The organism is Rhizobium sp. NZLR1b (assembly GCF_019685155.1).
Taxonomy (GTDB): Bacteria; Pseudomonadota; Alphaproteobacteria; order Rhizobiales; family Rhizobiaceae; genus Rhizobium.
In genome coordinates, this window is record NZ_JABDWC010000012.1 from 57,672 (window position 1) to 172,243 (window position 114,572).

At 61.2% G+C, this 114,572-nt stretch carries 105 protein-coding genes (2 of these 105 cut by a window edge); 58 read left to right on the top strand and 47 right to left on the bottom strand.

Going from position 1 to position 114,572, the window contains the following annotated elements:
- Together HJB84_RS18200 and HJB84_RS18205 are read right to left on the bottom strand one after the other, a co-directional pair.
- Window positions 1-1,630 carry the 5' portion of a family 10 glycosylhydrolase gene (locus HJB84_RS18200; RefSeq protein WP_221116539.1) on the bottom strand. 479 nt of this gene lie to the left of the window's left edge, so 1,630 of the gene's 2,109 nt are visible here — the first part of the coding sequence; the start codon lies at window positions 1,628-1,630; its stop codon lies off the left edge, out of view.
- 188 nt (window positions 1,631-1,818) lie between these two features.
- On the bottom strand, window positions 1,819-3,744 hold the full coding sequence (locus HJB84_RS18205) for an ABC transporter substrate-binding protein (RefSeq protein WP_207581575.1): 1,926 nt from the start codon (window positions 3,742-3,744) through the stop codon (window positions 1,819-1,821).
- A 167-nt stretch (window positions 3,745-3,911) separates the two neighbouring features.
- Here HJB84_RS18205 and HJB84_RS18210 point away from each other — a divergent pair, with 167 nt between their 5' ends.
- Window positions 3,912-4,931 (top strand): LacI family DNA-binding transcriptional regulator, encoded by a 1,020-nt coding sequence (locus HJB84_RS18210; protein WP_221116540.1) that lies wholly within the window; start codon window positions 3,912-3,914, stop codon window positions 4,929-4,931.
- Here HJB84_RS18210 and HJB84_RS18215 read toward each other — a convergent pair.
- Window positions 4,928-5,698, bottom strand: coding sequence for a TIM barrel protein (locus HJB84_RS18215; protein ID WP_207581573.1), 771 nt, complete (start codon window positions 5,696-5,698; stop codon window positions 4,928-4,930). The two genes, HJB84_RS18210 and HJB84_RS18215, sit on opposite strands and share 4 nt — an antisense overlap.
- A 143-nt stretch (window positions 5,699-5,841) precedes the next feature.
- On the opposite strand from HJB84_RS18215, the gene HJB84_RS18220 reads away from it, so the two are divergent.
- Both HJB84_RS18220 and HJB84_RS18225 read left to right on the top strand, forming a co-directional pair.
- Complete coding sequence (locus HJB84_RS18220) at window positions 5,842-6,630, top strand: SDR family NAD(P)-dependent oxidoreductase (RefSeq protein ID WP_207581572.1); 789 nt, start codon at window positions 5,842-5,844, stop codon at window positions 6,628-6,630.
- Window positions 6,631-6,804: 174 nt separating this feature from the next.
- A complete protein-coding gene (locus HJB84_RS18225) occupies window positions 6,805-7,269 on the top strand; it encodes an Rrf2 family transcriptional regulator (RefSeq protein ID WP_221116541.1) in 465 nt (154 codons plus the stop codon).
- Window position 7,270: 1 nt separating this feature from the next.
- On the opposite strand, the gene HJB84_RS18230 is transcribed toward HJB84_RS18225, so the two are convergent.
- Entirely contained in the window at window positions 7,271-8,395 is a 1,125-nt protein-coding gene (locus HJB84_RS18230; protein ID WP_207581570.1) for a monooxygenase, read from the bottom strand.
- Between the two features lie 262 nt (window positions 8,396-8,657).
- On the opposite strand from HJB84_RS18230, the gene HJB84_RS18235 reads away from it, so the two are divergent.
- A complete protein-coding gene (locus HJB84_RS18235) occupies window positions 8,658-9,434 on the top strand; it encodes a metallophosphoesterase family protein (RefSeq protein WP_221116542.1) in 777 nt (258 codons plus the stop codon).
- 33 nt (window positions 9,435-9,467) lie between these two features.
- Here HJB84_RS18235 and HJB84_RS18240 read toward each other — a convergent pair whose 3' ends face one another.
- The 3 genes from HJB84_RS18240 to HJB84_RS18250 form a co-directional block, all read right to left on the bottom strand.
- The gene (locus HJB84_RS18240; protein WP_221116543.1) at window positions 9,468-12,653 is read right to left on the bottom strand and encodes an efflux RND transporter permease subunit; all 3,186 of its coding nucleotides are present in this window, start codon (window positions 12,651-12,653) and stop codon (window positions 9,468-9,470) included.
- The gene (locus HJB84_RS18245; protein ID WP_207581567.1) at window positions 12,650-13,828 is read right to left on the bottom strand and encodes an efflux RND transporter periplasmic adaptor subunit; all 1,179 of its coding nucleotides are present in this window, start codon (window positions 13,826-13,828) and stop codon (window positions 12,650-12,652) included. The genes HJB84_RS18240 and HJB84_RS18245 overlap by 4 nt, the downstream gene beginning before the upstream one ends.
- Window positions 13,829-14,088: 260 nt before the next feature.
- Entirely contained in the window at window positions 14,089-15,633 is a 1,545-nt protein-coding gene (locus HJB84_RS18250; protein ID WP_221116544.1) for a sodium:proton antiporter, read from the bottom strand.
- Window positions 15,634-15,876: 243 nt separating this feature from the next.
- Here HJB84_RS18250 and HJB84_RS18255 point away from each other — a divergent pair, with 243 nt between their 5' ends.
- From HJB84_RS18255 to HJB84_RS18265, 3 genes are read left to right on the top strand one after another with little or no spacing between them, the layout of a single operon-like run.
- A complete protein-coding gene (locus tag HJB84_RS18255; protein ID WP_207581565.1) occupies window positions 15,877-16,341 on the top strand; it encodes a MarR family winged helix-turn-helix transcriptional regulator in 465 nt (154 codons plus the stop codon).
- Window positions 16,334-17,557, top strand: coding sequence for an HlyD family secretion protein (locus HJB84_RS18260; protein ID WP_207581564.1), 1,224 nt, complete (start codon window positions 16,334-16,336; stop codon window positions 17,555-17,557). Before HJB84_RS18255 ends, HJB84_RS18260 begins: the two co-directional genes overlap by 8 nt.
- Window positions 17,550-19,091: a DHA2 family efflux MFS transporter permease subunit gene (locus HJB84_RS18265; protein ID WP_207581563.1), complete on the top strand. Its 1,542-nt coding sequence runs from the start codon at window positions 17,550-17,552 to the stop codon at window positions 19,089-19,091. Before HJB84_RS18260 ends, HJB84_RS18265 begins: the two co-directional genes overlap by 8 nt.
- Here the strand turns inward: HJB84_RS18265 and HJB84_RS18270 are convergent, their stop codons facing one another.
- From HJB84_RS18270 to HJB84_RS18280, 3 genes are all read right to left on the bottom strand, one after another.
- Window positions 19,092-19,709, bottom strand: coding sequence for a DNA-3-methyladenine glycosylase (locus HJB84_RS18270; protein WP_221116545.1), 618 nt, complete (start codon window positions 19,707-19,709; stop codon window positions 19,092-19,094).
- Between the two features lie 52 nt (window positions 19,710-19,761).
- The gene (locus HJB84_RS18275) at window positions 19,762-20,076 is read right to left on the bottom strand and encodes a hypothetical protein (protein WP_207581561.1); all 315 of its coding nucleotides are present in this window, start codon (window positions 20,074-20,076) and stop codon (window positions 19,762-19,764) included.
- Between the two features lie 124 nt (window positions 20,077-20,200).
- Complete coding sequence (locus HJB84_RS18280; protein ID WP_207581560.1) at window positions 20,201-21,124, bottom strand: LysR family transcriptional regulator; 924 nt, start codon at window positions 21,122-21,124, stop codon at window positions 20,201-20,203.
- A 119-nt stretch (window positions 21,125-21,243) separates the two neighbouring features.
- On the opposite strand from HJB84_RS18280, the gene HJB84_RS18285 reads away from it, so the two are divergent.
- On the top strand, window positions 21,244-21,987 hold the full coding sequence (locus HJB84_RS18285) for an SDR family oxidoreductase (RefSeq protein WP_221116546.1): 744 nt from the start codon (window positions 21,244-21,246) through the stop codon (window positions 21,985-21,987).
- A 325-nt stretch (window positions 21,988-22,312) separates the two neighbouring features.
- Here the strand turns inward: HJB84_RS18285 and HJB84_RS18290 are convergent, their stop codons facing one another.
- The gene (locus tag HJB84_RS18290; protein WP_207581558.1) at window positions 22,313-23,224 is read right to left on the bottom strand and encodes a LysR family transcriptional regulator; all 912 of its coding nucleotides are present in this window, start codon (window positions 23,222-23,224) and stop codon (window positions 22,313-22,315) included.
- 164 nt (window positions 23,225-23,388) lie between these two features.
- On the opposite strand from HJB84_RS18290, the gene HJB84_RS18295 reads away from it, so the two are divergent.
- The 7 genes from HJB84_RS18295 to HJB84_RS18325 all read left to right on the top strand — a co-directional run bounded on the left by HJB84_RS18295 (window position 23,389) and on the right by HJB84_RS18325 (window position 34,798).
- A complete protein-coding gene (locus tag HJB84_RS18295; RefSeq protein WP_207581557.1) occupies window positions 23,389-24,201 on the top strand; it encodes an alpha/beta hydrolase in 813 nt (270 codons plus the stop codon).
- A 46-nt stretch (window positions 24,202-24,247) separates the two neighbouring features.
- Window positions 24,248-25,438, top strand: a complete 1,191-nt coding sequence (locus tag HJB84_RS18300) for an efflux RND transporter periplasmic adaptor subunit (RefSeq protein WP_221116547.1) — start codon at window positions 24,248-24,250, stop codon at window positions 25,436-25,438.
- 142 nt (window positions 25,439-25,580) lie between these two features.
- On the top strand, window positions 25,581-28,781 hold the full coding sequence (locus HJB84_RS18305) for an efflux RND transporter permease subunit (protein ID WP_207581555.1): 3,201 nt from the start codon (window positions 25,581-25,583) through the stop codon (window positions 28,779-28,781).
- Between the two features lie 144 nt (window positions 28,782-28,925).
- Complete coding sequence (locus tag HJB84_RS18310) at window positions 28,926-29,837, top strand: NAD(P)-dependent oxidoreductase (RefSeq protein WP_207581554.1); 912 nt, start codon at window positions 28,926-28,928, stop codon at window positions 29,835-29,837.
- A complete protein-coding gene (locus tag HJB84_RS18315; protein WP_221116548.1) occupies window positions 29,834-31,618 on the top strand; it encodes an IlvD/Edd family dehydratase in 1,785 nt (594 codons plus the stop codon). Before HJB84_RS18310 ends, HJB84_RS18315 begins: the two co-directional genes overlap by 4 nt.
- Before the next feature lie 132 nt (window positions 31,619-31,750).
- Window positions 31,751-33,577: a bifunctional diguanylate cyclase/phosphodiesterase gene (locus tag HJB84_RS18320; protein ID WP_207581552.1), complete on the top strand. Its 1,827-nt coding sequence runs from the start codon at window positions 31,751-31,753 to the stop codon at window positions 33,575-33,577.
- Window positions 33,578-33,949: 372 nt separating this feature from the next.
- Window positions 33,950-34,798, top strand: a complete 849-nt coding sequence (locus tag HJB84_RS18325) for a GNAT family N-acetyltransferase (RefSeq protein ID WP_207581551.1) — start codon at window positions 33,950-33,952, stop codon at window positions 34,796-34,798.
- An 82-nt stretch (window positions 34,799-34,880) separates the two neighbouring features.
- On the opposite strand, the gene HJB84_RS18330 is transcribed toward HJB84_RS18325, so the two are convergent.
- Complete coding sequence (locus HJB84_RS18330) at window positions 34,881-35,798, bottom strand: DMT family transporter (protein ID WP_221116575.1); 918 nt, start codon at window positions 35,796-35,798, stop codon at window positions 34,881-34,883.
- A 191-nt stretch (window positions 35,799-35,989) separates the two neighbouring features.
- Here HJB84_RS18330 and HJB84_RS18335 point away from each other — a divergent pair, with 191 nt between their 5' ends.
- Window positions 35,990-37,288, top strand: coding sequence for an adenylosuccinate synthase (locus HJB84_RS18335; RefSeq protein ID WP_207581549.1), 1,299 nt, complete (start codon window positions 35,990-35,992; stop codon window positions 37,286-37,288).
- Between the two features lie 60 nt (window positions 37,289-37,348).
- Window positions 37,349-39,853, top strand: coding sequence for a hypothetical protein (locus HJB84_RS18340; protein ID WP_207581548.1), 2,505 nt, complete (start codon window positions 37,349-37,351; stop codon window positions 39,851-39,853).
- A gap of 208 nt (window positions 39,854-40,061) precedes the next feature.
- On the opposite strand, the gene rpoH is transcribed toward HJB84_RS18340, so the two are convergent.
- Both rpoH and HJB84_RS18350 read right to left on the bottom strand, forming a co-directional pair.
- Entirely contained in the window at window positions 40,062-40,970 is a 909-nt protein-coding gene (gene rpoH, locus HJB84_RS18345) for an RNA polymerase sigma factor RpoH (protein WP_007630673.1), read from the bottom strand.
- 180 nt (window positions 40,971-41,150) lie between these two features.
- On the bottom strand, window positions 41,151-42,176 hold the full coding sequence (locus HJB84_RS18350) for an RluA family pseudouridine synthase (protein WP_221116549.1): 1,026 nt from the start codon (window positions 42,174-42,176) through the stop codon (window positions 41,151-41,153).
- A gap of 41 nt (window positions 42,177-42,217) precedes the next feature.
- Here HJB84_RS18350 and HJB84_RS18355 point away from each other — a divergent pair, with 41 nt between their 5' ends.
- Together HJB84_RS18355 and HJB84_RS18360 are read left to right on the top strand one after the other, a co-directional pair.
- Window positions 42,218-42,604, top strand: a complete 387-nt coding sequence (locus HJB84_RS18355) for a hypothetical protein (RefSeq protein WP_221116550.1) — start codon at window positions 42,218-42,220, stop codon at window positions 42,602-42,604.
- A 7-nt stretch (window positions 42,605-42,611) separates the two neighbouring features.
- Entirely contained in the window at window positions 42,612-43,436 is an 825-nt protein-coding gene (locus HJB84_RS18360) for an RNA methyltransferase (RefSeq protein ID WP_221116551.1), read from the top strand.
- A 59-nt stretch (window positions 43,437-43,495) separates the two neighbouring features.
- Here the strand turns inward: HJB84_RS18360 and HJB84_RS18365 are convergent, their stop codons facing one another.
- Together HJB84_RS18365 and HJB84_RS18370 are read right to left on the bottom strand one after the other, a co-directional pair.
- Window positions 43,496-44,656 carry a hypothetical protein gene (locus HJB84_RS18365; protein ID WP_221116552.1) on the bottom strand — a complete coding sequence of 387 codons (1,161 nt, stop codon included), beginning with the start codon at window positions 44,654-44,656 and terminating at the stop codon, window positions 43,496-43,498.
- 116 nt (window positions 44,657-44,772) lie between these two features.
- Entirely contained in the window at window positions 44,773-45,360 is a 588-nt protein-coding gene (locus HJB84_RS18370; RefSeq protein ID WP_207581543.1) for a DUF1134 domain-containing protein, read from the bottom strand.
- Window positions 45,361-45,554: 194 nt separating this feature from the next.
- Here HJB84_RS18370 and chpT point away from each other — a divergent pair, with 194 nt between their 5' ends.
- The gene (gene chpT / locus HJB84_RS18375) at window positions 45,555-46,202 is read left to right on the top strand and encodes a histidine phosphotransferase ChpT (protein WP_207581542.1); all 648 of its coding nucleotides are present in this window, start codon (window positions 45,555-45,557) and stop codon (window positions 46,200-46,202) included.
- A gap of 121 nt (window positions 46,203-46,323) precedes the next feature.
- A complete protein-coding gene (locus HJB84_RS18380; RefSeq protein ID WP_207581541.1) occupies window positions 46,324-46,686 on the top strand; it encodes a response regulator in 363 nt (120 codons plus the stop codon).
- A 182-nt stretch (window positions 46,687-46,868) separates the two neighbouring features.
- On the opposite strand, the gene ctrA is transcribed toward HJB84_RS18380, so the two are convergent.
- A complete protein-coding gene (gene ctrA, locus HJB84_RS18385; RefSeq protein ID WP_003542362.1) occupies window positions 46,869-47,570 on the bottom strand; it encodes a response regulator transcription factor CtrA in 702 nt (233 codons plus the stop codon).
- A 435-nt stretch (window positions 47,571-48,005) separates the two neighbouring features.
- Between ctrA and HJB84_RS18390 the strand changes: the two genes are divergently transcribed.
- Entirely contained in the window at window positions 48,006-48,356 is a 351-nt protein-coding gene (locus tag HJB84_RS18390; RefSeq protein ID WP_026188505.1) for a hypothetical protein, read from the top strand.
- A gap of 259 nt (window positions 48,357-48,615) precedes the next feature.
- On the opposite strand, the gene HJB84_RS18395 is transcribed toward HJB84_RS18390, so the two are convergent.
- Window positions 48,616-48,894 (bottom strand): GNAT family N-acetyltransferase, encoded by a 279-nt coding sequence (locus HJB84_RS18395; protein WP_207581540.1) that lies wholly within the window; start codon window positions 48,892-48,894, stop codon window positions 48,616-48,618.
- A gap of 133 nt (window positions 48,895-49,027) precedes the next feature.
- On the opposite strand from HJB84_RS18395, the gene HJB84_RS18400 reads away from it, so the two are divergent.
- Window positions 49,028-49,495: a paraquat-inducible protein A gene (locus tag HJB84_RS18400; RefSeq protein ID WP_221116553.1), complete on the top strand. Its 468-nt coding sequence runs from the start codon at window positions 49,028-49,030 to the stop codon at window positions 49,493-49,495.
- Window positions 49,496-49,515: 20 nt separating this feature from the next.
- On the opposite strand, the gene HJB84_RS18405 is transcribed toward HJB84_RS18400, so the two are convergent.
- Window positions 49,516-49,791 carry a DUF1153 domain-containing protein gene (locus HJB84_RS18405; RefSeq protein WP_007533628.1) on the bottom strand — a complete coding sequence of 92 codons (276 nt, stop codon included), beginning with the start codon at window positions 49,789-49,791 and terminating at the stop codon, window positions 49,516-49,518.
- A gap of 414 nt (window positions 49,792-50,205) precedes the next feature.
- On the opposite strand from HJB84_RS18405, the gene HJB84_RS33620 reads away from it, so the two are divergent.
- Window positions 50,206-50,478, top strand: a complete 273-nt coding sequence (locus HJB84_RS33620; RefSeq protein WP_259669530.1) for a hypothetical protein — start codon at window positions 50,206-50,208, stop codon at window positions 50,476-50,478.
- A 452-nt stretch (window positions 50,479-50,930) separates the two neighbouring features.
- On the opposite strand, the gene HJB84_RS18415 is transcribed toward HJB84_RS33620, so the two are convergent.
- Both HJB84_RS18415 and cysQ read right to left on the bottom strand, forming a co-directional pair.
- Window positions 50,931-51,656, bottom strand: coding sequence for a sugar transferase (locus tag HJB84_RS18415; protein ID WP_164014068.1), 726 nt, complete (start codon window positions 51,654-51,656; stop codon window positions 50,931-50,933).
- 734 nt (window positions 51,657-52,390) lie between these two features.
- Window positions 52,391-53,188 carry a 3'(2'),5'-bisphosphate nucleotidase CysQ gene (gene cysQ / locus HJB84_RS18420; protein WP_221116554.1) on the bottom strand — a complete coding sequence of 266 codons (798 nt, stop codon included), beginning with the start codon at window positions 53,186-53,188 and terminating at the stop codon, window positions 52,391-52,393.
- A 536-nt stretch (window positions 53,189-53,724) separates the two neighbouring features.
- Between cysQ and HJB84_RS18425 the strand changes: the two genes are divergently transcribed.
- The 7 genes from HJB84_RS18425 (at window position 53,725) to HJB84_RS18455 (ending at window position 60,468) form a co-directional block, all read left to right on the top strand.
- Window positions 53,725-54,627, top strand: coding sequence for a branched-chain amino acid ABC transporter permease (locus HJB84_RS18425; RefSeq protein ID WP_207581537.1), 903 nt, complete (start codon window positions 53,725-53,727; stop codon window positions 54,625-54,627).
- 4 nt (window positions 54,628-54,631) lie between these two features.
- Complete coding sequence (gene livM / locus HJB84_RS18430) at window positions 54,632-56,023, top strand: high-affinity branched-chain amino acid ABC transporter permease LivM (RefSeq protein WP_164014065.1); 1,392 nt, start codon at window positions 54,632-54,634, stop codon at window positions 56,021-56,023.
- Entirely contained in the window at window positions 56,023-56,898 is an 876-nt protein-coding gene (locus HJB84_RS18435) for an ABC transporter ATP-binding protein (protein WP_207581536.1), read from the top strand. Before livM ends, HJB84_RS18435 begins: the two co-directional genes overlap by 1 nt.
- On the top strand, window positions 56,898-57,641 hold the full coding sequence (locus tag HJB84_RS18440; RefSeq protein ID WP_207581535.1) for an ABC transporter ATP-binding protein: 744 nt from the start codon (window positions 56,898-56,900) through the stop codon (window positions 57,639-57,641). Before HJB84_RS18435 ends, HJB84_RS18440 begins: the two co-directional genes overlap by 1 nt.
- Window positions 57,642-57,660: 19 nt before the next feature.
- Window positions 57,661-58,014, top strand: a complete 354-nt coding sequence (locus HJB84_RS18445; protein ID WP_207581534.1) for a DUF6867 family protein — start codon at window positions 57,661-57,663, stop codon at window positions 58,012-58,014.
- 120 nt (window positions 58,015-58,134) lie between these two features.
- Window positions 58,135-59,256, top strand: coding sequence for a branched-chain amino acid ABC transporter substrate-binding protein (locus tag HJB84_RS18450; RefSeq protein ID WP_207581533.1), 1,122 nt, complete (start codon window positions 58,135-58,137; stop codon window positions 59,254-59,256).
- Window positions 59,257-59,496: 240 nt separating this feature from the next.
- Window positions 59,497-60,468, top strand: a complete 972-nt coding sequence (locus HJB84_RS18455; protein WP_221116555.1) for a D-glycerate dehydrogenase — start codon at window positions 59,497-59,499, stop codon at window positions 60,466-60,468.
- Between the two features lie 19 nt (window positions 60,469-60,487).
- Here HJB84_RS18455 and HJB84_RS18460 read toward each other — a convergent pair whose 3' ends face one another.
- Together HJB84_RS18460 and HJB84_RS18465 are read right to left on the bottom strand one after the other, a co-directional pair.
- The gene (locus tag HJB84_RS18460) at window positions 60,488-61,405 is read right to left on the bottom strand and encodes a response regulator transcription factor (RefSeq protein ID WP_207581531.1); all 918 of its coding nucleotides are present in this window, start codon (window positions 61,403-61,405) and stop codon (window positions 60,488-60,490) included.
- The gene (locus HJB84_RS18465) at window positions 61,398-64,784 is read right to left on the bottom strand and encodes an ATP-binding protein (RefSeq protein WP_221116556.1); all 3,387 of its coding nucleotides are present in this window, start codon (window positions 64,782-64,784) and stop codon (window positions 61,398-61,400) included. The genes HJB84_RS18460 and HJB84_RS18465 overlap by 8 nt, the downstream gene beginning before the upstream one ends.
- 178 nt (window positions 64,785-64,962) lie before the next feature.
- On the opposite strand from HJB84_RS18465, the gene HJB84_RS18470 reads away from it, so the two are divergent.
- The 18 genes from HJB84_RS18470 (at window position 64,963) to ureG (ending at window position 81,570) form a co-directional block, all read left to right on the top strand.
- A complete protein-coding gene (locus tag HJB84_RS18470) occupies window positions 64,963-66,867 on the top strand; it encodes a phosphatase PAP2 family protein (protein ID WP_221116557.1) in 1,905 nt (634 codons plus the stop codon).
- A 187-nt stretch (window positions 66,868-67,054) separates the two neighbouring features.
- Window positions 67,055-68,347, top strand: a complete 1,293-nt coding sequence (gene urtA / locus HJB84_RS18475; protein WP_164014049.1) for an urea ABC transporter substrate-binding protein — start codon at window positions 67,055-67,057, stop codon at window positions 68,345-68,347.
- Between the two features lie 115 nt (window positions 68,348-68,462).
- The gene (gene urtB, locus HJB84_RS18480) at window positions 68,463-70,115 is read left to right on the top strand and encodes an urea ABC transporter permease subunit UrtB (protein ID WP_207581528.1); all 1,653 of its coding nucleotides are present in this window, start codon (window positions 68,463-68,465) and stop codon (window positions 70,113-70,115) included.
- On the top strand, window positions 70,112-71,275 hold the full coding sequence (gene urtC / locus HJB84_RS18485) for an urea ABC transporter permease subunit UrtC (protein WP_207581527.1): 1,164 nt from the start codon (window positions 70,112-70,114) through the stop codon (window positions 71,273-71,275). Before urtB ends, urtC begins: the two co-directional genes overlap by 4 nt.
- 5 nt (window positions 71,276-71,280) lie before the next feature.
- Window positions 71,281-72,036, top strand: a complete 756-nt coding sequence (gene urtD / locus HJB84_RS18490; protein ID WP_207581526.1) for an urea ABC transporter ATP-binding protein UrtD — start codon at window positions 71,281-71,283, stop codon at window positions 72,034-72,036.
- A gap of 224 nt (window positions 72,037-72,260) precedes the next feature.
- Complete coding sequence (gene urtE / locus HJB84_RS18495) at window positions 72,261-72,956, top strand: urea ABC transporter ATP-binding subunit UrtE (RefSeq protein WP_207581525.1); 696 nt, start codon at window positions 72,261-72,263, stop codon at window positions 72,954-72,956.
- A 152-nt stretch (window positions 72,957-73,108) separates the two neighbouring features.
- Window positions 73,109-73,927: an urease accessory protein UreD gene (locus HJB84_RS18500; RefSeq protein ID WP_207581524.1), complete on the top strand. Its 819-nt coding sequence runs from the start codon at window positions 73,109-73,111 to the stop codon at window positions 73,925-73,927.
- Window positions 73,928-73,947: 20 nt separating this feature from the next.
- On the top strand, window positions 73,948-74,250 hold the full coding sequence (locus tag HJB84_RS18505; protein ID WP_028743291.1) for an urease subunit gamma: 303 nt from the start codon (window positions 73,948-73,950) through the stop codon (window positions 74,248-74,250).
- A gap of 10 nt (window positions 74,251-74,260) precedes the next feature.
- A complete protein-coding gene (locus HJB84_RS18510; protein ID WP_207581523.1) occupies window positions 74,261-74,512 on the top strand; it encodes a DUF1272 domain-containing protein in 252 nt (83 codons plus the stop codon).
- 10 nt (window positions 74,513-74,522) lie between these two features.
- On the top strand, window positions 74,523-74,828 hold the full coding sequence (locus HJB84_RS18515; RefSeq protein ID WP_207581522.1) for an urease subunit beta: 306 nt from the start codon (window positions 74,523-74,525) through the stop codon (window positions 74,826-74,828).
- 12 nt (window positions 74,829-74,840) lie between these two features.
- A complete protein-coding gene (locus HJB84_RS18520; protein WP_207581521.1) occupies window positions 74,841-75,248 on the top strand; it encodes a lysozyme inhibitor LprI family protein in 408 nt (135 codons plus the stop codon).
- A gap of 16 nt (window positions 75,249-75,264) precedes the next feature.
- Window positions 75,265-75,888 carry a Urease operon accessory protein gene (locus tag HJB84_RS18525; protein WP_207584363.1) on the top strand — a complete coding sequence of 208 codons (624 nt, stop codon included), beginning with the start codon at window positions 75,265-75,267 and terminating at the stop codon, window positions 75,886-75,888.
- A gap of 3 nt (window positions 75,889-75,891) precedes the next feature.
- Entirely contained in the window at window positions 75,892-77,604 is a 1,713-nt protein-coding gene (ureC, locus tag HJB84_RS18530; RefSeq protein WP_207581520.1) for an urease subunit alpha, read from the top strand.
- Between the two features lie 33 nt (window positions 77,605-77,637).
- A complete protein-coding gene (locus HJB84_RS18535; protein WP_207581519.1) occupies window positions 77,638-78,309 on the top strand; it encodes a TIGR02117 family protein in 672 nt (223 codons plus the stop codon).
- A gap of 330 nt (window positions 78,310-78,639) precedes the next feature.
- Window positions 78,640-79,503 (top strand): GGDEF domain-containing protein, encoded by an 864-nt coding sequence (locus tag HJB84_RS18540; protein WP_221116558.1) that lies wholly within the window; start codon window positions 78,640-78,642, stop codon window positions 79,501-79,503.
- A gap of 87 nt (window positions 79,504-79,590) precedes the next feature.
- A complete protein-coding gene (gene ureE / locus HJB84_RS18545; protein ID WP_221116559.1) occupies window positions 79,591-80,190 on the top strand; it encodes an urease accessory protein UreE in 600 nt (199 codons plus the stop codon).
- Window positions 80,191-80,196: 6 nt separating this feature from the next.
- Window positions 80,197-80,868: an urease accessory protein UreF gene (locus HJB84_RS18550; RefSeq protein ID WP_207581516.1), complete on the top strand. Its 672-nt coding sequence runs from the start codon at window positions 80,197-80,199 to the stop codon at window positions 80,866-80,868.
- Window positions 80,869-80,958: 90 nt separating this feature from the next.
- On the top strand, window positions 80,959-81,570 hold the full coding sequence (gene ureG / locus HJB84_RS18555) for an urease accessory protein UreG (protein WP_207581515.1): 612 nt from the start codon (window positions 80,959-80,961) through the stop codon (window positions 81,568-81,570).
- 104 nt (window positions 81,571-81,674) lie between these two features.
- Here ureG and HJB84_RS18560 read toward each other — a convergent pair whose 3' ends face one another.
- Window positions 81,675-85,001, bottom strand: a complete 3,327-nt coding sequence (locus tag HJB84_RS18560) for an efflux RND transporter permease subunit (protein ID WP_207581514.1) — start codon at window positions 84,999-85,001, stop codon at window positions 81,675-81,677.
- Window positions 85,002-85,013: 12 nt separating this feature from the next.
- Window positions 85,014-86,204, bottom strand: a complete 1,191-nt coding sequence (locus HJB84_RS18565) for an efflux RND transporter periplasmic adaptor subunit (protein WP_207581513.1) — start codon at window positions 86,202-86,204, stop codon at window positions 85,014-85,016.
- A 194-nt stretch (window positions 86,205-86,398) separates the two neighbouring features.
- Here HJB84_RS18565 and HJB84_RS18570 point away from each other — a divergent pair, with 194 nt between their 5' ends.
- Entirely contained in the window at window positions 86,399-86,605 is a 207-nt protein-coding gene (locus tag HJB84_RS18570; protein ID WP_207581512.1) for a hypothetical protein, read from the top strand.
- Here the strand turns inward: HJB84_RS18570 and HJB84_RS18575 are convergent.
- The 4 genes from HJB84_RS18575 to HJB84_RS18590 all read right to left on the bottom strand — a co-directional run bounded on the left by HJB84_RS18575 (window position 86,598) and on the right by HJB84_RS18590 (window position 90,700).
- On the bottom strand, window positions 86,598-87,569 hold the full coding sequence (locus HJB84_RS18575) for an ABC transporter substrate-binding protein (protein ID WP_207581511.1): 972 nt from the start codon (window positions 87,567-87,569) through the stop codon (window positions 86,598-86,600). The two genes, HJB84_RS18570 and HJB84_RS18575, sit on opposite strands and share 8 nt — an antisense overlap.
- A gap of 57 nt (window positions 87,570-87,626) precedes the next feature.
- On the bottom strand, window positions 87,627-88,754 hold the full coding sequence (locus tag HJB84_RS18580; protein ID WP_207581510.1) for an ABC transporter permease: 1,128 nt from the start codon (window positions 88,752-88,754) through the stop codon (window positions 87,627-87,629).
- Window positions 88,751-89,680 carry an ABC transporter permease gene (locus tag HJB84_RS18585; RefSeq protein WP_221116560.1) on the bottom strand — a complete coding sequence of 310 codons (930 nt, stop codon included), beginning with the start codon at window positions 89,678-89,680 and terminating at the stop codon, window positions 88,751-88,753. Before HJB84_RS18585 ends, HJB84_RS18580 begins: the two co-directional genes overlap by 4 nt.
- Window positions 89,681-89,914: 234 nt before the next feature.
- Window positions 89,915-90,700: an ABC transporter ATP-binding protein gene (locus tag HJB84_RS18590; RefSeq protein ID WP_164014014.1), complete on the bottom strand. Its 786-nt coding sequence runs from the start codon at window positions 90,698-90,700 to the stop codon at window positions 89,915-89,917.
- A gap of 94 nt (window positions 90,701-90,794) precedes the next feature.
- On the opposite strand from HJB84_RS18590, the gene HJB84_RS18595 reads away from it, so the two are divergent.
- Complete coding sequence (locus HJB84_RS18595; RefSeq protein WP_207581508.1) at window positions 90,795-91,208, top strand: cupin domain-containing protein; 414 nt, start codon at window positions 90,795-90,797, stop codon at window positions 91,206-91,208.
- Window positions 91,209-91,266: 58 nt separating this feature from the next.
- On the opposite strand, the gene hydA is transcribed toward HJB84_RS18595, so the two are convergent.
- The 3 genes from hydA to HJB84_RS18610 are packed head-to-tail and all read right to left on the bottom strand — an operon-like array spanning window position 91,267 to window position 94,614.
- Window positions 91,267-92,721 carry a dihydropyrimidinase gene (gene hydA, locus HJB84_RS18600; protein ID WP_207581507.1) on the bottom strand — a complete coding sequence of 485 codons (1,455 nt, stop codon included), beginning with the start codon at window positions 92,719-92,721 and terminating at the stop codon, window positions 91,267-91,269.
- Between the two features lie 34 nt (window positions 92,722-92,755).
- Window positions 92,756-93,361: a hypothetical protein gene (locus HJB84_RS18605; RefSeq protein WP_221116561.1), complete on the bottom strand. Its 606-nt coding sequence runs from the start codon at window positions 93,359-93,361 to the stop codon at window positions 92,756-92,758.
- Window positions 93,361-94,614: a Zn-dependent hydrolase gene (locus HJB84_RS18610; RefSeq protein ID WP_221116562.1), complete on the bottom strand. Its 1,254-nt coding sequence runs from the start codon at window positions 94,612-94,614 to the stop codon at window positions 93,361-93,363. Before HJB84_RS18610 ends, HJB84_RS18605 begins: the two co-directional genes overlap by 1 nt.
- A 276-nt stretch (window positions 94,615-94,890) precedes the next feature.
- Here HJB84_RS18610 and HJB84_RS18615 point away from each other — a divergent pair, with 276 nt between their 5' ends.
- Window positions 94,891-95,568, top strand: a complete 678-nt coding sequence (locus HJB84_RS18615) for a TetR family transcriptional regulator C-terminal domain-containing protein (protein WP_207581504.1) — start codon at window positions 94,891-94,893, stop codon at window positions 95,566-95,568.
- A gap of 3 nt (window positions 95,569-95,571) precedes the next feature.
- Here HJB84_RS18615 and HJB84_RS18620 read toward each other — a convergent pair whose 3' ends face one another.
- From HJB84_RS18620 to HJB84_RS18630, 3 genes are all read right to left on the bottom strand, one after another.
- Window positions 95,572-98,142: an HWE histidine kinase domain-containing protein gene (locus HJB84_RS18620; RefSeq protein ID WP_221116563.1), complete on the bottom strand. Its 2,571-nt coding sequence runs from the start codon at window positions 98,140-98,142 to the stop codon at window positions 95,572-95,574.
- Window positions 98,139-98,675 (bottom strand): biliverdin-producing heme oxygenase, encoded by a 537-nt coding sequence (locus HJB84_RS18625; RefSeq protein WP_207581502.1) that lies wholly within the window; start codon window positions 98,673-98,675, stop codon window positions 98,139-98,141. The genes HJB84_RS18620 and HJB84_RS18625 overlap by 4 nt, the downstream gene beginning before the upstream one ends.
- Window positions 98,676-98,867: 192 nt before the next feature.
- Complete coding sequence (locus HJB84_RS18630) at window positions 98,868-99,767, bottom strand: LysR family transcriptional regulator (protein WP_207581501.1); 900 nt, start codon at window positions 99,765-99,767, stop codon at window positions 98,868-98,870.
- Between the two features lie 103 nt (window positions 99,768-99,870).
- On the opposite strand from HJB84_RS18630, the gene HJB84_RS18635 reads away from it, so the two are divergent.
- Window positions 99,871-100,893: an NAD(P)-dependent alcohol dehydrogenase gene (locus tag HJB84_RS18635; RefSeq protein WP_221116564.1), complete on the top strand. Its 1,023-nt coding sequence runs from the start codon at window positions 99,871-99,873 to the stop codon at window positions 100,891-100,893.
- Between the two features lie 38 nt (window positions 100,894-100,931).
- On the opposite strand, the gene HJB84_RS18640 is transcribed toward HJB84_RS18635, so the two are convergent.
- Window positions 100,932-101,342, bottom strand: a complete 411-nt coding sequence (locus tag HJB84_RS18640) for a rhodanese-like domain-containing protein (protein ID WP_207581499.1) — start codon at window positions 101,340-101,342, stop codon at window positions 100,932-100,934.
- 90 nt (window positions 101,343-101,432) lie between these two features.
- Between HJB84_RS18640 and ftrA the strand changes: the two genes are divergently transcribed.
- A complete protein-coding gene (gene ftrA, locus HJB84_RS18645) occupies window positions 101,433-102,413 on the top strand; it encodes a transcriptional regulator FtrA (protein ID WP_221116565.1) in 981 nt (326 codons plus the stop codon).
- A gap of 73 nt (window positions 102,414-102,486) precedes the next feature.
- Here the strand turns inward: ftrA and preA are convergent, their stop codons facing one another.
- The 4 genes from preA to HJB84_RS18665 all read right to left on the bottom strand — a co-directional run bounded on the left by preA (window position 102,487) and on the right by HJB84_RS18665 (window position 107,586).
- The gene (gene preA / locus HJB84_RS18650) at window positions 102,487-103,800 is read right to left on the bottom strand and encodes an NAD-dependent dihydropyrimidine dehydrogenase subunit PreA (protein ID WP_207581497.1); all 1,314 of its coding nucleotides are present in this window, start codon (window positions 103,798-103,800) and stop codon (window positions 102,487-102,489) included.
- Between the two features lie 15 nt (window positions 103,801-103,815).
- The gene (locus HJB84_RS18655; RefSeq protein WP_207581496.1) at window positions 103,816-105,177 is read right to left on the bottom strand and encodes an NAD(P)-dependent oxidoreductase; all 1,362 of its coding nucleotides are present in this window, start codon (window positions 105,175-105,177) and stop codon (window positions 103,816-103,818) included.
- Window positions 105,178-105,603: 426 nt separating this feature from the next.
- Window positions 105,604-106,599, bottom strand: coding sequence for a sensor histidine kinase (locus tag HJB84_RS18660; protein WP_221116576.1), 996 nt, complete (start codon window positions 106,597-106,599; stop codon window positions 105,604-105,606).
- A 192-nt stretch (window positions 106,600-106,791) separates the two neighbouring features.
- Complete coding sequence (locus HJB84_RS18665; RefSeq protein WP_003581798.1) at window positions 106,792-107,586, bottom strand: response regulator; 795 nt, start codon at window positions 107,584-107,586, stop codon at window positions 106,792-106,794.
- A gap of 254 nt (window positions 107,587-107,840) precedes the next feature.
- On the opposite strand from HJB84_RS18665, the gene HJB84_RS18670 reads away from it, so the two are divergent.
- Window positions 107,841-108,047 (top strand): NepR family anti-sigma factor, encoded by a 207-nt coding sequence (locus HJB84_RS18670; protein WP_207584361.1) that lies wholly within the window; start codon window positions 107,841-107,843, stop codon window positions 108,045-108,047.
- A gap of 10 nt (window positions 108,048-108,057) precedes the next feature.
- Complete coding sequence (locus HJB84_RS18675; protein WP_007630757.1) at window positions 108,058-108,615, top strand: RNA polymerase sigma factor; 558 nt, start codon at window positions 108,058-108,060, stop codon at window positions 108,613-108,615.
- Window positions 108,616-108,829: 214 nt separating this feature from the next.
- Here HJB84_RS18675 and HJB84_RS18680 read toward each other — a convergent pair whose 3' ends face one another.
- From HJB84_RS18680 to hemP, 7 genes are all read right to left on the bottom strand, one after another.
- Entirely contained in the window at window positions 108,830-109,231 is a 402-nt protein-coding gene (locus HJB84_RS18680) for a hypothetical protein (protein WP_207581495.1), read from the bottom strand.
- A 9-nt stretch (window positions 109,232-109,240) separates the two neighbouring features.
- Window positions 109,241-109,585, bottom strand: coding sequence for a YqjD family protein (locus tag HJB84_RS18685; RefSeq protein WP_221116566.1), 345 nt, complete (start codon window positions 109,583-109,585; stop codon window positions 109,241-109,243).
- 147 nt (window positions 109,586-109,732) lie between these two features.
- Complete coding sequence (locus HJB84_RS18690) at window positions 109,733-110,527, bottom strand: heme ABC transporter ATP-binding protein (RefSeq protein WP_207581493.1); 795 nt, start codon at window positions 110,525-110,527, stop codon at window positions 109,733-109,735.
- A 9-nt stretch (window positions 110,528-110,536) separates the two neighbouring features.
- Window positions 110,537-111,649 carry an iron ABC transporter permease gene (locus HJB84_RS18695; protein WP_207581492.1) on the bottom strand — a complete coding sequence of 371 codons (1,113 nt, stop codon included), beginning with the start codon at window positions 111,647-111,649 and terminating at the stop codon, window positions 110,537-110,539.
- Between the two features lie 2 nt (window positions 111,650-111,651).
- Window positions 111,652-112,581, bottom strand: a complete 930-nt coding sequence (locus HJB84_RS18700; protein ID WP_221116567.1) for a hemin ABC transporter substrate-binding protein — start codon at window positions 112,579-112,581, stop codon at window positions 111,652-111,654.
- 11 nt (window positions 112,582-112,592) lie between these two features.
- A complete protein-coding gene (locus HJB84_RS18705) occupies window positions 112,593-113,642 on the bottom strand; it encodes a hemin-degrading factor (RefSeq protein ID WP_221116568.1) in 1,050 nt (349 codons plus the stop codon).
- An 8-nt stretch (window positions 113,643-113,650) separates the two neighbouring features.
- The gene (gene hemP, locus HJB84_RS18710) at window positions 113,651-113,833 is read right to left on the bottom strand and encodes a hemin uptake protein HemP (RefSeq protein ID WP_207584360.1); all 183 of its coding nucleotides are present in this window, start codon (window positions 113,831-113,833) and stop codon (window positions 113,651-113,653) included.
- A gap of 175 nt (window positions 113,834-114,008) precedes the next feature.
- Between hemP and HJB84_RS18715 the strand changes: the two genes are divergently transcribed.
- Window positions 114,009-114,431: a hypothetical protein gene (locus HJB84_RS18715; protein WP_221116569.1), complete on the top strand. Its 423-nt coding sequence runs from the start codon at window positions 114,009-114,011 to the stop codon at window positions 114,429-114,431.
- Between the two features lie 54 nt (window positions 114,432-114,485).
- A protein-coding gene (locus HJB84_RS18720) for an energy transducer TonB (RefSeq protein ID WP_221116570.1) crosses the window boundary here: on the top strand, window positions 114,486-114,572 show its 5' end (the start). 1,233 nt of this gene lie beyond the right edge of the window; only the first 87 of its 1,320 coding nucleotides appear in the window; its start codon is at window positions 114,486-114,488; its stop codon lies off the right edge, out of view.

Genomic DNA, 114,572 nt, shown 5'->3' on the forward strand with positions numbered 1-114,572 from the left:
TCGGCAGATCCGGGAAATCGGGAACGTAGAGGAAGGGTGTCTTCGCATCGGCATACGGCTCGGCGTGGATGAGGCGGGTGCCGCCCATGATGCGCTCGGCGTCTTCATAACCCTGGTTGATCGGATGATCGCCGGAAAGGGCGATATAGGTATTCTTGACGATGCCGCGCGGGCCGGCGATGAATTTTGCACCGAGCACGTCGGCAAGGCCGAAGTCCGGACGTTTCTTGCCGAACTCGTCCCGCAGCGATGTCTCATAGGAAGCGATGACGCTGCCGCCGCGATCGACATAGGCGCGGATCGCCGCGTTTTGCACATCCGAGAGGCAGGAGGCATTGGCGAGAATGATCAGCTTGAAACGGTCGAGGTTGTCCTCGGTCAGCACCTGATCCGAAAGCAGTTCGAAGGGCAGGCGGGCTTCGACGAGGGCGTGATAGAGACCGAGATCGTGCTTCTCGGCAAAGTGCCGCTCTTCCGGCGCCCAGTGACGCAGCGTCGTCGAGGGATCGACGACGGCGATTTCTGCGGTCGGCTTCATGCTTTCCAGTACCGGCTCGACGGCTGCCTGCAGACCGAAGGCGTCAGCCACAGGCTCGACCCAGCGCTTGTCGGGCACGACGCCGTTGAACTTGGTGAACCAGGCGTAGAGGCCGTGGGCCGTGCCGTCATTGATCCAGAGCTGCATCTCCTCACCCGAGGTGACGGCGTCCTTCCAGCGATATTCCTCCTCCGGGCCGATCGAGGTGATCAGCACGACCGGGCGGTCGGGGAAGGTGGCGCGGATGCGCTTGCCGTTGCGCCCGGCCGACCAGCCGAGTTCAAGGCCCTTGCGGCCCTGATGGTCGACGACGAGGAAGGGGCAATGCCTGGCGATGACCGAGAGGTCGAACTCCATCAGCGAAGCGCCGCCCATGTTCGGGATGAAGCTCGCATGCGGGCGGATCGCCTTCACGGCATCGTCCCACTGGGCGATCATGTCCGTCAGCACACGGCGGCGCCACTGCACCCAGGCCTGCCAGGCCGGATCCTCGGCATCGGGCTTCTTCGGCAGGTGATGGCCAGACATGTCCTTGAAGCGGCGAGCGCTGTCTTCGCTGTAATCGACGCCGTGGCCCTGCCAGCGATTGGCGAAGATCGCGTCGATATCGTATTTGCGGACGATCTCCTTGACCACTTCCGGCATGAAAACGGTGTTATAATCGCCATAGGCATTGGTCACCCAGACATCGGGATAGGCCCAGTGGCGGCGCGGCGTGCCGTCGGCATTGATCATCACCCATTCCGGATGGGCCTTGGCTGCGTCGTCGTGGATCGCATGCGGGTCGACGCGGGCCATGACATGCATGTCGAGCTTGCGGGCGGCGTCGACGAGCGCGCCGAAGATATCCTTGTCGCTGAGATATTTGCTCACATAGTGGTAGGGCACATCGCTCGGATAATAGGCGATATAGCCGCCGGCGCTGAGACAGACCGCATTCGATTTGGTGCGCTTGAAGACATCGATCCAGAAGGCCGGGTCATATTTTTCCGGGTCATCCTCCACGAAGGTCAGCTGGGTCCAGCGGGTCGCGGTCTTGAACCACTCCGGCGTCCTCAACGTATCGGTGTTCTGTTTCCTGGCGTCGAGCATCGTCTTCATCCAATCATTGGCAAAAGAAGGGCCTTAGAGCGGCGCGCGTCGAAAAGGACGCGTTAGTGACGCTCTAACACTTTGAATTTGCGTATAATCCTTTCCGAAAATCGATTCCGATTTTCGGGGCTATGCGCTGGCGGCGGCCGGTGAAGCCGGCGCCTGACATGCATCATTGGAAAAGGCCATCAGACCTTGTAGAACTGCTCCGGCATCGTCGGAGCGGGCGTCGGCCAGCCGAAGGAGTTCGGCATGGTCTTCGTGATGTTCTTCATGTTGTTCTTGACGATGCCGTAGCCATCCGGCGGCAGCGAGATGCCGAAGACATAGAAGTTGTCGGCGGCACCCTGAAGGAGCTGCTTCATGATCTCGTGCTGGCCGGCAGCGTCGGAGGTCGCTTTCAGCTTGTCATAAAGAGCAAGCTGGCTCTTCGTGCCTTCCGGCGGCTCCTCGGCATTGGCGTTGCCGCGGTCGCGGTACCAGAGCTGCCAGGCCGGTGCGTACATGGCATTGGCATCGGTCGGCACGTAGTAGCGCGGGTCCAGCATGGCGGCGACGCCGCCATTGGCGCCGAACTGGTGCGCCGTCGCATCGAAATCGCGGCCCTGGCGGACGCGGGTTTCCCAGAGCGACCGGTCCATCGAGCGCATCTGCGCATCGATGCCGACCGCCTGGAACATCGGGATGACCAGTTGGAAGAGATCGAGGAAGACGGCTCGGGCCTGGTCGATCTCGAAGATGATCGTGAGGCGGCGACCCTTCTCATCGAGGCGGAAGTTCTGGTCGTCGCGCTTCGGCACGAGCTGGTCGAGCATGGCATTCGCCTTGTCGACGTCATAGGCCGTGAATTGCGTGGCGAGCTGCTCGTTGTAGAGCGGATCTTCCTTCTTGATCGAGGGCTGGGCGGGCGTACCCTGGCCGACGAGCACGGCATCGATCAGCGCCTGCCGGTCGAGTGCGGTGGAGAGTGCCGCACGGAAATCCTTGTTCTGGAAGAGTTTCCGCTTGGTCTCGTCATTGTGGTTCAGGTTGAAGATGAAATTCATCACATTGGCTTCGGTCGAGGTCAACGTGTAGAAATCATAGCCGCCCTGCTCACGCGCATCGTAGAGCACCGACTTGTTGTTCGGAGTGGCGATATACTGATCCATTAGGTCGACTTCGCCCTGCATGGCCTTCAGCAGCAGAACCTGCGGGTCGGCGACCATCTGGTAGACGATGCGGTCCATGTAGGGCAGCTGGTTGCCTTCGGTATCGACCTTCCAATAGTAGGGATTGCGTTCGGCGACGGCGCGCTCGGTGTTTTCGCCGGGTGCTACGGTGAACATCCAGGCGTGGACGCAGGGCTTCTTCGAGGAGTTCAGGAAGAAGGCATTGTCGTCCTGGAAACCGGCGGCCGCCTGGAAGGAGGCGATCCAGCTTTCGAAGCCGCGCTGCTTGGCGAGCTCATCGGCCTTCGGATTGTAGTCGATGTGGAATTGCTCGAGATAGTGCTTCGGCGTGCGCGTCGTCTGGTCGCTGTTCGCCCAGGCGACCTGCAGCGGGAACAGGCCGTTCGGCCTGTCGAAAGTGACCTTGAAGGTCTGTTCGTCGACGATTTCGAGCTTGGCCGGCTTGCCGCCAGACTTCCAGTGATCCTGGCCGACGAAGGCGACACGCTTGTCGGTGAAGACAGTGTCGTACCAGAACTTGATGTCCTCAGTGGTGTAGGGATGGCCGTCAGACCATTTCATGCCCTTGCGCAGGCGGATCGTGTAGACCTTGGAGTCGGCGTCGCCCTCGAAGGACTCTGCAACATTCAGCGTCACGCCGGACCAATCGGGCGTATAGCGCAGCAGCGGCTCATAGGCCTGGTAGCGGAACAGCATCGACAGCGAGCCGCCGCCGACCAGCGCCATGTTCCAGTCGCCGCCGTGTTTGCCGACGCTCTCGACCGGCTTGACGACGAGCGGATTTTCTGGAAGCCGGTCCTTGAGGGCCGGCAGGGCGCCGCTTGAAACTTTCGCTTTCAGAATATCCGCTTCCTTGAAGTCGGCGGCGAAAACCGGCAGCGCCGGCAATATGAGTGCGGCCGACGTCCCGGCCAGAAACGCACGACGTTTCAGCTTGATCATAGGGGTCTCCTCCGAAAACCGCGCCCTTGTTCTTAATTTTGCCGTCGGGCTTGGGATGTAGGAAAGATTACATTTGGATATTGTTAGGTAAAGCGTTATGTTCTGTTAGTGCAATATTTTGGCTTGCGAGCGCGATAGCGCCGATCAGTCGAAGAGCGAGGTGTCAGGTGGGAAGTAGGGGCCGGGTTACGTTGCAGACGATCGCGCGGGAGGTCGGCCTCTCGAAATATGCCGTGTCACGCTCGCTTGCCGGCAAGAGTGGTGTCAGCGAGGAAACGCGCACGCTGATTCGCGAGACGGCACAGCGTCTCGGTTATACCAGGCCCGCGGGACAGGGGGGCGCTGGTGAAGTCGCAGTCGTCTTTCATGATCTCGATGCGGTCAATAGCGAGCTCTATATGCAGGTGCAGAAAGGGGTGCAGCGCGAGGCGCACCGGCTCGGCATGACGTTGCGCGTGCGTTGGACGCACAATGCCGGACAGTTGGAGGAACTTGCGCGCGCTTGCGACGGGCTGATCATCGTTGGGCCTCACGACCGCGAGGCAATGGTGGCGGTGAGTGCGACGGGCGTTCCGATCGTGCGTTTCGGCTGGGTCGATCCGCTGGAACAGGCCGACCAAGTGACCGGAACGGACCACGAGGCGGGGCAGGCGGTGATCCAATATCTGGTAGATCTTGGACACCGTTCCATCGTCTATGTCTATGGCACGCCGGGGTTCAGGGGGCGCCAGGAGCGTTACTACGGCGCCCGGGAGATCGCAGAACGTTATGGCAATGTTGCGCTGCATGTTATGCATTTCGACGAACAAGCCGGCTTCGGCGCAGCCTTCCGGGCGTTGGCAGAAAAAGATATCCGGCCGACGGCCTTTTTCTGCGCACATGACGGCTTGGCGCTGACCGTGGTTTCCGAGCTTCTCGGCCAAGGATATCGCATTCCCGATGATATTTCGGTCGTCGGTTTCGGCGATTTTTCGCCGGCGACGCAGATTTCGCCTGCGCTGACGACGGTGAGGATGGAAGGGCAGGAATGCGGGGCGGTCGGCCTGCGGCTCCTGCTCGAACGCATCGAGAATCCACGCCTGCCCGGTATGCCGGCGCGGCGTGTCATGATTGCCTCCCGCATCGTCGAGCGCCGCTCGGCCGGCCCATGCAAGGTGGCGCCGAGCGCTGACGTCGCTCAAGCTTAACCGCCGAGCGAGGCGATCGCAGCTCTGACTGCGTCCGCACCGGGCCTGGTCGGTCGGTACTCCAGGCCGACCGAACCGTCGTAGCCGTTGGCGAAAATCCAGCCGAGGCGGTGGGCAAGGTCGATGCCGCCGGAGCCCGGTTCGTTGCGGCCGGGATGATCGGCGACATGGACGTGGATGACGCGGTCGAGACGGCCCTTCAGCACCTCTTCTGTGCGCTCGTCCATCACGGCGGAATGGTAGATGTCGTAGACGATGCCGATCTCCGGGCGGGCGACGTCATCGATGATGTCGAGGCCCTCGCGGGTCGAATGGAGGAAATAGCCGACATGATCGATGCGGATGTTGAGCGGCTCGACGCCGAGGCGCACACCGCTGCCGGCAAGAATATCGGCGCCGGCTTTCAGCGTTTCGGTGAGCGCCCGGCGCTGCTCCTCGCGGGGCACGTTTGGAAGATCGTTGCCCGCCTGGGCAATCAGGACCGGCGCGCCGAGACGTTTTGCCACGGCGACGGATTCGGCAAGACCTTTCAGCCAGGCCTGCCGGTTGGCGGCATCGGTCAGCGCGATCATCGGTTCGGCAACGAGGCTGGTGACGGCAAGGCCGCTTTCCTTCAGCGCCGCCTCGATCGCATCCAGATCCTTGTCGGTCCAGCGCCAGAATTCGATCGCCGTCAGGCCGCTGGCACGAGCGCGGCCGATGCGATCGGGAAAGCGGTCGCCTTCTTCGGCAAACAGCCACTCTATACAGGCTGAATAACGTCGCATGAAAACTCCTCTTATGTGTGGATGCAGGCTGCGACAGATCGGTGACTGCCGCAAGAGGCGTTTGGGTGCTTGACGCCCGGTTTCATTGACGGAACACTCGGCACATCAGGCCGGAACCGCCGGCCGCTTGCGCGGAGGAAAATATGGATCTCGGACTTAAGGGAAAGACCGCCGTCATAACCGGCGCCTCTGTCGGGATTGGGTTGGCGATCGCCGAGGGGCTGGCGGCTGAGGGCTCCAATCTGGTGCTGGCGGCCCGTGGCGGCGAACGGCTCGAGGCGGAAGCCGCCCGGATCGCCGAGAAGTATGGCGTCAGCGCCGCCGCTATTGTCGCCGATGTCGCGACGGTTGCGGGAACCGAGGCGATCATTGCAGCGGCGGCCGAAAAAGGCGGCGCCGATATCCTCATCAACAATGCCGGCACCGGTTCGAACGAGACGGTGATGGAGGCGCCCGACGAAAAGTGGCAGACCTATTGGGACCTGCATGTGATGGCCGCCGTGCGGCTGGCGCGCGGAATTGCGCCGCAGATGAAGGAACGCGGTGGCGGTGTGATCCTGCACAATGCCTCGATCTGCGCTGTCCAGCCGCTCTGGTACGAGCCGATCTACAATGTCAGCAAGTCGGCACTGATGATGTTTTCGAAGACGCTTTCGACTGAGCTCATCAAGGACAATATCCGCGTCAACTGCGTCAATGCCGGCCTGATCCTGACGCCCGACTGGATCAAGACCGCCAAGCAGTTGACGGCCGAAACCGGCGGGAACTGGGAGGGCTATCTGCAGGGTGTCGCCAACGAACACGCCGCCTCCAAACGGTTCGGCACTCCCGAGGAACTGGCAAACGTCTTCGTCTTCCTGAGTTCGGAACGCGCGAGCTATTGCATCGGCTCCACCTATTTCGTCGATGGCGGCATGCTGAAGACGATCTGACCAAAGGCTGTCAATGGCTCGGCAAGTCGGTTCTTCTCAAGACTGCCGGGCGGGCCTGTGGACGTTGCCGATATAAGCTATAAATAATAGCTATTTTGTTGTATGTTCACGCTTTTGACGCTATTTGCCTGCTATTGGCAGGATAAATACTGCGTTTTCTACAGGGCAAAGACGATGCTGACGAAAAAGGGCAAATACGGGCTTAAGGCGCTGGTGGATCTGGCGCGGCTGGCGCCGGGTGAGACCGCCTTCATCAATGACATCGCAAGCCGCAATAATATCCCGAAGAAATTCCTCGATACGATCCTGCTCGAACTGCGCAATGTCGGCATCCTGCGGTCGAAGAAGGGGCCGGGCGGCGGCTATTCCCTGTCGCGGCCGGCTTCCGAAATCCGCATCGGCCATGTCATCCGCACGCTCGATGGGCCGCTGGCGCCGATTCGCTGTGCCAGCCGTACGGCTTACGAGGCCTGCGACGACTGCGCCGATCCGGAAACCTGTCAGGTGCGGCGCTCGATGACCGATGTTCGTGACGCGATCGCCGCCATTCTCGACAATATGAGCCTCGAGCAATTCGTCGCCGATGGCGGCGGCATTGAAGGCCCCAAGGAACAATTCCCGGTCTCCGCTGCCAGCTGAATTAGGCGTCGCCGGGCTTCGACCTATATTCGCCTGCGGAACGCACCAGCTTGTCCCGTGGCAGCGATAGAGCGTGAATGCGGGCATTGCGCCAATGCCGGTCGAGATTGAGCCCGATGCCGGCGGATGTTTCCCCTACAAGTTCGAACAGCGCGTTTGCGGTGTCGATTGCCGTTTCCCCTGCAAGGATCGCGGCCGCCGAGGCAGAGAAATGCGCGTCCGCCATCGCGGCCTCCACAGGGTTGACCTGGGCAATATCGAGTTTGCGGCCAGCCCGTTCCAAGGCTGCCGCCGTCGCTTCGATGCGGACGGCGCGTTCGCCGAGCTGCGCAAGGACGGCGGTGCAATCGTCAATCGCGGTCGTGAGGTCGGTCCATGCGGCCCGCGCGATGCCGAGGCTGACGCTGGCCTTGAGCAGCAGGCCGAGCGAGATGCCGGTCGGATTTCCGGAGGAGGGGGAAGGCGCTATCGCATCGGCATTGACGTGTAGCCTGCCTATGATCGCCGTTCCCGAGCCATTGGTGCGTTGGCCAAAACCGTCCCAATCGTCGATCACCTGCAGGCCTACCGCATCGCATGCGAGGTAGAGTGTCACTGGGCGGCTGGGCGGCGCGGTGGCGGCAGCCGCGATCCAGTCGGCGAATAGAATGCCGGGCGTCTGCCGAGTTCGCCCGCTCAGGCGGTAGCCTGGACCTTCGGCGGTAAGCTCGGCCCCTTCGGTGAGGCCGGCGCCCGCAAAGCGGTCGCCGAGCAGCGCACGGGTAAACAGCGATACCTTCAAATCCTCGCCGGCATGGGTGCGGAGTGTTTCCAGGACGCAATAATGGTTTTGCAGCGCCTCGCCGATCGAGGCATCGGCCTCGGCAATGATTGCAACGATTTCGGCGAGCAGCGCGTTCGACACGTCGAGCCCCTGATAGTCGGGCGGAACGGTGATCGCCGTCAGTCCCGAGACCGACAGCGCATCGAGTTCAGCAAAGGGCAGCACGCGGTTGATATCGCGTTCGCTCGCCCGATGCCGGAATGCGGCGGCGAGGCTGCGGGCCGTGGATATCGCCTCCTCTTCACTTTCGATGCGATGTGCGGGAGGCCTCACTTTATCCTGAAACTGCGATACCGTTCCCATCGGTCACTCTTTCCTACAGCGCCGCGCGTCTTTTCAGACGCGCAACGGACGCTGCAACACGTTGACTCCGCGTATCGTGTCTTCCGAAAATCGCTCCGATTTTCGGGCCGATGCGAGAGATACAGGAGTGAAGGATTGGCCCACGAATGATAAGGCCGGTTTTTCTACAAAACCCGAAGGCTTTGAATTTTCTTACCAGCTTGATTGCCTTGTGCTCCACTCTATTTACGGTGAAGTGGGGCTTCCTTGATCGAGAAACATGATGGGCGACACTCTTGCTCGCAACGGCGAGGTTTCGAAAATGGCACGCCAGCCGAGACCGCGTCTGAGGCTGGATATTGCCGCTATCCCAACCTATGCGATCGGCGACATCCATGGGCGGTACGATCTGCTTGTGAAAGCAGAAGAGGCGATCCTGCGCGATGCCGCTCGATTGCCGGGTCGCAAGCTGATCGTCACGCTTGGCGACTATATCGACCGTGGGCCGGATTCGGCCCGGGTCATCACGCATCTCATGGAGCCGCCGCCTGATGATTTCGATCGCATCTGCCTTACCGGCAATCACGAAATTGCCATGCTCGACTACATCGATGGCTGGATCTCCTATGACGAGTGGATGGGGATGGGTTCGGCAGAGTCGCTCAAATCTTATGGACTCGATCCGGAGCATCTGCCGCTAGTCTTTCCCTCCGGCGCAAAGCTCGATGCCTTTATCCGCCCGTCGCTGCCACACACGCATATCGATTTCATGCGGGCGATGCCTGTCATGCTGGAGACTCCAAGCGTAATTTTCGTGCATGCCGGCATCAATCCGAAGCTGTCGCTGGGCGAGCAGACGGATGAGGATCTGGTCATCATCCGTCAGCGTTTTCTCGAAAGCCGGGTGCCGTTGCCGAAGCTCGTCGTTCACGGCCATACGCCGAATGACGAGCCCGACATACGGTCGAAACGGCTCAATCTCGATACGCGCGCCTATCGCAGCGGCAAGCTCACCGTCGCCCGCCTGTGGCAGGGCGAGGTGCATCTGTTTTCAACCTGATTTCTCGCCTTATCAGCCGCCTGTCGAAGCGGATCAAGCCGTCTCGCTCTCAACCGGGACGGTCTCGACCGCCTTCTCAGGCGGACGGTTGCGGCGCCAACCGCGCAGCACGACGTAGAAGACCGGCGTCAGGAACAGGCCGAAGATCGTCACACCAAGCATGCCCGAAAAGACGGCGGTGCCGAGCGACTGGCGCATTTCGGCGCCGGGGCCGGTGGCGATGGCAAGCGGCAGAACGCCGAAGATGAAGGCGAATGCCGTCATCAGGATCGGGCGCAGGCGGAGATGGCTGGCCTCGATGGCCGCCTCCACCGGCGACTTGCCCTCATCTTCCGCTTGCCTGGCAAACTCGACGATCAGAATGGCGTTCTTGGCCGCGAGGCCGATCAGCACGATCAGGCCGATCTGCGTCAGGACGTTGTTGTCCATTCCTCTCAGCGAGACCCCGATCAACGCCGCGAGCACCGCAAGCGGAACGATGAGAATGATCGCCAAGGGCAGAACCCAGCTCTCATATTGTGCCGCCAGCGCCAGGAAGACGAAGACGACAGACAGGGCGAAGATGTAAACGGCCGTGTTGCCGGTATGGGTCTCCTGGTAAGCGAGTTCGGTCCATTCGAAGGTTGTCCCTTGCGGCAGGATCTTCGCCGCCAGCGCTTCCATCTTCGCGATGGCATCGCCCGTCGATGTCCCCGGCGTCGGATTGCCCTGAAGCGGCACCGAGACATACATGTTGTAGCGCTGGACAAGCGCCGGGCCGCTGGCATCTTGGATATCCATCAACGTTCCAAGCGGAACCAGCGCGCCGGTCGCCGATCGAACCTTCAGGGCGAGGATGTCTTCCCTGTCCATGCGATATTGCCGGTCGGCCTGGGCACGGACCTGGTAGACGCGGCCGAACGCATTGAAATCGTTAACGTAGGCGACGCCGAGATTGATGGAAAGCGCGTTGAAGATATTGGGGATCGGCACGTTCAAGAACCGCGCCTTGTCACGGTCGATCGCCAGGAAGTATTGCGGGCTTGCATCGGAGAATGTCGTAAAGACGCCGGTCAGTCCCTCGGTCGTGGCTGCCGCACCCATCATCTGGCGGGCGAGACCGAGCACGCGCGTCATGTCGGCGTTTTCAAGATCGGAAATCTGCATCTTGAAACCACCGGAATTGCCGACGCCACGCACGGATGGCGGCGGGATGGCGATGATGAAGGCTTCCTGGATGCTTTGCAGTTTGCCGTAAAGCTCGCCGATGATCTTGTTGGCGTTCTCTCCGCCTTCTTCACGTTCAGCAAAGGATTTGAAGGGCACGAAGACGACGCCGGCATTCGAGGCATTGGTGAATGTCGCGCCGCTGAAGCCGGCAAACTGTACGGCGTTGCCGACACCGGGCACAGTACGGGCGATATCGCCCACCTGTTTGACCACGGCGTCGGTACGCGCAAGCGAGGCACCATCGGGAAGCTGTATGACGATGATCGCGTAGCCCTGGTCCATGGTCGGGATGAAGCCCGCGGGAACGCGGGTGCTCATGTACCAGGTTGCTCCGAGCAGGCAGACGAAGGCGACCATCGCCGCGGTCAGGCCGACCCAACTGCTGACCAGATGCCGAATGGTCCATGAATAGCCGGAGCTCAGCCGATCGAACCCATGATTGAAGCCATTTGCAAGACCTCTTCCCAGGCGTGATGCAACATTCGTGGGCTTGGTTTCATGGTCATGGGTTTTCAGCAATATCCCCGCAAGGGCGGGCGACAGTGTCAGTGAATTCAACGCCGATATCGCGGTGGTGACCGAGATCGTCACGGCGAACTGCCTGTAAAACTGGCCGGATATGCCCGGGATGAAGGCTGTCGGCACGAACACGGCGATCAGCACCAGCGAGATGGCGACGACGGCGGTTCCGACTTCGTCCATCGTGACATGGGAAGCCTGCTTCGGCGTCATGCCGCGGGCCAGATTGCGCTCGACGTTTTCCACCACCACGATCGCGTCGTCGACGACGATGCCGATCGCCAGCACCAGACCGAACAAGGTGAGCATGTTGAGCGAGAAGCCGAATGCCAGCAGGACGGCGAAGGTGCCAATCAGCGATACAGGGATGGCGATGATCGGAATGATTGCGGTTCGCCAGGATTGCAGGAAGACAAGAACGACGATCGCCACAAGGATGGCCGCCTCGGCGATGGTCCTGTATACCTCGGTGATCGAATCCGAGATGAATTCGGTCGTGTCATATACAATGCGATATTCCAGGCCCGGCGGGAAATTCTGCGAGACGTCCTTCATGAGCGTCTGGATCTGATGGGCCGTGTCGAGCGCGTTGCTTCCCGGCCGGGCGAAGATGCCGAGAGCAACTGCGGGGTCGTTGTTGAGATAACTGTTGGTGACGTAGTCCTGCGCGCCGAGTTCGATACGGGCGACGTCCTGCAACTGAACAAGTCGCCCCGCTGTCGTCGATTTCACGATGACATAACGGAACTCTCGCGCATCGGAGAAGCGGCCTTCCGTTCGTACCGTATATTCGAATGCATTCTTGCCGGTTACCGGCGGGGCACCGATCTTGCCGCCCGATACCTGGACGTTTTGGTCTCTCAGGGCGGAGACGACATCGTCTGACGTCATGCCATAGGCGGAGAGCTTTTCCGGATCCAGCCAGATTCGCATCGAATATTGGCGTTCGCCGAAGATCTGCACGTCGCCGACACCGTCGAGGCGCACGAGAACGTCGCGAATGCGGTTGCGGGCGTAGTTCGAGACGTAAAGCTGGTCATAGCGGTGCGACGGCGACAGCAGGTGCACCACCATCATCAGATCAGGTGAGCTTTTGTCGGTGGTCACCCCAAGCCGCTGAACTTCCTCGGGAAGACGGGGGAGGGCGATGGAAACCCGGTTCTGGACAAGCACCTGGACCTTGTCGAGATCGGTGCCGAGCTTGAAGGTGATGGTCAACGACATGGCGCCATCGGCGCTGGAGTACGAGGACATGTAAAGCATGTCTTCGACGCCGTTGATCTGTTGTTCAAGCGGCGTCGAAACGGTATCGGCGATCGTCTGCGGGTCGGCGCCGGGATAGGAGGTGCGCACGACGATGGTCGGCGGCGCTATCTCCGGATACTGGGATACCGGCAATTGCGTGTAGGCAATGCCGCCGACGACGAGAAAAAGGATCGAGATGACCGCCGCAAAGATCGGCCGGTCGACGAAAAAATGAGCAAATCTCATTGTCCGTTCTCCGCGCCGGCAGTTTCGGGCGCAGTATCCTGCCGCTCCTGCGGCAATTCGGTCATCTGAGGCGTGATCTTTGAACCCGGTCGGGCGCGCATCAGGCCGTTGACGATGATCGTCTCGGTGCCGTCGAGGCCCTCGCGTATCACGCGGTAACCGTAAAGCCGCGGTCCGGCTCGCACCGGCTTGGTCGAAACCGTGCCGTCCGTTGCGACGACATAAACGACACGCTCATTCTGATCCGAACCGATTGCCTCGTCGGGGACGAGAATGGCCTGGTAGGTGTTGGAGGCTTCAACCTGAATGCGGCCGAATAGGCCGGGCTGAAGGACGAGATCGGGGTTGGGAAAGCGGGCGCGGAGACGAATGGTGCCGCTCTGATTGTCGACCCGGTTCTCAGCGAAATCGAGCTTTCCCTTAAATGGTTTGGCAGAGGGATCCGAGATCGTGACGGATACATCCAGCCCGCCACCGCCCAACTGGAGTTCCTTGCCCACTTTGCGCGCCGTGTCGGCGAAATTCAGCAGGCGGCGCTCATCGACGTCGAAATAGAAATCGATCGGGTCGAGCGAAACGATGGTCGTTAGGACGGTCTGGTCGGTCTGCACAAGGTTGCCGGCCGAGATCAGTCGGCGGTCGATGCGGCCGCTGAGCGGCGCCTTGATTTCGGTATATTCCATGTCGAGAGAAGCGCGATCGGCTGCGGCCTGCGCGCCGCGGACATTGGCCTCGGCCGAATCGAATTCGCGGCGGCGATCATCCAGTGTCTGCGCCGACTGGCTGCCGCTCGCGGCAAGCGATTGCGCGCGCTTATACTGCGCATCGGCAAAGACCAGAGCCGATTGCGACGCTTCGAGCGTCGCCTTTGCCTGGCTGAGCGCGGTGACGAAGGGCCTCTGGTCGATGACGAAGAGCAGGTCGCCCTGCTTGACCAATGCACCGTCCTGGAAATGGATTTCCTGCAGGTATCCACCAACGCGCGAGCGAACGGAGACTTCGTCGACCGGCTCGAAGCGGCCGATGAATTCGTCACTGTCGATGACATCACGAACGACCGGCTTGGCGACGGTGACCGGAGGAGGGGCAGACGGTGCGCCCTGCGCCATCGCCGCCAGAGGCATGAACGTGGTGATGCAGCCGAGCATCAATATCCGTCGAAGCACGTAACTCATACCGGTCCCTCCAATCGCGACGGCTGATAGACTGCCGCCGAACCTAAGATTAGGTGATGCTATTCACGTCTTGCTGCTTTGAACGAAGGCCTCGGCCCTCGTGATTTCCCCCGGCGTTCAATCCATGGGAGGGAAGGCCGGCATACAATGCAAATCGGAAAAATCGTAACCTATGGAACCGGATATAAACGGCAGCGGCGAAAAATAGCAAATGCCAATTGGCTGCGGTTTCGAAATCCATCAAAACGTCATGGATGGCGTCAGCTCTCGACGATCTCGTCGCGGCCGGGCGGCAGGACGGCGAGTTCGGCCCAATCGAGCTCCTGTTCCAGCATGTGAAAAACATCGTCGTCGATCTCGTCGGCACGACGCATCGCCGCCAGTCTGCGGCGTTTGGCGGCGATGACGTTGCGGCGCTGCTTGTCCAACTTGCTGACCTCGCGTGGGTGTTTTCCGTCGGCGGCGATCTCGCGTTCGGAGGTATAGACCTCGCGCAGGATGCGCGCGGATTTATCCTCGTCGTCGGCAAGCTCGGCAAGCGCTGCATCGATCAACGCGACGCGAGCTCTGACGAGGTCGCGGTCCAGCGAGGTGTCGGGGTCGAATTTCAGGAAACGGATCAGCGGTCCGAGCGTCAGGCCTTGGATGATGAGCGTGCCGAGAACGACGGCCAGCGCGCTGAGCAGGATGACATCGCGATCCGGAAAGTCGATTGGCAGAGCAAGTGCTGTCGCCAGCGTGACGAGACCGCGCATGCCGCACCAGCCGGCAAGCAGGCTGGTCGCGAATGTCGGAGCCGCTTGTGTCGTGTGTCCGCGCGCGGCGAGAAAGTTCACCACGCGATTATAGAAGAGTACCCAGGCCAGGCGGACGACGATAACGGTGATGAAGACCGCGGCGGCTAAGGTGATGGCGAAACTCAGGCGACCGGGATCGAGGTCGAGAACGATCTGCCGGACCTGCAGGCCCATCAGCAGGAAGGCGAGCACGTTGAGCAGGAAAACTGCTGCTTCCCAGACCGAATACGAATGAATGCGGTGGCGGGCGGTCTGCCGCTCGGGCATGTATCGGGCGATCACCATGGCATAGACGACGATCGCCAGAATGGCCGAAAGGTGCAGCCGCTCGGCGATGATCCACGTGCCAAAGGTGGCGACGAATTCGAGCAAGGTGCCGCCAAGCGTGCCGGCCAGCCTCAGACCGACGATCATGTACAGGCGGCCCATGAGGTAACCGAGGATGAGGCCGCCAGGCACGGCGAGCGCCAGTTGCGCCAGAACGCCGGCGAAGAAGGTGGGGCTCGCCGCCGCGGCAACCGCGGCGCTGAAGATCAGCAGCGCGACGGCGTCGTTGAGCAGGCTTTCGCCCTTCAGGATCACATAGGTTTGGCGCGGGAGGGTGAAACGGTCGAGCATGGCGGTCGCCGCCGCGGCATCCGGCGGCGCGACGATGGCGCCGAGTGCGACGGCAGCGGCAAGCGGCAGGCCGGCCATCGTCACGCTGACGGTGGCGACCGCGGCGGCCGTTAGGATCACGGCGATGGCGGCGAGCGAGAAGAGCGGCAGCCAGTTTCGTCGCAACGTTCTCGGCGGCAGATCATAGGCGGCGTCGAAGAGCACGGGTGCCACCAGCAGCGCAAGTGCAAGTTCGGGATCGATCGCGACCTCGGGCGCCCAGGGCACGGCGGCGACAATGACGCCGGCGATCGCCAGCATGGTCGGATATGGAATTTTGAACTTCCTGGAGAATTGCAGAAAGACGATTGCCACCAGCAGTAGCGTCAACATGCTTTCGAAGAACGCCATCGAGCTCCCCAATGCGCGCCTCCGACGGAGGCTGCTCCTGTCTCGGAACTAGGGCGGAGCCGGGCCGCGGCTACCGTCTGGCGTCTCGAAAGGGCGATAGAGGGGAACCCAGGATAGGCTCGGCCGGCTGCGGCATTTTCACCGCGGCGGCCGAATCTGTCTTCCATACCCTTGTGCAGCGCACAAGCTCAATATATCTACCCATATTATAAGTATGCTTATAAATAACAGTCACAGGTTTTCATGAACGCCACTCCTACCCTCGGTTTCCTTCTCCACGACGTCGCGCGGCTGCTGCGCAAGCGGTTCGAGCAGCGTGCGAAGTGCCTTGGGCTGACCCGATCGCAATGGCAGACGCTTGCCTATCTCTCGAACAATGAAGGCATCCATCAAAGCGGGCTTGCCGAAATCCTCGAGGTCGAGCCAATTACGCTGGTGCGCATCCTCGACAAACTCGCCGAACGCGGGTTGATCGAGCGCCGTCAGCACCCGACCGACCGGCGCATCTGGTTGCTCTACATGCGCGAAGAGGCGCATCCGCTGCTCGCCGAAATGCGCGAGATTGGCGACACCACCCGCGCGGAAGCGCTGCAAAGCGTTTCAGCCGAGCAGCGCGAGCAGCTTTTCCACACCCTATCCGTAATGAAGACGAACCTGGTTCAGGCATGCCGGACCCCGGTTGACGAGAACGAGACGAACGATGGCTGATCAATCCCCCCTCCGCGTCGTTGCTGACGCCAATACCAAGACATCTGTCGAAGACAACCAAACGAAACAGCAGGAAACGGTAGCCGAAGCGCCTTCATCCAATTCAGCGCCGGCTGCCGCCGTGGCTGCGCCCGGCGGCATCAAGGTCCGCCGCCGGCGCAGTCTCACTCGGCCGATCCTGTTCGCCCTGCTGCCGGTGGCACTCGTTGTCGGCGGTTATTATTACGTCAATGGCGGCCAGGTGATGTCGACCGACAACGCTTATCTCCAGGCCGACATGGTCGGGCTTACCACCGATGTCTCGGGTATCGTCGAGCAGATCAAAGTGCACGAGAACGAGGCGGTCAAGGCGGGGCAGGTGCTCTTCAGCCTCAGAGCCGATTCCTTCAAGATCGCGCTCGACGGCGCCAAGGCGCAGCTCGGCGTGCAGCGCAACCAGATCATGAATCTCAAGGCGAGCTACCAGCAGTCGCTGGCCGAGATTACCCAGGCGCAAGCCGATCTGCCTTATTACCAGGATCAATTCGACCGGCAGCAGAACCTGGTCAACAACGGCAGCGCGACGCAATCGGCCTATGACGAAGCCAAGCATAATCTCGAGGCTGCTGAGCAGAAGGTGACCGTCGCCAAGGCGGAAGCCGCAACCACGCTTGCCCAGCTCGGCGGTTCGGCCGATCAGCCGATCGAGCTGAACCCGCTCTACCTGCAGGCAAAGTCGAATGTCGACAATGCCCAGCGCGAACTCGACCACAGCGTCGTCAAGGCGCCGTTCGACGGCATCGTCACCAATGTCAACGCGCTGCAGGTCGGCTCCTACCTGCAAGCTTCGCAGCAGGCCTTCTCGCTCGTTGCCACCGATCATCTGTGGATCGCCGCCAGCCCGAAGGAAACCGAGCTTACCTACGTCAAGCCAGGCCAGACGGCCGAGATCTACGTCGACACCTATCCTGGCGTGACGTGGAAGGGCAAGGTCGAGAGCATTAGCCCGGCCTCAGGCTCCAGCTTCTCGCTGCTGCCGGCGCAGAACACCACGGGCAACTGGGTGAAGGTCGTCCAGCGCATTCCGATGCGCGTCAGCATCGAAGACACCGAAGGCAAGCCGCCGCTTCGCGTCGGCATGAGCACGGTGGTCGATGTCGAGACCGGTCATGCCCGCGGCCTGCCCGATTTCGTCAACAAGCTTCTGGGTCGGCCTCAGGGCAAGGATCATGAGTAACGCTTCCGCTTCCCCGGCGACCCCGGTTGCCAATCGCGGCGCAATCACGGCCTGCGTCATCCTCGCCGTCATCATGCAGGCGCTGGACACGACGATCGCCAACGTGGCGCTGCCCTATATTCAGGGCAGCGTGTCGGCTTCTGCCGACCAGATCAACTGGGTCCTGACCTCTTACATCGTCGCGGCGGCGATCATGACGCCGCCGTCAGGCTTCCTTGCCGCCAAGTTCGGCCGCAAGCGCGTGCTGCTCGTCGCTATCGCCGGCTTCGTGGCCGCCTCGATCCTATGCGGCCTGGCGCAATCGCTGAATCAGATCGTCGCCTTCCGCCTGCTGCAGGGTCTGTTCGGCGCATCGCTGGTGCCGCTTTCGCAGGGGATCCTTCTCGACATCTATACCGTCGAGGAGCGCGGGTCGGCCATGGCCCTCTTCGGCGTCTCGGTCATGGTCGGGCCGGTGCTCGGTCCCGTCATCGGCGGCTGGCTGACTGATAACATCAGCTGGCGCTGGGTGTTCTACATCAACATTCCGATCGGCGCGCTTGCCTTCGCCGGCATCGTCATCTTCGTCACCGAGACCAAGAGAGATTTCCTCGCCAAACTGGATTGGTTCGGGTTCGGGATGATGAGTCTCGGCATCGCCTCGCTGCAGCTCTTCCTCGACCGCGGCGAGCAGCTCGACTGGTTCTCCTCCGGCGAGATAATCCTCGAGGCGCTGATCTGCGCTTCCGCTTTCTATCTGCTGATCGTGCATACGCTGACGGCGGAGAAATCCTTCGTCAATCCGAAGCTGTTTCTCGACCAGAATTTTACCATCAGCATGATCTTCATCTTCGTGATCGGTATCACTTATCTCGCCTCGCTGGCGCTGATGACACCATACCTGCAGACGCTGATGGGCTATCCCGTCATCACCGCCGGCATCGTCATGGGGCCGCGCGGGCTCGGCACCATGCTCTGCATGTTCATCGTCGGGCGTCTGATCGGCAAGGTCGATACGCGTTGGCTGCTGGTGCTCGGCCTCGGCCTGACTGCCTGGGCGATGCACGACATGACCGGTTGGACGCCCGACGTCTCGCAATGGACGATCGTCTCGGTCGGCTTCATACAGGGCGCCGGCCTCGGTTTCCTGTTCGTGCCACTGACAACCATCGCTTTCGCCACGCTGCCCGCCCATATGCGCGGCGACGGCACCGGGCTCTACAACCTGTCGCGCAACATCGGCTCCTCGGTCGGCATTTCGATCGTCGCGGCGCTGATCGTCGAGAACACGCAGAGCAATCATGAATCGATCGCGGCCTATGTGACGCCATTCAACCACGCCTTCAATGCCGTGGCGGCGCAGGGGCTCAGTCCGCTGACGGCGGCGGGGCGCGCTTCGCTCAACGAGATCATCACCCTGCAATCGACGATCATCGCCTACATGGACGATTTCAAGCTGCTGATGGTGATGTCGCTCGCGGTCATTCCGCTGGTGCTGCTGCTGCGCAAGCCGAAAGCAGCGCCCGCCGTCGACCATAGTGCGGTCATGGAATAATCAGCGGAAAGGTTTGCTGAGATAACGCGAGCCCTGAATGCCGAAGCGCCACGGTGCTTCGGCATTTTTGGTGATGCCGATGCGTTTTCCCGAGATGATCGGCACCGGTGCTGACGGCGCGATCGCATAGGGCGGGCGGTCGAGCAGACGGTCGTTGATCTGAGTATCGATGCCGAGCCCCTGGCAGAGTTTGCCGGGACCGCTGCAGAGCGCGGTCAGCCTCTCGGTGCCGCGCCGCTCGATCATCAGAGGGATTCCCGTTTCCGGCTCCAGCGCGCGAATGAGCGCGGCCGAGCCCGGATGGCAAACGAAGTTCAGGCACCAGTACATGCCGTAAATGCGGTAAATGTAGACATTGCCGGGGCGGCCGTACATGGCGCCGTTCCGCTTGGTCGGGCCGCGGAAACTGTGCGAGGCCTCGTCATCGGGGAAATAGGCTTCGGTCTCGGTGATCCGGCCGCCGACGCCATCGACAGTGAGATGGCAGCCGAGCAGGTCGCGAGAGACGGTGATCGCGTCGCGCTCGAAAAACGCCCTGAGGTTTTCGCCGGTGAGCGCGCCAGCGCCGATCGCGCCAGTTATCGTTCCACCATCGGTCATGGCCGACGCAGATAACATTCATCGCACCCGCCGTCATCCCAAAACCGCTTCATGCTTTCAGCCACCGGCATCAGCGGCCGGCATTCGGATCGCGCATCGGGATTGAGGAGACGGTGACCGAGACCGGGTCGCTCGCCGGGAAGGAGCCTTCCAGACCTTCCTCCAGCTCTTCTTCGAGCAAAGCTGGGTCCTTGCTGCGCGCGCCGTCGTTATGGGCAGGTTCGATCGCTGCCGCAAGCAGGGTCTTGGCCCGCAAGACGGCGGTTTCCAGGGTCAGCTCGGGCGTACTCCGCAGTGTCGCGGCAATCCTGTCTTCGCCTTCGCCGCCGAATTCGACGACAAAGCCGTCTTCCGTCTGGTAGACGGTGATATCATTGAGTGCCATGGCCGTTTCCCCAAAGAACGCTCATATTAGCAAGGTGCGTTTTACTGCATAATTCCCTAAATCGGAATCGATTTAGGGAATTATGCAGCGATTCAGAGTGTTACAGCATCCTTTGCGCGTCTTTTCAGACGCGCGGTGCTGTAATAAACGCGTTTTCCGAATTTTGTCGTGCGAAGACCTTCACCAGCCAGTCGATGAAGACGCGCACGCGCGGCGTAAGCTGGCGGTTGCGCGGATAGAGCAGGGAAACCGGTGTCGGGGTCAGCGGAAAATCCTTGAGGACATGAATAAGCGTTCCTTCGGCCAAGTCTTTTTCGGCGTGATAGCGTGGGATCTGGATCATGCCGAGGCCCATCCTCGCCGCTGAAATGTAGCTTTCGGCGGCGTTGACGGCGACGGTAGCGGGAATGGTGATGTGACGCACCGCGCTGTCGACGATGAATTCGAGCGGTAACAGGCTGCCTGTACTGCTGGAGCGGAAGCCGACCATGCGGTGGCCGGCAAGCCCGTCTGGATGCTGCGGCAGGCCATGGGTGGCGACATAGCCAGGTGAGGCGAGCGTGATCTCATCCAGCATGGCAACGCGCCGGGCGATCATGTCGCTATCCCCAGGCGTGCCAACGCGCAGCACGCAGTCGATGCCCTCGCGCACCAGATCGACCAGCCGGTCGCCTTCGCTCATGTAAAATTCGATCTCAGGATAGGTCTGGAGAAAAGACGGCAGGCTCGGCAGCACGAAATGGCGGGCGAGTGTGCCATGCACATCGACGCGCAGCAGACCCTTCGGCTTGGCGCCGGCAAAGCCGCCTTCGGCATCTTCGATATCGGCAAGGATCGACAGGCAGCGCTGGTAATACGCTTCGCCGTCGAGCGTTGGGCTGACATGGCGTGTGGTGCGCTGGAGCAGGCGCACGCCGAGGCGGGCCTCGAGCTGCTTCACCGCATCGGTGACGGTCGAGCGCGGCAGGCCGGTGTCTTCGGCGGCAAGCGTGAAGCTGCGGCGTTCCACGACGCGGCAAAGCACCCGCATGGCATCGAATCTGTCCATCTTTTTGTTCGCCATTCCCGGATAGTGATGCCGAAGAATGCCTGATTATCCGCGGAAGGAAAAGGCGCATCTTCTCCTCATCGAAAACGCGCTGCGGCGCAGGATGAAGGAGACGGACCATGGCTTCCCAAGAAAACGGCAAGGTGGCGCTGGTCACCGGCGCTTCCCGCGGCATCGGCGCGGCAGTCGCCCGACGCCTCGCCAAGGACGGTTTCACCGTCGTCATCAATTACTCCGGCAACGCCACCCCGGCCGAGGAACTCGCCCGGGAGATCGAGCAGGCCGGCGGCAAGGCGCTGACTGAGAAAGCCGATGTCAGCGATGCGCAAGCCGTCCGTCGCATGTTCGATGCTGCGGAAACTGCCTTCGGCGGTGTCGACGTCCTCGTCAATAATGCCGGCATCATGATGCTGTCCTCGCTGGCTGAGGCCGATGATGCCCATTTCGACCGCCAAGTCAGCGTCAATCTCAAGGGCACCTTCAATACGCTACGCGAAGCGGCCAAGCGGATGCGCGACGGCGGCCGGATCATCAATTTCTCGACCTCGGTCGTCGGGCTGAAGCTCGAAACCTACGGAGTCTATGCCGCCACCAAGGCTGCGGTCGAAACGCTGACAGCGATCATGGCCAAGGAGATGCGCGGCCGCAACATCACCGTCAACGCCATCGCACCTGGTCCTGTTGCCACGGGCCTTTTCCTCAACGGCAAGTCGGACGAGCTGATTGCCCGGATGGCCAAGATGAACCCGCTGGAGCGCCTGGGCACACCTGAAGACATCGCCGCCGCGGTGGCCTTCCTCGCCGGCCCCGACGGCGGCTGGATCAACGGCCAGACGCTGCGCGCCAATGGCGGAATGATCTGACGAAGGCAAGCGGCCGATGCCCTATGGCATCGACGATTTGCTGAAGCCGGCCGTCGAGAACTGAAACCCGGCCCGCCGACGGGGGTACATGAGCCAAGCCGTCATCGCGATTATGTGAACGGGCTTGCGGAATTTCCCCTTACAATCCTGCGGGGAGTACCTATGTTTGTTCTATCGGGAGAGAGTGGAATTCCCTACCGTTCTTTTCCGAAACTCCAGAGCCTGCCGCTCTCTTCCTGCGGTGCGACAGGCTTGATGTTCAAAGTTGCACAGTGCGGCCCGTCGAAAGTTTCCCCTGCCTTCCGGGCCGTACTTGTTTTGGCGCTCAGCCGTCGTTCAGTCTCGCCTCTACCAGAAGCTTTACCAGCCAGTCGACAAAGACACGGACCTTGTTGCTGAGGTGGCGGTTCGGGGGGTAGACGACGTAGAGCGGCAGCGGATCGCGGCGCCAGTCCGGGAGCACGCGGACGAGTTCACCCCTTGCCATCGGCTCACGCGCCATGAAAATCGGCACCTGCGCGACGCCGAGCCCCGTCAACGCAGCTGTCAGATAGGTGCGGCTATCGTTAACCGAGGCGATGTAACGTGGACTGGTTTCGATCACCTCGTTGTGCCGGCGAAATTCAAAGGGCAGCGTTCGGTTGTTCTGAGCGCGGAAATAATTGACGGAGTAATGATCGGCCTCCAGATCCTCCGGCCGCTCGGGCATGCCGAATTTTTGGATATAGTTCGGCGAAGCACAGGTGATCATCTCGACTTCGGAGACACGCCGCGCAATCAGCGACTGATCGGCCGGCGTGCCGGCCCGTAGCGCGCAGTCGACATTTTCTGCAAGATAATCGACCGTGCGGTCGCCGACCCCGAGATCGATGCGGATATCGGGATAACGCTGATAGAAATCGTAGAGCGCGGGAACGACGATCCAATCGGCGAAAGCGCCGGCCATCTCGACACGCAGCCGCCCGCTCGGCAGGCTCTGCGAATTGGAGAGGCTGCCATCGAGTTCCTCCAGCTCCGAAATAATCTGGGCGGCGCGTTCGTAATAAAGCGCGCCGTCCGTGGTCACCATCACCCGGCGCGTGGTACGATTCAAAAGCTTGGTGCGCAAATGCGCCTCCAGGCCCTGGATGAGATTGGTTACCGTCGCCTTGGGCATGGCGAGCATGTCGGCGGCACGGGTGAAATTGCCCGTCTCCACCACGCGAATGAAGACGCGCATTGCCGAAAGCTGATCCATCGGTTTGAAATCCGCGGTTTGCGTTGCACCATTGTTCGAGATCTGGAACAGTGTTATCGCGATATAGCTTCTTATTCCTCGGTTGGAATAACAATATCTTTTTTGTACAAAATGCAAGCGGCAGGCGTTGTCTGCTTCTGGCTGACGCAAAAGAGACCGGACGCATGACGGTGGAATGGAAAGATATGATGCTGGATAAGGTGGCCATCGGCCCCGTTTCCGCACGTATCTACCAGGGCGCCGATTACGGCAAGGGTCCGCCAATCGTGCTTTACCTGCATGGCGGCGCGTTTCTCGACAGCGACAAGAACGTCGACCGGCCGGTGGCAATGAGTCTCGCCAAGGCGGGCGCCATTGTTGTCGCCGCTGATTACAGCAGCCTTTCCGATAATATTTTTCCGAGGGCGTTGGAAGTCTCCTTCTCCGTCTTCAGCTATCTCGCCAACAAACGCGCTGGCCTCGGTGACCGCAAATCGCTGCTCTTCGTCGCCGGCGAAGAGGCGGGTGGCAATATTGCCGCCGGCGTGGCGCTGAAGGCGCGCGACCAGATGCCGGATGCGCTCGACGGTCAGGTGCTGATTTCGCCGCTGCTCGATCCGTTCATGGGCACGTCCTCGATCCGCAAGGCCGATGCCATCGGCATGCGCCGGCGCTGGACGGAAGGCTGGAGCCACTATCTAAGCGGTGGCGGTTGTCACCCTTATGCAGCGCCTTGTCTCTGTTCGCGTATTTCAGGCGTCGCGCCGGCGCTGATACTCACTGCGGAGGACGATCCTCTGCACGACGAGACAATTGGTTACGGTGCCCGCCTGAAAACGGCCGGCGTCGGTGTGCGCCAGCATGTCCTTCCCGCCGGGACGGGCTGGCCTTCGATTTATGGTGGGAAATCCGACGGAGCGCCCGACTGGCAGGAAAACGTCAGCCGCCATTTCGGAAGCTTCCTTCGGGACGTAAGCGTCCAAACGCAATTGCATTGAAGAAGATCTGATATTTCGGCGGCTCGTAGCCGCAAGGAGAGCACTGATGACGTCCAGAAAGAAGCGCTGGGCCCTGGTGGGCGCCGGCTTAGGCCTTATTGCGTCCGTTTCCGGCGCTGCATTGTTTTTCGAGCTGCCGATGAGCACGACCGCCACGGCTGCTTCCGCCCCCGCACAGGCTCCCGCTGTGCCGGTGACGGTCGCCGTCGTTGCGGCGCGCGACGTGACGGCCTGGGAGAGTTTCTCCGGCCGTCTAGAAGCCGTCGACCGGGTGCAGGTGCGTTCCCGCGTCGCCGGCGCCATCCTGGCGGTGGCTTTCCGCGAAGGGGCGCTGGTGAAGCAGGGCGACCTGCTCTTCACCATCGACCCGGCTCCCTACCAGGCAACCGTAGCCCAGGCGCAAGGCCAGGTCGCTTCGGCCGAGGCCAGGGTCAGCCTGGCGCAAACCGAACTCGATCGTGGCCACAGGCTTTCCGACAATCGCACCATCTCCCAGAGCGATCTCGATCAGCGCCAGAGCGCACTGACCGAGGCTCAGGCGGGGCTGCGGTCGGCACAGGCTGCGCTGCAGTCGGCCCAGCTGGATCTCGATTATACGCAGGTGCGGGCTCCGGTTTCCGGCCGCATCGGCAAGATCGAGGTTACCGCCGGTAACCTTGTCGCAGCCGGCTCGACCTCGCCGGCGCTGACGACGCTTGTTTCGGTCGATCCGATCTATGCGAGTTTCAACGCCAGCGAAGAGATGGTGACGCGGGCGCTTGCCCAGCTTCCGCAGACCGACAGCGCCCTGCCTCCGGTCGAGCAGATCCCGGTCGAGGTCGGCACGCTGACCGACAGCGGTACGCCGATCAAGGGCAAGCTGCAGCTGATCGACAATGAGGTCGATGCCTCAAGCGGCACGATCGGCGTGCGCGCCGTGTTTGACAATCCGGGCGGGCGTCTCATCCCCGGCCAGTTCGTGCGGGTGCGTATGGGCCAGCCGAAGGCCGAGAACAAGATCGTCATCAGCGACCGCGCCGTCGGCACCGACCAGGACAAGAAATTCGTCTTCGTCGTCGATGCCGAAAACAAGGTCGCCTACCGGCAGGTCCAGCTCGGCACACTTTCCGATGGCCAGCGGGTGGTCGAAAGCGGCCTGAACGCCGGCGAGACGATTGTCGTCAACGGTTTGCAGCGCATCCGTCCAGGGGCAGTCGTAGCACCCCAGATGGAAGAGAAGGTCGCGACCGCTCAATAACACATCGCCTGCCCCCTCCCGGGGGAGGGCGATGCCTTCGCTTCTGGGAAGGCCAATACCCGAAATGATATGACCCGCCGGCGGCTTCCAAACCGCCGGAGAGGGACTTTGCATCCATGTTCACCCCGGAGAGGGCTTTGATATGAACATCTCCAGATTCTTTGTCGACCGCCCGGTCTTTGCCGGCGTTCTTTCGGTCCTCATCGTGGTTGCCGGCCTGATCGGCCTGCGCTCGCTGCCGATTTCCGAATATCCGGAGGTGGTGCCGCCGTCGATTGTCGTGCGCGCCACCTATCCCGGCGCCAACCCGTCGGTCATCGCCGAAACCGTGGCGACGCCGCTCGAAGAGCAGATCAACGGCGTCGAGGGCATGCTCTACATGTCCAGCCAGGCGACATCCGACGGCGTGCTCAACGTGACCGTCACCTTCAAGCTCGGCACCGACGCCGACAAGGCGCAGCAGTTGGTGCAGAACCGCGTTTCGCAGGCCGAACCGCGGCTGCCGGCGGAAGTCCGTTCGCTCGGCATCACGACGGTCAAGAGTTCGCCCAACTTCATCATGGTCGTCAACCTCGTCTCCGACGGTGACAATCACGACATCACCTATCTTCGCAATTACGCGACTCTGAATATCAAGGATCGGCTTGCCCGCATCGCCGGCGTCGGTCAGGTGCAGGTCTTCGGCGCTGGCGATTATTCCATGCGGGTCTGGATCGACCCACAGAAGGCTGCCGAGCATAATCTCGCCGCGAGCGACATCAGCAACGCCATCAGTTCCCAGAACGTCCAGGCCGCCGCCGGCATCATCGGCGCATCGCCGAGCCAGCCGGGTGTGGATCTGCAGCTCAACGTGAATGCTCAGGGCCGCCTACGCACACCCGAGGAGTTCGGCAGCATCATCGTTAAGACGGGCGCCAGTGGCGAGATCACCCGCCTGCGCGATGTCGCCCGCATCGAACTCGGTGCCGCGGACTATACGCTGCGTTCGCTGCTCGACGGCAAGCCGGCCGTTGCCGTTGCCGTGCTTCAGGCGCCCGGTTCGAATGCGATCGAAATCGCCGACAATGTGCACGCCACCATGGATCAGCTGCAGCTCGCCATGCCCGAGGGCGTTAAATACGAGATCGTCTACGATACGACGAAATTCGTGCGTGCCTCGATCGAGAAGGTCATCGACACGCTGCTCGAAGCCATTGCGCTTGTTGTTCTCGTCGTCATCCTGTTCTTGCAGACATGGCGCGCCTCGATCATTCCGCTGATCGCGGTTCCGGTATCGATCATCGGCACCTTTGCGGTGATGTATGTCTTCGGCTTCTCGATCAACGCGCTCAGTCTGTTCGGGCTGGTGCTCGCGATCGGTATCGTCGTCGACGACGCGATCGTGGTGGTCGAAAACGTCGAGCGCAATATCGAACAGGGGCTGTCGCCACGGGCCGCCACCTACAAGGCGATGAAGGAAGTCTCCGGTCCGATCGTCGCGATCGCGCTGGTCCTCGTCGCGGTCTTCGTTCCGCTGGCCTTCATCTCCGGCCTTTCGGGTCAGTTCTATCGTCAGTTCGCACTTACGATCGCCATCTCGACCGTCATCTCGGCCTTCAACTCGCTCACCCTCTCGCCAGCGCTGGCAGCCCTTCTGCTGAAGGGCCATCATGAGCCGAAGGACTGGCTGACGCGCTTCATGGACGCCATCTTCGGCTGGTTCTTCCGTGGCTTCAACCGTGTCTTCGGCGCGGGCTCGAATGCCTACGGCAAGGGCGTGGGCGGATTGCTGTCGCGCAAGAGCATCGTCATGGTGATCTATCTGGCGCTGGTCGGTGCGACCTATAGCCTATTCAGTACGGTCCCCGGCGGCTTCGTGCCGTCTCAGGATAAGCAGTATCTGATCGGTTTCGCCCAGTTGCCGGACGCCGCAAGCCTCGACCGCACGGAAAATGTCATCAAGCGCATGACCGACATCGCGCTGGCGCAGCCGGGCGTTGCCAATGCGATCGCCTTCCCGGGCCTGTCGATCAACGGCTTCACCAACTCTTCGAATGCCGGCATCGTCTTCGTGACGCTGAAGGATTTCGAGGAGCGCAAGACGCCTGATCTCTCCGGGGGCGCCATCGCTATGGCGCTGAACCAGAAGTTCGGCTCCATTCAGGATGCCTTCATCGCCATGTTCCCGCCGCCGCCGGTCAACGGTCTCGGCACGACGGGCGGCTTCAAGCTGCAGATCGAGGATCGTGCAGGCCTTGGCAACCAGGCGCTCGACGAGGCCACCAAGGCAGTTCTTGCGAAAGCCTATCAGACGCCTGAGCTCGCCGGGCTGTTCTCCAGCTTCCAGATCAACGTGCCGCAGCTCTATGCCGATCTCGACCGCGCCAAGGCCGAGCAGCTCGGGGTTTCCGTCACCGACGTCTTCCAGACACTGCAGATCTATCTCGGTTCGCTCTATGTGAACGACTTCAATGCCTTCGGCCGCACCTACAGCGTCCGTGTGCAGGCCGATGCCAAATTCCGCGCTCAGCCGGAAGATATCGGCCAGTTGAAGGTCCGTTCGGCATCGGGTGAGATGATCCCGCTTTCAGCCCTGCTGAAGGTTGAGCCGAGCACCGGTCCGGAGCGCGCGAACCGCTACAACGGCTTCCTCGCTGCCGATATCAACGGCGGTCCGGCGCCGGGCTTCTCGTCCGGCCAGGCGCAGGCCGCTATCGAGAAGATACTTCACGAGACCCTGCCTGCGGGTATCGACTTCGAATGGACGGATCTGACCTATCAGCAGATCCTTGCCGGTAACTCCAGTATCGTCGTCTTCCCGCTGGCACTGTTGCTCGTCTTCCTGGTGCTTGCCGCCCAGTATGAAAGTCTGACGCTGCCGCTTGCGATCATCATGATCGTGCCGATGGGTGTACTGGCCGCGCTGACAGGAGTCTGGCTCACCGGTGGAGACAACAATATCTTCACCCAGATCGGCCTTGTGGTGCTTGTCGGTCTATCGGCGAAGAACGCGATCCTGATCGTGGAATTCGCCCGCGAACTGGAGTTCGAGGGAAGGACACCGCGGGAGGCCGCGATCGAGGCCAGCCGCCTTCGTCTTCGCCCGATCCTGATGACCTCCCTGGCGTTCATCATGGGTGTCGTGCCGCTCGTCGTCTCCACGGGCGCCGGCGCGGAGATGCGCGCGGCCATGGGTGTCGCGGTTTTCTCGGGCATGATCGGGGTGACCTTCTTCGGCATCTTCATGACGCCCGTCTTCTACGTGCTGCTACGGCGGTTGACGGGCAACCGTCCGCTCGTCCAGCACAAGCCGGACGAGCACAAGGAAGAAGAGGCGGAGGTCATCCGGCTCGCGGCGGAATAAACAGAATTCAACCTTCCTTTGTCGAGTAAATCGGGCGGGAACTTCGGTTCCCGCCCGTATCGTTTTCAGGCCGATGCATCACCAAAATAGTTGCAACGGCGGGTGAGCGGGTTATCAAAGACGAACAACAGTTGGGAGGACTGAATGACAGGTTCGAGCAAAGGTCATGACGGGAGGCGGATCGCCTTTCTCGGCACCGGCCTGATGGGAGCGCCGATGGCGCGTCGGCTGCTTGGCGCGGGTTTTGCCGTCGCCGTCTGGAATCGTGATCCCAGCAAGGCCGAGGCCCTCGCAGGAGACGGCGCGATCTGCGCGGAAACACCCGCAGATGCCGTTTCAGGCGCTGATGTCGTCATCACCATGCTGACCAACGCCGAGGCGGTGAAGGACGTGCTGTTTAACCGCGGAGCGGTCGATGCGATGACATCAGGCGCCGTCGTTATCGATATGAGTTCGATCGCCCCGCATTTCGCCCGCGACCATTCTGCCAGGCTTTCCGAACGCGGTATCGCTCATGTCGATGCGCCGGTGTCCGGCGGCGTCGTCGGGGCGGATGCCGGTACGCTGGCCATCATGGCCGGCGGCGACAAGGACGTCGTCGATGCGCTTACAGATGTCTTTGCGCCGATGGGGCGCGTGACCCGCGTCGGCCCAAGCGGAGCAGGCCAGCTTGCCAAGCTTGCCAACCAGCAGATCGTCGCGGTAACGATCGGCGCCGTTGCCGAAGCGATGATGTTGATTACAGCCGGCGGCGGCTCGCCGGCAGCCTTTCGCGACGCCATTCGCGGCGGCTTTGCCGAGAGCCGTATCCTTGAACTGCACGGCAAGCGCATGGTCGAAAGGCAGTTTACTCCAGGCGGTTCGTCGAGCAACCAGTTGAAAGATCTGAACGCCGCCATGGAGACGGCCGACACCTTGTCGCTGACGCTGCCCCTGACTGCGACGGTGCACGCCGAATTCAGCGAATTCGTCGCAAACGGCAATGGCGAAAAAGATCATAGCGCCCTGCTCCTCCATCTCGAAGAGAAGAATGCCCTGCCGGGAGGAAAGAGGTGACTGACAGCCATTCTCCGAAGCGGCGCCTGCGTTCCCAGGATTGGTTCGACAATCCCGACCACATCGACATGGCAGCGCTCTATCTTGAGCGTTTCATGAACTACGGCATCACGCCGGAAGAATTGCGATCCGGCAAGCCGATCATCGGGATTGCCCAGAGCGGCAGCGATCTCACGCCCTGCAACAGGGTTCATGTCGAGCTTGCCACGCGCGTGCGCGACGGCATTCGCGATGCCGGCGGCATTCCGATCGAGTTTCCGACGCATCCGATCTTCGAGAACTGCAAGCGCCCGACGGCTGCGCTCGACCGCAATCTCGCCTATCTCGGCCTCGTTGAAATCCTCTACGGCTATCCGCTCGACGGCGTCGTGCTGACGACCGGCTGCGACAAGACCACGCCTTCGGCGATCATGGCTGCGTCGACGGTCGATATTCCGGCGATCGTGCTTTCCGGCGGTCCGATGCTCGACGGCTGGCACGAGGGGGAACTGGCGGGTTCCGGCACGGTGATCTGGCGGATGCGGCGAAAATATGCGGCAGGCGAGATCGATCGGGAAGAATTCCTGCAGGCGGCGCTCGATTCAGCGCCATCAGTCGGCCACTGCAATACGATGGGCACGGCTTCGACGATGAACGCCCTTGCCGAGGCACTCGGCCTTTCGCTGACCGGTTGCGGCGCCATTCCGGCCGCATATCGCGAACGCGGCCAGATGGCCTATCGTACCGGGCGGCGCGCCGTCGAAATCGTCTTCGAGGATCTGAAGCCGTCGGATATCCTGACCCGCGAGGCTTTCCTCAATGCCATCCGCACCAATTCGGCGATCGGCGGTTCCACCAACGCACAGCCGCATCTGGCGGCAATGGCGAAACACGCCGGCGTCGAACTTCATCCCGACGACTGGCAGGTGCACGGCTTCGATATCCCGCTGCTGGCCAATGTCCAACCGGCGGGCGCCTATCTCGGCGAGCGTTTTCATCGCGCCGGCGGCACGCCGGCGATCATGTGGGAATTGCTGCAGGCCGGAAAGCTCGATGGCGACTGTCGCACGGTGACGGGCAGGACGATGGCCGAAAACCTGCAGGGCAAGGAGGCGCGCGACCGCGAGGTTATCCGGCCATTCGCTGAACCGCTGAAGGAGCGAGCCGGCTTCCTTGTTCTCAAGGGCAATCTCTTCGATTTCGCGATCATGAAGATGAGTGTCGTCTCGGAGGATTTCCGCCGGCGCTACCTTCAGGAGCCGGGGCGCGAGGGCGTCTTCGAGGGCCGGGCGGTGGTTTTTGACGGGTCGGAGGACTATCACAAGCGCATCAACGATCCTGAACTCGACATTGACGAAAATACCATCCTTGTCATCCGCGGCGCCGGGCCGCTCGGCTGGCCGGGTTCGGCTGAGGTCGTCAACATGCAGCCGCCGGATCACCTGCTGAAACGCGGCATAAGCAGCCTGCCGACGATCGGCGATGGCCGCCAATCGGGCACGGCCGACAGCCCCTCGATCCTCAATGCTTCGCCGGAAAGTGCTGCCGGCGGCGGCCTCGCCTGGCTTCGCACCGGCGATGTCATCTGCATCGACTTCAATCAGGGGCGCTGCAACATGCTGGTCGACGAGACTGAAATCGAACGGCGCAAGGCAGAGGGAATTCCGCCGGTGCCGGCGGACGCGACGCCATGGCAGCAGATCTACCGCCGCTCGGTCACGCAGTTGTCCGACGGCGCAGTTCTGGAGGGAGCGGCGGAATTTCGTCAGATCGCCAAAAGACCGCCGCGGCACAACCACTGATCCTGAAGGGCGCCGTGGACTGCAAGTTCTCTGATCCAAAAGGGGAAAGTCGTAACGGACGGTTCACCTAGTGACTAGTTCGATCATCGGCACAAGGCTTCATTAATGCCGGCTTGAGACCATATTGCAATTATGGAAGCTCCTAAGGCTGAGACCGCGTTGCCAGAAAATAGACCCACACGATCCGAACAAGAGTTCCAGGATCTTCTGCGCCGGCTCGAACTCGCTCTCGATGCATCCCGGATCGGTGTCTGGGAACACAGCATCGCAAAGGGCGGGATCCTGTGGGATGCGCAGATGCACCGTCTCTACGAGACCGGCGAGACATGTCGGGACGTGCCGGCATGGTTATGGTCGAATGCGATCCATCCCGACGATCGTGAGCAGGCCGAACGCGACTTCGACCAGGCGATTGCAACACGCGGCGCCTATAATTCGCAATTCCGGATCGTACTGCCGAGCGGCGAAATCCGCTATCTGCGTTCACGCGCGCATTTCTATGTGGATGCAGAGGGGCTTCCCTCGTTCATCGGCGCCGAATGGGATGTGACTGCCGACATAGTGCTCAATGCCGAGCTCGCGCGACAGAAAATGGTGGCCGAGGCGAAGGCGGTGGCGCTCGAGGAAAGCAATGCGCGCATCGAGCACGTCGCCGATCACGATTATCTCACTGGCTTGCCGAACCGGCGGCTTCTCGACAAGCGGCTCACCGAACTGCCGGTTGACAAGAGCATCACGACGCTTGGCGTCCTGCATCTCGACCTCGACCAGTTCAAGCAGATCAATGACAGTCACGGCCATGCGGCAGGCGACGCCGTGCTCAGGGCCGCAGCGCTTCGCATCACCGCCGCCATTCCCGCAAATGGCATGGTCGCCCGCGTTGGCGGTGATGAATTCGTCATCGTACTGGTCAATTTCAGCGATCTCACTGAGCTGAAGCTGATCACCGAGGATCTTCAGCGTCGGCTGCGCAAGAAGATCCGCTTCGGCCACGAGATGCTGCAATCCGGCGCCTCGATCGGTGTTTCCTGGAGCGGCGATCGGCGGGCGCGCAACCTGCTTGCCGAATCCGATCTGGCGCTCTACCAGGCGAAGAAGCTCGGGCGCAACCGCGTCGAATTCTTCACGCGGCAACTACAGGAGGATCTGCGCGCCAAGCGCCGCCTCGCCGAAGAGCTCAAGCTGGGGCTGGAGCGCGGCGAGATCGTTCCCTACTATCAGGTGCAGCTTGACGCCCGGACCCGGGAAGTCATCGGCTTTGAGGCGCTGGCGCGCTGGAAACATCCCGACAAGGGCGTGCTCGCCCCAGGGATTTTCCTGAAGATCGCCGACGAGCACGGGCTTGCGGCGGAGATCGATGCGGCGATCCTCAAGAGCGTTCTCGAAGACCGGCTGTCCTGGCTGTCTCGCGGCCTTGCGGTTCCACGCATCGCCGTCAACATCTCGGGGTCGCGCCTTGCCGATCCGACATTGCTCGGCAAGCTGAGGAAGCTCGATATTCCGCCCGCCGCGATCGTCTTCGAACTGGTCGAGACGATTTTCCTCGACGACAGCGACGAAAGACTGCTCGATCATATCGGCGATATCAAACAGATGGGTATCGACATCGAGATCGATGATTTCGGATCGGGCCATGCCTCGCTCATCGGTCTCGTTAAGCTGCGGCCGAAACGGTTGAAGATCGACCGGCAGCTCATCGCCGAGGTTGTCAGCTCCGCCGAGCAGCGGCGCGTGGTGGGTTCGATCGTGGAAATCGCCAAGGCGCTCGACGTCGAGGTGATCGCCGAGGGCATCGAGACCGAGGCGCATGCCGTCGTGTTGGCGCAACTCGGCTGTGATGGCCTGCAGGGTTACGCGTTTGGTTATCCCGCACCGGCGGCCGAGACAGCGCGTCTTTTCTCGCCGATGGCGAGCGGGATCGAAAAGCAGAAGACCGTGATGAGCGGAACGGCCCGGTGATCCGTCGGCGCGGCGACCGCCGCCGCGCCCGGTTTCAACAGCGGTTTTCCCGGCTTGCGGAAGTGATTTCGGCCGAAATGTTTTTCTCTTTTTCGGAACGGCCAGGCGATATCTTTTCGGCGCGGCGTTTTATTCGCGCTCGCAGGAGGATAATTGGCGCGCAAGTAATTTTCTTGAGCTTGCATCGGCATTGTTTCATGGTAATGCGGAAACCAAGCTTTCTGCATTGCCTCGAAAAATGATTATACGCGTCGTCACGTCCATCAACGCGGCTCTCCATCATTCGCAGGTGCAATCGGGGAGTCGGGGACCTGACAATTACTTTGACATTGCCGGGATGGACTTGCGGGACATGCAATCTGGGAAAGTCGCATGAATTCGGAATTTGCCGTTCGTTCGATGCGGCCCGGCGAACTGGAACTCGTGCTCGAATGGGCGCGTCAGGAGGGCTGGAACCCAGGCCTCGATGATTCGCTTGCATTCATGGAGGCCGATTCGTCCGGATTCTTCGTCGGCGCCATCGGTGAAGTCCCCGTCGGTTCGATCTCGGTCGTCAAATATGGCGAGAGTTTCGCCTTCCTCGGCCTCTACATCGTTCATCCCGATTTCCGCGGCAAGGGTTATGGCAGGACGATCTGGGAGGCGGGCATCGCCAGCGCACACGATCGCACGATCGGCCTTGACGGCGTCGCCGCACAGCAGGATAACTACCGCAAGGCCGGCTTCGAACCCGCCTACTCCACCCTTCGCTACGGCGGCGTCGTCACCTCCTTGCCGGTCTCGACGCTTGCCGCGCAGCCGGTGCTGGATTCGCGCCTGGAAGGCCTGCAGCGTTATGATTCGGCGATCTTTCCGCAGCCGCGCGATGCCTTCCTCGCGGCCTGGTGCACCGGTCGCAAGGGTCGCCGCTCAGTAGTGGTACGCAAAAGCGGCAAGATCCGCGGTTACGGCACGATCCGCCGCTGCTACGAGGGCTACAAGATCGGCCCGCTTTTTGCCAATGATGCCGACAGCGCCGCAGCACTGCTTGCCGAATTGATCCCCGAGGCGAAGGGGGCTTCGATCTTCATCGATATCCCCGCGGAGAACCACGAGGCGGTCGCGCTTGCCGAAAGCCTCGGCCTTCAACCGGTGTTCGAGACGACACGCATGTATCGCGGGCCGGCGCCGGCCATCCCACTAAAGCATGTCTTCGGCGTGACGACTCTGGAGCTTGGATAGACCAATGCGCGTCGCGTCAAACTTGATTCATCCGAGGCGCTTTGGTTCTTTTGTTGAACCGCCGCGCACTTCCTGACATGCATCAATCCACCGGTGAGGCGGGAACAGTCGCGGCCGAAGCTTTCGGCCGGCCTTTTTCGGCGATCGCGATGCCGCCCAAGGTCAACACCAGCGCGATCACATGGACGGACTGCAGCGTCTCGCCGATCAGGACGACGGAGAGCAGCGTTCCGAACACCGGCACGAGATTGATGAACAGGCCGGCCCTGTTGGCGCCGATAGCCACGACACCCTTGATATAGAGGATCTGCGCCACCAGCGAGGGAAAGATCGCCGTGTAGAGCGTGATGATCCAGCCAGCATGGTCCGGCCATTGCGCGGCATCGCGGCCGGCTTCCCAAAGGAGCAGCGGCACCGAGGTCAGCATGGCTGCAAATGCCGGGATCGCCATCAGCGTGCGCCAGTCGAGCGGCGGTTTCCAGCGCAGGAAGATCGTGTAGACCGAATAGGCGGCAATGGCGATCAGCATCAGCCCATCACCGCGGTTGAGGCTTAATTGCAGCAGCGTTGTCAGGTCGCCATGAGCGGCGGTCAGAGCGACGCCGATCAGCGTCAAGCCGAAGCCGAGACATTGGGCCAGCGAAATGCCAGTGCGGAAGAACATGAAATTCAGCAGGAAGATCAGCATCGGGATGCCGGCCTGCTCGATGGCGACATTGATTGCCGTCGTATATTGCACGGCCGAATAAAGCATGGCGTTGAAAAGCGTGTAGCCGATGACGCCGTAGAAAAAGAGCAACGGCAGGTTCTTCCTGACCACCGGCCAGTCCCTCTTGAGCTGGGGCACCGAGATCAGGGCGATCAGCGCCACGGCGATAAACCAGCGCAGGAAGGTCAGCATCATCGGGCTGATATGCCCGAGTGCGAGCTTGCCGGCGACGGAGTTGCCGCCCCAGCAGAGGGTGGCGATAACGAGGCAGATGTAGGCCCTGGCTTGCAAAAGCGTTCTTCCCATCTTTCCGCGATCGCCGCGCGGCGTTTTGTGACGGGCAATAACCTGCCGGCTGCTGATTTGTCACGTAAAAAGCCCAATCACCTGTGACAACAGGGTCGCTTTCCCAAAAACAAAGCTTTATAGATGCGCGGGTTTGAGCAGGTGTGCGGTTTTCCGCCGGTAACAGGAAGAGTTGGATGACGAACGTAGTCGTGGTCGGTTCGCAATGGGGTGACGAGGGCAAGGGCAAAATTGTCGACTGGCTTTCGGAGCGTGCGGATATTGTCGTGCGCTATCAGGGCGGACACAATGCCGGCCACACGCTCGTCATCGACGGCACGAGCTACAAGCTGTCGCTGCTGCCGTCCGGTGTCGTGCGCCCGGGCAAGATGGCGGTGATCGGCAACGGCGTCGTCGTCGACCCGCATGCGCTGATCGCCGAGATCGGTCGACTGGAGGCCCAGGGCGTGACGGTGACGCCTGATAATCTGCGCATTGCCGACAATGCGACGCTCATCTTGTCGCTGCACCGCGAGCTCGATGCGATGCGCGAGGATGCGGCATCTAACAGCGGCACCAAGATCGGCACGACACGCCGCGGCATCGGTCCGGCCTATGAAGACAAGGTCGGCCGCCGCGCCATCCGGGTGATGGATCTTGCCGATCTCGACAGTCTTGCCGGCAAGGTCGACCGTATTCTGACGCATCACAATGCGCTTCGCCGCGGCCTCGGCGTCGCCGAAGTCAGCCACCAGACGATCATGGATGAACTGACCTCGGTCGCCGATCGGGTGCTGCCGTTCCGTGATACCGTCTGGCTCTTCCTCGACAAGGAGCGCCGCAAGGGCTCCCGTATCCTCTTCGAGGGCGCGCAGGGCACCCTGCTCGATATCGATCACGGCACCTATCCTTTCGTGACCTCGTCTAACACCGTGGCCGGCCAGGCCGCGGCCGGTTCCGGCATGGGACCGGGCTCGCTCGGCTATATTCTTGGCATCACCAAGGCCTATACGACGCGCGTCGGCGAAGGTCCGTTTCCGACCGAGCTGAAGGACGCCATCGGTGAGTTCCTTGGCGAAAAAGGTCATGAGTTCGGCGTGGTGACCGGGCGCAAGCGGCGCTGCGGCTGGTTCGATGCCGCACTCGTGCGCCAATCGATCGCCACCAACGGCATCACGGGTATCGCGCTGACTAAGCTCGACGTGCTCGACGGCCTCGAGGAATTGAAGATCTGCGTCGGCTACATGCTCGACGGCGAACAGATTGATCATCTTCCGGCAAGCCAGGGAGCGCAAGCTAGGGTCGAACCGATCTACATCACGCTGGAGGGGTGGAAAGAATCGACCGTCGGCGCCCGTAGTTGGGCGGATCTGCCGGCGCAGGCGATCAAATATGTTCGCCAGGTCGAGGAACTGATCGGGGCGCCCGTCGCGCTCCTTTCCACGAGCCCGGAGCGGGATGACACGATACTTGTGACCGATCCGTTTGAGGATTAAGCTCACGGGTCACTGTGGAGGATAGTTCGGTAGGGTGCCGGACTTCTTGAGAAAGTACTGATGGCGGATTTTATTGCAGTTATTCGGCGGGCCGTCGACGGCCTGGCTGAAAATACCCCCGAGATGCGGGTGAAAGTCTACGAACGTGCCCGCGGCGCAGTGCAGCGGCAGCTCGAGAACATGAAGCCGCGTCCGCCGGAAGCCATGCTGCAACGCCAGCTCGAAAAACTCGAGGCCGCCATCCGCGAAGTGGAAGGCGAACACTCCGAAGCGCTGCCGCTCGAGGCGGCGGTTGCCGCGGTCCCCGCGCCGGAATCTTCGGAAGAACAAACGGTTCACGACGAAAGCGAACCAACACCTGCGCCTGTCGTCGAAGAGCCGACCTACGAAGCCTCTGCGGAACCGCAGGCGGTTGAGCCCGCCGACGAGCCGGATCACCTGGAGGCAGCCGCGCCGCAGGAGCCCCAGGAAAAGCTGGCGGACGAGGAACCTCTCTCCGAGCAAGCGCGCAGCCTCCCGGAGACGTCTGTTGCGGCCGAGGCCACCGCTCCCGCGCAGGCAGAGACACCCGTTCCTGCCGAAACATACTGGCATCCCTCGCATGAAGAGGAAGCGCCGGCCGAGGAATGGCATTCCAGCGAGGGGCGCGACATCGCTGCGGAGGCTTGGCCTGCAGATGATGAGCGCTGGGAGCCGCCTGCCGAGAATCGCAACGAGGAATCCGGCGAATATCATCCCGACGAGCAGCATCCCGCAGAGGCCGAAGAACTCGCGGCCGAACCGGCGACGGTGGAAAGCGAGGAGCCGGCTGCCGAGAAGGCGTACGAGCCTATCGACGCCTCCCAACGCGTCGCGCGCGGCCTAGACCATGCTGCCCATCGGCTGGTGGAGCCGGTTGCAGAGTTCGATCGTCCGCAGGAATTCGTCGAGCACAGCCGCGAGGAGCCGCTGCAGGCCGATGCCGCAGCGCATTTCGATCCCGTCTGGAGCGAGCCCGCCGCCGAAACGCCGGCTCCGGCGCCGAAGGATGCCGAGACCGAATGGGCGCAAGAGGAACTCCGGCAATATTCGGAAACGGCGCCAGTCACCGCCGACGTCTCGGCACGCGCCTTCGAAGAGGTGATTTCGAGCCTCGAAAAAGTCGCGCCTGCGGCCGTCATGCCGACGGCCAAGGAAAGTTTCTCCTGGGAGACCGCAGCCTTCGACGATCTGCCGCCGATCGACGCCGGCAGCAGCAAGAAGACGCCGGTGGCCTCGCATTTCGACGATGTCGATATCTTCGCGGAAGTGCACAACGGCAAGCCGGCGCCTGCAAGCGGCGCGCCGAGCGAGGAATGGCGCGAGGCGAAGGCGCTGCGCGGCTACGACCGCCGCGGCTCGGTCGCCACTGACGATGATGACGCCAATCCGGCGATGGACATCGATCGGATCGTCGCTTCCAAGCTGCAGGGCAAGAATTTCCGGATGGAGCCGAAGCGCCGCCGCTTCGGCATCGGCACCGTGATCACACTCATCTTCGCACTCATCTTGATTGGTGGCGGCGCCTATGCCGGCTGGATGAACAGAGAGGCGCTGGTGGCGATGGTCGACGGGCTCGTCAGTTCGGCACCGTCGCAGGCGACCAAGAACGAGACGCCGCCGCCGGCTAACTCCGCGACGCCTGCCCAGCCGGGCGCGGTGGCGCCAGCTCAGCCGACCACGCCAGGAGCACAGAATACCCCAGTGGCGCCGGCCCAGCCGAACCCGCAGGTGGCGTCATTGAACAATGACGGCGCCGTGGCCAATTCGAAATTCACTCAGCGGCTGCTGATGGATGGAACCGAGGTCGACAGCGGACCGGCGACGGTGCCGGGAACGCCGACCGCGGAAGGAAAATCGGTCGCCGAACAGAATGTCGCTGCAGCCGATACGCCGCCTGCCAGCGCCCAGGGCGATGTCGCACCAGCCGAAACGCTGACGCCGAACGGCCCGGCGGCATCTCCGCAGCAGACCGCCCCCGTCGGTTCGTCGCAAAAGATGTTCCTCTATGAGGAACGTATCGGCCAAAGCTCGCCAACCGCGATCGAGGGATCCGTCGTCTGGAGTGTGCAGCACGAGGCCGGTCAGGACGGCCGCCAGGAGGCGACGGTGCAAGGCAACGTCACCGTGCCGGAACGCAATCTCTCGGCACTCGTCACTTTCAAACGCAATTCCGATCCGTCGCTGCCGGCAAGTCATCTGGTCGAGATCGTTTTCTCGGTGCCGCCGAATTTCGAAGGCGGCAGCATCGACAGCGTCCAGCGCATCTCGATGAAGCGCACAGAGCAGGACCGCGGCGACGCGCTGATCGCGGTTCCGGCCAAGATCACCGACGATTTCCACATGATCGCGCTCAACGACTATCCCGATGCGCGCAAGGCCAATCTCGATCTGATGGCGACCCGTAGCTGGATCGATATCCCAGTCACCTACCGCAACGGTCGCCGCGCGCTACTGACGATGGAAAAGGGGGGCACGGGAACGGACGCCTTCAATACCGCGATCAAGGAATGGACTGCGCTCGGGGATGTGTCGACGAGTCAGTGATGGTCGTCCGCAATGCCAGCTTTCCCGGCCTTTGACAGGGTGCCGAGGCTGCGAAAAGAGAATGAAACAGAAAGGCGGGCCGCAAGGACCCGCCTTATTCAATTCTAAAGCGCGTCGCATCAAAACGCGATTTATCGGGCGCATTCTAATGTCGTTATTCCGGGACCACTACGCACTTCCGGGCGACATGCATTCTCACGCGGCAGGTCTATGCCGTTGCTTCGACGACGCGGACGGCCTTGGCGCGTTCCTGGGCTTCCTTGCGGACAGCATCCTGCACCTTTTCGAAGGCGCGGACCTCGATCTGACGGACGCGTTCGCGGCTGATGTCGAATTCGGTCGAAAGGTCTTCCAGGGTCACCGGATCCTCGGCGAGGCGACGAGCCTCGAAGATACGGCGTTCGCGCTCGTTCAGCACGCTCATCGCTTTCGCCAGCATACGCCGACGGGTATCGAGCTCATCCTGTTCGATCAGCACGTCTTCCTGGCTGTCATGGTCGTCCACCAGCCAATCCTGCCATTGGCCGCCGTCACCTTCGGCCGCCTTGATCGGCGCGTTCAGCGAAGCGTCGCCGGACAGCCGGCGGTTCATCGAAATGACCTCCTCCTCCGAGACTTTCAGCTTGGTGGCGATTTCGGAGACGTGCTCCGGCTTCAAGTCGCCGTCATCAATTGCCTGGATACGGCCTTTCAGCCGGCGCAGGTTGAAAAACAAGCGCTTCTGGTTGGCGGTCGTGCCCATCTTCACGAGCGACCATGAACGCAGAATATATTCCTGGATCGAGGCCTTGATCCACCACATAGCATAGGTGGCAAGGCGGAAGCCGCGTTCGGCATCGAATTTCTTGACGGCTTGCATCAGACCGACATTGCCCTCGGAGACGACTTCGCCGATCGGCAGGCCGTAGCCGCGATAACCCATCGCGATCTTTGCGACGAGGCGAAGATGGCTGGTAACGAGCTGGTGGGCGGCGTCGCGATCACCGTGCTCGGCATAACGCTTGGCGAGCATATATTCTTGCTGCGGCTCAAGCATCGGAAACTTGCGGATTTCGTCGAGGTAACGATTGAGACCGGCTTCGCCGGCGGTAATGGACGGCAAGGTATTTCGGGCCATAGTGCACCCTCCTAAAGTGGCTTCCGGCTCCCGTCGGCAACGCGTTCTCGCGTTAAAAAAGGCAAACCGGGACATGCGGCTCTACTGCAAGCCCGCACTAAGTCAACATACAGATAAGTGTGGCGAAACGGCGGTTCAAGGTGCCGCTCACGCAGGTGTGAGATGGGGTCGAAGACGCCTCTATCCTCGCAATGACTCGACCAGTTCTACCATATCATCCGGTAGCGGCACTTCGAAACGCATGATTTCGCCGGTGCGGGGATGCTCGAACTGCAACATGAAGGCATGCAGCGCCTGGCGGCCGAAACCGTTGACGACCTTGCGGATTTCTTCGGGCAGGATATTGGCCTTGGTCTTGAAGCCAGCGCCGTAAACCGTGTCACCAAGCAGCGGATGGCCGATATGGGCCATATGGACACGGATCTGATGGGTGCGGCCGGTTTCGAGGTGGCACTCGACCAGTGAGGCAAGCGCGGTCGCGTCGGGTTTTTCTTGGAAGCGCTCGACCACCTCGTAATGGGTGATCGCCTCGTCGGCGTCATGACTGTCGGCGCGCTTGACGGCGCGGCGCGTGCGATCGCCGGTGGCGCGGCCAAGCGGCGCGTCGACCGTGCCCGTCAGCGTGCGGGGCCGGCCCCAGACGACGGCCTGATAGGCGCGCTCGAGCGGCATGGTGCGGCCATGGTCGGCAAATTGGAGCGAGAGGTGGCGATGGGCAATGTCGTTCTTGGCGACGACCATGACCCCTGTCGTGTCTTTGTCTAGACGGTGGACGATTCCAGGCCGGCGCACGCCACCGATGCCGGAGAGCGTATCGCCGCAATGATAGATCAGCGCGTTGACCAGCGTCCCCGTCCAGTTGCCAGGCCCGGGATGGACGACGAGACCGGAAGGCTTGGAGATGACGATGACGTCTTCGTCCTCATGGAGGATATCGAGAGGAATATCCTCGCCTTGCGGCGTCGGGTCTTCCGGCTCGGGAAGCGTGATCTCGAAACTGTCGCCATTGCGCACCTTGCGCTGGGGGTCGGTGACGGGTTCGCCGCGCAGAAGAACCTGGCCGTCCTTGATCAGCGCCTTGATGCGGCTGCGCGAAAATTCCTCGGCGACCTGTGCCGTCAGCCAGGTGTCGAGCCGGCCTTCTGCGGTTTCGTCGGCGGTCAGGACTTTTCTATTGCCGGCTGCTTGTTTAAAGGGGTCGCTCAAGACGCTTCTTCTCCGACGTATTTTTAGAATGGGACGCACAGATGACAGCTATCGAGCCAGACGATCAGGAAGAGAAGCCCCTTGATCCGGCGATGGAAAGTGTCCGGCGCAAGATGGTCCGCCTGCAGGTCGTTTCCGGCGCCATCATGTTCGTGAGCCTTATGGCGGTCTTCGGGGCGGTTGTCTACAAGACGATGCACAGCGAACCGAAGGACACAGCGGCGACGGTTTCCGCCTCCGGCGTGCCCTCGGATGCGCCGCTTTCGGCGACGGTTTCCCTGCCGCTCGGCTTCAAGGTGCAGTCCACTTCGTTTTCTGCAGGGCAGATCCTGTTTTACGGCGAGACGGCCGAGGGCAAAAGTAAGGCGCTGGTCTTCGATCTCAGGACTGGCCGCACCGTCGCCGATCTCACCGTCTCGGGCAATTGAGGCCGGCATGGCCGCCGTCCCGATCACCATCGACAGCGCCGACGATCCGCGCGTCGCGGAATTCCGCAACATCCGCGAGCGTGACCTGACAGGCCGAGAGAACCGCTTCATCGCCGAAGGCACTGTCGTGCTGCGCATGCTCGCCGAGGCGCACCTGGGAGACCGCGGCTTTTTCGCCGAGAAGATCCTGCTGCTGCGCAACCGCGTCGACGGCGTTCTGCCGATCCTGGAACGACTGCCGGCCGACGTGCCGGTCTTTGTCGCCGAGGCTGATGTGCTTAACGGCGTCGTCGGTTTCCATCTGCATCGCGGCGTACTCGCACTCGGCCGGCGGGAGGATCGCGGGGAGGCGGCACTTCTCGACGCGCTGCCGGAACGGGCGCTGGTTCTCGTCGGCTGCGGCATCTCCAATCATGACAATGCCGGCTCGATGTTCCGCAATGCAGCCGCCTTCCGGGCCGATGCAGTGCTGCTCGACGAAACCAGCTGTGATCCGCTCTACCGCAAGGCGCTGCGTGTCTCGGTTGGTTCGGTGCTGAGCGTTCCGCACCGGCGCGGTGGCAAGGCACTGGATATGCTTCTGGCACTTGCCGACCGGGGCTTTGCCATCTGGACGCTTTCGCCGCACGGCAAGACCGATATCCGCGCTATTCCGGCTTCAATGCGTATGGCGCTCGTCGTCGGCACGGAGGGGGAGGGGTTACCGGAGGCGCTGCTTGCGCGCTTTCAGAGCGCGCGCATTCCACAGTCGGAGGAACTCGACAGCCTTAACGCCGCGACGGCGACGGGGATCGCTCTATTTTCCATGGCTTCCGCGATGGGTCGGATCTAAATTATAGCGTCTTTTTAGACACACGAAGGACGCCGTAGCATATTGAATTGCTGCAGGTCTCAGCGCTGGGGATCGGCGATGATCGCCGTTGCCCGGTCGGCAAGGCTGACGCGATCGTTCGGGTTCTTTTCCGCAGCCTCCGCGAGAAGCGTGCGGATCGGCGATGAGGGACCTTCATTGAGTGCGGTCAGCGCCACCATGTTGGCGGCGATCGAGGCGATCTCCTCACGGATCGTGCCATCGCGCCCGGGTACGGCCTTTGCCTTTTGCAAGCGCTCGGCAAGGGCGGCGCTGCGTTTGCGGACATCCTGGCCTATCTCAGCCGTGCCAACGGCGGCGTCGAGCGTGACTGTCGTCGTATCTTCGGCCGCCATCTCCGCCGGCAACTCCGCGGCCATCCCGGCAAGACCGGCGTCGCGCAGCACGTGGTTGACCTTGCGGATCTCGGCATTGGCAGCCTTCAACTGTTCCTTCAACTTGACGATCTCCTGCTGGCGGCGAGTGACCAGGGTTTCTTTTTCGGCGGCCGACGCGCTGTCGCGCGCGGCCTTATCCTCCAGGCGGATCACCATGTGCTGCTGCTGCGTCAATTTCTGTTCGGCATCCTTGGCACGCTTTTGCAGCAGGGTGACGTCCTGGCGCAACGTGTCTCGTTCGTCGCGCAAGGCGTTGGCGCGAAATTTCAGGCTCTCCGCCTCGGTTTCGCGTGCAGCCAGGTCGATCCTCAGTCCATCGGTCTGTTCGCCGAGCTTGCTCAGCCGCGTCCTCATCGTCGCCAGTTCGCTCTCCTTGTTGGCAACGGACTGTTCGGCAATATGCAGATTGGTCTTCAACTGACTGATATAATTCTCGTCCTTGCGCAGATGCGAGCGCTGCTCGGCGGCCTCGACATGCATCTCGCCGATCTGGGCCTGCAATTCGCCGATATCGGCGGCAAGCCTGCCTGCATCGACGGCAAGCGCGTCGTGGCGAAGCTGGAGCGAAAGGGATTTCTCCCGCTCACGCAGAAGGTCCTGGGCGGTCCGGGCATTTTCAGCGGCATAGAGCGCGCGCACCATATCCTTCTGGGCGCGAACCTCCTGCGGGCTTAGCGGCATGGTCGCCTTCAAGCGGTTCTCGGTATACCAGACAATGCGGCGGTGAACGGCGGGTGAGACCAGAAAAACGAGGAAGGCCGCGGTCAGGAAGCCCAATCCGAACAAGAGAGCATATTCGATCACGGCGCGGCCATCGATTCGAAGGTTGATACGGGGTCAGCCGCGATGATTAAGCACGCAGGACACGTATGGCAAGGCCGCTGATGCGGGCGAGGATGGATTCCAGCGGCCTTGCGGCCTCAGAAGGGGTTCCAGGTCGGTGCCTGGGTGATCTTCAGATAGCCGACATTGATACCCAGGCGGGCGCCGACGCCGGTGCGGATCGGCACGACCAGGACGTCATTGTTCTTGAGAAGCGTCATGCCGAATCCGGCGATCACATAGGCAGAGCCGCTGACGCCGCCGAACCGGGCATAGATACCGTTGACGGAGGGCAGGTCGTAGACCAGCATCATTACGCGTGAGCCTTGGCCGCCGTAATCGAGGCCGAGCGAGGGACCTTGCCAGTAGAGATTGTGTTCGCCGGCGTTCTTGGTGTTCAACTGACCTTCGCCGTAGGTGAGGCCGGCGATGAAGGCGCCGCCGCCCTCTTGTCCGAGAATGTAGCCATTTGGCAGGCCGTATTTCTGGAAGGCACTCTCGACGACTTTGGCAAGTCCGCCGCTGGCGGAACCGAAGAAGGAGTGGCCGGCGTCGACGATTTCCTGCATCGTGTACTGGCCGTTGTCCTGAGCGGAGGCAGGTCCGGCAACCATCAGCGAGGAGAAGACGAGGGCCGAAAGCAACCTGTAGAAGTCGATGAATCGGTGCGGAAATCGAGGGCACATGGTATCATCCGTTCGTCGTTTGGCTGGAGCGGGCAAGCGCTCGCGGCGATTGGTGCATTTTGCGCCGATGATCTTAACAATCGGTTTACCAAATATGGTGTCATTATGGCACCGAATACGATCGCAAACTTCGCGCAATTTTGATGAAGCATATTCCCGGGCGCAATGAAATTGCTGCCCCTCAGGAGACGATGATGTCCAAGAACCTTAATCTCACCTTGGCCGGCCCGGATCTGGCCGCGCTTCTTTGCAGCCGCGTTTGCCACGATGTCATCTCACCGGTCGGTGCGATCAATAACGGCCTGGAACTCCTGGATGAGGGTGGTGCCGATGCCGATGCGATGGACCTGATCCGCACCAGCGCGCTCAACGCCTCCGTTCGCCTGAAATTCGCACGCCTCGCCTTTGGCGCTTCGGGTTCTGTCGGTGCCTCGATCGACACCGGCGAGGCCGAGCGAGCAGCCAAAGATTTCGCCGTCGCCGAGAAGAAGACCGAAGTGATCTGGAACGGGCCGCGCGCCATCGTCGCCAAGAATCGCGTCAAGCTGCTGCTCAACCTCTTTCTGGTTGCTTATTCCGCTATCCCGCGCGGCGGCGTCCTCGAAGTAACGCTTGAGAACCCCGAGTTCGATGCAAGGTTCAAGCTCACGGCCAAAGGCAAACTGATGCGCTTGCCGCCGAAATTCGTCGAGATATCGACCGGCACCATCGAGGAGGCGATCGACGCTCATTCGATCCAGCCCTATTACACCGTGCTTCTGGCGCAGGAGTGCGGAATGACGCTTGATCACAGCGCCAGCCCAGAAGAGCTGGTGTTCACTGCGGTAGCCGCCGCTGCCTGATTTCGGAGCGAGGGGCGGGTGTACGCGCCCGTCCGGTAACGATTCCTTAGCCTGATGGACCTATCCTCCAGGGTTGTAAGAGGCCTCTTGCTGCGACGAATGCGGGGGCAAAGGAGCGCCCATGCAAAGGTTCATGATCACCGACAATTCGGATATCGTCCGCAAGGTCGGCAAGCGCATTCTCTCTGAACTCGACTTTCTTGTCAGCGAGGCCTCCAACGCCGCCGAGGCACTGCAGCGCTGCCAGGCGGAGCTGCCGGAATATCTGATCGTCGATTCCGGCATGGAAGGCGCTCTCGACCTCATCGCCGCCATCCGCGCCATGGACGGCGGCAAAGAGGTCAAGATCTACTACTGTGTCGTCGAGGCGGATCTGAAGAAGCTGATGGCGGGCAAACGGGCCGGTGCCACCGACTTCCTGCTGAAGCCGTTCGATCGCAAGATCTTGACCGCTGTTTTTGGAAACCGCGCAATCGCTGCCTGATGGCATGCCTCTCCCCATGCAGCATGATGCCGAAGGTGTAAGCACGTTCGGCCGCAGCCATTGTTTCCCTTTGTACCGATCCAGCCCCGATCCTCTCAGGACGGGTTCTTATTGCCAGGCAGAAACGAAAAATCCCGCCGAAAGGGCGGGATTTTCGTTATCCGATAAGGGGGATCGGAAAATCAGGCGGTTTCGGCGTATTCGGCACCATCCGGCTCGCGCAGAACGTAGCCACGGCCCCAGACGGTCTCGATGTAGTTGGCGCCGCCGGCGGCGTTGGCGAGCTTCTTGCGGAGCTTGCAGATGAAGACGTCGATGATCTTCAGTTCCGGCTCGTCCATGCCACCATAAAGGTGGTTCAGGAACATTTCCTTGGTGAGGGTAGTGCCTTTACGGAGCGAAAGCAGCTCCAGCATCTGGTATTCCTTGCCCGTCAGGTGGACACGCTGGCCGCCGACTTCGACAGTCTTGGCGTCGAGATTGACGATCAGTTCGCCAGTCATGATGACCGACTGGGCGTGGCCCTTGGAGCGGCGGACGATGGCATGGATGCGGGCGACGAGCTCGTCCTTGTGGAAGGGCTTGGTCATGTAGTCGTCGGCGCCGAAGCCGAGGCCGCGAACCTTGTCTTCGATGCCGGCCATGCCCGACAGAATGAGGATCGGTGTCTTGACCTTGGACAGCCGGAGCGTGCGAAGCACTTCATATCCGGACATGTCGGGCAGGTTCAGATCGAGAAGGATGATGTCATAATCATACAGCTTGCCCAGATCGACGCCTTCTTCACCGAGATCGGTGGTATAAACATTAAAACTTTCTGATTTCAGCATCAACTCGATGCTCTGCGCCGTCGCGCTATCATCCTCGATGAGAAGTACCCGCATAATTATCCCCTTTACCGCCGCCGAAAGGTGGTCTGGCCCCCTACACGATACCGAACACGCTACGTGATTTGGAAGCTGCCACGAAATGGTTAACAAATTCTAATTCACTCTGGCAAGGAGTATCGAATTTATTAAATATTTTTTCCATTTCTCTGTTTTCCAATAGGAATCTCAAATGGCGCTCCTAAACTTTGACATTAGGAAAAGGCGCTAAGTGATTCATCCGACTCGCCAATGAAAAGGTTCGAACTTCATGCCGCGGCATTTACCGACCCTTAAATCATCTGGCCTATCATTAACGATGCCCGTAAACGAAAGGTTACCAGCGGTAGGTATTTGTTAATATCGCAGGAAATTTTTTAGCAAACCGTGTCAAAGCGGCGCGCAGGGCGGTTTCAAGTTGAGCCGGGGTCTCGCATCACGGGAGTAATGCGTATGAAGTCGCGAGAGAGCCTCGTTCGTCTGAAAGAGTTTCAGGTGAACGAAAAACGACGTCAATTGCAGCAGTTGCAGATGATGATGTCCGAATTCGAACGAATGACGAAGGATCTGGAAAGCCAGATCGTCGTCGAGGAAAAGAAGTCCGGTATCTCAGATCCGAATCACTTTGCCTATCCGACCTTCGCCAAGGCCGCGCGTCAGCGGGCCGATAACCTGCAGGTTTCGATCAAGGAACTGAAGATGCAGGAAGAGACGCTGGAAATGGCGCTCGAGGAGATGCAGGCCGAATATGCAAGAGCGACGGCGCTGGAAGAGCGTGACAGCGGCGCCCGCGCCAGAGCATGATGCCGAAAAGTGTGAGCGGTTTTCGGACGACATCATGCTCTTACTCTTCAATTTAGAACAGGATTCAGATCTTAGGCCGATCTGGCCTAAAATCATCCTGTTCTAGGGCGTAAAAGAAAACCGCGGGCGCCGACTTCGGCGCCCTGGCGATCGCCACTGAGAAGCCATGTATGACGGGCGCACTGTCCGTCATACATGGCTTTTGGTGTTTTCGCCGTCTGAAGGGTCGTCGGCTTAAAACCGCCCCTTCGGGCCAGAATCAGTTCACCACATCCTGCCATTCCGGATGGCGCTGTGCCTGCGCCTTGAAAAAGGGGCACAGCGGTATGATCTTCCAGCCGCCGGTTCGGGCTGCCTCCACGGCATGAAGCGCCAATGCCTGGCCTACACCCTTGCCGCGCAGCGCATCGGGTACAGCCGTATGGTCGATGATGATAAGCTTCGCCGATGCGCGCGAATAGGTCATCTCCGCCGCATGCCCTTCGACCTCGGCTGCATAGCGGCCCCCGGAGGCGCCATCTTCATTTCGAATGTCCATTGTCGTTCCTTGCAACCAGATATGGTGGTAGCCGACGGTGACACGGCCACACAGCCGTGCCAAGCCTGTGCGGCGATTCTTTGGGAGACGAAGTGTTCATGAAAAATGTCGGATCGATGCGGGGTTCAGCGCAATGAGAGCGCTTTTGATGATCCGCCCCGTTCTTCTGGTGGCCGCGCCGTTCTTCCTGGCGCTCGGCCTGGTCCTGCCGCTGGTCCATTTCGAGACGCTGTATTTCTTCGACAGAACGCCTTCGCTCATCGAGATCGTCATGTCGCTGTGGCAAGGCGGGGATGGGCTGTTGGCGGCGATCGTCGCATTGGTTTCGATTCTGCTCCCGCTTCTGAAGATGATCGGCATTGCCGCGGAAGTGACGACCGCCGGCGGTGGGGCCGGCAGCCTGTTCTATCGTCGCGTCGTGCCGCATCTGTCCAAGTGGTCAATGATGGACGTGCTGCTGGTCGCGATCGTCATTGCGGCGGCGAAGACAACGGGGGTGGCAAACGCCTTCACCCAGCCCGGCCTCTGGTGTTACGCCGCCTCGTCAATGATTTCGGGCCTTCTTCATTCTCTGACGGGAGATGCGTCCGGCCCGAAATAGATGTCGATGATGGCGTGCGATCAGTGGCGATATTGCTGGATGCGCGTGGTGCGCAGGCCGGCAAGGCCATGGCTGTTGATCGATGACTGCCAGGAGAGGAATTCTTCGACCGTGAGCGTATAACGCTCGCAGGCCTCTTCCAAGCTCAACAGGCCACCGCGAACAGCCGCGACAACCTCTGCCTTCCGACGGATCACCCAGCGCCGCGTATTGGGCGGCGGAAGATCCGCGATCGTCAGGGGGCTGCCATCGGGGCCGATGACATATTTAACTCGGGGACGTATCATTTCGGTCATTGGACTCTCTACACAACGCAAGACCACGGACGCCACTCTAGCTTGCCACATTTAAAAATTGCCTAAACTCATCGTAAGACTTTGATAACAAATTTAGATGCCCTGGCGCGGCCGGTGGCCTGGGACGGCCTTCTGCAGGCCGTCAATTTGTAGCGCTGCAAAAAGGGGGCGAGCCGAAGAAATAGGACTGATTTGCCGGGATGATCTTTGTGGCGCTGGGTATAGGGCTGAGCGCAAGACATCGTCTCCGTTCCTTTTGGTGTATCAGTCCAGCTCGCGCTTTTGGTGATCTGGTTCGTCGGATGCAGTGCAAAAGTCGTCTTTGCCAACGCCCCGGCTCGGAGCCTTTTGCTGCCAGCGGCGGGGTTCGGTTGAAGCAGGCCATACGTGGTACGAAGATGAAAAGAAGTGAGCATGCGCGCGGCGATTGCATTGAGGATGCTGGATTTTCGCCTTCACGGACCGGTCGCGCCGAACGGCGGCAAGGAGCGGCTCGGCGAGATGACAAAGCTTGCGGACTTCGATTTTTATCTTGCCCTCGGCTTTCCCGAGAAGCGACCGCACGGCTTTCATCGAAGTCCGGCTGACCGGCAACTCGGAGGGAAGCCTGACCGGCTTTTGCTGGGCGACCGATTTCTTCTATTGCATCAGATTGGTGACCGTGGCGAAGCGGACGATCGTGCCTAATCTTCTGTAAGGAGGGGCGATTGCGGGCGGCGTTGCCAAAAGACGCCGCCTCAACCCGCTCTTTCAGATGCATGCGCTGAAGAGTGCCTTCGCCTTCGCGCTCGCACGGCGATGACCTGAAATAATACATCTACGCCTTTTCAGGCGCTTGCCCATGTCCAAGCACGCGATGGCGCTGCGTCACAGGTGCATGGAACTTCTGGCCAAGGTTTTGCGACGATGCAGTTCGGACGACAGCCGGTCGGCGAGGCTTACTCGGCGCGAAATCGAATGCGCGCGCTGGTCGGCGGCCGGCAAAGGCAGCGATGAGTCACGATCATTTCGGTCTCTCGTCACACACGCTGGGACTTATCTGAGGAGCGCAATGCGCAAGCTCTTGGTCAGCCGCATGCAGGCGGGCGCCAGAGCATTGCGGGACCGGCTGCCGAGGCAGCCGGTCCCTTTCATAAAGCTTAGAAACCTTTTCCGCGGGTCAGCTCCGACACGACGGTTCCGGCAATGATGCGGATGTCCATCACAATCGAAAAATTCCCGACGTAATAGAGATCGCTGACGATGCGCGCGCGCGCCTTGGCCGGACGGTCGGTCGGGCCGCGCAGGCCGCGCATCTGGGCAAGACCCGTCATGCCGGGACGCATGGCATGGCGCTGATGGTATTCCGGAACCAGCTCTTCGTAGAGCATGCCGCCGGCACGCATGCCGATTGCATGGCAGCGCGGACCGACGACGGACATGTGACCCATCAGCACGTTCAGCAACTGCGGCAGCTCATCAACGTTGGTGCGGCGAAGAATGGCGCCGACGCGGGTGATGCGCGGATCGTTCTTCACTGTCTGGGCAATACCCGAGACATCGCAAAGATCGGTGCGCATCGAGCGGAACTTGTAGACCTTGATGGTCTTGCAGTTCTTGCCCCAGCGGGTCTGCTTGAAGAGCACCGGTCCTGGGCTGTCGAGCTTGATCAGCAAGGCGACGAACAGAAGGAAAGGGGCGAGGACGAGGAGGGCGCTCAACGACGAAACGATGTCGAACGCCCGCTTCAAGACGAGATCCATCCACGGCGCCTGCGGCGCATCGCTATGGATGACAGGGGTCTGGATCTTCGGGCTGGGCTGCTGGCGGCGGCTTGGCCTAAAGGACTCTGTCGAAATGCTGTTGTTTAGTTCCGTGATGCTCAAGGATCGTACTCTGTTGTCTTCGAGGGGTGCGGCGGCAATAGGCGATCAATGGTTTACCCTGTCACCAGGGCTGCACTCAGGTCTTGGTAACCCTACTAAAACGGAAAAATGCGACAATTGTGTAATGGTGTCCAGAGAAATATCGCATCGCAGCAAATCTTTCGCATTTGCGTTAAGTTGAGGCAAGCTCATGATATTTCGTTAATAATTGGAATTTCGTCAAGGTTTCTAGGCCTTTGGCGAGGGCTTCCAGGGGTGTTCCGACGTGCTGTTTCGGCACGCGACCGACGGTCGTCAGACGGTAATTTTAACGATTGCCGACGCGAAAACTTTTTAGCGAGGCTGCTCGATCATTCTCAAACTGTGTCGGAATATGACAAAATCAAGGCGGAACGGGTCACGATCTGGCGTCGGAACGATGGAAAAACGGCGTCGCACCCCAGAATCACCTGATCCGCGCACGCCGTTTGCGAATCACTCTCAGACCGCTGCCAGCGGTCCGGTCCCGTGGACAGCCGCTCGATCATGACAAGACGATATGACCTGGATCACGTGGCGCCCGCTTCCCAAGCGCGTGTTGTTGTCCCGGAACCGCTGCACACTTCCGGCAGACATTAGGAGAGAAGGGACGGGCTCCAAGCTGAGGCCGGTTGCGACTGCCGCGGCAGGTGCAGAAATCGTCACGGTGCGAGAAATCGCGCCGCTGCCCGACGTTCAGGGATTGCTGCGGGTGGCTACACCGGTTCGAGGACGCGTTTGGTGCCGCCCCAGGAGATGAAGTTCGGGTTGGCAAAGTCGAAATCGGCGGCAGTTCCGGTCTTGCCGTAGGTCAGCGGTGCGCCGTCCAGCGTCACCGTCGAACCGCCAGCGGCGCGCAGCACCGCATCGCCAGCCGCTGTGTCCCATTCCATAGTACGCGTGAAGCGCGGATAGACGTCGGCCTTGCCTTCGGCCAGCAGGCAGAATTTCAGCGAGGAGCCGATATTCGTGCATTTGGAGATCGCGTGGTGGGCGAGGAAGTTTCCGGTCTCCGGGCTGTTGTGACGAAGGCTTGCAAGCGCCAGCCTGTCGTCCGGCTGTTCGCGCACGGCGATTGCGGCGCGTGCGCCAACCGCGAAATCATCGGTCACGACGAACCTTTGCGCCCGCCCCCGTTCTCCTGAGAAGGCAAGGCCGAGCGCCGGCGCATAGACGATGCCGGCCACCGGGGCGCCGTTCTCGATATAGGCGATGTTGACGGTGAATTCCTGCCGCCCATCGACGAATTCGCGCGTGCCGTCGAGAGGGTCGACCAGGAAGAAGCCTCGGCCGGCGATGTCGGGCACCTTTCCGGCGGCGACGGATTCTTCCGCCACGACGGGTATTTCGGGATAATCTCTGGCGAGATGAGCGAGGATGATGCGTTCGGCCTCCTCGTCGGCGACCGTCACTGGACTTGCATCCGCTTTCATGGCGACCGGGAAGCCATTGCGCAAGACCGTGATAATGGCCTTGCCGGCTTCGAGCGCCGCCCGTTCAAATGTCCTCAGCATTGTCCTTTTGCCGTTCGCCATGCGGCGAGCACCCCACGGTCGCTCATCCGCAAACCATCCCTTTCACCACATGCTTGATATGGTGCTTCCCGTCGCGCTCTGCATCCCCGATACCGCAGTTCCACGATGCTACCATAAGTTTTCAGTGATGTCAGACGAAGATCGGGCGTCTGCTGGTGAAATGGTATTCGTAAAAGAACCTGGGTTGGGGTTTGAATTTGCGCCATCTTCCAATTCTATGGAATCGCTTGTGCGACGAACGGCGTAGAAAATCGACGGCGACATCTTCGGATCGTTAACTCGCTGGCAGTTTATGACCAAAAATAGGTCCTTCCTTGCCGATTTTCTGTGGACTTTGGTTCAAAATGCGCCAGTTAGGCCTGTTCGGACAAGAATTTGTCGGAGTAAATCCTTTTTGTCTTCACATTTCCAACGAAACCGGTATGCATTCGGCCTATGAGGTTCTCTGAAACGGGGAACCAAAGAACCAAAAAGAGATGCAGCCTGTTGGGCTCGTATCCAGGGGAAAACGACATATGGAGTATTTCGTCCAGCAGCTCTTCAATGGGCTGACGCTCGGATCCATCTATGGCCTTGTGGCTATTGGCTATACGATGGTTTACGGCATTATCGGCATGATCAATTTCGCCCATGGCGACATTTTCATGCTCGGTGGTTTTGCCGCTCTTATCGTCTTTCTCGTCCTCACATCCATCTTCGCAGGTCTTCCGGTGGCGGTTCTGCTGCTGGCGATGCTTGTCGTCGCGATGCTGATGACGAGTTTGTGGAATTGGACGATCGAGCGAGTCGCATACCGTCCGCTGCGCGGTTCCTTCCGCCTGGCGCCGCTGATCACCGCCATCGGCATGTCGATCGTGCTGTCCAATTTCATCCAGGTGACGCAGGGTCCGCGCAACAAGCCGATCCCGCCGATGATCAGCTCGGTCTATCAGTTCGGCAACGTCTCGGTGTCGCTGAAACAGATCGTCATCATCGTGATCACGGTCGTGCTGCTCGCCGTCTTTTGGTACATCGTCAATCGTACCGCACTCGGCCGTGCCCAGCGCGCCACGGAGCAGGACCGCAAGATGGCGGCGCTGCTGGGCGTCAATGTCGACCAGACGATTTCGATCACCTTCGTCATGGGTGCGGCACTGGCCGCCGTCGCCGGCACGATGTACCTGATGTATTATGGTGTCGCCTCGTTCGCCGACGGCTTCACGCCGGGTGTCAAGGCATTTACGGCAGCCGTTCTCGGCGGCATCGGCTCATTGCCGGGCGCGGTTCTCGGCGGATTGATGATAGGCCTGATCGAATCGCTGTGGTCGGCCTATTTCACCATCGCGTACAAGGATGTCGCGACGTTCGCCATCCTCGCTTTCGTGCTGATCTTCAAGCCGACGGGTATTCTTGGACGGCCGGAAGTCGAGAAGGTGTAACGTCATGGCAAACATTGATAATTCCGCAGGCAAGCCCGATGCAGGACTTGTCCGTAAAGGCCTTACCGAAGCTCTTTTCGCCGCCATCCTGTCGTTCGGCATGTTCGTTTTGTATGTCGGCCTCAAGACCGATCAGAACATCAACAACGAGTTGATCATCGTCCAGCGCTGGGGGCTGCTTGCGATCTTCGTCGCTGTCGCCGCGATCGGCCGCTTCGCCACGGTGGTTTTCCTGCGGCCGCATCTCGACAGCCGCAAGCTGGCAAAGGCGAGACAGGGTGAACTCGCCATCTCAACCGAGAAGAGCTTCTTCCACCGGCATTTCCTAAAGATCGCGCTGATCGCGCTGCTGCTTTATCCCATGGTGGTGGTGGCGATCAAAGGGCCTCAGGGCTCGCTGACATATGTCGACAATTTCGGCATCCAGATCCTGATCTATGTGATGCTTGCCTGGGGGCTGAACATCGTCGTCGGCCTCGCCGGTCTTCTCGATCTCGGCTATGTCGCCTTCTACGCAGTCGGCGCCTATTCTTATGCGCTGCTTTCGAGCCATTTCGGCCTGTCCTTCTGGGTTCTCCTGCCGCTTTCCGGCATTTTCGCCGCACTCTGGGGCGTCATCCTCGGCTTCCCGGTGCTGCGCCTGCGCGGCGACTACCTCGCCATCGTGACGCTCGCCTTCGGCGAAATCATCCGCCTCGTCATCATCAACTGGACGGATGTCACCAAGGGGACTTTCGGTATCTCGAGCATTCCCAAGGTGACGCTCTTCGGCATTCCCTTCGATGCGACGGCCGGCGGCTTCGCCAAGCTTTTTCACCTGCCGATGTCCTCGGCTTACTACAAGATCTTCCTTTTTTACCTTATCCTGGCGCTCTGCATGCTGACCGCCTACGTGACCATCCGACTGCGCCGCATGCCGATCGGGCGCGCCTGGGAAGCGTTGCGCGAAGACGAGATCGCCTGCCGTTCGCTCGGCATCAATACGGTGACGACCAAACTCACGGCCTTTGCGACGGGAGCGATGTTTGCCGGTTTCGCCGGGTCCTTCTTTGCTGCCCGTCAGGGCTTCGTTTCGCCGGAATCCTTCGTCTTCTTGGAATCGGCCGTCATCCTCGCCATCGTCGTCCTCGGCGGCATGGGTTCTCTGACCGGCATTGCGATCGCCGCAATCGTCATGGTCGGCGGCACCGAGTTGCTGCGCGAAATGGACTTCCTGAAAGTGATCTTCGGGCCGACTTTCACGCCAGAATTGTATCGCATGCTGATCTTCGGCCTCGCCATGGTCGTGGTCATGCTGTTCAAGCCGCGCGGTTTCGTCGGTTCGCGTGAACCGACCGCCTTCCTCAAGGCGCGCAAGGCAATATCCGGAAGCTTCATCAAGGAGGGCCATGGTTGATGAGCCCCGTCACCAACACCATGTCCAGCGATACGCTTCTCAAGGTCGAACACCTGTCGATGAAGTTCGGCGGTCTGATGGCCATCAACGACTTCTCCTTCGAAGCCAAGCGCGGCGATATCACCGCGCTGATCGGGCCGAACGGTGCCGGCAAGACCACCGTCTTCAACTGCATCACCGGCTTCTACAAGCCGACGATGGGGATGATCACGCTCAACCAGAAGAGCGGCAAGCAGCACCTGCTGGAGCGTTTGCCGGACTTTCGCATCACTAAAGAAGCCAAGGTGGCGCGCACCTTCCAGAACATCCGGCTATTCTCCGGCCTGACGGTTCTCGAGAATCTGCTCGTCGCCCAGCACAACAAGCTGATGAAGGCGTCGGGTTATACGATCCTCGGCCTCATCGGAATCGGTCCCTACAAACGGGAGGCGGCCGCATCAATCGAGCTTGCGCGCTATTGGCTGGAGAAGGCCGATCTGATCGACCGCGCCGACGATCCGGCAGGCGATCTGCCCTACGGCGCCCAGCGGCGTCTAGAGATCGCCCGTGCCATGTGCACCGGCCCGGAACTGCTATGCCTGGACGAACCGGCCGCCGGCCTGAACCCGCGGGAATCGGCTACGCTCAACGCGCTGCTGCAGAGCATCCGCGCTGAAACCGGAACATCTATCCTGCTCATCGAGCACGACATGTCGGTGGTCATGGAAATCTCCGACCACGTCGTCGTCCTAGAATACGGCCAGAAGATTTCAGATGGCACGCCGGATCACGTGAAGAACGATCCGAAGGTCATCGCGGCCTATCTCGGTGTCGAGGATGAAGAAGTGGAAGAGGTGATCGCAACCGTCGAGCAGCTCGAAGGAGGCGCAAACTGATGGGCGATGAAGTAATGACGGGTCAACCGCTCCTTCAGGTAAATGGCGTCGAAACCTATTATGGCAATATCCGTGCGCTGGCTGGCGTCGATGTCCAGGTCAACAAGGGCGAGATCGTCAGCCTGATCGGCGCCAACGGCGCCGGCAAGTCGACGCTGATGATGACGGTCTGCGGCAGCCCGCAGGCCCGTGTCGGTTCGGTCGTCTTCGAGGGCCGCGACATCACCAAGCTTCCGACCCATGAAATCGCCCGCCTGCGCATCGCGCAGTCGCCGGAAGGTCGCCGCATCTTCCCACGCATGACGGTTCTGGAGAACCTTCAGATGGGCGCCGGCCTCGACAATCTCAAATACTTCACCGAGGACGTCGAGAAGATATTCACGCTCTTCCCACGTCTCAAGGAACGCCATGCCCAGCGCGGCGGCACCCTTTCAGGCGGCGAGCAGCAGATGCTGTCGATCGGCCGCGCGCTGATGGCGCGCCCGAAGCTGCTGCTTCTCGACGAACCCTCGCTTGGTCTGGCGCCGCTGATCGTCAAGGGCATCTTCGAGGCGATTCGGAAGCTTAATGAACAGGAAGGGTTGACGGTGTTTCTTGTCGAACAGAACGCATTTGCCGCCCTCAGGCTTTCGCACCGCGCTTACGTGATGGTGAACGGCAAGGTAACGATGAGCGGCTCCGGCAAGGAGCTGCTCGCCAATCCTGAAGTCCGTGCTGCTTATCTCGAAGGCGGAAGACACTAGCTCGAAGGGGGAGTTTGACATGCAGGGACTTTTCTTCGAAAGCGATACCGGCGCCCGCTTGATCATCCGCGCGATCGTCGTGCTGATTGGCTTCTGGACGGCCTGGCGCGCCGGCAAGGCGGTTGCCGAAGGCTGGAACGACTATCCGCTGACTGTCGTCTACACCTTCCTACTCGCCTGGGCGATGCAGTTCCTGCACCACGCCCTGTTTGATGGGCCGATGCTCAGCACCCTCTACTACTGCATCGATTTCGTAATGCTGCTGGTCTTCTCGACGGCCGGCTTCCGCTTTCGCCGTACCAATCAGATGGTCAACAACTATTACTGGCTGTATGAAAAAACTTCCGCGTTTTCGTGGAAGGACAAACATTGACAGTCCGTTGAAACTAGGCATGAATTGCCTTCAGAGTGGAACAGCTTTCCTAGCGCAGTCAATGGTGGGTAGTGCGCTGGGCCTTGGACCGGAACCCGCCCAAAAATTGGGAGTAACAATATGAAGAAGTCTCTTCTGTCGGCAGTGGCTCTGACGGCGATGGTCGCCTTCAGCGGCAACGCATGGGCCGACGTCCTCATCGCAGTCGCTGGTCCGCTGACTGGCCCGAACGCCGCGTTCGGCGCTCAGCTCCAGAAGGGCGCCGAGCAGGCGGCCGCCGACATCAATGCTGCTGGCGGCATCAACGGCGAGCAGATCAAGCTCGAGCTCGGCGACGACGTCTCCGACCCGAAGCAGGGCATCTCGGTCGCCAACAAATTCGTTGCCGACGGCGTCAAGTTCGTCATCGGCCACTTCAACTCTGGCGTTTCGATCCCGGCTTCGGAAGTCTATGCCGAAAACGGTATCCTCGAAATCACCCCGGCCGCTACGAACCCGAAGTTTACGGAACGGGGCCTCTGGAACACGTTCCGCACCTGCGGCCGTGACGATCAGCAGGGCGCCATCGCCGGCAAGTATCTTGCCGATCACTTCAAGGACGCCAAGATCGCCGTCGTTCACGACAAGACACCTTACGGTCAGGGTCTTGCTGACGAAACCAAGAAGGCGATGAATGCCGCCGGTCTGACGGAAGTCATGTACGAAGGCATCAACGTCGGCGACAAGGACTTCTCAGCCCTCATCGCCAAGATGAAGGAAGCCGGCGTCTCGATCATCTATTGGGGCGGCCTGCACACGGAAGCCGGTCTCATCATCCGCCAGGCCGCCGATCAGGGCCTGAAGGCAACGCTGGTTTCGGGCGACGGTATCGTTTCGAACGAACTGGCCTCGATCGCTGGCGACGCTGTTGCCGGTACCTTGAACACTTTCGGTCCTGATCCGACGCTGAACCCGGCCAACAAGGAACTCGTCGAAAAGTTCAAGGCCGCCGGTTTCAACCCGGAAGCCTACACGCTCTATTCCTATGCTGCGATGCAGGCGATCGTCGGTGCCGCCAAGGCTGCCGGTTCGGTGGATCCTGAGGCTGTTGCTACGGCCATGAAGGAAAAGGGTCCGTTCCCGACGGTTCTCGGCGACATTTCGTTCGACGCAAAGGGCGACCCGAAGATCCCTGGTTACATCATGTACGAATGGAAGAAGGGCGCGGACGGCAAGTACACCTACGTCCCGCAGGGCAAGTAAGCTTTCGCTACCTTTGTGAGCGATGACTATCGAAGCCCGGTTCCGACCGGGCTTCTTTCTTTTTGCGAAACGTTCCAATTTCCGCCGGGCTGGTCTAAAGTTCGTCGCGATCTTTCGGAATCGCTCCTCGCGCTTTAGGTCTTTGTTTTTACGCAAGTCGTTAGCGCAAAACCGCTGCACACTTTTGCGCGACATGCTTTAACTCTCGTCATCCTTTTGAAGCGTCGAGTGGAGCCGCCCATGTCTAAACCCCGCATTCTCGTCACCCGGCGCTGGCCAGCCGCGGTGGAGGCCGTCCTTGCCGAACGTTTCGATGTGACGCTCAACGGCAACGACAGTCCGCTCGGCGAATATGAGCTGAGGCTGGCGCTTTCTACCTATGATGCGGTGCTGCCGACGGTTTCCGATCGGTTGCCGGTCGCCGTCTTCGAAGGCGCGCCTGTGGTCACTAAGATCCTCGGAAATTTTGGCGTCGGCTATAATCATATCGACATATCAGCCGCCAGGGCGAAGGGCATTGCGGTGACGAATACGCCCGGCGTGCTGACCGACTGCACGGCCGATATCGCCGTGCTGCTGCTGCTCTCCGTTGCCCGGCGCGGCGGCGAGGGCGAACGGCAACTGCGCGGCGGCGAATGGACGGGCTGGTGCCCGACCCATATGATCGGCACCAAGGTAACCGGCAAGACGGTCGGCATCATCGGCTTCGGCCGGATCGGCAAGGCGTTTGCGCAACGCTGCCATTTCGGCTTCGGCATGGACGTCGTGTTCTTCAATCGCTCGACCGTCGATCCCGCGGAGGCGGCGCGGTACGGCGCGCGGCAATTGCCGGCGATCGAGGATGTGCTGGCGGCTGCCGATTTCGTTTCGTTGCACTGCCCTGGCGGAGCAGAGAACAGGCACCTGATGAATGCGGCGCGGCTTTCGACGATGAAGCCGAATGCTTTTCTCATCAATACCGCGCGCGGTGACGTGGTGGATGAGATGGCGCTCATTGCAGCACTTGAAGCGGGGACGATTCGTGGCGCCGGGCTTGACGTCTATGAGGCGGAACCTGACGTGCCGAAGGCGCTGCGGCGGATGGAGAACGTCATGGTGCTGCCGCATCTCGGCAGCGCTACGGAAGAGACGCGGACTGCCATGGGTATGAAGGTGGTCGACAACGTGACGGCATTCTTCGAGGGCAGGGACCTGCCGGATCGGGTGGCTTGATGCGGTTGTCGTCCCGTCCTCACATCTCGTGCAGCACGTGCGTGGCCTTGACGGCTGCTGACGCCCGGTTCTCAACGCCGAGCTTCACGTAGATCTGTTCGAGGTGCTTGTTCACCGTGCGCGCCGACAGTCCCAATATTTCGCCGATGTCGCGGTTAGCCTTGCCTTTGGCGATCCAGAGCAGAACTTCGGATTCGCGCTGGGTGAGCGAGAAGCGCTGGCGCAGTGCCTCGTCGTCGCGCCGCTGGTTGGCGGCGGTCAGGCGGAAGAGATATTCGTCAGGCCCGATTGCGCCAAGGAAGGCGAGTTGCAGCGCCGCCTGGCCGGCATGGGCGATAGAGATAACGCTGTCGCGCACTGCGGCTGCGCGGTCGCGCATCCAGCCCGCGATATGGCGGACGACGATTTCCATGCCGTCGTCGCTGCCCATGGCGGCGTTGACGAGCCGTGTTGCTTGCGGCGTCGACCAATGGATGGCGCCATCGCCTTTGACGGCCAGCAAATGGCGGCCGGCTGCGTCGAGCGCGACGCGGGCGCTTTGGGCCGAGCGAGCATTGCGCAGATGGACACGAATGCGGGCGCGCAGTTCGTCGATATTGATCGGCTTGCTGAGATAGTCGACACCGCCGGATTCCAGCGCGTGCACGACATGTTCGGTCTCGGTCAGGCCGGTCATGAAGATGACGGGCACCTGCGCCACCGCGGCATTCGCCTTCAGCCGGCGGCAAGTCTCGAAGCCATCCATGGCGGGCATGACGGCGTCGAGCAGGATGAGATCGGGGGTGATGCGCTCGACGATACCCAGGGCCGCGGTGCCTGACGTGGCGATCAGTACGGAAAAGCCGGATTGTTCGAGCGCGTCGGTCAGGAAGCCGAGCGCTTCGGGCGAGTCGTCGACGAGCAGAACGATGTCGCGAGGGAGGGCCGGCTCAGCCAATGGGTTCCACCTTTTCGTCGAAGTCGTGCAGGAAGGTCATGAAGCCGGCGAGATCGAAGGCGGCGACATAGGCGCGAAGTTTCTCGGTGAATGGCTGATTTGCCTCCACCCTGGCAAGGTCCGAAAGCTTGGCTTCGATGCCTCTGATATAGCCGATCTCACCGAGCCGCAGCAATTCCTGCACATGGGCAGCACCTGGGCTCGGCATCGGCACTTGGGTCTTAACGGGAACTGCGGGTGCGGCGTCGGCATAGACCCATTTCAACCCAAGATGCAAAGCGAGCTTGTCGCGGAGCTGGCGGATGTCGACCGGCTTGCCGATCGCATCATTGTGGCTGTCGTCACTGTCGCTGAGAACAGCGGCATCACCGATATTGGCCGAGAGCATCAGCACCGGCGCTGTCTGGCCGGCCTCGCGCAGACGCGAGACGAGCTGCCAGCCGTTCATGCCGGGCATCAGGATATCGACGAGGAAGAGGTCCGGCATGATGCCTTCGATCAGCGTCAGGCATTCGGCGCCGCCCGCCGCCGTCAGTACGATGAAATCGAGGGGTGCCAGGATTTCGCGCATCATCTCGCGATGGTCTTCGTTATCGTCGACGATAACGAGCGTGCGGCGCGGGCCGTCATAACCGACGATGCGCTTCTCCTGCGGCGCGGCGGCCACGGCGCGCATGACGGCCGACAGCATGAGACGGACGCGGAAAGTCGAGCCCTCGTCCTTGACGCTCGAAACCGAAATCTCGCCGCCGAGCGTGTTGGTCAGAAGCCGGGTGATGGTGAGGCCGAGGCCGAGGCCCGGCATCGGCCGCACGCTTTCGGCCTCGCCGCGCTGGAAGGGTTCGTAAATGCGGGGAAGATCTTCCTCGGTGATGCCGCGGCCGGTATCGGCAACGGTGAAGGTCGCCACCTGGTTGCGATAGCCCACATCGAAGGTGACGCTGCCTTCGTCGGAAAACTTGATGGCATTGGAGAGCAGGTTGACGAGGATCTGGCGCAGCCGCTTTTCGTCGGTACGGACGAATTGCGGCAAGGTCGGCGAGCGCTCGTGGATGAAGACGAGGCCTTTTGCCTGCGCCTGCGGGCGGAACAAATCGACGATCTGGTCGAGGAAATCCTGGATGTTGATCTCATTGGAGTAGACCTGCAGGCGGCCGGCCTCGATCTTGGAAATATCGAGCAGGCCGTCGATCAGTCCGGAGAGGTGTTCGGCGCTGCGGCGGATGACCTTGATCGAGGATTGACGTGGCGCCGGGATGGTTTCGTCGCGCTCGAGGATCTGGGCATAGCCGAGCACGGCGTTGAGCGGCGTGCGCAGTTCGTGGCTCAAGCCCACGACGTAGCGGCTCTTGGCGCGATTGGCGGCCTCTGCCGTCTCCTTGGCGCTCTGCAAGGCGGTGTCGGTCTTCTTGTGGGCGGCGATCTCCTTGAGCAGCAGCGTATTCTGGCGCGAGGATTCCTCCTCGGCGACGACGCGGCTGTCATGGGCGAGCACATAGAACCAGCAAACGACCCCTGATATCACCGAGAAGACGAAGAAGACGATGAGGATAGTGCGGTTGACGACCTCGGCTGTTTCAGGCGAGGCGGCGGCGACCTGATGGGCGATCATCGCCAGGATTGCGCCGATGGCGGTCAAGGCCAGCACGACGGCGATGCCGTAGCGGCCGAGTCGCGTCGTCAGCTTCCCCAGAATGGCGTCGGGCAGCAGTACCTTGGCGACGGTGCCGACCTGCGCGTTGAAACGGGCGGCCGGCTTGCACATGTCGTGGCAGCGGCGGTCGAGCGAGCAGCAGAGCGAGCAGATCGGCGCGGCGTAGGCCGGACACCAGGCCATGTCCTCCGGCTCGAACGGGTGTTCGCAGACGGAGCAAGTGATGTTCGTCAGGTTCTTCCAACCGTGTCGCGGCTTGCGCGCGAGGTAAAACTTGCCTTTCGTCGCCCAAGCGAGCACCGGCGAGGCGATCAGCGCGATGACGAGGGTGATATAGGGAGCGAGCGAGGCGGCGATCTCGCCGAAGGCACCGAAATGGGCAATCAGCGACACCGTCGCCGACAGCGTCATGGCGCCGAGGCCGACCGGGTTGATGTCGTAGAGATGGGCACGCTTGAACTCGATGCCGGGTGGAGCGAGGCCAAGGGGCTTGTTGATGAAAAGATCGGCGGAGATCGTGCAGAGCCAGGCCATGGCGATGATCGAGAAGATGCCGAGCGTTTCCTCCAGCAGCCGGTAGATGCCAAGCTCCATCAAAAGCAGGGCGATCGCGACGTTGAAGACTAGCCAGATGACGCGGCCAGGATGGCTGTGGGTCAGCCGCGAGAAGAAATTCGACCAGGCGAGCGAGCCGGCATAGGCATTCATCACGTTGATCTTCAACTGCGAGATGACGACGAAGGCGGCCATCAACAACAGCGCAGCGGTGTGCCAGGGGACCATGTAGCCGAAAGCGGTCAGATACATCTGCGCCGGGTCCGCGGCACGATCAAGCGGCACGCCCGAGGCAAAGGTCAGCACGACGAGGAAGGAGCCGGCAAGCAGTTTCGGCGCGCCGATAATGACCCAGCCGGGTCCGGCGAGAAAAACAGCCAGGCGATGGCGCCACTTGCGCTGCGGGTCCGGCGGCAGGAAACGCAGGAAGTCGGCCTGTTCGCCGATCTGCGACATCAGCGCCAGGATGACGGCAGAGGCAGCACCGAACTCCACCAGATCGAAATCGGCGACGGTGCCTGGCGGACCGGAGGCATGGCGGATGCCGGCAAAGGCGCGCCAGAGATCGAACTTTTCCCAGTCCAAACAGGCGATGAAGATGAAAGGCAGGATATTCAGCACGATCCAGAAGGGCTGGGTCATCAGCTGGAACTTGCTGATCAGCCGCACGCCATGCGTCACCAGCGGGATCACCATGACGGCGCTGATGATGTATCCGATCCAGAGCGGGATGCCGAGGGTGAGCTCCAATGCGCCGGACATGATCGAAGCCTCGATCGCAAACAGCATGAAGGTGAAGCTCGCATAGATCAGCGAGGTGATGGTCGAACCGATATATCCGAAGCCGGCGCCGCGCGTCAGAAGATCGATGTCGACGCCGTGGCGGATGGCGTAGCGGCTGATCGGCAGGCCGATCGCCAGCATCGCGATGCTGGCGACGATAATGGCATAAAAGGCGTTGGTGGTGCCGTAGGAGAGGGTGATTGCGCCGCCGATCGCCTCGAGCGCCAGGAAAGAGATTGCGCCGATCGCCGTCTGCGAGATGCGTTGCGAAGAGAAATGGCGTGCGCTCTTTGCGGTGAAGCGCAACGCATAATCTTCCAGCGTCTGGTTGGCGACCCAGCGATTGTATTCGCGTCTTACCGGAATGATGCGTTGGCGCGCTGCCATGTCTTCCTTTCAGCATTCCGGTTGGGGCTCATCGTCTTCCAGCGAGTTTTGGCGGGATGGAGCGGAAAGGCAAGAGGCGGACGCCGGGTGGTTCACAGAATGGCAATATTTTTGAAATTGACCTGTCACACAAGAACTCTACCTCTCCCCGCGTTCGTTCAACTATTTCGGGTATTCCATGTCTGCTTTAAGCCTTTGCCGCCTGAGCACCGCCCTCGTCTGCCTTGTTTCCATCGTGCCTTCGTTTGCCAGCGCCGATCAGGCCACGGCGGCGAAAGCGCCCTATGCCGAAGCCGGAAACACCAACAAGCGCGGGGACGCCTGCTTCTCGACGGTCGACACCAACGCCGCCGTTCACCTCCTCTCCGGCTTCCTTGAAATCTGGACCCCGCGCACGTCCTTCGTCGATGCAGGTGTCGAAGCCCCGGCCAAGGACAATTGCCCGGCGGTCGCCAAGACGGATTGGGATGGCATTCCCTCCAGCAAGACCGACGGCCATATCGTCAACCAAGCCGTCCATGACGCCAACATCGCCTATGTCGTCAATGCGACGCGGGCGCGGACGGCCGATCAGGCGGTGGCCGCCTATCTCGACGACCGGCGCGGCAAGAATGCTAGCATCGTCGATGGCCTCGGTCCGCTGACGGATGCCTGGAAAGCCGGCTCGAAGCAGACCACCACGATCACCGAAGTGGCGGCTGATGCAACGACGGTCAAATATGACGACAGGGGCAACAATCGCGGCGCCGGCAGCAAGCCGGATACGGAAAACAAGACCGATGCAAACCCGGACATGGGCCTTGCTATCGATTTCATCAACGCCGCAAGCGGTGACGGCTCGACGGAACCCGCCAAGCGCTATTTCAAATATGGCCGCCCCTATCGCTGGAGCCAGGACGTGTCGGTCGTCCCGACGCTTGAGCCGGCCAAGAGCGGCAAGCCGGTCGAGGACGGCGGTTTCCCGAGCGGGCATACGGCGGAAGCCTGGCGGGATGCGCTTGCCATGGCCTATCTCGTGCCGCAGCGCTTTCAGGAAATGATCACGCGTGCCAGCGAACTGGGCGAGGATCGCATCCTCGCCGGCATGCATTCCCCTCTCGACGTGATGGGTGGCCGGATGCTCGGCACTGCGACGGTCGTCTATAATCTGAACAAGGCCGACAATGCCGCGCTGAAGAGCGATGCGTACACCCGGGCACAGTCATGGCTCCTCGCCAAATCAGGCGTTGCCGATGCGGGCGCGCTTGCAGTCGCCGCGCATGCGGCGCCGCTCGCCGCAGACCGTTTTGCCGATCATGACGCCAATCGCGCTTACGTGCTGCAGCGCCTGAGCTACGGAATGCCGACGATCCATGCGACCGATCAGCCGGCTCGCGTGCCGCAGGGCGCTGAAGCGCTTCTCGAAACGCGCCTGCCCTATCTCGACGTCGAACAGCGCCGCGACGTGCTGAAGACCACCGAAATCGCCTCGGGTTATCCGCTCATTGACGATGCGGAAGGTTACGGTCGTCTCAACCTGTTTGCCGCCGCCGATGGTTACGGTGCCTTCGAGCAGGATGTCACCGTGACGATGGACGCGGCAAAGGGCGGCTTCAATTCGATCGATACCTGGCGCAACGACATCGCCGGCAAAGGCAGGCTGGTAAAACGCGGCAGCGGCACTCTCGGGCTTTCGGGCGCCAACAGCTATGCTGGTGGCACCGTGCTCGAAGACGGCGCGCTGGTGGCTGGATCGCCCTCGGCCTTCGGTGCCGGCGCCCTTACGGTCAATGGCGGTTCGCTCGTCGTGGCGGCAGACAAGCCTTTGATCGTAGGCGGTGATTATCAGCAGCTCGCCCATGCAACGGTAAAGCTGGCGCTCGGCGCGAACGGCGCCGGCACGCTGGCCGTCGAGGGCAAGGCTGCGCTCGCCGGCGATCTCGAGGTGACGCTTGCCGATGGCATTACCCCTATACCCGGAACGAAGATCGAGATCCTGAAGGCGGGTGGTGTCGTCGGCACCTTGGGTAAGGTCACCGTTTCCGAACACAAGGCCAGCCTCTCTTACGGCCCGACAGCCGTCATCTTGACGATCGACGAATAATTCTTCGCATAGAACCGACAGGGCATCTCCCGCTGGGGGGATGCCGCTTTCTTCGATCTGTCCGTTTGCCCCCGCGCCTACGTCATTTTGCGTATGTGTTTTTGCGATGCAGCACCCGATAGTCCCCTCGGCAACAGTTAAATTCCGTTTCCGGCCTGTTGCGGAACAAGAAGAGGGGCTCAACCAGATGAATCTCAGATCCACGATCACCGGCGCTGCGCTCGGTGCCGTCATGGCGGCATCGGCCGCATTCCACGGCGCGGTGGCCGCCGAGGACACGATTAAAGTCGGCGTATTGCATTCGCTTTCCGGCACGATGGCGATTTCCGAAACCACGCTGAAAGACGCCATGTTGATGCTCATCGACGAGCAGAACAAAAAGGGCGGCCTTCTCGGCAAGAAGCTCGAGGCCGTCGTCGTCGATCCGGCTTCCGACTGGCCGCTGTTTGCCGAAAAGGCCCGTGAACTGATCCAGAAGGACAAGGTTGCCGCCGTCTTCGGTTGCTGGACCTCGTCCTCGCGCAAATCCGTGCTGCCGGTATTCGAAGAGCTGAATTCGCTGCTCTTCTATCCCGTGCAGTATGAAGGCGAAGAATCCTCGCGCAACATCTTCTACACCGGTGCTGCTCCGAACCAGCAGGCCATTCCGGCCGTCGACTACCTGATGGAAAAAGAAGGCGTCAAGCGCTTCGTTCTTGAAGGGACCGACTACGTCTATCCGCGCACGACCAACAAAATTCTCGAGGCATACCTGATTTCGAAGGGTATTCCGAAAGAAGACATCATGACCAACTACACGCCGTTCGGCTTCTCCGACTGGCAGACCGAAGTTTCCAAGATCAAGGAATTCGGTTCGGCTGGCAAGAAGACCGCCGTCGTCTCGACGATCAACGGCGACGCCAACGTTCCGTTTTACAAGGAACTGGGCAACAAGGGCATCAAGGCAACCGACATTCCTGTCATCGCCTTCTCGGTCGGCGAAGAAGAACTTGCCGGTCTCGACACCAAGCCGCTTGTCGGCCATCTCGCTGCCTGGAACTATTTCGAGTCGGTCGAAAGCCCGGCCAACAAGAAGTTCATCAAGGACTGGCACGCATACACCAAGAACGACAAGCGCGTGACGAACGACCCGATGGAGGCTGCGTATATCGGCTTCAACGCATGGGTTAAGGCCGTCCAGGCTGCCGGCACGACCGATACCGACAAGGTTCTCGACTCCATCATCGGCGTCAGCGTTCCGAACCTCTCCGGCGGTTATGCGACCGTCATGCCGAACCACCACATCACCAAGCCAGTGCTGATCGGTGAAATCCAGGCCGACGGCCAGTTCGAAATCGTCCAGCAGACGCCCGCCGTGGTCGGCGACGAATGGTCCGATTACCTGCCTGATTCCAAGGACCTGATCTCCGATTGGCGCAAGCCGATGTCCTGCGGCAACTTCAACGTCGCTACCGGCAAGTGCGGCGGCAAGGGTTCCTGAGTACGACCCCGGTCAGATGATTGCCTGAAGACTTCCGTCCGGGTTTGATACCGGGCGGAAGCTCCGTCCCAGCGATTGCGCCGCGAGGCCAACACACTCAAGGGCGAGAAAGCTGATGTATCGCGCCATAAAGATTTTCCTCATCACGCTCTGCCTGACGTTCTCGGGCCTGACATTTTCCGGCCTCGCATTTCCGGGCCTGGCAACATCGAGCGAAGTTCGGGCAGAGGACGATATCCACGTGCTCATCGATGCGCTCGGCGCCGGCGACTTCCCGGAACGCGAGGCGGCCATCAAGGCGCTGGTCGCCTCCAAGGACCCGCATGTCAGCCAGATCCTGCAGCAGTTGAGCACCGGCTTTCTCTACGTCAATTCCGATGGCGGCCCAGTGCTCCTCCAGGGCGGCACCGATGACGAACCGACCTATTCCGATCCGATCACCGGCGAAGCCGCTGCCGATGTCGATCCGGATCTGATGACCAAGGTCAAGATCAACAATGCACTTCGCGGCGTCATCAGCGCCGCCACCAGCCAGCTGACGCTGATGAGCCCGGACCGTTCGGCGCGGCTCGCGGCGGCGCAGGGCCTGCTGAAAGACGCCAATCCCGCCAATCTCGACCTGCTGAACGCGGCGCTTGCGGCTGAAAAGGACGCCGAGATCAAGAATACGATGGAAGCGGCGCGCGCAGTGCTGCTGCTCAAGACGGATGCGAGCGTCGAAGACAAGAAGGCTGCGATCGATACGATCGCAGCTCGCGGTAATCGTGATGCACTGACCATTCTCACGACCACACTCGAAACTGCGCCCGATGATCTGAAGCCGGCGATCCAGGCAGATATCAGCACGATCAATCGCAGCCTGGCGCTGTGGGATGTCGTCCAGAACGTCTGGTACGGATTGTCGCTCGGCTCGGTGCTGTTGCTTGCCGCGATCGGCCTTGCCATCACCTTCGGCGTCATGGGCGTCATCAACATGGCGCATGGCGAAATGGTGATGATCGGCGCCTACACCACCTACGTGGTGCAGGAATACATTACCTCGACCTTTCCCGGTGTGGCGGACTATTCGCTTGCCTTTGCCGTGCCTGCCGCCTTCGTCTTTACCGGCTTCGTCGGCCTTGTCATCGAGCGCGCCGTCATTCGCTATCTCTACGGCCGCCCGCTCGAAACGCTGCTCGCCACCTGGGGCGTGTCGCTGATCCTGCAACAGGCCGTGCGCAGCATCTTCGGCCCAACCAACCGCGAGGTCCGCAATCCGACCTGGATGTCCGGTGTCTTCGATCTCGGCGGGCTCTCCATCACCTGGAACAGACTGTGGATCATCGTCTTTTCGATGGTCGTCTTCGTAACGCTGCTCCTGCTGCTCAAGCGGTCAGCTTTCGGGCTGCAGATGCGTGCCGTCACGCAGAACCGCCGCATGGCATCGTCGATGGGCATCCGCACAGGCTGGGTCGACGCCTTCACCTTCGCGCTCGGTTCGGGCATTGCCGGTATTGCCGGGGTGGCGCTCAGCCAGATCGACAACGTCTCGCCGAACCTCGGCCAATCCTACATCATCGACAGCTTCATGGTGGTCGTCTTCGGCGGTGTCGGCAATCTCTGGGGCACGCTGGTCGGGGCGCTGTCGCTCGGCGTCGTCAACAAGTTCCTCGAGCCCTTCGCCGGCGCCGTGCTCGGTAAGATCCTGGTGCTCGTCCTCATCATTCTCTTCATCCAGAGGCGTCCCCGCGGACTCTTCGCACTCAAAGGAAGGGCGGTGGAAGCATGATAACGGCCTTCCTTCTCCGATCACTCGATCGTAAGATCGTCATTGCCATCGCCCTGCTGCTTCTGGTCGCGGTTCTCGTGCCGGTGCTGAACCTGATGACCGGGCCGACCAATCCGCTGCACGTGCCGACCTATATCATGTCACTGTTCGGCAAGTATCTGACCTATGCGCTGCTGGCGCTGGCGCTCGATCTCGTCTGGGGCTTCTGCGGCATTCTCTCGCTCGGCCACGGTGCCTTCTTTGCGCTCGGCGGTTATGCGATGGGCATGTATCTTATGCGCCAGATCGGCACCCGCGGCAGCTACGGCGACCCAATCCTGCCCGATTTCATGGTGTTCCTGAACTGGAAGGATCTGCCCTGGTTCTGGTACGGCTTCAACCACTTGTGGTTTGCGGCGCTGATGGTGCTCGTCGTGCCCGGCCTGCTCGCCTTTGTCTTTGGCTGGTTCGCCTTCCGCTCACGCGTCAACGGCGTCTATCTCTCGATCATCACCCAGGCGATGACCTACGCGCTGCTGCTGGCCTTCTTCCGTAACGACATGGGCTTCGGCGGTAATAACGGCCTGACCGATTTCAAGGACATTATCGGCTTCAACGTCCAGGCTGACGGCACGCGTGCAGCCCTGTTTGCGGCAACCGCGGTCTTGCTGGCGCTGTCGCTGCTGCTTGCCTCGGCGATCGTTCGTTCGAAGTTCGGCAAGGTGCTGGTCGGCGTGCGTGATGCCGAAAGCCGCACGCGCTTCCTCGGTTACCGCGTCGAGCATTTCAAGCTCTTCACCTTCGTCGTCTCGGCGATGATGGCGGGCATTGCCGGCGCGCTCTATGTGCCGCAGGTCGGCATCATCAATCCCGGCGAATTCGCTCCTGCAAACTCGATCGAAGTGGTCATCTGGACAGCGGTCGGCGGACGGGCGACGCTGATCGGACCGATCATCGGCGCGATCCTCGTCAATGGCGGCAAGACGATCTTCACCGGCCTCTTCCCGGAGTTTTGGCTGTTTGCGCTCGGTGGTCTCTTCGTCGCCGTCACTCTGTTTCTGCCAAAGGGTGTCGTCGGCACGATCGCCCAATATCTCGGCAGGCGGAAAGCCGTCTCCAAGGCTGCCCCACCGGTGGCGCAGGAAGACGGCATCGAACCTAAAATCCAGGCCGCGGAGTGAGCAGCATGATCCCCGACGTCAAACCCACCAGCGTGCTTTATCTTAACGGCGTCTCGGTTTCCTTTGACGGCTTCAAGGCGCTGAATTCGCTGTCGATCGTGATCGAGCCCGGCGAACTGCGCGCCATCATCGGCCCGAACGGGGCCGGCAAGACCACGATGATGGATATCATCACCGGCAAGACGCGGCCCGATGAGGGTGAAGTGTTCTTCAATGGCATGATCGACCTTACCAAAAAGGACGAGGCCGATATCGCCGAGCTCGGCATCGGCCGCAAATTCCAGAAGCCGACGGTCTTCGAAAGCCACACGGTCTGGGACAATCTGGAACTGGCGCTGAACCGCCGCCGCGGCGTGTTCTCGACGCTGTTCTATCGGCTTTCGCGCGGGGACAAAGCACGCATCGAAGAAATCCTCGAAACGGTGCGGCTGACGTATCGGCGCGACGAATTCGCCGCCAACCTCTCGCATGGGCAGAAGCAGTGGTTGGAGATCGGCATGCTGCTGGCGCAGGAGCCGAAGCTCCTGCTCGTCGACGAGCCGGTGGCCGGGATGACGGATGCGGAGACGGCGGAAACGGCGATCCTGCTCAAGGACATCGCCAGGACCCGCTCGGTCGTCGTCGTCGAACACGACATGGGCTTCATCCGCGACCTCGGCGTCAAGGTGACCTGCCTTGCCGAAGGCTCGGTCCTGGCTGAGGGATCAATCGACTTTGTGAGTTCCGATCCGAAGGTGATCGAGAACTATCTGGGGCGGTGAGGGATGATGCGTCGATTGAATGTTGGTGGGTGTGTCACCCCTCTTCAACCCCTCCCCACAAGGGGGAGGGGCTTAACCTGGGCGCTCGCTCATCACTACGATTGCCAGCTTTCTTATGATCTCTTGGGAAGTGGGACGGTAGCTCCGAGCTTGTCCCTCTCCCTTGTGGGGAGGGGTTGGGGAGGGGTCTTTTGGGGACCCACAAAGATTCTGGAGACGGCATCATGCTGACAGTCGAAAACGTAAACCTGCACTATGGCGCCGCCCAGGCGTTGCGTGGCATCTCCGTCAAGGCGGAGATGGGAAAGATCACCTGCGTGCTGGGGCGGAACGGCGTGGGGAAGAGTTCGCTTCTGCGCGCCGTGACCGGCCAGCATCCACTGTCGGCCGGCACCGTTACCTTCAATGATACCAGACTCAATGGCCTGCCGCCTTTTGCCCGCGCCAAGCAGGGCATCGGCTATGTGCCGCAGGGGCGCGAGATCTTCCCGCTGCTGACAGTCAAGGAAAATCTCGAAACCGGCTTTGCTCCGCTTGGCCGCGGCGACCGGAATATTCCCGACGACATCTTCAGTCTCTTCCCGGTGCTGAAGTCGATGTTATCGCGTCGTGGCGGCGATCTTTCCGGTGGCCAGCAGCAGCAACTGGCGATCGGACGCGCCATGGTGACCCGGCCTCGGATTCTCGTGCTCGACGAGCCGACCGAGGGCATTCAGCCGTCGATCATCAAGGATATCGGCCGGGCCATCCGTTACCTGCGCGATTCCACCGGCATGGCGATTCTGCTTGTCGAGCAATATCTCGACTTTTGCCGGGAGCTTGCCGATTACGTCTACATCATGGATCGGGGCGAGATCGTGCATGAAGGCCTTGCCGAAACGCTGGATACGCCGGAGGCCCGCCGTCACCTGACCGTCTGATCGGCAAATGCTGCATTTTTCGGCAGCTAGCAGAGCGCCTTTCAAATCTTCCAGCTCCGCTGCGGGTATCCCTGGACGGCATGGGACTTGCTTGCTTTCCGTTATCCGCGCGATGGAATGAAACCGGTGGCGCGACCGAAAGGGACGGTACGATGATTGCGGCGGCAGGGACGAGACCGCAAAGAGCGGAGGGACGCGGGCATCTGGCGGCAAAGCTGTTTGATGGCCGCACGCGTCTGCGTGAACTCTATCAGGAGGGCGCGGCGAAGATCCGCCTGCCCGATACGTTCGATGCCTCGATGGAAGCCGTCATCATCAACACAGCAGGCGGGCTGACCGGCGGCGACCGGATGGACTGGAGCGTCGTGGCCGGTCCCGCCACGAAGATCGACGTCACCACCCAGGCCTGCGAGAAGATCTACAAGGCGTCGGCCGGCACGGCCGAGGTGACGACCAGCATTAAGGTCGGAGCCCAAGCGAGGGTCGACTGGCTGCCGCAGGAAACGATCCTCTTCGATCGGGCCGCACTTTTCCGCAGGCTCGATGTCGATCTTGACGAAGGCTCCGAATTTCTGGCCGTCGAAGCTGTGTTGCTCGGCCGCAAGGCGATGGGCGAGACGGTGGAAACCGGGCTGTTTCGCGACCGCTGGCGCATCCGACGCTCGGGTCAACTGATCCACGCCGAAGAGCTCAGACTTTCCGAAGGTGTCTCGGCACTGGCGGCGCGGCAGGCGGTGCTCGGCGGACAGGTGGCCTTTGCGACGCTGCTTTATGCCGGGCCGCTTTCGGAAGCCTATCTCGGCAGGGTGCGGCCGCTCATAGAAGGATCGATGGGCGGTGCGAGCGCCTGGGATGGCAAGCTCGTCGTCCGTCTTGCAGCGGCCGACGGCTTTGCACTTAGAAAAATCCTGATCCCGGTCATTTCCGCCTTGCGCAATGGTGCGCCTGTGCCGAAAGTCTGGAATCTATGAGTTCAATAGGCAGGTAGACGATGAACCTCACTCCGAGAGAAAAAGACAAGCTGCTGATATCCATGGCGGCGATGGTGGCGCAGCGGCGGCTGGAGCGTGGCGTCAAGCTGAATTATCCCGAGGCGATCGCGCTGATCAGCGATTTCGTCGTCGAAGGCGCCCGCGACGGCCGTCCTGTCGCCGAGCTGATGGAGGCCGGCGCCCATGTGATCGGCCGCGACCAGGTGATGGAGGGCATTGCCGAGATGATCCATGACGTGCAGGTGGAGGCGACGTTCCCGGATGGAACCAAGCTCGTCACCGTGCACGAACCGATTCGGTAAGGAGACAGGGATGCTCGAACTCAGGCCCAACTGCGAATGCTGCGACAAGGATCTGCCGCCGGAGAGCACCGAGGCACGGATTTGCACCTACGAATGCACCTTCTGCGCCGATTGCGTCGACGACGTGCTGAAGGGTGTCTGCCCCAACTGCGGCGGCAATCTCGTTGTCAGGCCTATTCGGCCGGCGGCGATGCTCGTCAAAAACCCGGCGTCGACAAAGCGTGTGCTGAAGGCCGAGGGCTGCGCGCCCAAGGCGGCTTAAGGAGGACGAGATGATTCCAGGCGAGATCATTGCCGCAAGCGGCGACATCGAACTGAATGCCGGCGCGCCGACGGTGACGCTGGATGTTTCCAATACGGGCGACCGGCCGGTGCAGGTCGGCAGCCACTATCATTTCGCCGAGACCAATGCCGGGCTCTCCTTCGATCGCGCGGCAGCGCATGGCACGCGGCTCGATATTCCGGCGGGAACGGCCGTGCGCTTCGAGCCGGGGCAGACGCGTTCGGTTACGCTCATCCCGCTTTCCGGCAAGCGCGAAGTCTATGGCTTCCGTCAGTTGGTAATGGGCAAGCTTTAACGGGAGAGGCGCATGCGCTTGAACATTTGCCTCATCGGGGCGGCGATGCTGGTAGCGGCTGGTACCGCCTCCGCTCAGGATGTCGATTGCAACAATCCGAAGACGCAATCGGAGATGACCGCCTGCGAGGCGGCGCGTCACGAGACCGCCGACAAGGCGCTGAATGCGCAATATAAGAAGACGCGTGCCGCCATGGTGGCGATCGACAAGGATCTGGATGGCGACATGAAAGGTGCGGAACAGGCGCTGGTCAAGGCTCAGCGCGCCTGGATCGATTATCGCGACGCCGAATGCGATGCCTTCGGCTTTCAGGCCCGCGGCGGCACGCTGGAGCCGATGCTGGTTGTTGGATGTCTCGCCGACATCACCGACAAACGCACGAAAGAGCTGAAAGAGCTTGAAGACACGATGAGCAACTAAGGTGACCAAGAAGATCATGATCGTCGGCAATGGCGAGATCGCAGAGAAAGAGGCAGGCGTCATCGATGCCGCTGATTTCGTCATCCGTTTCAATGATTGCCGTTCCTACGGGGCTGGCGGCAGCCGCACGGATGCCGTCGCGGTCTGCAATACCGGCCGGCCGGCAAAGGCGATGCTCGGTTCGCCACAATGGCGTGCCCATCCCGGCGTCGTTTCGGCGCGCGAAATCTGGAGTGTGCGCGATCCGGAAAAATTCGCCGCGATGCGGGCGCCGCTTGCCGTCTCACATCCGGAACTCGACGATTTCTGCGACGACTATACGGATGAATTCACTGCCTTCTGCGCTGATACCGGCAAGACGCATGTCGTCATCGGCAAGGCGGTCCACGAGGCTGTCGATGCCTCGCTGTCGGCCTTCGCGCCGGCGCCTTACATTGTGCCGAGCAGCGGCATGATCGTCATTGCCGAGGTGCTGAACAGCTATGCCGATGCCGAGGTGACGCTTGCCGGGTTCGGTCATGTCGGCTGGGAATGGCACCCGTTTGCCGCCGAAAGGCAGCTTGTCGATGCCTATATTGCCGCGGGCCGCCTCAAGCGGCTTAGCGGGGAAACGCTTATCTCTTCCTCCCATGGAGCCTGATGGATGCCCTACAAGATCTCGCGCGCCGCCTATGCCGGCATGTTCGGACCGACCACCGGCGACAAGGTGCGCCTTGCGGATACGGAACTCTTCATCGAGATCGAGAAGGACTTCACCACCTATGGCGAGGAGGTGAAGTTCGGCGGTGGCAAGGTCATTCGTGACGGCATGGGCCAGAGCCAGGTGACGCGGGCGGATGGTGCGGTCGATACCGTCATCACCAATGCCGTGATCGTCGATCACTCCGGCATCTACAAGGCCGATATCGGGCTTAAGGACGGGCGCATCGTTGCGATCGGCAAGGCGGGCAATCCCGATATGCAGCCTGGCGTCAATATCATCGTCGGTCCGGGCACGGAGGCGATTGCCGCCGAAGGCAAGATCGTCACTGCTGGCGGCATGGACAGCCATATTCACTTCATCGCGCCGCAACAGATCGAGGAAGCGCTGATGTCAGGCATGACCTGCATGCTCGGCGGCGGCACGGGACCGGCGCACGGCACGCTTGCCACCACTTGCACGCCCGGTCCCTGGCATCTCGCGCGCATGATCGAAGCGGCCGACGCCTTCCCGATGAACCTCGCCTTTGCCGGCAAGGGCAATGCGTCGTTGCCGGGGGCGCTGACCGAGATGGTGCTGGCCGGCGCCACCTCGCTGAAGCTGCACGAGGATTGGGGCACGACGCCAGGCGCTATCGATTGCTGCCTGTCGGTCGCCGACGAATATGACGTGCAGGTAATGATCCACACCGATACGCTGAACGAAAGCGGCTTTGTCGAAGATACGATCAGTGCCATCAAGGGCCGCACCATTCATGCTTTCCACACGGAAGGGGCGGGCGGTGGGCACGCGCCTGACATCATCAAGATCTGCGGTCAGCCGAACGTCATTCCGTCGTCTACCAACCCGACCCGGCCCTATACGGTCAACACCATCGCCGAACATCTCGACATGCTGATGGTCTGCCATCATCTGTCGCCGTCGATCCCCGAGGATATCGCGTTCGCGGAAAGCCGCATCCGCAAGGAGACGATCGCCGCCGAGGATATCCTGCACGATATCGGCGCCTTCTCGATCATCTCGTCCGACAGCCAGGCCATGGGCCGCGTCGGCGAGGTGGCGATCCGCACCTGGCAGACGGCCGACAAGATGAAGCGGCAGCGCGGCCGGCTGAAGGAGGAAAAGGGCGATAACGACAATTTCCGCGTCCGCCGTTATATCGCCAAATATACGATCAATCCGGCGATCGCTCATGGCCTCAGCCATGAGATTGGCTCGGTTGAGGTCGGCAAGCGTGCCGACCTGGTGCTCTGGAATCCGGCCTTCTTCGGCGTGAAGCCCGACATGGTGCTGCTCGGTGGCTCGATCGCCGCCGCGCCGATGGGGGATCCGAACGCGTCGATCCCGACGCCGCAGCCGGTGCACTACCGGCCGATGTTTGCTTCCTATGGCAAGAGCCTCACCAATTCCTCCGTCACCTTCGTCAGCCAGGCCTCGCTCGACGGTGGCTTGAGGGGCCGGCTCGGCGTCGCCAAGCAACTGGTCGCGGTGAAGAATACGCGCGGCGGCATCTCCAAGGCATCGATGATCCATAACGACCTGACACCCGAGATCGAGGTCGATCCGGAGACCTATGAGGTCAGGGCAAACGGCGAATTGCTGACTTGCGAGCCGGCGACGGTGCTGCCGATGGCGCAGCGCTATTTCCTGTTTTAGGCCGGCTCGCTCCGTGCGTCCCGGACGGTTCCGATGAGAACAGGCATCCGCTGGGTTTTACGGATCGTATTCCTGCTTGTGCTTTTGGTGGCTTGCGGAAGCTTCATTCCCCGGCCGCTGATTGCCCCGGTCAAGGCGTCGTCTGTGGCCGCGACGCATCGGATTCTCCTGCTGTCGGGACCGATCCACACCGATATTGCAATTCCGCTCGACGAGGAGGCGCGGAGTGCCTTTTCCTTTCTCGTCGATGACGGTTTTCCGCTCGGCCATCCGGATGCGGAATGGCTCATCGTCGGCTGGGGCGGCCGCGCCTTCTATCTGGAAACCCCGACCTGGGCGGAGCTGAAACCGCTGCCGGTGCTGCGAGCGCTGACAATCGACCGTTCGGTCCTGCATGTGGACCTTGCCGGTCATATCACCGAGCCGCAGTCCAGTGTTGCGCCATTCGATGTCAGTGACGATCAATTGGCGCGGCTGCGCAATTTTATCTCAGACAGCTTCGTTCGCGACGCGGGCTCGGTGGTGCCGATCCCGGATGCAGGTTACGGCGAAATCGACCGGTTCTTCGAGGCCAAGGGATATTTCAACGCCCTCTTCGGCTGTAACACCTGGACGGCTGCAGCGCTGCGCTCTGCGGGGCTTCGGACCGGCTTGTGGAACGCGTTTCCACAATCATTGCGATTGTCTGTTGCTGTCTACAATTGAGGCAGCCGATGGCCGTCCCGCTCTTAAAGTGAATTGTGAAGGGCACTCTCCATTCGGTTGTAAAAATCGTTGAAGAAACCGGTATTTTCTCCAGATAGATCATTCTGAAACAGCCCCATTCCCTGACCCCGTAAATCTGTTTTAAATCAATCGCCTAAGTGTGTCTGCGTACTGTCCGATTCAGGGATTGGAAGGCTGCATCTCCTGCTAGAAAAAATCTGTCCACCGAATCGTCTAAAACCGTTCGAATTTTAACGAGTCGATTAAGACACCCGCAGCAATTCGGCTCTTATCAATGTCTTGAAACGCCGGGCAGGAAGGTCGATTCTCATGAGAAACTGGATGTCGCTGCAGGCCGATTTCGGCAATTTTCAACATCGCAGGAATGTCTATCTCTTTGCGTTGAAGATGAGCTTTCTTGCAGTCATTCTCTCCGGCGTTATCATTTCGCTGACGATACCGCCGCTCGGCTTTTTCGGGCTGCTACCGATGACACTCGCGCACGCGATCGGCTTCGGAGCCATTTTTTCCTGGCTCGTTGGTGGGACGGTTTCCGGCATGCTATCGCTGGCCGCCGGTTTTGCCCTGCATGAGTTGACGCTGTCGCGGGCGGAGTTTGAAAAACTCAGCCGAACGGACACGCTCTCCGGACTATTGAACCGGCGCGCTTTCACAGAGGCGCTTGAAAACACCGAGGGCAACGCCTCGCTTGTTGTTTTCGATGTCGACCGCTTCAAGGCGATCAACGACCGCTTCGGCCATGCCTGCGGCGATGCCGTCATCACCGCGGTCTCGGCGATGCTCATATCCGCCTTCGATGAGATGTCCGTCGTGGCACGGTTGGGTGGGGAGGAGTTCGGCGTCATCGTCGCCGGCGAGCCGCTGGAGGCGCGGATGGAACGCGTCGAAGGTGTTCGAGCCCGGATCGCAAGCGGCGCCATCGCGGCCGAGGGGCACGATATCCGCATCACCGTTTCCGGCGGTGTTGCCGACCTCGCCGCCGGGCGCAACAAGCAGGCGGTCTACGCTTCGGCTGACCGGGCGCTCTATCTCGCCAAGGCGCTCGGGCGCAATCGCGTCGTACACGAGCGGGAAGGCTTGCATCATGCATGGCACGGGCTCGTCGACAATAGCCCCGATGCCGAGGGCAGGGGAACCGAGGGCGACAACATGATGCAGGCTTACGGAATATAAAAGCCCGACACGCGCACAAAGACCATTGGTGCTTGCATCGGGAAAGGCTATTTTGCATGGTCGTCGTCTCAGCAAAACGGACATATCATGCAGCGCGTTACCTCCTATCTCCCCGCCGGAACCCCGTCCTCCCATCCGACCGTCCAGGTCAAACTGCCGCACGATCTGCGCCATCTGCGCCGAAAGCTGCTGCATCTGGAAAATGGCGAGATGGTCATGCTCGATCTCAAGGACCCGGTGCTTTTCGCCAACGGCGACCTGCTGGTGCGCGACGACGGCGAACTGATCGAGATTCTCGCGGCTGATGAGAAGCTCTTCGAAATTCGCGGACGCAACCGCATGCACCTGGTCGAGCTTGCCTGGCATCTCGGCAACCGTCATCTCGCAGCCCAGATCGAGGAAGACCGCATCGTCATCCTGCGCGATCATGTCATCCGCACCATGCTGCAGGGCCTCGGCGCCACCGTCCTCGATATCGATGAGCCGTTCCAGCCTGCACGGGGAGCCTATCATTCCCATGGCGGCCATTCGCATGAGCGCGATCATGATCACGGGCACATTCCTAACCAGGGTCATGACCACGATCATGAACATGGCTACGAGCATGAGCATGAGCACCGCCACGATCATGGTCATGACCATGACCATGATCATGATCACGGACATCACGGCCACAAGCACGACTGAAACCTAATGACCAGGGATCGTGAGCTGCACGCATTGCTGCGTCTAACGGCATGGCTTTCGCCGGCTTTTCCGATTGGCAGCTTTGCCTATTCGGGCGGGTTGGAGCGGGCGGTGGCCGACGGGCTGGTCACTGATGCGGCCTCGCTTGCGGCCTGGATCGGCACGCTGATCGGCCATGGTTCGGTTTGGAACGATGCGGTACTGCTGGCCGAAAGCCACAGGTGTCAGGAAGAACCCGTGCGCCTTGTCGAGATCGCCGCACTCGCCGCCGCACTTGCCGGATCGCGCGAGCGCCATCAGGAAATCATGCTGCTTGGCGAGGCGTTCCTGGCGGCGGCGCGGGCCTGGCCGGACGGCGTGTTCGATAGGTTGCCCGACAAGGTCGCTTATCCCGTTGCGGTCGGGGCGGTGACGGGTGCACACGGCATAGAGCCGGAGAAGGCGCTTGCTGCCTTCCTGCACGCCTATGTCTCACAAGCGGTTTCATCCGGCATCCGCCTCGGCGTCGCCGGCCAGAGGGACGGTGTTGCCGTGCTTGCCGGCCTCGAAGAGCGTATTGCGGAAGTCGCCCGGCGGGCGGCAGCCTCCTCGCTTGACGATCTGGGCTCGGCAACGGTGCAGGCCGATATTGCCGGCCTGCGCCACGAGACCCAGGCGACGCGGCTGTTCCGCTCGTGATGGTTCGAAATTATCACTGCGACTGCGTCATTTGACGGTGGCGTGCGATGGCAGCGTCGCTATCATCGGGGTTCGATTGGAGTAAGGCACATGAAATCAAGAAACGGACCTTTGCGGGTCGGCATTGGCGGGCCGGTCGGCTCGGGCAAGACGGCGCTGACAGAAAAGCTCTGCAAGGCGATGCGCGACGACTATTCCGTCGCGGTTGTAACCAACGACATCTACACGACCGAGGATGCCGAGGCCCTGGTGCGCATGCAGGCACTGACTTCGGACCGCATCGTCGGCGTCGAGACCGGGGGCTGCCCGCATACCGCCATTCGCGAGGACGCGACGATCAATCTCCAGGCGATCGCCGGCCTTAACCAGCGAATTCCCGATCTCGACGTCGTCTTCATCGAATCCGGCGGCGACAACCTGGCGGCAACCTTTTCGCCCGATCTTGCCGATATCACCATCTATGTCATCTCCGTCTGCCAAGGCGAGGAGATCCCGCGTAAGGGCGGCCCCGGCATCACCCGCTCGGACCTGCTCGTGATCAACAAGAAGGATCTGGCGCCCTATGTCGGCGCCGATCTCGAGGTAATGGATCGGGATGCCACGCGCATGCGCGCGGCGCGCCCCTTCGTCTTCTCCGACATGAAACGCGGCGACGGCGTCAGCTCGATCGTCAGCTTCCTCAGAGAGCAGGGGGGGCTCTGACGACCAGATCTGGCGGAAAAGATCGACGTCGCTGATAGCAGCGAAACGGCAAAACGAAACGGGCCGGGAGAGTGCTCCCGGCCCGTTGATTTTCTGGGCTTTGCTTATTCCGCTGCGAAGGGCGGCAGGCGCAGCACGTTGGTGTCGTTGCCCTTGGCGCTCTTGCGCTTGCTTTCCGGCTTTTCGATCGCGGTCAGCCGCTCCTCCAGCGAGTCGATCTCGCTGCGGTTCTCGCGGGTGACGCGAGTGAGATCCTCGCGCGACAGCGGCAGCTCCTCATTGTCCTTCCTGCCGACCAGGCGGCCGAACATCCAGCCGAGCAGGCGGGACAGATCGTCCATGATCAGGAAGAAGGAGGGCACGACGACGAGCGAGAGCACCGTCGAGACGATGATGCCGCCGATCACCGCGATCGCCATCGGCGCGCGGAACGAGCCGCCTTCGCCGACGCCGAGCGCGGAAGGCAGCATGCCGGCCGACATGGCGATTGAAGTCATGATGATCGGCCGGGCGCGTTTGCGGCCGGCTTCGACCATCGCCTCGACGCGGGCCATGCCCTGGTGGCGCATCTCGATCGCGAAATCGACGAGCAGGATGGCGTTCTTGGTGACGACACCCATCAGCATCAGGATGCCGATCATGACCGGCATAGACAGCGGGTTGCTGGTGATGATCAGAGCCGCCGCTACGCCGCCGATGGCGAGCGGCAGCGAGAGCAGGATGGTGAAGGGCTGGATCACGTCCTTGAAGAGCAGGATCAGCACTGTCAGCACCAGCAGGAGGCCCATCAACATGGCGTTGACGAAACTCTGCTGCATCTCGCTCTGCACCTTGGTGTCGCCGCTTTCGGCAAGATGCACCGTGGCCGGGATATTGGCTGATTTGACGATCTCGCGGAAGCGGGCCGAAGCCGTGTCGAGTGCTACGCCCTGCGGCAGGTCGGAGCCGATCGAAACGACGCGGTAACGGTTGTTGCGCTTGATCGAACTTACGCCTTCCGAGTAGTTGATATCGGCGACGCTTGAGAGCGGAACGGTGCCGCCGCTGGCGGTCTGGATCTTCAATGCACGGATCGCCGAGAGATCACGGCGCATGTCAACCGCCGCCTGGACCCGGATCGGGATCTGGCGATCGTCGAGCGAGATCTTGGCAAGAGCCGCATCGACATCGCCGATTGTGGCGACACGGATCGTTTCGGAGATCTGCTGCGGCGTGATCCCGAGGCGTGCGGCTTCGTCCTTGCGCGGATAAACCTGCAGTTCCGGACGGGGCAGGGCGCCGTCGGCGCTGACATTGGCAAGCAGCGGATCGGCACGGAGCTTGGATTCCAGAACGCCGACAGCGTCGTTCAGGTCTTTCTCGTTCTTGGAGAGGAAGTTAAAGGCGAGGTCGCGTTCGCCGCGATCGTTGAGTTTCAGGATATGGACGTCGGGAATGTCGCGCAGCTTGGCGAAAACTTCCTTTTCGATATCCCATTGCGGCCGTTCACGGCCGTGGACTTCCACCTTCGGCAGCATCGGACCGATGAGGGGGATGTGGCCGAGCCCGTCATTGACCATCTTCTTGACCAGCGATTGGTCGAGCTTATCAAGCGCGAGCGTGATGGTCGCACGGCGCAATTCGAGATCGCCCTTCGGCGATGCGCCGCCGAGGACGAAGACGCTTTCGACGCCGTTGATATCCTTGACCCTGTCATAGATCGCATCCGTCGTCTTCTCGGTATCGTCAAGCCGCGCATTGGGCGGCAATTCGACAGAAAGCACGATGCGCGAGGCATCTTCCGGTGGCAAAAAGCTGCCGGGAACCTGCATGAGCAGCAAAACGGAGCCGGCCAGGAAGCCGAACGCGACAAGCAGCGTCGCATAACGCGTGTACCAGCGCCCGGTCGTGCCACGTATGAGCCGTGTGTATCCACGCATCAGCAGGCTGTCATTGTCGTGATGATCGTCGACGCCGTCTTCGGCGCGCATCAGATAGGCGGCCATCATCGGGGTGATGAGGCGCGCGACCATCAGCGAGAAGAAGACGGAGAAGGCGACGGTCAGGCCGAACTGAATGAAGTACTGGCCCGGAATACCCGGCATGAAGGAAACCGGCACAAAGACGGCGATGATGGTGAAGGTGGTGGCGATGACGGCAAGGCCGATTTCATCAGCGGCCTCGATCGCCGCCCGGTAAGGGGTCTTGCCCATCTTGATGTGGCGGGCGATGTTTTCGATTTCGACGATCGCGTCGTCGACGAGGATGCCGGTCGCAAGCGTCAAAGCAAGGAAGCTGACGAGGTTCAGCGAGAAGCCCATCATGTCCATGATCCAGAAGGTCGGGATCGCAGATAACGGAAGGGCGATTGCCGAAATCAACGTCGCGCGCCAGTTCCTCAGGAACAGGAAGACGACGATGACGGCGAGCAGCGCGCCTTCGAGCAGCGTATCGATGGCGGCTTCGTAGTTACCGTAGGTGAAATAAACCGAATCGTCGATCAGTTCGATCTTCACGTTCGGGTTTTCGGTCCGGACCTTGTCGAGGCTCTGCGCTACGGTTTTGGCGACACTGACTTCGCTGGCGCCCTTCGAGCGGAAGACGCCGAAGGTGACAACCGGCGTGGCGTCGAAGCGCGAGAAGGATTTCGGCTCTTCATAGGTGTCCTTGATGACACCGAGATCGGACAGCTTGACGAAGCGGCCGTTCGGCAGCGCGATCGTGGTGTCGGCGAGCTCGGCGACGTTGCGGGCATCGCCCAGAACACGGATTGCCTGTTCGCTGCCGGCCACCTGGCCGCGGCCGGAGCCGAGATCGATATTGGTGCCGCGCAGTTGCTGGTTCACGCTTGCGGCGGTTATGCCATAGGCATCGAGCTTGCCAGGGGTGAGTTCGATGCGTACTTCGCGCTCTGCGCCGCCGTAACGATCGACGCGGCCGATGCCGGCCTGTCCCTGCAGCGATCGCTTGACGGTATCGTCGACGAACCAGGAGAGCTCTTCCAGCGACATGGCAGGCGAGGAAACGGCGAAGGTCTGGATCGCCTGGCCTTCGACATCGACCTTGGAGACGATCGGTGTTTCGGCCGTCGCCGGCAGATCGCTGCGGATGCGGTCGATCGCATCCTTGGTGTCCTGTACCGCCTGTTGCGTCGGCACTTCCATCCGGAACATGACGACGGTCTGCGAGCTGCCATCGGTCACTGTCGACTGGATTTCGTCGATGCCGGTGATGGAGGCGACCGCGTCTTCGATCTCCTTCGTCACCTGCATTTCGAGTTCGGCCGGCGAAGCGCCGCTCTGCGTCACGTTGATCGAAACGAGCGGCACGTCGATGTTTGGAAAGCGCGTGATCGGCAACGCATTGAAGGACTGCATGCCGATGAGCACCAGCAGGCAGAAGGCCAGGAGCGGCGCGATGGGATTTCGAATGGACCAGGCTGAAAAATTCATCGGATGGTCTCTTTAGTTGGAAGCCGAGGGCTGTTCACGCACCGGAGTGATGTGGTCGCCGTCACGGACATAAGCGCCCGCCTTGGCCACGACCTCGTCGCCGGTCTTCAATCCATCGACGATCTCGACATAGGCACCGTCCTGGATGCCGGTCTCGACCTTGGCGTATTTCACCACGCCATCCTCCACCTTGCGGGCGGAGGAGCCTTCGTTGCCGGTGAGCACGGCGGTCAGGGGAAGCGATACGCCCTCCGTCTCGCGAACGATGATCTCGGCGCTGCCATACATGCCGGAACGCGCCTTGCTGTCGTCGTCGATGGAGATATGGACGAGACCGAGGCGGGTGACCGGATCGACGGTCGGCGAAACCAGGCGCACGGCGCCGGAAAGCTTCTCGCGGCTGCCGGACAGCGAAATTGACGCTTTCTGGCCGCCCACCACCCTGACGATGTCGCTTTCGGCGACCTCGGCGACAAGCTCGATATCGCCGTCGCGAATGATGGTGAATAGCGGATCGCCGTTGCCGGCGGCAATGGCGCCGACCTTGGCGTTCTTCGCCGAGACCGTGCCGGCGACCGGTGTCTTCACATCGGTGCGCGCCAGCTTCAAATCGGCGTCGGCAATCTGGCTGTCGAAGACCTTGAGATCGGCTTCGGCGACTTCGATCGCCTGTTCGGCGGAGACAACGCGGGCATTGGCGGCGGCGGCAGTCGCATCGGCCTGCTCGACCTGGGCGGTGGAAACAGTGCCCTTTTTGCCCATTTCCTGGGCACGGGCCTGCTGCTGCCTTGCCTGTTCGGCATTGGCCTGCGCCTCGATGAGTTGGGCGCGCAGCTGGGCGAGGCTTGCCTCGCCCTTGGCTTTCGTCGCCATCATCTGGCTCTTTGCCAGGACCAGCGCGTCATCGTTGAGCGTCGCCAGCGTGCTCTCCACCTCAACCTTGTCGCCGATATCGGCTTTCAGCGTTCGGATCGATAGGCCCTCGACCTGCGGCTGGATATAGACTTCCTCGACGGGCTTGACCGTTCCCGTGCCGATGACACGGTCGACCAGCGTCCGGCTTGTCGCCTTGGTGACGACGATCGCCGGCAGATTCTGTTGCGGTTTTTCGACCGGCGTTTCCTGCGAGAATGCAGTGGATGCGGCGAGAGCCGCAGCAAAAAGGGTAGCGGTGCCTAGAATTCCAATCGGCTTGCGTGCCATGCGTCTTCGTCCAATCTTGTAACAAGCTTAGCCGAACTCGCGCGTGTGCCACTCAGCTCGCGACCAGGCCACTGCCTTTCCTGCATTCTCAGGGGTATCCACACATCATTGCCGTCTTCGTCCCTCGCCGGCAAATCGGCTTTTAATTGGTATCGATTTGCTCGATATGCAAGCCCGGCAGAAAACAATTCCCCATGAGCGATGATAGTTACCATCAGAACCTGAATCAATCACTGCAGGGTTATGTGAACATGACGATGATTGATCCTGCTTCCCTTATGACGTTTGACGCCGGACAAATGCGACAGTTGCAAGGCGTTTTTTCATCGGTGCCGAAAAAAAAGAAACGCGCGGAGATATCCCGCGCGTTTCGCTTTGCATTGCTTGCCGCGATTACTTAGAAGCGGCGTCGGTAATGTCGTGCGTCCAGGCGCCCGCGGGCTCCTTGCTGATGATCTTCTGGTCGAGTAGCGCCTTTGCGGTGCGGGCATAGAGTGCCTCGTCCAGCTTGCCGGAGCTGTCGCCGACCAGCTTGGCGACTTCGCCCATCATGCGCTTCTGGTGGTTGTCGTCCTGGCCGCCATTGTCCATGACGATCCCGGCGGCTTCGTCGGGGTTTTCGGTCGCATATTTCCAGCCCTTCATCGAGGCGCGAACGAACTTGACCATCTTTTCCTTGAAGGCCGGATCCTTCAGCTTGTCTTCCATCGCATAGAGACCGTCTTCGAGAAGGTCATTGCCCATCTCGGTGTAGTTGAAGACCGTCAGTTCTTCCGGCTTGAAGCCGGCATCGATCGCCTGCCAGTATTCATTATAGGTCATGACGGAGATGCAGTCGGCCTGCTTCTGGACCAGCGGCTGCACGTCGAAGCTCTGCTTCAGCACGGTGACGCCATTGGCGCCGCCTTCTGTGGACAGGCCGAGCTTGTTCATCCACGCGAAGAAGGGATATTCGTTGCCGAAGAACCAGACGCCGAGCGTGTGGCCCTTGAAGTCGGCTTCGGTCTTGATCGGGCCATCCTTGCGGCAGACCATTTCCAGGCCGGCCTTCTGATAGGGCTGGGCGATGTTGACGAGCGGAACGCCCTTTTCGCGGGCAACCAGCGCGCCGCCCATCCAGTCGACGATGACATCGGCGCCGCCGCCGGCGATCACCTGCTCCGGGGCGATATCGGGACCGCCCGGCTTAATATCGACGTCGAGGCCTTCTTCCTTGTAAAAGCCCTTGTCCTTGGCGACGTAATAGCCGCCGAACTGGCTCTGCGTGACCCATTTCAGCTGCAAAACCACCTTGTCGGCGGCCATCGCATGGGTTGCTGCCAGCGACATCGCGCTCGCCATCATTGCAACTATCAACTTTCTCATTTTCTTATCCTTACCCTCTGAAGTTATGCCCGGGCCGGTTCCAAAGCCCAGGCGCGTCTAGCCACCACGGATAGACGGATGCCAGAACGTCACCGCCCGTTCGGTCAGGGCGATGATGCCATAAAAGATCGAGCCGGCCAGCGCCGCGACGGCGATTTCCGCCCAGACCATGTCGACATTCATACGGCCGATCTCGGTGGAGATGCGGAAGCCCATGCCGACGATCGGCGTTCCGAAGAATTCCGCAACGATGGCACCAATCAGCGCCAGCGTCGAGTTGATCTTCAGTGCGTTGAAAATGAACGGCATGGCTGCCGGAAGCTTGAGCTTGAGCAGCGTCTGCCAGTCGCTCGAGGCATAGGTGCGCATCAGATCGCGCTCCATGCTGCCGGAGGCGACAAGGCCGGCGACAGTATTCACCAGCATCGGGAAGAAGGTCATGATGATGACGACCGCTGCCTTCGACGGCCAGTCGAAGCCGAACCACATGACCATGACAGGGGCGACGCCGATGATCGGCAGGGCCGATACCATGTTGCCGATCGGCAGGAGGCCGCGGCGCAGGAAGGTGATGCGGTCGGCGAGCACCGCGACGACAAAGCCGCTGAGGTTGCCGACGATGTAACCGATCAACACCGCCTTGAAGATCGTCTGCCTGACATCCGCACCGAGGATCGGCAGGGAGGCCGTGATGCGCATGCCGATGGCACTCGGCGGCGGCAGGATGATGAAGGGGATGCCGGCGCCACGCGTTGCTGCTTCCCAAAGGATGAGGATCCAGGCGCCGAAGATCGCCGGGATCAGCAGTTGGAGCGAAGATTTGCCGAAAGCAGTGACGGGCTGCAGTTTCGACAGCTCCGTGACGCATCGCCACGCAAGCAGCCAGCAGGAAAAGAGCGGCAGGAAGAAGGCTCTTGTCGCCAGACCCTCGTTGCCGGAAAGTGCGGAAAGCAGCATCCAGGCGGCACCATGCGCGCCGATGAACAGCACAGTGGCGCGGTAGGCCGGCGGTTGCGGCGCAAAAGATAGCAGGGCAGCCGCGACGACAATGATGAAGATGAGGCTTGCCGTACCGTCGGTTAAGGGGTGTGCCGCGCCTTCGGCGAAAAGCGGAAAGGTGATTAGCGACACGAGGCAGAGAAGGAGGGCCACCGTGCCCTGCCAGGAGAAGGTCAGATGTCTCATGCCGGTCTCCCGCCCATCGCGCGATCGACGATCTTCGCCGCAACCCCGACGATCGCGACCAGGATGCCGGCCAGCAACGATCCGGCGACCAGGGCCGCCCAGATATCGATGGTCTGGCTGTAATAGGAGCCGGCAAGCAGTTTGGAGCCGATGCCGGCGACAGCGCCTGTCGGCAGCTCGCCGACGATGGCGCCGACGAGGCTGGCGGCGATCGCCACCTTCATCGAGGTGAACAGGAACGGGATCGAGGCGGGAACGCGCAGTTTCCAGAAGGTTTGCATCGGGCTGGCATAATAGGTGCGCATTAGGTCGAGATGCATGATTTCAGGTGAACGCAAGCCCTTCACCATGCCGACGGCGACGGGGAAGAAAGAAAGATAGGTGGAGATCAGCGCCTTGGAGACGAGGCGGGAAGCATCGGAATCGAGGTTCAACAGATGCGCAAGCGCATTGTCGCCGGTCAGCACATTGTAGGAGATAATGACGATCATCGGGGCGATGGCGAGGATCGGTATGGTCTGGCTCGCCACCAGCCAGGGCATTAGCGAGCGGTCCATGGCGCGGTTGTGCACGATCAGCACCGCAAGAAGGATGCCAAGCAGCATGCCGAAACCGAAGCCGAGCAGGGTCGAGGAGAGCGTCACCCAGCTGTGATAGACGAGGCTGCGATTGCTGGAAAGGCTGCGCAGGACGGTGTTCTCGTAGACGTTCTGCGCCACCTGATGCGGCGCCGGCAGGATCGGCTTCGGCTGCGCCAGCGTCTTGCCGATGAATTCCAGGGTCGTCGGCGTGACGCCGGCGCGGCTGTCCATGTCGCGCTGAAACGGCGCGTTCATCAGGACGGCAGCGACATACCAGATAGCGACGAGGGCCAGCAGGATGGTGGTGACGGGGACGAACTTGTCCTTGAAGGTATCGGGTTTCACAGCGACTGCCCCCATTTGTTGGCGTCGAATGCGCGGCCGCCCCCCTCTGCCCTGCCGGGCATCTCCCCCACAAGGAGGGAGATCGATATGTGGAAACGGCTTCCCAAAACAACGAAAGGCCCCTGATCCAGCGTGGAATCAGTGAGGACCGACGTCCTCTCCTCTTGCCGATCTCTCCCCTTGTGGGGGAGATGCCCGGCAGGGCAGAGGGGGGTGGCCCCCGAACTCAACGGCCTAAACCTCATGGCTATGTCCCGTCCTCAGCCCCTCGCGGACACGATGGGCGATTTCCAGGAATTCCGGGGTGTCGCGGATGTCGAGTGGGCGTTCGGCCGGCAGGGTAGAGTCGATCACATCGGTCACGCGGCCCGGGCGCGGCGACATGACCACGATCTTGGTCGAGAGATAGACCGCTTCGGGGATGGAGTGGGTGACGAAGCAGATCGTCTTGTTGGTGCGCGCCCAGAGTTTCAGCAGCTCTTCGTTTAGATGGTCGCGGACGATCTCGTCCAGCGCGCCGAAGGGCTCGTCCATCAACAAGAGGTCGGCGTCGAAGGCGAGCGCGCGGGCGATCGAGGCGCGCTGCTGCATGCCGCCGGAAAGCTGCCAGGGAAATTTCTTCTCGAAGCCGGACAGGCTGACGAGATCAAGCGCTTCGGCGATGCGCCTTGCGCGGTCGGCGCCGGAATAGCCCATGATCTCCAGCGGCAGGGCGATATTGTTTTCGATAGTGCGCCAGGGATAGAGCGCCGGCGCCTGGAAGACATAGCCGTAGGCGCGGGCTTTGCGGGCTTCCTCCGGCGTCATGCCATTGATCGAAATCTCGCCCGAGGTGCTCTTTTCGAGATCGGCGATGACACGCAGGAAGGTGGTCTTGCCGCAGCCGGACGGGCCGATGAAAGAGACGAAATCGCCCTTGCGGACATCGAGATTGACATCGCTCAGCGCACGCACCGGGCCGTCATTTGCCTGGTAGGTGAGACAGAGATCCTTGGCGGATACGACGGAGGGTGCTTGCATCAATGCGACCGTTCTTGTTTTCGCCGCGGGGACGCGGTTTGCATGTTACCATCGCCGCAGGCCCTGCCGGCGGCACATTTCATGGAGGAAGAGAATGGACGCGACATCAAAGCCCACCTGCCACATCGTTCGGCCCAACCATGCCTATGACGGCAAGCAGGGGCTCAGCTACTTCGAAGGGGTCGCGGCCGAGACGGTCGGCGCCAAAGGCATCTGCATGCACCTGCTGACGATCCCGCCGGGCGTGCGCGCCAAGGCGCATCTGCACGAGGCGCACGAGACGGCGATCTACATGCTCTCCGGCGAGGCGCATACCTGGTACGGAGACGAACTCGAGCATCATGTCATCGTTCATGCCGGTGAACTCTTCTATATCCCGGCCGGCGTGCCGCACCTGCCGGCAAACCTCAGCAGCACGCCGTGCACGGCGATCATCGCCCGCACCGACCCCAACGAGCAGGAAAGCGTCGTGCTTCTGCCGGAGCTGGATGGATTGGTGCCGGCCTGAGGTCATGCGCATGGAGGCAGCGGTCTCCGGTTGATGGGCGTCTTGTTGCGCACCATCGTCAGACGCCGCTCGCCGGGATGCCGTTGCGCGTCACCTTGCGCGGCGCGGTGATATCCTTCCACTGGGAAAGTGCCTTGCTGACCGCTGTCACCGGCTCGCGCCTGACGAATTCGCCGTGACCCTCCTGGGTTTTGATGGTGCTTTCCTCGATCGCGACGATCCCGCGCGTCAGCGTGTAGCGCGGCAGGCCGGTCACTTCCTTGCCTTCGAAGACGTTGTAGTCGATCGCCGACTGCTGGGCCTTAGACGAGATGGTCTTGGAACGTTTTGGATCCCAGACGACGATGTCGGCGTCGGCGCCGACAAGGATCGCGCCCTTCTTCGGATAGATGTTGAGGATTTTGGCGATGTTGGTCGAGGTGACGGCGACGAATTCGTTCATCGTCAGCCGGCCGGTGTTGACGCCGTGTGTCCAAAGCATCGGCATGCGGTCTTCGAGACCGCCGGTACCGTTGGGGATCTTGGTGAAATCCCCGACACCGAAACGCTTCTGCGCAGTGGTGAAGGCGCAATGGTCGGTGGCGACCACCTGCAGCGAGCCGGAGGCAAGCCCGGCCCAGAGCGAGTCCTGATGCTGCTTGTTGCGGAAGGGCGGCGACATGACACGGCGGGCGGCGTGGTCCCAGTCAGGATTGGAATATTCGCTCTCGTCGAGCGTCAGGTGCTGGATCAGCGGTTCGCCGTAGACGCGCATGCCCTTTTGGCGGGCGCGTCGGATCGCTTCGTGCGCCTGCTCGCAGGAGGTATGGACGATATAGACCGGGCAGCCGGCCATGTCGGCGATCATGATGGCGCGATTGGTGGCCTCGCCCTCGACTTCGGCCGGGCGGGAATAGGCATGCGCCTCGGGCCCGTTATTGCCTTCTGCCAGCAGCTTTGCCGACATCGAGGCGACGACGTCGCCGTTTTCGGCGTGCACCAAGGGAAGGGCGCCGAGTTCGGCGCAGCGCTGGAAGGAGGCGAACATCTCGTCATCGTCAACCATCAGCGCGCCCTTGTAAGCCATGAAGTGCTTGAAGGTGTTGATGCCCTTGTCGCGGACGATGGTCTCCATCTCCTTGAACACCTGCTCGCTCCACCAGGTGACCGCCATGTGGAAGGAATAGTCGCAATTGGCCCGCGTCGACTTGTTGTCCCACATTGTCAGCGCTTCCAGCAGCGACTGGCCGGGGGCGGGAAGGGCAAAATCGACAACCATGGTGGTGCCGCCGGAAAGGGCCGCACGCGTGCCGCTCTCGAAATCGTCGGAGGAATAGGTGCCCATGAAGGGCATTTCGAGATGGGTGTGCGGATCGATGCCGCCGGGCATGATGTAACAGCCCGTCGCATCCAGCGTCTCGTCGCCCGAGAGGCCCGGGCCGATCTCGACGATCTTGCCGCCGTCAATCTTGACGTCCGCTTTGTAGGTGAGGTCGGCCGTGACGATGGTGCCGTTTTTGATGACTGTGGTCATGGCTGCTATTCCTTCTCCCTGCGGTCTGTTGTTGTTACTGCTCAACTGCCATTGTGGGCGTACCACTTCGCAGGAGTGCTGCGCCCTTGGCGATAAGGCCGTAGATGGCCTCCTCACTCAGCTCATCGGGCGTGTCATGCTCTTCCTCACAATACCAGTCGGGCTGGTCAACGACATCAGTGCCGCCGACTGACATTGACCAAGAACCATCGCTTTCGCGAAAGTAGAAATCCTTGCCGTCGATCAGCCCGGTTGACTGTACGGGTTGGCTGCCTTTGGGGCGTTCGATCAATATGCCGGGCATGGAAGGGCCGAGTTCGATCCGAACGACGCTCGACTCACGCCCGAACACATAATAGGTTCGATGGGGCGTATGTGGGTCGCGGTCATCTGAATCGGCCAGTTGAACAGCAGTAGGTTTATATCGCCAGAAGCTCGATAATTGCGGAAGCCTGATTCGCTCGCCTGCTAGGTCGATGCCAATATAGTAAATTTGCGCGGCAGGGACGTCGCCCCACGGACCTTCGTTCACCGGCGTCACATTGGCATTGGCCCATGCAAGGTCGTCTGCAGTTCGCTGGTTATAGAACTTAAAAGCGTCAGCATAATCGAGATAGGTTGCTGGCTGGTCTGGCGCCATCACACCACGATCTCCGCCGTCTCCACCACCGCATGGAACAGCACGTCGGCGCCCGCCGTCGCCCATTCCTTGGAAATCTCCTCCGCCTCGTTGTGCGAGAGCCCGCCGACGCAGGGGCACATGACCATCGTCGCGGGCGCGACCTTGGCGGCCCAGCAGGCGTCGTGGCCGGCGCCGGAGATGAGGTTCATATGGCTGTAGCCAAGGCGCTCGGCGGCTGCGCGAACCGAGGCGACGAGCTTTTCGTCGAAGGTGATCGGCTCGAAGTGGCCGATCGCCTCGATGGAACAGCCGACACCCAGAGCATCGCAAATGTCAGGCGCTTCCGCTTCGATCTTTGCGCGCATGCGATCAAGCTTGGCCTTGTCGGGCGAGCGGATGTCGACGGTGAAGACCACCTTGCCGGGCAGCACGTTGCGCGAGTTCGGGGAGAAGAACACCTGGCCGACACCACCGACGGCGCCGGGCTGCTCGCCCATTGCCACGCCCTGAACCATTTCCAGGATACGGGCCATGGCGAGACCGGCATTGACGCGCAGGTTCATCGGCGTCGAGCCGGTATGGGCCTCCTTGCCGGTCAGCGTGAATTCCAGCCACCACAGGCCCTGGCAATGGGTGACGACGCCGATCTGTTTTTCCTCGGCTTCGAGGATCGGTCCCTGCTCGATGTGATATTCGAAATAGGCGTGCATCTTGCGGGCGCCGACCTCTTCGTCGCCAATCCAGCCGACGCGCTTCAACTCGTCGCCGAACAGATTGCCCTCGGGATCCTTGCGATTATAGGCAAAATCCAGGCTGTGCACGCCGGCGAAGACGCCTGAGGCCAGCATGGCAGGGGCAAAACGCGCGCCTTCTTCGTTGGTCCAGTTGGTCACGACAACAGGATGTTTGGTCTTGATGCCGAGATCGTTCATGGTGCGCACGACTTCGAGAGCTGCAAGCACGCCGAGCACACCGTCATATTTGCCGCCGGTCGGCTGGGTGTCGAGATGCGAACCGACATAGACGGGCAGGGCATCGGGATCGGTGCCGGGCCGCGTCGCGAACATCGTTCCCATGCGGTCGACGCCCATGGTCAGGCCGGCCTCGTCGCACCATGTCTTGAAGAGGCTGCGGCCTTCAGCATCGGCGTCCGTCAGCGTCTGACGATTGTTGCCGCCTGCAATGCCGGGGCCGATCTTCGCCATGTCCATGAGACTGTCCCAGAGACGGTCGCCATTGACGCGCATGTTTTCGCCTGGTGCTGCCACCATTCTTCAAGCCCTCACCTGTTTGCGGCAGCCATGCGAAGTGGCATGCCCGCCTGTTCCCGTGGTCCTTTCCTGCGCCCCCTTATTGGTTTTGTCGAGCGCCGGAAAATCGCCAGTTGCCTTTGTTTTTCATCTGGCGGATAATTTGACCGATTGGTAAACATTACAACTTCCACCGCCGGGCTCAAGACGAAAATCACGAAAATTGCCGATAAAAATACGGGCAGTTGCTCAAGAAAGCGGCAGGGTCGTCCTCCAGCTTAATCTTGAGCGAAGAAGTTGAATTTCAAGGGGAAACGACAGCCTGTGACCATACCGAGAGCAGCGAAAACCCTCAGACGAACGCGGATCCAGGAGGAGAAGGAAGAGCAGATCCTGGAGGCAGCGCTCGACGTGTTTTCGGCAAGCGGCTTCCGCGGCTCGACCATCGACCAGATCGCCGAAGTGGCCGGGATGTCGAAACCCAACCTGCTCTATTATTTCCGCACCAAGGAAGCGATGCACCGGGCGCTGATCGACCGGGTGCTCTACACCTGGCTGGAGCCGCTACGCGCCTTCGATGCCGAGGGCAATCCGGAGGAGGAGATCCGCAGCTATATAAGACGCAAGCTGGAGATGGCGCGCGATTTTCCCCGCGAGAGCCGGCTCTTCGCCAATGAGGTGCTACAGGGGGCGCCGCATATCGAAGACGAGTTGAAGGGGCCGCTGAAGGAACTGGTCGACGAGAAGGCGGAGGTGATCCGCGCCTGGGCGAAATCAGGCAAGATCGCCAAATGCGATCCTTACCACCTGATCTTTTCCATCTGGTCGACGACGCAGCACTATGCGGATTTCGACGTCCAGGTGCGTGCCGTGCTCGGGCAGGAACATTCCGGCGAGGGACGCTTCGAGGATGCGGCGCGGTTTCTGGAACAGCTCTTTATCGGCGGGCTGCGACCGGGTCGCTCCGAAGCCTGAGGTTTATTGCCTTTTGCGCAGCGGCACCCGGACCAGGGTGTCCGTCACGCCTTCCATCGTATAGGGCTTCTGCAACACGGGCGCGCCAGAATGGCTGTTCGCCTGGGCGATGCCTTCCCCGTAGCCTGTGGCAAAAACGAAGGGCACGCCGTCTGCTGCCAGTCGGTCGGCAATGCCGAAACTCGTCTCATCCCCGAGATTGACATCGAGAAGCGCCAGATCAAACGACTGGCCGGCGAGGATTTCCATCGCCTCAGCGACACTTGGCGCCGTTGCTACGTCGGCGCCCAGTCGGCGCAGGATGTCTTCCCCATCCATGGCGATGATCAGATTGTTTTCCACCAGCAGCACCTTCAGGCCCGAGAGCGGCTGATGATCGTCGGGGATTGTCTTGCGGTCGGCCGCGCCATCCGGAGCCGAATCTAACCGTTCGCTCGTCGCTTTGACGACATATCGTGCCGGAATACAGAAATCCGCTTCGACCCCGTCTTTGACGTAGCGGACCTCGGCCTTGCCGCTGAGGTCATAGGGAACCGAACGACGGATGATCGTTGAACCGAAGCCATGGCGTTTGGGTTCGACAACGGGCGGACCATCCTTTTCGCGCCAGGCAATGCGCAGATTGCCGTCGTCGTCGCAGTGCCAGCCGAGTTGGACGGTACCGCTGCCGGTGCCGGAAAGGCTGCCATATTTGGCGCTGTTGGTCATCAACTCGTGGAAAACCAGGGCGGCGGTGGAAAAGGCCTGCGGTTCCAAGAGCACGTCCTCGCCGCTCATCTGGATGCGTTGCGCATTTTTCCCGAGATAGGCAGCGGTCTCTGCCAGCAGCAATTGGCGCAGCGAAGCGGGCGCCCAATGATCGCGGGTGATCTGATCATGGGCACGCGCGAGCGACTGGACGCGGCCCTCGATCTGGCGAATGTAGTCGTCAACGCTGACCGAGGTCCCCTGCGATTGCCGGATGATCCCGGTGATGAGGCTCAATATGTTGCGGACGCGGTGGTTCAGCTCGGCGATCAGCAGTTCCTGGCGCTCGTTTGCAGTCTGGCGCGCCATGCTGGCCTCGTCGGTGAGACGCAGTACCACCTCGATCAACGTGACGCGGATCGTTTCGGCGACGCGGCGCTCGGCCGCGGTAAAGGGGAGCGAGCGACCGCGCACCAGTTCAGACCAGGCCTCGAAACTCTTGCGCGGCGTCAGCCGCGGACCGTTCGGACCATATTCCACCGGCTTGTGCGGGTCGCCAGCCCAGCGGACGGTGCGCACTCGCTCCTGGCGGAAAAGCACGACATAGTCGCGCGGCGAACGCGAGATCGGGATGGCGAGCATGCCGGCCACCGCATCGTCGAGCTCGAGATCGGGATAGGTCTCAGCCAGCCTGTCGACGGCATAGATGCGGCCGGCGGCATTTCGGTTGAGGTGGCGGACGAGGGCTGCGAAGCTCTTCTCATCCGGCCCGATGCCAGCCAGTGCCAGCCGGCCGTTGATCCAGACGCCGATGCCATCGGCGGGAATGGCGTCGGCGAGCGCCTCGATCAACCAGGCGGGATCATCGAGCAGGCTGGCATTGTCTGCGACGGAGGTGAGAAGCCGATCGGCGATGCGACGCGCCTTGGTCTCGTAGTCAAGAGCGAGGCGCCGTTCGCGACTTTCAAGGCGCGAAGCAAACATCTGGCCGAAAAGTTCGGCGGTGGATCGGCTTTGCGCCGAGGGAAGACGTGGGCCGTAGTGATGGCAGGCAAACAGGCCCCAGAGCTTACCGTCGACGACGATCGATATGGAGAGCGACGCGCCGACGCCCATATTTTTCAGATATTCAATGTGGATTGGCGAGACCGAACGCAGGACCGACATGGAGAGATCGAGCGGCTGTCCGTACTCGTCGAGTTGCGGGAGGACCGGCACGGGGACGGCGTCGACATCGGCAATCATGCGGAACAGGTTGCGCAGATAAAGCGCGCGCGCCTGCACCGGGATGTCGGAAGCCGGATAGTGCAGCCCGAGGAACGAACCGATGCCAGCCCGGGCAGCTTCCGTCACCACCTCGCCGGAACCGCCGTCGTCGAAGCGATAGACCATGACCCGATCGAACCCGGTCAAAGCGCGCGCCTGCCTTGCCCCCTCGCGAAAGAAAGCCTCCATCGTTTCCGTGTGATCGAGGCGGGACATCATGCTGCGCATGGAGAGCGAAGGGGAGTCTCGTCTGTCTTCCTGGCAGCGCTCGCCTTCGATGATCACCTGACCTTCGTTCAGGTGCACGGCAACGTCGAACCGGTTTTGATCGGGCATCAGAGCGAGCCCGAAAATGCGCTCGACGACATCGGAACCGCGCAGCGTGGTCAGCTTGTTGCGGATCGTGTGGAGTGCCTCAGGCGTGATCAGCGAGGTGACAGGGCAGCCGAGCGCGTCGGCCTGCGCAATTCCGAGGAACTCCATCAGATTTTCCGAAGCGCGCGTGACAATCCAGTCCGAGGATATCGCCAACAGAAAGCCGAAGGGTTGAACCGATCCAAGCTGGTGGATGGGCTCACGGTCGCAATTGGTGAGATCGACGGGTTCAAACGTACCGCTCATGGGACGGCTTCCAGTTCGAGTTGCCCGGCTTTGAGGAAGAGGTCGAAGATGCTGCGGGCCGCGGAAATGGCAGCGGCCGGATCGTCTAGATCGCTGGCATCGAGACGATCCATGAAGCTCCTCATGGCGCCCTTCGGGCCTTGAAGGCGCAGGTAGCTGCTTGGCAGGTGATCGGGCACGGACTTGGCAAGCAGGGCGCCGCCGAGTTTGGAGCCTTCAAGCACGTAGAGGGCGCCCCAGAGCGCTGCCTCGCAGGACAATGCCGGCGGCGGAAGAGGCGGGGGCAACGAATCGCCGAGCTCCCGGATATCGGCGAGCAGTAGTTGCGTGCGCCGTCGTTCCGGCCAGTCGGGCAGCAGGCGGGCAATTCCTGCATCCTCGAGGGCCTCTTCGGCCGCCGGTACGACCCTGGCATGTGCACGCAAGAATGTTCTATATTGCTGTCTATTGGAGAGATCGAACGTGCCGAAAAGCTTGTCGACCTCGGCGTGGCAATCTGCTGTTTGTGCGCGCAGCACGCTGCGAAGTGACATGCGGACCGTGTTCTAAGTAAATGGCATTGGATGCCGTTCATGCGTGATGGCAAATTAGCGATATATTGCAGCATCCCGGTATTTCCAGGGAAACCCATAGAAAAACATGGGCTTCCGCTCCTTTTTGCAGCTCGTTGTTCGCCTCCGTCGGATTTTTAAGGCGCAGCCGGACGAGACTGCCAGAGAGCAACCTCAACCCATCAGGCGCGGCAGATCTGCTGCCAACATATCGATGGCAAGGCGCACCTTTGGCAACATCACGGGCGATCTCGGCCAGACGGCGTAGGCTTCGAAGACGCTCGGCGGTCTATCGGTCAGAACCCGCACGAGTTCGCCCGACAAGACCCTGTCGCGCACCAGCCAGCACGTGAGCCAGGCTAGCCCGCGCCCTTTTACCGCCGCGTCGGCTATCGAGGCGAGATCGTCAAGCCGCAGCCGCGATTTCGGCAGAACTTCGCGTGCGGGCCCTGCCGCTGCCGGAAAGGTCCAGGCTTTGTCGTTGTCGCCGCGGCGATAGACGATGCCCTGGTGATGAGCGATATCGTCCAGCGTTTGTGGCACCCCGTATTTTTCCAGATAGGCGGGCGAAGCGCAGACGGTCATGGGCTGTCGGGCGATCGCCCGCGTCATCAGGTCGGGATTGTCCTTCAGCGGACCGTTGCGCACGGCAAGGTCGAAGCCGTCCTCCAGAAGATCGACGACGCGGTCGCTGAAGGAGAAGTCGAGTTCGAGATTCGGATGGTCGTCGAGCAGGCGGGTCAGGATCGGAGCGGCACAATGGCGCCCGAAAAGCGCCGGCATCGATACACGCAGTCTGCCGCGGACTTCGCGCTTGCCCGATTCAAGCTGGGCCTCGCCGATGCGGATTTCCTCGACGGCTCTCAGGCAACGCTCGTAGAAGAACCGGCCTTCGTCGGTCAGGTTTTGGGCACGGGTCGTGCGGTTGAAGAGCCGGACGCCGAGCCGCTCTTCGAGCCTTGCAATCGTCTTGCTGACCGCCGAGCGAGTGAGATGGAGTCGCTCGGCCGCGGCCGAGAAACCACCGGCCTCGACCGTCTCGACAAAGATCGAAATTCCCTTCAACTGCTCCATCTTTGTTTCCTCAATGGCACCATTCTGGCGATTTAATATCTCAACTAGAGAGGAATATTCAACGATATATCTGCTGCTCCGCCTATTGAGAAGGAGCAGAAAGATGCAGACGACAAGGCAATGGCAGACCGATGCCATCGGCCCGGAGGCCAATCTGAAGATCGGCGAAGGCAGAATTCCTGAGGTGTCAGGCACGATGATCCGGGTGCGGACGCAGGCCGTCTCCCTCAATTTCCGCGACAGGCTGGTGCTTGATAGCGGCATGGGCCTGCCATTGCAGTTCCCCTTCGTGCCGGCCTCGGACATGGCAGGCGTAGTCGATGCCGTCGGGCCTGATGTCACGCGCTTCAAACCCGGCGATCGGGTGATCTCCACCTTTAACCCGGACTGGATCGATGGACGCGGGCCTGGAACTGCCCGCAATCCACATTATCAGACGCGCGGCGGCTTTTATTCTGGGGTACTTTCCGAGCACATGGTGCTTTCCGAGGAATGGTTCGCGCTTGCGCCTGATACACTCGATGCGGCTGAAGCAAGTACGCTGCCCTGCGCCGGGCTGACGGCGTGGTTTGCGCTCATCGAATGCGGCAAGCTCAAGGCCGGCGACAAGGTGCTGGTGCAGGGAACCGGCGGGGTTGCACTTTTCGGCCTGCAGATTGCCAAGGCGCATGGCGCCGAAGTCTTCATCACATCAGGCAGCAGCGAAAAGCTCGAACGTGCATCGGCGCTCGGGGCCGATCATCTGATCAACCGCCAGGAGCGCGACTGGGTGGAGCAGCTCTATCAACTGACCGGCGATTATGGCGCTGACCACGTGCTGGAAATCGTCGGTGGGCCGCATCTCGGCCGGGCGCTGGAGGCCGTGGCGGTCAACGGCCGGATTTCGGTGATTGGCGTGTTCGAGGGCTTTGAAGTCTCGGCGCCTGCTGCGCCCTTGCTTCTCAAGGCGCCCGTCGTGCAGGGAATTTCGGTCGGCCACCGCCGGGGGTTGGAGGATCTGGTTTGCGCCGTCGACCAGACGGGGCTGAAGCCTGTGATCGACAGACGTTATGCTTTCGAGGACCTGCCGCAGGCGCTCGATCATCTCTATCGCGGCCCGTTCGGCAAGGTCGTTATCGAGTTCTGAGACATGTGCTCCCCTCGCACCGTGAGGGGAGCGTTCTGCTATGCGGCGGCGATGGCTGCGCTTTCGAAGATAAAGCCCTCGTCGGCCCAGCCGGTCATGCCGCCGACCATCAGCTTGGCATGGAGGCCGAGATTGGCGAGACGGAAGGCGGCCTTGTCGGCGCCGTTGCAGTGAGGACCGGCGCAATAGACGACGAACAGGGTATCCCCCGACCATTCCGACATGCGGTGCGCGGTCATCTTGCCGTGCGGCAGGTTGATCGCGCCCGGTACATGGGCCTGCGCAAACAGTGCCGGCGAGCGGACGTCGAGAAGAATGAAATCGACCTTGGCGCCGGCAAAGGCGGCGTGGACATCCGAGCAGTCGGTTTCGAAGGCGAGCTTGGCGGCATAGTGGGCGGCGGCAGTATCGGGGGCTGCGGCAGGCATTTCGGCAACGGGGCTTGGCATCGTTTTTCCTTTCATGGTGCAATTGTCGCCTGGTATCGCCGATGCTAGAACTTTGCGAAACTGGCCATAACGACCGACAGCGTAAAGATCATGCCAAACTCATCACTGCCGCAGACGAAAGGACCATTGGTCGCAGCCCTTGCCTATGACGGGCTCTGCACCTTCGAGTTCGGCATCGCCTACGAAGTCTTCGGCCTGCCGCGCCCGGAGATGGGCGAAGACTGGTATCGCTTCTCGGTCTGCGGCATCGAACCGGGGCCGCTTCACGCCGCCGGAGGGCTGACGGTCGCGGTCGACAAGGGGCTGGAGGTGCTCGACGAGGCGGATCTGATCGTCGTGCCCGGCTGGCGGGCGATCGATGCGCCGGTGCCGGCGCCGCTCGCCGCAGCGCTCAAGGCGGCGCGTCAACGCGGCGCGCGCATCATGTCACTCTGCTCCGGCGTTGCGGTTCTTGCCGGATCGGGGCTGCTCGCCAACCGCAGGGCGACGACACATTGGCGCTATGTCGCCTCGATCGCCGCCCGTTATCCGGACATCGCCCTCGATCCCGACGTTCTCTACATCGATGAAGGCAGCCTGCTGACGGCGGCGGGCAGTGCTGCCGGCATCGATCTTTGCCTGCATGTGGTGCGCGGCGATTTCGGCGCGGCGGCCGCAAACAGCGTCGCCCGCCGCCTCGTCGTGCCGCCGCACCGCGAAGGCGGACAGGCGCAGTTCATCCACGCGCCGGTTCCGCAGGAACGCGAGGGCATTCGCCTCGGGCCACTGATTGAATGGATGCGCCAAAGCCTTTCCGAGGAGCAGCCGATCAGCCTGCTTGCCAAAAGAGCAGGCATGAGCATGCGTACTTTTCAACGGCGCTTCGAAGCGACAACGGGTCTCAGTGTCGGCGAATGGCTGCTGAAGGAGCGGATGCGGCATGCGCGCGACCTTCTCGAAAGGGAGCTTGCGGTATCGCTCGATGATATCGCTGCCACCAGCGGCTTCGGCACGCTGGCGACAATGCGCCACCATTTCCGCAAACGGCTGGGCACGAGCCCGCATGCCTATCGGAAGTCATTTGGCGGATAGAGGGCCTGACGCTGCGAACGTTGCCGGCGAGATCCAACGCCGCGGATCATTGTTTCCGCGGCGTCGCAGATCGTTACTCCGCCGCCTGACGCGCCATCGGGTTGTTCGGGTGCGTCGTCCAGTTGGCGTAGTTCGGGTCGACGATGCGGCCGGTGCGCTTGTCGAGGGTGCCGGCGGGAAGCTGTTCCAGGGTGATGCAGTTCTCCACCGGGCAGACGCTGACGCAGAGATTGCAGCCGACGCATTCCTCGTCCATCACCTCGAAATGGCGAACGCCGTCGACGAAGTTGGTGATCGCCTGATGCGAAGTGTCCTCACAGGCGATGTAGCAGCGGCCGCATTTGATGCAGGCATCCTGATCGATCCTCGCCTTGGCGATATAGTTGAGGTTCAGATATTGCCAGTCGGTGACGTTGGGCACGGCGCGGCCGGTGATGTCGTCGAGGCTGCGATGGCCCTTTTCGTCCATCCAGTCGGAGAGGCCCGTGATCATCTCCTGCACGATCTTGAAGCCATAGGTCATCGCTGCCGTGCAGACCTGAACGTTGCCGGCGCCGAGGACGAGGAATTCGGCGGCGTCCCGCCAGGTGGTGATGCCGCCGATGCCTGAGATCGGCAGGCCGTAGGTTTCGGGATCACGGGCAATCTCGGCCACCATGTTGAGCGCGATCGGCTTGACGGCCGGGCCGCAATAACCGCCGTGGCTGCCCTTGCCGCCGACGGTCGGGTTCGGGGCGAAGTTGTCGAGATCGACGGAGACGATCGAATTGATCGTGTTGATCAGCGAGACGGCATCGGTGCCGCCGGCCTTGGCAGCGCGGGCAGGACGGCGGACATCGGTGATGTTCGGCGTCAGCTTGGTGATGACCGGCATGCGGGTGTACTGCTTGCACCAGCGTACGACCATTTCGATGTATTCCGGCACCTGGCCGACGGCGGAGCCCATGCCGCGCTCCGACATGCCGTGCGGACAGCCGAAATTGAGCTCGATACCGTCGGCGCCGGTTTCCTCGACCAAGGGCAGGATCGACTTCCAGGCCTCTTCCTCGCAGGGCACCATGATCGAAGCAATCAGCGCCCGATCGGGCCAATTCATCTTGACCTGCTTCATTTCCCTGAGGTTGGTATAGAGGTCGCGGTCGGTGATGAGTTCGATATTGTTCAGACCAAGCAGGCGGCGGTCGGCGCCCCAGATCGCGCCGTAGCGCGGGCCGTTGACGTTGACGACGGGCGGGCCTTCCTCGCCCAGCGTCTTCCAGACCACACCGCCCCAGCCTGCCTTGAAGGCGCGCTCGACGTTATAGGCCTTGTCGGTTGGCGGCGCGGACGCCAGCCAGAACGGGTTCGGAGACTTGATGCCGACGAAATTATTGCGGAGATCAGCCATTGTTCATTCTCCCCTTCAAGCAACCGCGACAGCCGGAGCGGCTGCAGCAGACAGGGTGCGATGGATGGATTCAGCTGCGTCGCGACCATGGGCGACGGCGGAAACCGTGAGATCGTCGCCGCCGAAGACGCAGTCGCCGCCGGCCCAGACGCCATCGAGCGAGGTGTGGCCTTCGACATCGACGGCGATGCGGCCGGATTCCATGCGCAGCGAACCGAGGCCCGAGGCGTCAAAGTTCTGGCCGATCGCCTTGAAAATCTGGTCGGCGGCGATCACGCCGGTCTCGCCGGTGCCGATGAGGCGGCCGTCAAGAACCCTCGTATATTCCACCTCGATGGCGGCAACCTTGCCGTCCTGTGACAGGATCGATTTCGGCGCCAGCCAGTGACGGATGATGACGCCCTTGGAGCTTGCCAGATCCTGCTCGAATTCCGACGCGTTCATGTGCTCCTTGCCGCGGCGGTAACAGATCGTCACCTCCTCGGCGCCGAGCAACTTTGCCTGAACGGCAGCGTCGATCGCCGTCATGCCGCCGCCGAGGACGACGACCCGGCGGCCGATAGCTATTTCGTTCTTTTCTTCGGCTTGGCGGAGTGCCGCGATGAAATCGACAGCGTCGTCGACGCCTGCAAGGTTCTCGCCGTCGATGCGCAGGGCGTTGACGCCGGCAAGGCCGATACCGAGAAAGACGGCGTCATACTGCGCCTGCAGATCGGAGAGCGAAAAATCGCGGCCGAGAAGAGCGCCTTGGCGAACTTCGATGCCGCCGATCGAGATGATGTAGTCGACTTCCTGCTGGGCGAAATCATCGACCGTCTTATAGGTGGCGATGCCGTATTCGTTGAGGCCGCCGGATTTTTCCCTGGCGTCATAGATGACGACGGAGTGGCCCTTCACGGCCAGACGATGGGCGGCGGCAAGGCCGGCTGGGCCTGCGCCGACGACGGCGATCGTCTTTCCTGATGCTTCGGCCCTGGCGTAGAACTGCCTGCCGGCCTGTATGGCGGCATCGGTCGCATAACGCTGCAGCCGGCCGATCTCGACGGGGCGTTCTTCTGCCGTGTTGCGCACACAGGCCTGTTCGCAAAGCTCTTCGGTGGGACAGACGCGAGCGCACATGCCGCCGAGGATGTTCTGATCGAAGATCGTCTTGGCCGAGCCGATCGGATTGCCGGTCGAAATCTGCCGGATGAACAGCGGAATATCGATCGAGGTGGGACAGGCCGTCATGCACGGCGCGTCGTAACAGAAATAACAGCGGTCGGCGGCGACCAGCGCCTCATGATTGTCGAGGCGCGGATGAAGATCGGAAAAATTAGCCTCATACTCGGCGGGCGAAAGCCGGCCGGCATGAATCCCCGTTTCCAGTCGTTCCATTGAAGTTCCCTCATTATTGGTAAACGGCCTGTGAGGGAAAGCGTAACTCAGGTCTAAAAATTTATCAAACGGTAAAATTTTGAGAGCGTTCTGTTGTTTATCCCTAGATAACTATCTGTTTCCTTTTCACTGATTTTCACTGATTTTCACTGGTCGATATCGGTGAAATGGTGGGACGTGTGTCAGCGTCAGGACTTCCAAAAAAAGATTCGAAAAAGTCGGATTTTTTTGTTGGTGGAGGGAACCAATGTTGGATGTCGTCGTTATTGCGATATCTGGATGGTGACCGCATCGACCCAACATGCGCGCCCCCAACCCACCATCCGGACGTACTCACGGTCCCCTCCCGGTGAGTGAAGACAGCTGGTGCGCCGCCCTCGCACCGGCTGTTTTTCCGTTTGCGACGGTTTGTTTTCTGGTTTGCTTTCACAGGCGCTTAAAGATTTCGAATTCGCTTTCCGGAATGGTCAGGCGATATTCGATGCGGCCGGGCACGAGGCTCAGCTCCGCCCTGCCGTTGACCGACGAGGGCACGACACGCTCCAGCACGGTGCGGCCGAAGCTGTTGTCGCTGAATTCGTGGATTTCCAACTGGTTCTGCAGCACCTCTACCCAGGTTATTTCGATCGCCTTCCTGTCGCCGATCATGGCGTCGCGGCAATTCAACGTGATCGAAGCGGCGCCACCGGAAATCGCGCCGTAGGAGGCGGAGTTGACGATGAGTTCATGGAGGGCGAGCCCGAGATGCACGGCGGCATTCGGCGTCAGATGGGCGTTGATGCCGTAGATCGGCATGGAGCCGGCCGTTTCCGGCCAGTAGGGGGCGAATTGCTTTTCGGCAAGTTCGAAGAGATAGGCGCCGCGCCAGCTCGAGTCTGTAATCAGATCCTGCGAATTGGAAAGCGATTGCAGCCGTCCGCGAAACTTGAGGAGGAAGCTGTCGAGAGAGAGCGTGTTGCGCGCCGTCTGGGTGGCGATGCCCTGGATGATGGCGAGAAGGTTCTTCGAGCGGTGCGAGAGTTCGCGCAGCAGCGATTTCAGCACTTTTTCACGATGTCGGCTTTCGGTGACTTCAGCCATTACCGACAGAAGTCCATGTGTGCCGCGTTCGCCGGTGCGCTGGATCTTCAGCTCATAACTGCGCATTTCGCCGTCGACTTCGATCTCGACCTCGGCATTGTTGGGGATACCGGTTTCCAGCACTTTGTGTTTTAGTGCCGTCAGATACCGGCCGTGCGCGTCGCCAAAGAGGGCAGCATCGCCGCCGCCCGGCATGAAGAGCGCCGCGAAATGCGGCGGCAGATTTTCGGCGTAGAAGATTGAAAGCCGGGCGTCCTGACAGAGGATTGAAATCCCGGCGCTGCCGAGCGCGCGTTCCATCATTGCGGCTTTGCTTTCGAAGGTAAAAGGCATGCCGGACAATGGTTCAGTCGTATTCACTCGGCCGCCTTTCCTTGTGACATCTTGAACGTCGCTGAAGGACGCGCCCTTAGAGACGCCGCCGGTCAACTCTAGAACAAAGCGCTGCAAAAACCGTTAAAGCCACCGGAGCGTCCCGGTAACACCGGAACGCCTGTTTTGGCGATTTGGTTCCGAAGGCCGGAAAATTGCGTCTCAGGCAGCCACTCTGGTCGATTCGTTGAAGAAAAGAGCTTGGCTGATCAATGCCTTGACCATGTCTGGATTGAAGGGCTTGGTGACGAGGAATGTCGGTTCGGGCCGCTCGCCGGTCAAAAGCCTTTCCGGGAAAGCGGTGATGAAGATCACCGGCACGCTAGACGTCTTGAGGATGTCGTTGACAGCGTCGATGCCGGAGCTGCCGTCGGCCAGCTGGATGTCGGCCAAAACCATGCTCGGCTTGGTTTTGTTGTAGAGCGCAACGGCCTCGGCGTGCGTGCGGGCAATGCCGGTGACGCGATGGCCGAGGCTTTCGACCATTTGCTCGATATCCATGGCGATCAGCGGTTCGTCCTCGATGATCATGATGTCGGTTGCGACCTGACGGGAAATCTCCTGCGAGGCCATGTCGAGCAGACGCATGACATCCTGTTCGTCGAGTTCCAGGATTTCGCCGATCTCGGCGACGCGGAAATTCTCTACGGAGGCGAGCAGGAAGGCTTGACGGGCGCCTGGCGAAACCTTGGAAAGGTTGAGCGTGGCGCGCTGTTCCCAGGCATAGGGCGAGGTGGGTTCTGGAATCTGGACTGCGGTGGAACCAAACAATTGCGTAAACAGTTTGTAGAGTGCCACCCGGTCATTCGCCGTATCCGGGAAAATCGTGAGATCGGCGATGATGGCTTCGAGAACGGCGGCGACATACGCGTCGCCGGAAGTCTGAGTGCCGGTAAGGGCGCGGGAATAGCGGCGCAGATAAGGAAGGTGCGGCGCAATTCGAGTGGAAAGTGTCATTAAGGGCTCCCGTATGCAGGCCGGTCATTGGCTTCAATGAGCGGTAAACGTCACTTTGATAAAAAAGTTCCGGAATGGCAGGAACTTTTTTTGTCGCGCCGCATTATTCCAGCCGACGAGGAAAGGGCGTAGCGTTTTGACCCATGCAACAAAAGATGCCAGCGACATCGACAATCGGAGGGTCGGTGTCGATGGTTGAAATCGTGATCGATCCCATGCACGCCCCAACAGACAACCGGCGAGAAGACGAATTGATGATTACACGCAAGAAAGAAGCAGCCGACCAGCGCAAGCTGGAGCTGCGGGCAAGCGATATACTGGACCCGAACAATCAGATCGGCGTCAGGCTGCGGTCGCTGTATGCCTCTGCGCAAGGGGAGGCGATCCCCGATCGTTTTCTCGATCTTCTCGAAAAGCTCGACCATGCCGAAATGATGGCTTCTGCCAAGATGGCCGAATAGGATCGTGCGCATGGAAGATAAAGCGCAACCCAGCTTCAAGCGGGAACTGCTGGCGGCCCTCCCAAGTCTCCGCGCCTTCGCAATATCGCTCATCGGGCGGCATGATCGTGCCGACGATCTCGTCCAGGACACCATCATGAAGGCCTGGGCCAAGCAGGATCATTTTGAGATGGGCACGAATATGAAGGCCTGGCTGTTCACGATCCTGCGCAATGAACTCTACAGCCAGATGCGTAAGAGCGGCCGCGAGGTCCAGGACAGCGACGGGCTGTTCACGGAATCGATGGCGATGCACCCCTCGCAATACGGCGCGCTCGATCTGCAGGACTTCAAGAAAGCGCTCGACCAGTTGCCGCCGGACCAGCGCGAGGCGATCATCCTCGTCGGCGCCTCGGGTTTTTCCTACGAGGAGGCGGCCGAAATCTGCGGCTGCGCCGTCGGCACCATCAAGAGCCGCGTCAACCGCGCCCGTCAGCGGCTGCAGGAATTGCTGCAGATATCCGGCGAGGCCGATTTCGGCCCCGACGCCACCTCGGCGCCGCTGACGTCGAAGGCGTTTGCGTTCTGAAAATTATGATCGCGAAAAGCCGGCGGCCTCTTGGGGCGCCGGCTTTTTTGCGTTGTCGGGAGCGTGAGCAACCGCGCGGCGGAGACGGGGTTGCGGGTTGTTCCGCGGGATCCTCGTCTCCAACCTCATTCCTGTGACGAGCACAGGAATGAAGGAAGTTGGCAAGGTGCTTCTGAGTCCAAATGCGATCGGGTGCTGCCGGTCCCCTCCCTCCTCAATCCTCGCGCTTCGAACCCATCAGATTGGCCGCGACGATGGCTGCCAGCACGCCGGCGGTCAGCAGCGGCTGGGCGCGGATGAGACCGAGGCCAACCGTTGCGAAGGATTCCAGCGCCGCGCGGCGCTCGCGGGCACGACGCTTCTCCCGGGCATTCATGACTGCCATGACCACCAAGGCGATGATAGCGATCAGCAACGCGCCTGCGGCCAGGAAGAGCACGGCGGCGAATGCGCCGTAGATGCCGGCGAGCCAGATGGCGCCGGCGGTGACTGCCAGCGCGTAGGCGGTGAGGAGAAAGAGCGCGGCAAGCGCGATGAAGATGCTATTGCGTTTGGCGCGCGCAACGGTCCGGTGCACGCTTGCGCCCGTCAGCAGGCTGAGGATCGAGAACAGCATCGCGCGTCCTCAGCGGCGGGCGAGGAAGGCGATAACCAGGCCGAAAGCGGCTGCGGCGCCGATCGTTGCCAGCGGATGTTTGCGGACGGTCTCGCGCATTTCGGTCGCGCTACGCTCGTAGCCGTGCTGCAATTCGCGTAGCAGATCCTCGCTGCGGCCGAGCAGTTCCTCATAACCGGCGCCGGCTTGACTGCGGATTTTTTCGCCCTGGTGGCGCGAACTCTTGCCGACGAGGCGTGTCAGTTCCGCGAGTTCGTCGCGCAGCGCCTCGACCTGCTCCTCGATGCCGGATTCCAGATTGTGGAAAGTACCATTGCGGCGGCTGCGGCCGGATTGGAAGATAGAATAGCTCATGGCTGTCTCCATTGGCTGGGGCGCGCGCAAGCCCGCCTATTTCGCACTGGGGTCGCCACCGTTCGTTGCATGAATGATATTGCCCGGCATTGACCCAGATCACTGCCGAAAACGTGCCGGGCGATCAAAAGTTCCGCGTGTGCTGGTCTAAGGACGGGATACGGCGCTGTGGGCAAGCACGAAGGGCGTGCCGTCGGCCGGCACCTGGTTGATCCGCAGCGCGCAGCCGAACACCGACAGCATTGTTTCGTCCGTCAACACGTCACTGACGCTGCCGGCGGCGGCGAGGCGGCCGGATTTCATCAGCACGATGCGGTCGGCAAAGAGCGCCGTCAGGTTGAGATCATGCATGACGGCGATGACGCCGCCGCCGCGTTCGCAGAAATTGCGGGCAAGCGTCATGATCGCCAGCTGGTGGCTGATGTCGAGGCTTGAGACCGGCTCGTCGAGCAGCAGCCAGCAGGGTTTGCCGTCGACGACAGGCTCGGCGATCTGGCAGAGCACGCGGGCAAGCTGCACGCGCTGCTGCTCGCCGCCGGAGAGTTCCTGATAGAAACGGCCTTCGAAGCCGGTCAAGTCGACGGAGGAAAGTGCGGCGGCGGCCGTCTGGTCGGCCTTGTCGGGATTGAGGTTGATGCCTGATGTCAGGCCCATGCGGACGATCTCTCGCACGGTGAAGGGAAAGGAGATCGTGCTTGCCTGCGGGAGCACGCCACGAACGGCGGCAAGCTGCCAGGGTGACAGTCCTTTGACCTCGTTGCCGCCGATGCGCACCGAGCCGCCATAGGCAAGTTCACCGGAGATTGCCTTCATCGTCGTCGTCTTGCCGGAGCCGTTCGGCCCGGCAATCGCCGTCAGCTCGCCGGCCTTTGCCGTGAAGGCGACGTCGCTGATGATGGCCTTGCCGGAAAGGCGCACCGAGACGCCGGAAACTTCGATCATCTCAGTCACTCAAAGGGCAAGGCGTGAACGCTGCCTCAGCAGGATCCACAGGAAGAAAGGCCCGCCGACGGCCGCGGTGATAATGCCGATCGGCAGTTCGGCCGGGGCGACAAGGGTGCGCGCCAGGACGTCGGCGAAGATCAGCAGTGAGCCGCCGAGAAGGGCTGCAGCCGGCAGCAGGAAACGATGGTCCGGGCCGATTGCCATGCGCAGGATATGCGGCACGACGATGCCGACGAAACCGATGCCGCCGCTGACGGCGACGGACGCGCCGGTCGCCGCGGCGACGCCGACGATCGCGATAGTCTTCAGCCGCTGGACCGGCACACCCATATGGAAGGCGGCGGCCTCGCCGAGCGTCATGGCATTGAGGCCGCGAGCCATGAAGGGCAGGGCCGTGAAGGACAACAGGATGATCGGGCCGGCGGCGGCGATCTTCATCCATGTGGCGCCGGCAAGCGAGCCCATGCTCCAGAATGTCAGGTCGCGCAGCTGCTGGTCGTTGGCCATGTAGATCAGCAGTCCTGTCATCGCCAGGGTGAGCGCGCCGAGAGCGATGCCGGCAAGCAGCATCGTCGCCACCGAGGTCTGACCGTGGCGGGTGGCGATCCTGTAGAGCAGCAGCGTCGTGACGAGACCGCCGCCAAAGGCGGCCGCCGGCAGGGCATAGATGCCGAGAAGCGCCTGGAGTGGAGCGGCAAGGCCACCGCCGAGCACGATGACGGTGACCGCACCGAGGCTTGCACCGGAGGAGACGCCGACGAGGCCGGGATCGGCCAGCGGATTGCGGAACAGGCCCTGCATCACCGTGCCGGAAACGGCCAGCGAGGCGCCGATCAGGAAGCCGAGGATCGCCCTCGGCAGGCGGATATCGAAGATGATGATCCGGCCACGCGTGCTGAGCGCCGTCTCGGAACCGGCCATGTTGCTGATAACGTCGAGGATCGAGACATCCGAGGCGCCCGTCGTCACCGAAAACAGCATCGAGAAGACCGAGCCGATGACGAGCAGCGCGATGACCAGCAAAGCGAGCCGCGTTCTGTCGCCCGCCCGCCGGTTTGCGCTGATCTCCGCCATCGGGAATGGTCGCCTTCGTTCCATCATGGCTTGCGGCAGGACCATGATCAGCCCCCGTAGATCGCCATGTTGAGCTCACGCGCGGCGGCGGCGGTGCGCGGGCCGAAGCCGAGCAGGTAGATGCCGTCCATGCGGATGATCGCCTTCTTCTCGCCAGCCGGCGTCAGCGCGATCGCCGGCTGGGCCAGCAGGTCCTCGTTCTTGGTGCCGGCGCCATCGCCGCGGTTCATCATCAGGATGATGTCGGGCTTGGCCTCGATGATCGCCTCGTCCGTCAGCGGTTTGTAGCCCGGGAATGCGCCGACGGCGTTGATGGCACCGGCGAGCTTGACGATGCCATCGGCCGCCGTGCCGGTGCCCGATGCCATGATCCGGCCGTTCTGGGCGCTGAGGATGAAGAGAACGCGCTTGCGCTCCGCCTCCGGACGCTTTTCGGCATCGGCGATCGCCGCGTCGAGATCGGTCGCAACCTTTTCTTCAAGCGCCTTCGCCTTGTCAGGCACGCCAAGCAGCAAGCCCACCCGGTCGATCTTGGCGATGATGCCATCGCGGGTAAAGGGGCTCGGCACGGTTTCGAAGGGCACGCTGGCACTCTTCAGCACAGCCAGCGCCTCCTTCGGGCCGGAACCCTCGACGGCGATGATCGCCGTCGGGTTCATGGCGAGGATACCTTCCGGCGAGAGCGCCCGCATGTAACCGACATTGGGCAGCTTCAGCGCCGCCTCGGGGTAGATGCTTGTCGTGTCGCGGGCGATCAGCCGGTTTTCCTCGCCGAGCGCATAGACGATCTCGGTGATATCACCGCCGACCGAAACCAGGCGCGAGGTGTCGAGCTTGTTTTCTTCGGCATGGGCGGCGCGGACGAAGGCGAAGCCTTTGACCGCCGGTGCCGACGGGATCAGCGGCAGTGCCATGACGGTCGCCGTCAGGGCGAGTTGCCAGGGGCGAAGCCGGCGCAGATTGTTACGCATCGTCATCACAGCGATCCTTATGCGGCAACACTTGCTGCCCGCGGCAGATTTTCGATGATCGCGCGCCATTCGGCGCGTTCGTCGGAGCCTTCCTGCCGCTTGCCGAAGAACTGGATGATCATCTCGCCATCGGCATTGTAAGCCTCCAGCGAGGTGACATGCCCATCCTTGGTCGGCTTGCGCACGGCCCAGGTCTCGGCGATGTGATCCTGGCGCAGATGCAGATGGAAGGTAGGGTCCATGATATTGATCCACGGACCCATGGCCTGGACGTTGAAGATCGGGCCGGAATGGACCTGGACGATGCCGTTATTGGCGACGAAGCACATGATCGGCAGGCCGGATTTCACCGAGGCATGCATCATCTCCGAAGTCGCGGTGTTGTCCAGCTTCCAGGCATAATCGTCGCCGACGCTGCGGATGGCCGCCTGGCGGCCGATCTTCAGGCGTTTCAGCATGCCGAAGAACTCATGGGTATCGGTGAGCTTGTTCCAACTGTCGCGCAATTCGTCTCGGCTGACGTAGGCGGTTTCATCGACGGTATTCGAGGTCTCGGCCTCGACGAAGTCCTGAGACTGGTCTTCGAGTTTCAACTCGGCGACCATCGCGTGATAAGCCTCGACATTCGAATTCGGACGCAGGTGCAGCTTGTGCACGGCGCAGCCCGCCTTATCGAAATATTGCAGGCTGAGGCGCACCTGGTCGCCATCCTTCTTGGATACGGCGAAACCGTATTCCCAGCGGCTCGGGAAGATGCGCAGGTCGATATTCTCGCCGAGAACGATTGCGGCCTGCACGCCGCTTTTGATGTTTTCGAAGATGCCGATTTTTTCGTGCACGGCACTTTCGTTGCGCGACAGCGCCATCACTTCGCCGAGGCCGGCCACGCGTTCGAGGAGCATCAGCGCGCTGCCATCGATGCGGGTCACGCTGATGCCAGTTTCGGCGGCGACGAGAGCTGCCTCGGAAATCTTCAGCTGGGCAGCGATCTCGCGCTCGCGCATCTTCGGATTTTGGGCGCGAAACGCACGGATTTCGGCTGGCGCCGGTCTTGTCTGCTCGGTCATATCTTACCCTATTTATTGAGAATGAGCTTGCCCTGCCGGGTGATCTTCAGGCGATAGGTCAAACCGTCGTGTCTGATCATGATTTCGTTCGTGCCGCGGAAAAGATCCGCGCTTTCGACGATCCGGTGCTGCGCCGCAGGCGCGCTCGGCAGCGGCACGTGCTTAAAGTTATTTGGCTTTTCAACCATCATTTCGGTTGGCAATTCCGTGGGGCCGGGATTGGGGTCCCCGGTTGTGATGACAATTAACTTGACTTTCTTACTCATAGTTTTTTAAAGACGCAATAGGAGACTATTGCAGTCAAGTTTTTGAGATTGCTGATTTGAGGCTGCCTGGCGGCGGTTCGGGACAGAAGCGGAGAAGATAATGACGGTTAGGTTTGCGGCTGTTGCGGCCGGCGTGGTGATGGCGGTCTCAAGCATATGCCAGGCGCAGGATGCGGCAACCGCCAAGCTCGATGTCGAACTCAACGCTCTGGCGCCGTCGCAAAAGGGCTGCATGATGACCTTCGTTGCCGAGAACAATCTTCAGGCGCCGATCAACAAGATCTCTTTCGAGCTTGCCTTCTTCAACGACAAGAATGCCGTCGACCGCATCACCGTGCTCGATTTCCGCGATCTGCCGCAGGGCAAGAAACGCGTGCGCCAGTTCGACATGCCGAATGTCAAATGCGAAAGCGTGACCCGGATCCTCATCAACGACACGCCGGTCTGCGACGGGCCGGCGGCGGGCGAATGCATGAAGGGTCTCGTCACCCGCTCGCAGATTTCCATTCCCTTCGAGGGCTAAATACGCCGGGGGCTGACCCCGGCGGACATGTTTCAGGCTGTCCGAGGCATAACAATGGCGATTTCAGCGAAGTCCAGATCGAGACAGGTGCTCATCGGGGAGCCGGACGCTGACGGCAGTCTCAACGACAATTACATGCAT

Coding starts and splice junctions, on each gene's coding strand:
- HJB84_RS18205 (WP_207581575.1), bottom strand. CDS start 3,744: ATGATCAAGCTGAAACGTCGTGCGTTTCTGGCCGGGACGTCGGCCGCA.
- HJB84_RS18215 (WP_207581573.1), bottom strand. CDS start 5,698: ATGCGACGTTATTCAGCCTGTATAGAGTGGCTGTTTGCCGAAGAAGGC.
- HJB84_RS18220 (WP_207581572.1), top strand. CDS start 5,842: ATGGATCTCGGACTTAAGGGAAAGACCGCCGTCATAACCGGCGCCTCT.
- HJB84_RS18225 (WP_221116541.1), top strand. CDS start 6,805: ATGCTGACGAAAAAGGGCAAATACGGGCTTAAGGCGCTGGTGGATCTG.
- HJB84_RS18230 (WP_207581570.1), bottom strand. CDS start 8,395: ATGGGAACGGTATCGCAGTTTCAGGATAAAGTGAGGCCTCCCGCACAT.
- HJB84_RS18235 (WP_221116542.1), top strand. CDS start 8,658: ATGGGCGACACTCTTGCTCGCAACGGCGAGGTTTCGAAAATGGCACGC.
- HJB84_RS18240 (WP_221116543.1), bottom strand. CDS start 12,653: ATGAGATTTGCTCATTTTTTCGTCGACCGGCCGATCTTTGCGGCGGTC.
- HJB84_RS18245 (WP_207581567.1), bottom strand. CDS start 13,828: ATGAGTTACGTGCTTCGACGGATATTGATGCTCGGCTGCATCACCACG.
- HJB84_RS18250 (WP_221116544.1), bottom strand. CDS start 15,633: ATGGCGTTCTTCGAAAGCATGTTGACGCTACTGCTGGTGGCAATCGTC.
- HJB84_RS18255 (WP_207581565.1), top strand. CDS start 15,877: ATGAACGCCACTCCTACCCTCGGTTTCCTTCTCCACGACGTCGCGCGG.
- HJB84_RS18260 (WP_207581564.1), top strand. CDS start 16,334: ATGGCTGATCAATCCCCCCTCCGCGTCGTTGCTGACGCCAATACCAAG.
- HJB84_RS18265 (WP_207581563.1), top strand. CDS start 17,550: ATGAGTAACGCTTCCGCTTCCCCGGCGACCCCGGTTGCCAATCGCGGC.
- HJB84_RS18270 (WP_221116545.1), bottom strand. CDS start 19,709: ATGTTATCTGCGTCGGCCATGACCGATGGTGGAACGATAACTGGCGCG.
- HJB84_RS18275 (WP_207581561.1), bottom strand. CDS start 20,076: ATGGCACTCAATGATATCACCGTCTACCAGACGGAAGACGGCTTTGTC.
- HJB84_RS18280 (WP_207581560.1), bottom strand. CDS start 21,124: ATGGACAGATTCGATGCCATGCGGGTGCTTTGCCGCGTCGTGGAACGC.
- HJB84_RS18285 (WP_221116546.1), top strand. CDS start 21,244: ATGGCTTCCCAAGAAAACGGCAAGGTGGCGCTGGTCACCGGCGCTTCC.
- HJB84_RS18290 (WP_207581558.1), bottom strand. CDS start 23,224: ATGGATCAGCTTTCGGCAATGCGCGTCTTCATTCGCGTGGTGGAGACG.
- HJB84_RS18295 (WP_207581557.1), top strand. CDS start 23,389: ATGACGGTGGAATGGAAAGATATGATGCTGGATAAGGTGGCCATCGGC.
- HJB84_RS18300 (WP_221116547.1), top strand. CDS start 24,248: ATGACGTCCAGAAAGAAGCGCTGGGCCCTGGTGGGCGCCGGCTTAGGC.
- HJB84_RS18305 (WP_207581555.1), top strand. CDS start 25,581: ATGAACATCTCCAGATTCTTTGTCGACCGCCCGGTCTTTGCCGGCGTT.
- HJB84_RS18310 (WP_207581554.1), top strand. CDS start 28,926: ATGACAGGTTCGAGCAAAGGTCATGACGGGAGGCGGATCGCCTTTCTC.
- HJB84_RS18320 (WP_207581552.1), top strand. CDS start 31,751: ATGGAAGCTCCTAAGGCTGAGACCGCGTTGCCAGAAAATAGACCCACA.
- HJB84_RS18325 (WP_207581551.1), top strand. CDS start 33,950: ATGAATTCGGAATTTGCCGTTCGTTCGATGCGGCCCGGCGAACTGGAA.
- HJB84_RS18335 (WP_207581549.1), top strand. CDS start 35,990: ATGACGAACGTAGTCGTGGTCGGTTCGCAATGGGGTGACGAGGGCAAG.
- HJB84_RS18340 (WP_207581548.1), top strand. CDS start 37,349: ATGGCGGATTTTATTGCAGTTATTCGGCGGGCCGTCGACGGCCTGGCT.
- rpoH (WP_007630673.1), bottom strand. CDS start 40,970: ATGGCCCGAAATACCTTGCCGTCCATTACCGCCGGCGAAGCCGGTCTC.
- HJB84_RS18355 (WP_221116550.1), top strand. CDS start 42,218: ATGACAGCTATCGAGCCAGACGATCAGGAAGAGAAGCCCCTTGATCCG.
- HJB84_RS18360 (WP_221116551.1), top strand. CDS start 42,612: ATGGCCGCCGTCCCGATCACCATCGACAGCGCCGACGATCCGCGCGTC.
- HJB84_RS18370 (WP_207581543.1), bottom strand. CDS start 45,360: ATGTGCCCTCGATTTCCGCACCGATTCATCGACTTCTACAGGTTGCTT.
- chpT (WP_207581542.1), top strand. CDS start 45,555: ATGTCCAAGAACCTTAATCTCACCTTGGCCGGCCCGGATCTGGCCGCG.
- HJB84_RS18380 (WP_207581541.1), top strand. CDS start 46,324: ATGCAAAGGTTCATGATCACCGACAATTCGGATATCGTCCGCAAGGTC.
- ctrA (WP_003542362.1), bottom strand. CDS start 47,570: ATGCGGGTACTTCTCATCGAGGATGATAGCGCGACGGCGCAGAGCATC.
- HJB84_RS18390 (WP_026188505.1), top strand. CDS start 48,006: ATGAAGTCGCGAGAGAGCCTCGTTCGTCTGAAAGAGTTTCAGGTGAAC.
- HJB84_RS18395 (WP_207581540.1), bottom strand. CDS start 48,894: ATGGACATTCGAAATGAAGATGGCGCCTCCGGGGGCCGCTATGCAGCC.
- HJB84_RS18400 (WP_221116553.1), top strand. CDS start 49,028: ATGAGAGCGCTTTTGATGATCCGCCCCGTTCTTCTGGTGGCCGCGCCG.
- HJB84_RS18405 (WP_007533628.1), bottom strand. CDS start 49,791: ATGACCGAAATGATACGTCCCCGAGTTAAATATGTCATCGGCCCCGAT.
- HJB84_RS33620 (WP_259669530.1), top strand. CDS start 50,206: ATGCGCGCGGCGATTGCATTGAGGATGCTGGATTTTCGCCTTCACGGA.
- cysQ (WP_221116554.1), bottom strand. CDS start 53,188: ATGCTGAGGACATTTGAACGGGCGGCGCTCGAAGCCGGCAAGGCCATT.
- HJB84_RS18425 (WP_207581537.1), top strand. CDS start 53,725: ATGGAGTATTTCGTCCAGCAGCTCTTCAATGGGCTGACGCTCGGATCC.
- livM (WP_164014065.1), top strand. CDS start 54,632: ATGGCAAACATTGATAATTCCGCAGGCAAGCCCGATGCAGGACTTGTC.
- HJB84_RS18435 (WP_207581536.1), top strand. CDS start 56,023: ATGAGCCCCGTCACCAACACCATGTCCAGCGATACGCTTCTCAAGGTC.
- HJB84_RS18440 (WP_207581535.1), top strand. CDS start 56,898: ATGGGCGATGAAGTAATGACGGGTCAACCGCTCCTTCAGGTAAATGGC.
- HJB84_RS18445 (WP_207581534.1), top strand. CDS start 57,661: ATGCAGGGACTTTTCTTCGAAAGCGATACCGGCGCCCGCTTGATCATC.
- HJB84_RS18450 (WP_207581533.1), top strand. CDS start 58,135: ATGAAGAAGTCTCTTCTGTCGGCAGTGGCTCTGACGGCGATGGTCGCC.
- HJB84_RS18455 (WP_221116555.1), top strand. CDS start 59,497: ATGTCTAAACCCCGCATTCTCGTCACCCGGCGCTGGCCAGCCGCGGTG.
- HJB84_RS18465 (WP_221116556.1), bottom strand. CDS start 64,784: ATGGCAGCGCGCCAACGCATCATTCCGGTAAGACGCGAATACAATCGC.
- HJB84_RS18470 (WP_221116557.1), top strand. CDS start 64,963: ATGTCTGCTTTAAGCCTTTGCCGCCTGAGCACCGCCCTCGTCTGCCTT.
- urtA (WP_164014049.1), top strand. CDS start 67,055: ATGAATCTCAGATCCACGATCACCGGCGCTGCGCTCGGTGCCGTCATG.
- urtB (WP_207581528.1), top strand. CDS start 68,463: ATGTATCGCGCCATAAAGATTTTCCTCATCACGCTCTGCCTGACGTTC.
- urtC (WP_207581527.1), top strand. CDS start 70,112: ATGATAACGGCCTTCCTTCTCCGATCACTCGATCGTAAGATCGTCATT.
- urtD (WP_207581526.1), top strand. CDS start 71,281: ATGATCCCCGACGTCAAACCCACCAGCGTGCTTTATCTTAACGGCGTC.
- urtE (WP_207581525.1), top strand. CDS start 72,261: ATGCTGACAGTCGAAAACGTAAACCTGCACTATGGCGCCGCCCAGGCG.
- HJB84_RS18500 (WP_207581524.1), top strand. CDS start 73,109: ATGATTGCGGCGGCAGGGACGAGACCGCAAAGAGCGGAGGGACGCGGG.
- HJB84_RS18505 (WP_028743291.1), top strand. CDS start 73,948: ATGAACCTCACTCCGAGAGAAAAAGACAAGCTGCTGATATCCATGGCG.
- HJB84_RS18510 (WP_207581523.1), top strand. CDS start 74,261: ATGCTCGAACTCAGGCCCAACTGCGAATGCTGCGACAAGGATCTGCCG.
- HJB84_RS18515 (WP_207581522.1), top strand. CDS start 74,523: ATGATTCCAGGCGAGATCATTGCCGCAAGCGGCGACATCGAACTGAAT.
- HJB84_RS18520 (WP_207581521.1), top strand. CDS start 74,841: ATGCGCTTGAACATTTGCCTCATCGGGGCGGCGATGCTGGTAGCGGCT.
- HJB84_RS18525 (WP_207584363.1), top strand. CDS start 75,265: ATGATCGTCGGCAATGGCGAGATCGCAGAGAAAGAGGCAGGCGTCATC.
- ureC (WP_207581520.1), top strand. CDS start 75,892: ATGCCCTACAAGATCTCGCGCGCCGCCTATGCCGGCATGTTCGGACCG.
- HJB84_RS18535 (WP_207581519.1), top strand. CDS start 77,638: ATGAGAACAGGCATCCGCTGGGTTTTACGGATCGTATTCCTGCTTGTG.
- HJB84_RS18540 (WP_221116558.1), top strand. CDS start 78,640: ATGAGAAACTGGATGTCGCTGCAGGCCGATTTCGGCAATTTTCAACAT.
- ureE (WP_221116559.1), top strand. CDS start 79,591: ATGCAGCGCGTTACCTCCTATCTCCCCGCCGGAACCCCGTCCTCCCAT.
- HJB84_RS18550 (WP_207581516.1), top strand. CDS start 80,197: ATGACCAGGGATCGTGAGCTGCACGCATTGCTGCGTCTAACGGCATGG.
- ureG (WP_207581515.1), top strand. CDS start 80,959: ATGAAATCAAGAAACGGACCTTTGCGGGTCGGCATTGGCGGGCCGGTC.
- HJB84_RS18560 (WP_207581514.1), bottom strand. CDS start 85,001: ATGAATTTTTCAGCCTGGTCCATTCGAAATCCCATCGCGCCGCTCCTG.
- HJB84_RS18565 (WP_207581513.1), bottom strand. CDS start 86,204: ATGGCACGCAAGCCGATTGGAATTCTAGGCACCGCTACCCTTTTTGCT.
- HJB84_RS18570 (WP_207581512.1), top strand. CDS start 86,399: ATGAGCGATGATAGTTACCATCAGAACCTGAATCAATCACTGCAGGGT.
- HJB84_RS18575 (WP_207581511.1), bottom strand. CDS start 87,569: ATGAGAAAGTTGATAGTTGCAATGATGGCGAGCGCGATGTCGCTGGCA.
- HJB84_RS18580 (WP_207581510.1), bottom strand. CDS start 88,754: ATGAGACATCTGACCTTCTCCTGGCAGGGCACGGTGGCCCTCCTTCTC.
- HJB84_RS18590 (WP_164014014.1), bottom strand. CDS start 90,700: ATGCAAGCACCCTCCGTCGTATCCGCCAAGGATCTCTGTCTCACCTAC.
- HJB84_RS18595 (WP_207581508.1), top strand. CDS start 90,795: ATGGACGCGACATCAAAGCCCACCTGCCACATCGTTCGGCCCAACCAT.
- hydA (WP_207581507.1), bottom strand. CDS start 92,721: ATGACCACAGTCATCAAAAACGGCACCATCGTCACGGCCGACCTCACC.
- HJB84_RS18605 (WP_221116561.1), bottom strand. CDS start 93,361: ATGGCGCCAGACCAGCCAGCAACCTATCTCGATTATGCTGACGCTTTT.
- HJB84_RS18610 (WP_221116562.1), bottom strand. CDS start 94,614: ATGGTGGCAGCACCAGGCGAAAACATGCGCGTCAATGGCGACCGTCTC.
- HJB84_RS18620 (WP_221116563.1), bottom strand. CDS start 98,142: ATGAGCGGTACGTTTGAACCCGTCGATCTCACCAATTGCGACCGTGAG.
- HJB84_RS18625 (WP_207581502.1), bottom strand. CDS start 98,675: ATGTCACTTCGCAGCGTGCTGCGCGCACAAACAGCAGATTGCCACGCC.
- HJB84_RS18630 (WP_207581501.1), bottom strand. CDS start 99,767: ATGGAGCAGTTGAAGGGAATTTCGATCTTTGTCGAGACGGTCGAGGCC.
- HJB84_RS18635 (WP_221116564.1), top strand. CDS start 99,871: ATGCAGACGACAAGGCAATGGCAGACCGATGCCATCGGCCCGGAGGCC.
- HJB84_RS18640 (WP_207581499.1), bottom strand. CDS start 101,342: ATGCCAAGCCCCGTTGCCGAAATGCCTGCCGCAGCCCCCGATACTGCC.
- ftrA (WP_221116565.1), top strand. CDS start 101,433: ATGCCAAACTCATCACTGCCGCAGACGAAAGGACCATTGGTCGCAGCC.
- preA (WP_207581497.1), bottom strand. CDS start 103,800: ATGGCTGATCTCCGCAATAATTTCGTCGGCATCAAGTCTCCGAACCCG.
- HJB84_RS18655 (WP_207581496.1), bottom strand. CDS start 105,177: ATGGAACGACTGGAAACGGGGATTCATGCCGGCCGGCTTTCGCCCGCC.
- HJB84_RS18665 (WP_003581798.1), bottom strand. CDS start 107,586: ATGACACTTTCCACTCGAATTGCGCCGCACCTTCCTTATCTGCGCCGC.
- HJB84_RS18670 (WP_207584361.1), top strand. CDS start 107,841: ATGATTACACGCAAGAAAGAAGCAGCCGACCAGCGCAAGCTGGAGCTG.
- HJB84_RS18675 (WP_007630757.1), top strand. CDS start 108,058: ATGGAAGATAAAGCGCAACCCAGCTTCAAGCGGGAACTGCTGGCGGCC.
- HJB84_RS18680 (WP_207581495.1), bottom strand. CDS start 109,231: ATGCTGTTCTCGATCCTCAGCCTGCTGACGGGCGCAAGCGTGCACCGG.
- HJB84_RS18685 (WP_221116566.1), bottom strand. CDS start 109,585: ATGAGCTATTCTATCTTCCAATCCGGCCGCAGCCGCCGCAATGGTACT.
- HJB84_RS18690 (WP_207581493.1), bottom strand. CDS start 110,527: ATGATCGAAGTTTCCGGCGTCTCGGTGCGCCTTTCCGGCAAGGCCATC.
- HJB84_RS18695 (WP_207581492.1), bottom strand. CDS start 111,649: ATGGTCCTGCCGCAAGCCATGATGGAACGAAGGCGACCATTCCCGATG.
- HJB84_RS18700 (WP_221116567.1), bottom strand. CDS start 112,581: ATGACGATGCGTAACAATCTGCGCCGGCTTCGCCCCTGGCAACTCGCC.
- HJB84_RS18705 (WP_221116568.1), bottom strand. CDS start 113,642: ATGACCGAGCAGACAAGACCGGCGCCAGCCGAAATCCGTGCGTTTCGC.
- hemP (WP_207584360.1), bottom strand. CDS start 113,833: ATGATGGTTGAAAAGCCAAATAACTTTAAGCACGTGCCGCTGCCGAGC.
- HJB84_RS18715 (WP_221116569.1), top strand. CDS start 114,009: ATGACGGTTAGGTTTGCGGCTGTTGCGGCCGGCGTGGTGATGGCGGTC.